Raw genomic sequence first — 115,343 nt, 5'->3', positions numbered from 1 at the left:
GGAGCTCGCCGAACTGGACGCCCTGGACTGGGCGATGGACGAACTGGCGCGCGCCGCGCCGGTCCAGGCCGACGTGGTCCGGCTGCGGCAGGCGGGCCTGTCCTACCCCGACATCGGCCGGACGCTCGGCATCGCGCACACCACCGCCCGGACCTACTACAGCCTCGGGCGGCGCCACCTGGAGTACCTGCTGGAGCACCCGGACGACGGGCAGGCGACATGAGGGTCACCGAACTGCTGCGCGCGCACGCGGCCGAGCTGGGCCAGGACTTCCCCGACCACGACCCGACGGCGTTCACCCGCCGGCTGGCCGAGCGGCTGGCCGCGGCCCGGCGGGCCGTCCCGCCCGGGCGCGAGCGCCCCGCCCGGCCGCCCGCCGCGGCCCGGCCGCCGCACGCCCCGGCGACCGGTGACCACCCCGGGGCCCGCGGCCGGTCCGAGCTGCGGCGCGACCTGCGGCACCTGTGCGCCGGGGTGGCGGGCGCGGCCGAACCCGGCGAGCTGGCCCTGGACCTCGAACTCGCCGAGAAGGCCGCCTTCCGGACCCTCGGCTGCCTGCTCTACGGCATGGGCCGCACGGCCGACGGGGTCTTCTGGTGGCGGATAGCCGCCCAGTACGGCGACCCGCTGGCCGTGCACTGCCTGGCCGTGCACTACGCCGCCGAGGGCGAACGGCGCGACGCGGCGCGCTGGGCCGCCGAGGCCGAGGACCTCAGCGGTCCGGGGCGGCTGCCGGCGGTCGCCCCGGCGGCCCGGCCCGGCCGGGCCGCCGAACTGGCCCGGGTGCTCGCGGAGCGGTACGACGGGGAGATCCTGCTGACCATCCGGGACACGGTGGCGGCCCGGCCGGGGCGCGGCCCCGGGCGGCTGGGCGTGCACGCGGTGCGGGGCCGGGGGGTGGTGCGGATCCGCTGACGGGCGGCGGTGCGGGGCCGGCGGTGCAGGGCCGGGGTGGGGTGGGGTGGGGTGGGCCGTGGGGAAGGGCGGGTCAGGGCGGGTGGGCGAGGGTCAGCCGAGCCCGGTCAGGGCGCTGCCGAGGTAGTCGGCGCCGAGCACCAGCGGGACGGCGGTGGTGATCGCGGCGCGGTGCGCGGCCGCCCAGGCGCGCCACTCGCCGAGGGCGCGCACCGCGCGGTCGGCGCCGCGCAGCCGGACGGCGAGCGGCAGGAGGGTTCCCAGCGAGCCGATCAGCACCAGCAGGGCGGCGGCCACGGCCCTCGCCCCGTCGCCGGAGGGCGCCGCGGCGATCGAGGCGGCGCCCCCGACGGCCGGGAGCAGCGTTCGGGGGCGGGCCACCAGGGACGCCGCGAGCCCGGCCGACCGGGCGGGAGTGAGACGGTCGATCCTCAGCAGCCAGTCGGGCGGCGCCGTGACGTGCCCGGGCCGCGGGCGGTCGCGCCACTGCTCGACCGCCAGCAGGACCAGCGCCGCGCCGAGGGCGAGCTTCAGCCAGGACACCCAGGTCGCCGGGCCGGAGGCCGGGGCCAGCGCGCGGCCCGCCGCCACGACGAGTGCCGTGACCGCCGCCAGGCCGAGCAGCCAGCCGGCCGTGAAGGCCACCCCGTTGGCCCGCCCGCGCGGCGGGGCGAGGATCAGCAGCACGGCGATCAGCGGCAGCGGGCTGAGCGCGACCGCCACCGCCGAGGCCAGCATCGGGCCGATCGCCTCTCCCATCCCCGGACCTGCCTTCCCGGCGCCGGGCGCCGTCCGCCATTCAGCTACCGGCGGGGGCGGGGCGCACGGCCGGTTCCGCCGTTCGGGTGAGCCGGGGCGGGGGCGGGGCGCCGGTCCCGGCCTGGCTGCCGGGCGGCGGGCGGCGGGCGGCGGGCGGAGACGCGGCGGGGGCCGCCGCACCGCTGTGGTGCGACGGCCCCCGGTCGGTCGGGTCGGTCGGCGCCCGGTCAGTCGGTGCCGGACTCCATCGCCGCGAGGTCGAGCGCGGTGGGCTCCGCCTCGTGGCCGGCGCCCGCGGCGATCGGCGCCGCGCCGCCCGGGGTGAGCTCGCCGATCAGACCGCTCCACTGCGCCAGCTGGCCGTGGCCCGCGTACTGCTCCAGCTTGCTGCGGGAGTCCGCGATGTCCAGGTTGCGCATGGTCAGCTGGCCGATCCGGTCGTCCGGGACGAACGCGGCGTCGACGCTGCGCTCCATCGACAGCTTCTCCGGGTGGTAGCTGAAGTTCGGGCCCTGGGTGTCGAGCACCGAGTAGTCCTGGCCGCGCCGCAGCCGGAGCGTGACGCTGCCGGTGACGGCCTGGCCGACCCACTTCTGCAGGCTGTCGCGGAGCATGAGCGCCTGCGGGTCGAACCAGCGGCCCTCGTACATCAGCCGACCGAGGCGCCGGCCCTGGGTGTGGTACGTCGCGACGGTGTCCTCGTTGTGGATCGCGTTCAGGAGGCGCTCGTAGGCGGTGTGCAGCAGCGCCATGCCCGGGGCCTCGTAGATGCCGCGGCTCTTGGCCTCGATGATCCGGTTCTCGATCTGGTCGGACATGCCGAGACCGTGCCGGCCGCCGATCAGGTTGGCCTCGTGCACCAGGTCGACGGCGGTGTCGAAGGCACGGCCGTTGATCCGGACCGGCCGACCGAACTCGAAGTCGACGGTGACGTCCTCGGTGAGGATCTCCACGGCCGGGTCCCAGAAGGCGACGCCCATGATCGGGGCGACGATCTCCATCGAGGTGTCCAGGTACTCCAGCCGCTTGGCCTCGTGGGTGGCGCCCCAGATGTTGGCGTCGGTGGAGTAGGCCTTCTCGGCGGAGTCCCGGTAGGGCAGGTCACGCTCGGCCAGCCACTCGGACATCTCCTTGCGGCCGCCGAGCTGGTCGACGAAGTCCTGGTCCAGCCAGGGCTTGTAGATCCGCAGGTTGGGGTTGGCGAGCAGGCCGTAGCGGTAGAACCGCTCGATGTCGTTGCCCTTGTAGGTGGAACCGTCGCCCCAGATCGAGACGCCGTCCTCCTGCATGGCCCGGACCAGCAGGGTGCCGGTCACGGCACGGCCGAGCGGAGTGGTGTTGAAGTAGGTCTGCCCGGCCGACCGGATGTGGAAGGCGCCGCAGGCCAGGGCGGCCAGGCCCTCCTCGACCAGCGGGGCCCGGCAGTCGATCAGGCGGGCCTGCTCGGCGCCGTAGGCGCGGCCACGGGCCGGCACGTCGGCGAGGTTCGGCTCGTCGTACTGGCCGATGTCGGCCGTGTAGGCGTAGGGGACGGCACCGTGCTCGCGCATCCACGCGACCGCCACGGAGGTGTCCAACCCACCCGAGAATGCGATGCCGATCCGTTCACCGACCGGCAGCTTGCTCAAGACCTTCGACATGCTTGCACCCTTGACCCACCCGCTCGTGCGGGCTCCTGATTTAGCGACGTGTGAGGGGGTTCGGCCTGATTGATCCGATGCCCGCACTCTGGCATAGATTTGCAGAGTACCGCAAGAGCATACGAACGCGTCGGTCGGGGTGGCTGCTCGTGGGATCGCTCCCGAGGGGTGGCGGATGGTGTCAACCTCTTTGAGGGGCAAGGAGGTTGAGGGGGCGAGTGACCCCTGTCGGGGCGGTCGGGGAGGTCGGCGAGGTCGGGGAGAAGGCGACGGGCCGGGCTCCCGAGCGGGAGTCCGGCCCTGACGTGGTGGCGGTGAGCGCTCGCGGGCGGCCCGGGGGTCAGACCTTGCGGCCCACGCCCGCGTACATCCAGCGGGTGGAGCCCGCGGTGGACCCCTCCGGACGCCAGAGCGGAACGAAGTCCACGCCCGGTTCCACCGGCTCCCAGCCGGCGAGGAACGCCTCCACCTCGGCGCGGCCCCGCAGGCGGATGGCCGAGTCGGTGTCGTCCCAGGTCTTCACCACCTCGGCGGCCCGCTGCGGATTGCCCTCGGCCGTGCTGTGCGAGAGCAGCAGGAAGCTGCCCGGGGCCAGCCGCTCGTGGACGGCCCGGACGGCCGCGGCGGCCTGGGCGTCGTCCAGGAAGTGCAGCACGGCGACCAGCAGCACGGCGACCGGCTGGGACAGGTCGATCAGCTCGCGCAGCGCGGGCCGGTCGAGCAGCTCGTCGAGGTCGCGCAGGTCGCCGGTCAGCACGGTGGTGGACTGGTTGCTCGCGAGCAGTGCCCGGCCGTGGGCGAGCACGATCGGGTCGTTGTCGATGTAGACCACCCGGGAGTCCGGGGCCAGCTCCTGGGCGACCTCGTGCACGTTGCCCCGGGCGGGCAGGCCGGAGCCGATGTCGATGAACTGGCGGACCCCGGCGTCGACGCAGTGCCGGACGGCACGGCGGAGGAAGGCGCGGTTCTCGCGGGCGGCCTGCGGGATGTCGGGCGCCGCCGCGATCGCGTGCTCGGCGGCGGCCCGGTCGGGCGGGAAGTTGTCCTTGCCGCCCAGCCAGTAGTCGTAGATCCGGGCCGGATGGGGCCGGTGGGTCTGCAGCATCACCGGGTCCACGAAGCCGACCTGGTCGGTCGCCTCCGTCGCCCCGGGTGCTTCCGCGGTGTCCGTGGTGTCGTCGAGCTCGGGCATCGGGTCCCCTCCGTTGGCCTGATCAACGGTCATCAGATGCTGACCGGAAGCCGGTTGATCGCTTCCGCATCGTACCCGGCCCGATCAGGTAGACGATCATCGCCCCGGTTCCGGTTCAGTACGACTCCGGGTCGGTGCGGGGGCGCCTGTGGCGGCGGCTGTGGTGCGGTGCGGTACGGGGCCGGGCGCGGGCGCGCAGCCAGGCCGTCCGGGAGGCGAGGACGCCGAGCCCGAGGGCCACCAGGTGCCCGGCGTCGGCCAGTTGCTGGTCCGCGGCCCAGGTCCCGGCCAGCGCCAGCGCCAGGGCCGGCAGGCCGTAGCGGCGCAGCGGGCGCGGGCCCAGGGCGAGCAGGCAGCCGATGGTGGCGACCAGTCCGTAGCTGATCCCGACGTCGCGCTCCCGGGACAGCGCGCCCGGGATGTGGGCGGTCAGCATCAGCCACATGGCGCCCTCGGTGATCAGGGTGGCGCCCAGGTGCCCGAAGACGAAGACCGCGCAGGCCCGGGCCGGGCCCCAGCGCCACTCGGCCAGGCCCAGCGCCAGGGCGACGGCGGCGATGCCGGCCCAGGCCGGGACGCCGTCGACGACCAGGCCGCTGGTGAACAGCGTCCACCACTTGCCCACCTCCATGTGGTGGACGTTGCTGCTGTTGTGCCGGACGAACCGGGCCCGCGCGGCATGGCCCTCGTTGGCGAGCCAGGTCGCGGTGAGGGTGAGCAGGACGACGTACACGGTGGTGAGCCGCAGGCGGACGGCGGATCTGCGGGCGGTCGCTCGGAGGGCGGCCGTTCTGGACACCGGGTGCCGGTCGGCGGCGGTGGCGGTGCGGGTCGGGTTCGTCGTCCCGAGGCGGTCCGTCATCGTGCGTGGCGCCTTAGCTCTGCGGTTACGGGTGCCCGGCGGCTCCACCGGAGGCCGGAGAGCCAGCCTACGACGTGTCGGGGGCGGCTGCCCTGCCGGCGGTCGTGGGCGGGCATCCGAAGCTGTGTCCGACGGGTGTTCGGAGCGTCCCGGGCGGGTGTTCGGAGTGGTGTCCGGCGGATGCTCGGAGCAGCGCCCGGCGGATGTTCGAACGGTGTCCGGTCACCCGAACGGGCCGTCGCGGCGGCGGGCGGCCGCCGGGCCGGGCGAGGGTGAGGGGGACCGTCGAGGAGGCGCCGATGACCGGCAGCACCACCGGGGTGCCGCGGGTGCACCGGAGGCCGTGGTGGGTGCGTGCGGCCCGCGCGGTGTGGCGCTACGTGCGGTGCGCCCCCGGGACGTACATCTGGCTGGCGATCCTGCTGGCCACCACCCAGGTGATCCGGCACGTCGACCCCGCGACCGCCGACCGGATCCTGCAGCGGCGCTCGACCAACCTGCACCACCTCCAGGTCTCGCCGGTCCGGGTGCTGGCGACCAGCGCGCTGTGGATCGCGGGTGGCGGCTGGCTCGGGTACTTCGCGCTCTACAACATCTTCCACGTGCCCGCCGAGCGCTGGTTGGGCACGCTGCGCTGGCTCTCGGTCGCCGTGCTGGCGCACGTCGGCGCGACCTACCTCAGCGAGGGCGTCCTCGGCTGGGCGATCCACCGCGGGCTCGCCGCACCGAAGGCGGTCTACACGCTCGACTACGGGGTGAGCTACGCCCTGGCCGGGGTGGTCGCGGTGCTCACCTACCTGATCGTCCGGCCGTGGCGGTACCTGTACGCGGCGGGGGTGCTGGCGGTGTACGTCCTGGGGGTCCAGCAGAGCCGGGACTACACCAGCATCGGGCACCTGAGCGCGGCGCTGATCGGGTTCGCCTGCTACCCGATCACCCGGGAGCGGCCGGGGGCCTTCGACCCGGTCGCCGCGGTGCGCGCGCTGTGGAGGCGGCTGCCCGGACGGTGACCGGGCCGCTCGGCGCGACCGGGCCGGTCACCGGGGGTTCAGGCGTCGGCCGGGGGCCAGTGCTGCGGCACCCGTTCCAGGACGCCGGCGCCGAACAGGTCGTACAGCGGCAGGGTCTCCAGGTGGACGTAGCCGATGTGGCAGTCGCAGACCGGCAGCGGACAGCCGCGCGGTGCGAGCCGGGCGCGGTAGCTGCCGTCGTAGAGGTTGCCGAGGACGTCCCGGACGAAGTGGCAGCGGCGCACCGTGCCGTCGCCGTCCACCGACAGCACCGACTCGCCGGTGCGGCAGGGCAGACCGGCGCTGGGGTGGGCGTGCCGGCTGTAGCCGAAGTGCGGGTCCAGGGCGGCCCAGTCGGCGGCCTCGGCGTCCGTGTAGCTGCGGCCCTCGGCGGCGTTGATCCAGAGGTAGACGCCCGGGTCGAGGGCCGCCCGCAGCCGTCGGGCCTCGGGGAGGTGCTCTGGCTGGCCGACCACGCCGACGCTGTAGCGCACGCCCAGCGCGTCCAGTTCGCGGCACTTGGCGAGGAAGCGGTCCTGCCGGACCTGACCCGGGTGGTAGGTCACCCACAGGGCGAGGGCGGAGAGGTCCGCCGCGGCGAGCCAGTCGGTGCGGCAACTCAGATTGGTCTGGATCGCGACCCGGCGCACGTGCGGGAGGCGACTCAGTTCGACCAGCGCGCGGCGGTACCAGGAGCGGACCAGGCCCTCGCCCCAGGGGGTGAACAGCAGGGCCAGGGTGTCGCCGCTGCCCTCGCGGGCGGCGGCCCAGGCGGTGAAGCGTTCCAAGGCCGCGCGGTCGGCCCGCAGTTGCTCGGGGGTGTCGCGGCGCTTGGCGAACGGGCAGTAGGGGCAGTCGTAGTCGCAGGAGGAGAGCGGGCCGCGGTAGAGCAGGGTCAGGTCGCGCGGCTGCGGGGTGTCGTCGGTGGCCGGTACGGGGACGGGTGCGGATACGGGTGCGGATACGGGTGCGGGCCGGGGAATGGACGGGGGTGCGGACGAGGGCAGGCCGAGGAAGGTCATTTCGCCTCGTAGGCCGTCATCAGGGCCCGGACGTCGGGCGAGAAGAGCATCGGACCCACCGCGTCCGAGTGCGCCAGACCCTCCGGGGTGAGCCGCAGGCGCTCCGGATCGTCGGCGAGCCAGCCGCGCTCGGCGAAGCCGGCCAGCTCGGCGGCGAAGTCCTCGCCCGGCGCGCTGCCGAAGCGGGCGCGGTAGTCGGCCAGCGGCATGCCCTCGGCCTGCAGCAGGGACTGGACGAGATGGCGACGGCGCGGCTCCTCGCCGTCCATCCAGTGGCCGACCTCGGCGCGCCGGAAGTCCTCGGTGGCGACGTAGTCGTCGATGATGCCGCGCACCTCGGTGGCGTTCACCGCGTAGTCGAAGGAGTAGTGCAGGCGAGAGGTGTAGGAGCGGGCACCGCAGCCCAGGCCGACCATGCCGTCGGTCTGGCAGGCGTACTCGCTCGCGCCGGCCTGCGGGGAGGCCGCCCGGCGGAACATCCGCATCGACACCTGCTGGTAGCCGTTGGCTAGCAGGTGGTCCCGGCCGGCGCGGTAGAGCGCGAGCCGGCGGGCGTCCCAGGCGGTGGCGCTCTCCTGCTCGCCGCGCCGGGCCAGGCCCGTCAACGGCCGGACGTACAGCGGGTAGAGGTACAGCTCCTCGGGCTGCCAGCGCAGCGCGGCGTCCAGGGAGCGCAGCCAACTCGCCTCGGTCTGACCGTCGATGCCGTAGATCAGGTCGATGTTCAGCACCGGGACGGCGGCGGCGCGGATCCGCTCCAGGGCGGCCTCCACCTCGGCCCGCTTCTGCGGGCGGACGGCGGAGCGGGCCTCGGTGTCGTCGAAGGACTGCACGCCCAGGCTCAGCCGGGTGGTGCCGCGGGCGGCCAGCACCTCCAGCCGGTCGGCGGTCGCGGTGGCGGGGGAGGCCTCCACCGAGAGCGGTACGGACCGCAGATCGACGCCCATCCGCTGCTCGGCGATGTCGCACAGCCGCTCCAGCTCGGCGGCGGTGAGGTAGGTGGGCGTGCCGCCGCCGAACGCGGCCAGGGCGAAGCGGGCGCCCTCGTCCAGCGCCGCGCGGACGGTGCCGGCCTGGCGGTCCAGCGCGTCCAGGTAGGCGGTGGTCAGGCCCTCGGGACTGCCGATCCGGGTGAACAGGTTGCAGAAGCCGCAGCGGACCTCGCAGAACGGGACGTGCAGGTAGAGCGAGAGGGCGTGCTGCGGCTCCCCGGCCCACAACTCGCCGAGCAACGGGCGCTCGGGCAGTGGGCGGTAGGCCGTCTTGTGCGGGTACGCGTAGACGTACGACTGGTACGGCGCGTCGGGGAGCGGGGGTGCGGTGGTCATGCGCGCTCCTCGGCGGCGGTGGCGGTGGTGGCGGCGGGGATGGTGAAGTGGGCGTACGGGACCGTCCAGACCACCTCGTGGCCGATCCGGTGCCCGGTGTAGCCGTCCTCGCCGTAGGCGGTGCCGTGGTCGGAGCAGACGACGGCGAAGCAGGGGCGGCGGGCGCTCATCGCCGTGAACAGGCGGCCGATGTGGGCGTCGACGTACTCCAGGGCGGCGGCGTGGCTGGCCCGGGAGTCGCCGTGCTCGCGGGTGGCGCCGGGGAGGTGGAACCAGTTCGGCTGGTGCAGCGCCGAGACGTTCAGGAACAGGAACAGCGGCTGGTCGGCGGGCTGTTCGGCGGCGACCCGCTCGGCGCGGGCGACCTGCTCCTCGAAGGAGGTCGGGGAGGCCACCCCCATCGCGGGCTCCCAGTGGCTCTCCTGGAACAGGCCGGGCAGCACGGAGCCCAGCGGGCCCTGCTTGTTGAAGAAACCGACACCGCCGATGCAGACCGTGCGGTAGCCGGCCGCGCCCAGGGCCGTCGGCAGGTCGGGCGCGTCGAAGACCCAGGTGCGGGTGGCGGTGCTCTCCGAACCGGCGAAGCGGGCCGCGAACAGGCGTGGGTGGGGGCCGTCGGGGGAGGCCGGGGTGGGCAGGAAGCCCGCCAGGATCGCCTGGTGGGAGGCGTAGGTGAAGCTGCCCGGGGCGTGCCGGCGCTCCCAGCGGCCGCCGGGGAGGAAGGCGGCGAGGTGGGGCAGGCGGCCGGCGGCCGCCAACTCCTCGGCGACGTCGAAGCGCAGGGTGTCGAGGGTGACGAGCAGCAGGTCGTGGCTGCCCACGACCGTGGTCATGTCGGGGGCAGGGGCGGGGGCAGGGGCAGGGGCAGGGGCAGGGGCGGTGCCGGCCGTGTCGGGCGCGACGGCCGGGGTGGGCGTCGTGGGCGTGGGCTGGTGGTTCATCGGGAGGGTTCCATGCTCTGGTGGTGCGTCGGGACAGGGGTGCGGGCGGCGCGCCGGGTGAGGGCCGCGAGTTGGGCGCCGTAGGTGTCGAGGCCCTCGGCCGGGCCGCCGGGCAGGCCGGTGAGGTTGGGCAGCAGGTCCCCGAAGGCGTTCACCTCGCCGACCAGGGCCCGGCGCCAGCCGGCCGTGGGGAGGACGTCGACGCCGACCATCGGGGAGCCGGGGAAGCAGGCCGCCGCCCGCTCGGCCGTCTCCAGCAGGGCCGGCCAGGCCGGCCCTGCCGCCTCCCGGGCCTGGTCGAGGCTGCCGCGGGCGCCGCCCAGGTGCAGGTTGGTCATCGGTTGGGCGCTGGTGCGGACCACCGCGTGGGTGGCCCGGCCGTCGACCACCACCACCCGGAGATCCGCCGAGCGGCCGGACTGCGAGGCCTTCGGGACCCACTGCTCGACGTGCAGCCCGTCGGGCGCCAGGCGGTCGACGATCGCCGCCACCTCGTGCTCGGCGCGGTAGCGGCGCACCCGCAGCGAGTTGTGCAACCGGTCGCCGGCCAGCTCGACGGAGGTGGTGGCCAGCAGTCGGCCGCGCGGGCCGAACTCCAGCGCCATCACCCCGGAGGCGGAGGAACCGTGCGCGGGCTTGACGAAGACCCGGTGCAGGCCGGCGTCGGCGAGCCGCTCGCGCAGCTCCGCCCAGCCGGAGACCGTACCGTCGAGCGCCCGGGGCACCGGGACGCCCGCCGCCGCGAGCAGCGCGTGCGCCCGGCGTTTGTCGAACATCACCGCGATCTCCTCCGGATCGCCGAGCAGTCGCACGCCCGGCTGGGCGGCCAGCCCGCGCAGGGCGGTGAGCACCCCCGCGTACCAGCCGGCGGTGCCCTCGACCCGGGTCGGCGCGTACCCGGAGCCGAGCGCCGGGCCGCGCAGCAGCTCGTCCACCAGCGGTTCCTCGCCCGGGGACTCGATGCGCAGCAGCGTGCCCGTCGGCAGCCGGTAGCCGCCGCGCAGGACGTCCAGCCAGGGCAGGACGGCGGGTTCGGGCAGGCCCCCGGCCCGGGCGGCGGCGGCGAACAGCGTCACCCGCCGGTGCCCGGGATTGCCGAGAACGGTCAGCTGCTGGGTCATCCGGTCACCACCGCCTACTCGGCGACCGCGACGTAGCGCCACTCGTCGTCCTCGTCGAGGTCCTCCGCCTCGGAGAGGTCGAGTTCGACCCCGGGCAGGGCCTGGCGCAGGCGTTCCTGCAACTCCTCGCTGAGGTAGTGGTGGTGGAGGTCGAGGGCGCGCAGGTGGGTGAGGGGCTGGCCCTCCAGCAGGGCCGTGGCACCCTCGTCGGTGAGCACGCCCATGGAGAGGCTGAGCGACTCCAGTCGGGCGACCACGGGGGCGTGCGCCACGGCGGCGGCGATCTCGTCCTGGAACTCGCTGTTCTGCAGGCCGAGGTGGCGCAGCGCGGGCAGGCGCGAGCCGTCCAGGAACGGCCTGAGGTCGTCGAGGGTGGAGTCACCGCCGTACTCGTCCACACCGAGCCAGAGCTCCAGCCGCTCCAGCGCGGGCAGTTCGGAACCGGACACCCCGCGCACCACGGTCGCGGGCAGGCCGCCGGACTCCAGGCGCAGCTCCTTCAGCCGCTCGTGCCGCACGGGCAGGAGGCAGAGGTCCGTACCGCCGCGCACGGTCAGCGAAGTCAGCCGGGGGAAGGCGGTGAGCAGCGGGGTGACGTCGTCCATCTCCAGCCAGGAGATCTCGCACTCGTCGGCGGTCACGTCGCCGAGGAAGAGCGCCTCCAGGGCGGGCAGCCGATCGGCCCGGGCGGCTATCGCCTCGACCGTGCTGCCGACGGGGGCGTAGTCGCCGCGCCACCAGGCGCCGATCAGCAGGGCGCGGACGCCGGCGGGATCGACGGTCTGGAGGAAGGACTCCCAGAGCTGTTCGAAGTCGTGCTCGGTGTCGTATTCGAGGGCGAGCCGCCAGGCGACCGCGTCGGCCGCGGGGCGCGGCCGGGTGTCGGCGGGGGTGAAGTCGTGGATCGGCAGCTCGTGGAAGCGTTCGAGGTGGCGCGGAACCGTCATGTCGTTTCCTGGCAGGTGGGTTCGGGTGTTCGGGCGGGGCGGGGCGGGTGCGGACCGGTCGCAGGCGGGGCGGGGTGCCGGGGGTTACTCGGCGACCGCGACGTAGCGCCACTGGTCGTCGGGCTTGCCCGGCTCGGAGAGGTCGAGCTCGACGTCGGGCAGGGCCTGGCGCAGGCGCTGCTGGAGCTCCTTGGTGAGGAAGTGGTGGTGGAGGTCGAGGGCGCGCAGGTGGGTGAGGGGCTGGCCCTCCAGCAGGGCCGTCGCGCCCTGGTCGGTGAGCACGCCCATGGAGAGGCTGAGCGACTCCAGTCGGGCGACCACGGGGGCGTGCGCCACGGCGGCGGCGATCTCGTCCTGGAACTCGCTGTTCTGCAGGCCGAGATGGCGCAGCGCGGGCAGGCCGGTGCCGTCCAGGAAGGGCGCGAGGTCGGCCATCGTGGTGTCACCGCCGTAGCCAGCCACGCCCAGCCAGAGTTCCAGTCGCTCCAGGGCGGGGAACTCGCAGGCGGCCACCGAGCGGACCACGGCGCGCGGCAGGCCGCCCGCCTCGAAGCGCAGCGCCTTCAGCGCCTCGTGCCGCAGCGGCTCCAGGGCGAGGCCGCCCTTGCCGTCCCAGTCCTCCGAGGCGCCGCGCACCACGAGTTCGGCCAGCGCCGGGAAGGCCGTCAGCAGCGGTGTCACGTCGCACTGCTGGATCCAGGAGATCTCGCACTCCTCGTACGTGATGTCACCGGCGAACAGTGCGCGCAGGGCGGGCAGTCGGGGCGCGGCGGCGACCAGCGCCGCCAGCGGCTCCTGGAAGGAGTCCGGCTCCTCCGGCGCCCACTGGCCGATCACCAGCGCCGTGACCCGCTCGGTGTCGACGGCGGTGAGGAACTGCTGCCAGCACTCGGCCCAGGTCTGCTCGGCCTCGTAGTCGAGCCCGATCCGCCAGGCGACCGCGGCCGCGTCCGGCAGCCGGGCCGGCTGCGCGCCGTCGGCCTCCTCCGCCTCCGTCAGGGCCTGGACGAAGTCGAAGACCGGGAGACCGTGGAACTGCTCGAGGTGGTTGTTGACGGTCATGCGCTGCTCCTCCGGGGGATTCGGACCGAACAACTGTCTACCAGCCGGGACTGACAAACCGGTGACCGGGTGGCGGCCCGGGCGCGTTGTCGGACCCTTGCTCTACGTTCGGGTCATGGCTCCGGAGCGTGACCGCTTCCGGCACGGCGGAGCCATGGACTCCGGCGCCCGCCGGGTCCGGCCGTACGGCGAAGGAGGACTGATGTACCGCCAGGGCGATGTGCTGATCGTGCCGGTCTCGGAGAGCGTGGTTCCGCTGCGGGTGACCGGGCTGGCCGTGCAGCCCCGGGACGCGCGGGGGCGGATGGTGCTCGCCCTCGGCGAGGTCACCGGTCATGCCCACGCCGTGGTCGGGCCCGGTGAACTGCGCCGGGAGGCGGGCCCGTTCGGCGAGGCCTGGCTGCACCTGCCCGAGGGCGGCCGGGTGGTGCACGAGGAGCACGCGGCGATACCGCTGCCCAAGGGGTGGTACCGGGTGATCCGGCAGCGCGAGTACGTCCCGGGGGCGGTGCGCATGGTGGCGGACTGACCCCGGGGTGGTGCTGCGGGCGGCCGTCGCGGAGGGGCAGCGCCGAACGGGACGGGGCCGCCGAACGGGACGGGAACGGGAACGGGACGGGAACGGCGGGTCGGGCGGGGAGCCCGGCCGGAGAACGGAGCATGACGATGGAGACGGTGATCCGCGACAACCCGACGGGTGCGAGCGCCGACGTGGACGTGGCAGCGGGGGCGACGGGAGTCGCGGCCCGGGTGACGGCGCACTGGCGGGCGGCTTCGGCGGCCACCGGGCCGGCCGACCGGGCGGCGGTCGAGCGCGCGGTCCGGTCCGCCTACCGGGCGGCCGGGCTGCCCGGACCCGCCGAGGTGCGCTGGTTCGGCTCGCCGCTGGCCGCGGCCGAGGCGGCGCTGGAGCTGCGGTCCGGAGGGGCGGTGAGCGTGCGCGAGGAGGTCCGTACCCGGCCCTGGGAGGAGGCCCGGCGACAGGCCGTCGCCCGGGTCGGCGCGGCCGGCTGGGCGGCGAACTGGGCGGTCACCGGCGGTGAACTCGGCCCGGTCACCACGCCCTTGGCCGACCGGGTGCGCAACGCCGTGCTGGACCGGCTCGCGCCCGAGGTCGACCGCGAGGAGAGCGAGGCCGCCGCCGCCCGCGCCCGCCGGACGGCCGTCCGGCTCGCCCTGCTGGACGCCGTGCGCGGTCAGCACGACGCGCCCTGGTTCGCCGCCCTCGAAGCGGCCGGCGCGGGCGTCGAGGCCGTCGCACCGCTCACCGAGGTGGCCTGTGAGGCCGGCTGGTGGTGGCCCTACCGGGAGGTCGCGCTGCTCTCCGAGCGGCCGGTCGCCCTGCACCGGGACGAGGCCGGGCGGCTCGACCGGGCCGACGGCCCCGCCCTGGAGTACGCCGACGGCTTCGCCCTGCACGCCTGGCGCGGCATGCCCGTACCCGCCGAGTTCCTGGCGGGCCTGGCCGGGGTGACGGTCGAGCGGATCCGCACCGAGGAGAACGCCGAGCTGCGGCGCGTCCTGCTGGAGCACTACGGCTACGAGCGGTACCTCGCCGACTCCGGGGCCGAGCCCGTCCACCGGGACGAGACCGGTGTGCTGTGGCGGATCGTGCTGCCCGACGACGAACCGGTGGTGATGGTGGAGGTGGTCAACTCGACCGCGGAGCCGGACGGCACCTTCCGCACGTACTGGCTGCGAGTCCCCCCGAGCACCCGCACCGCCCGGGCCGGGGTCGCCTGGACCTTCGGGATACCCGAGACCGGCTACCACCCGCAGCGCGAGACCTGACCGGTAGCGGCGGCCGGCCGGTCCGGCTGGGGACGGCCGTTCGCCGCCGCCGGTTCAGGGCGGCGGCGGGGGAGGTCCGCCCGGGTCCGCGGGTCAGATCCACGGGGCCTTGCGGCCGCAGGTCGTCGGCCACTCGACGGCGGGGGCGTTGGCGCACCACAGGTGGTAGTCGTCCGGGCCGACGATCCGCGCGGACAGGTCCTGGTTGAGGCCGGCGCAGGTGGCGACGGGTGAGTACCGGGGGCAGTGGCCGGCGGCGTCCTTGAGCAGGTGCGCGCGCCAGGCGTCCAGCCCCATGTCCTGGACGGTGGTGTCGGTGGTCGGCATGTACCGGTTGGCCGACCAGGAACCGGCCATGGCGGCGAACAGCGCGATCGCACAGACCCCGCCCGTGGTCATCCGGCGGATCGTCCGTCGGCTCGGGCCACCGGCTGTGCTGCCGGGCCCGTTGCTGACGGATGTACCGTCGCCGGCTGCGCCGCCGGACGGTGACAGCGTCCGGCTCCAGGCCGTCAGGCGCTGGACGGCCAGCATCAGGCCCAGGACGGCCAGGACGATCAGGCAGTACATGATGATCCAGGTCGTCCGCGGGTAGAGCTGCACGGCCTGGGTGCGCTCCATGCGCGAGGCGAACCAGAAACGGAGGAGCCAGGAACTGGCCAGGACGGCGGCGACGGTCCGCACCAGGATGCCGCCCGAGCCGAGGCCGATCGCGAGCGCCGCCGCCGCGAGGACCAGCAGGGTGAAGGCGCTCTGCCCGGCCAACTCGCCGCTCAGCGGCCAGTTGTGGTACGTCTGCGTGCCGGGTCGGTCGGAGGCCCAGCCCATCACGTAGGCGGGGTCCACGTAGGTGGTGATCATCGCGTAGCGGTCCTTGGTCGTCGCACCGAGCCGGACCAGTTGGTAGAGCAGGGGCGAGCCGACCACCCCGGCGCTCACCACGGTCACCCCCAGGAAGAGCAGCGCCCGCCTCAGGCCCGCCGTGCCCTTCCGCCAGGGCAGCACGCAGCCCGCCAGGACGAGCGTGCCGGGTGCGGCCCAGACGAACCAGCCGGAGTACCAGAGGAACAGCACGCCGAGCGAGCTCCCGAGCGCCGCCGCCCGGAGCACGGCGGACCGGGTCGGCAGCTCGTGCGACCGGCGCAGTTCGCGGAAGCCGGCGGCCAGCACCGGCAGCATCACCAGCATGGCGCCGTGGCTGTAGGGGCGGATCGGGTCGATGAAGAGCACGGCGGAGGGCACCGCGACGAGCAGGGCCCAGAACGGGCGGAGCAGCATCCGCCAGGCGAGGTAGGTGAGCGGACCGACCACGGCGGTGCACAGCACCTGGAGGTCCTTCATCGCGAACGCGACGCCGGCGATACCACCGTGGGCGCCGTGGAAGAGCTTGCCCCAGACGACCAACAGGGCCGGGAAGAGCGGCGGGTAGACACCCGGCAGGCCCTTGCCGCGGATCATGTCGTCGGCCATGCCCATGATGTTGCCCGGGTCGCCCTCCTGGCCGCCGAGGCCCCACGGGGTCCCGTTCAGCGCCACGACGACACCGCCCGCGACCAGGCCGGTGGCGAGCCCCGCGAGCACCGCGCAACCGAGGCGCAGCACCAGGCGGTACCGCTCGGACCCACCCCGGTGCGCGGCGTACAGCAACGCCGTGAGAACGGGCAGGGTGACCACCACGGCGTGCAGTTGGAGCCCGGCGAGGCCGCTCACCTGGCCGATCCGCACCAGGGGGTTCACATCGATGCTGCGGGCCCAGAGCATGAAGCAGACGCCGGCGAGGAGGCTCACGACGGCCTCGGCGGGAGCCGTGGAGGAGGGCCGCGGTCGATCCGACCCGGTCGTGCTCCTCGGCGACGGGGCACTCCGTTCGGGAGGCGCCTCGACGGTGCGCGGGTTCGCCGGAGCGGCGGGCGGGCAAGTGGTCGCATCAGCCATGCGGTCGTGCTTTCTCGCGGTGCGTCCGCCGCACCTGATTCGGAGCCGCCGGACCCGGTACCCCCACCTGGATGTCGCAGTGGACAACGACGGGCGCGCGCCGAGGTCACGCGGCGGTTCTCGGGGCGGTCTTCGGTGCGGTCCTCGGGGCGGTTCTCGGGGCGGGCGGACCGGGCCGACGCGGCTGATCGGCCGTCGGGTGCTGCCGGTTGACACCGGTCGTGGTCAGGCCCGCAGGCCGTGGCGCTTGGTGTAGGCGAGGTGGAACAGGAACAGCGGCACGGCGATGACCGGCCAACAGGCCTGCATGGCCGCGGGCGCGGCGTCGATCGGCAGCAGGTAGGCGACGGCGAGTTGGGCGAGGGCGTTGAGCGAACTGGCCGCGCCCCAGACCGCGGTGACCACCCGGACGCCGTGCCGGAAGGCGGCGTCCTGGTGCCAGCGCGCCTCCCAGGCGCGCAGTCCGTCCTCGCCCGCCTTGAGCTGTACGAACGAGCGGAAGAGCAGCATCAGGGCCGGGCGTCCGTGGACGACGGAGCGGAGCAGCCAGAGGCCGAGCAGTCCGCCGAGCATGCCCGTCCAGGCCTCGCGGACCAGCAGGGTGCGGGGGTCGCCGGTGAGGGTGGAGAGGACGAGTCCGAGGACGATCATGCTGAGGACGAGCAGGGCGAGGAAGTCGACCCGGCGGGTGCGGGCCAGCCGGACGGTGACGGTGACCGCCGGTACGGCGGCCGACCAGAGCAGCGACCACCACTGGTCCACGCCCGCGAGCCGCAGCCCGTAGAAGACGGCGAGCGGCAGGGCGAGGTCGAGCAGCAGGGGTAACAGGGGGGTAGTCCGACGCGGGGCGGTGTGCAGGGTCATGCCGCGCCTCCGTTTCTGGTGGCCAAACGGGGGAGCACCACGGCCCCGCCGCCTCCGATCGGGGAGAGCGGCGGGGCCGTGGCGTGTGGGGCGGGCGGTGAACGCGCCGGTGTGTCGACCGGTGGCCGGATGGTCGACCGGGTTCAGGCCAAGGTGACGGTCATGCCTCCCTCGGCCATGACCTCGAGGATGTCCGCGAACAGGTCGTAGGACCGGCCGTCCGGCGTCAGCGCCCGGGACAGGTGTTCCCTCGCGGTCGCGGCGTCCCGCCAGAGCAGGGGCGCGGGAGCGGTGTAGCCGAAGGTGCCGTGCAGGCAGTCGAGGAGGGCGTCCAAGCAGCCGCCGAAGTAGCCGCCGGGCCCGTTCACCGCCTCGCCGAGGGCCAGGTAGAGGCCCGGTTCGTCGGTGATGTGCCGGCCGTCGAGCTCGTAGGCGTGACCGGCCGGCCGATCGCGGAGGATCCGCCGACAGGCCCGTTCACGGACGAGGTCGAGCCAGGCCCCTCGACGCCGGGTGTCGAGGCCGACCCAGGCACCCGGGGTGTCCGGCGGTCCGGCGAACCACCGTGCCCAGACGGGCCGGGCGTCATCGGGCACCGGCGTGAAGAGGCCCCCGTCGAGCTCCAGGTCGATCAGGTCCGTCCCGTGGGGGGACGGGCGCCAGGCGCCGATCCTGGCCCACAGCAGTCGATCGGTCAGCGGCTCGCCTTGGTCGTCCTGGATCTCCAAGGCGGCCTGCTCCAGGTCCAGCGCTCGCCGGCTGCCCTTCGCCAGTGCCGCCCTCAGCCGGTCACTCGGGGCGAGTCCCCGCAGGACCAGCGGGGGCGTCGGCTGGTCGGCCGGCAGGACGCGGGCGAACTCCCGGCAGGAGCCAAGCCACCGGTACCCGTCGTGCACGCGGACCGGGCCTCGGTATCCCTCGGGCGGTCGTTCGTAGCCGTCCAGGCCGGTGAGCACGAGACCGTCCGTCCCGGGCTGCTGCCCCGGGCTCTCCGCGTCCTCCAACAGCCACGGATCGAGCGCCCCGTCCTCCGGCACCAACCACACCCGGCTGCCGACCCAACCGCGTACCTCTGTTCGCGGCACCCAGCCGAACAGTTCGTAGGTCCCGCGCCGGGGCTCCCCGAACAGCCCTTCCACCTCGGCGCAGACGCCCCAGGCACGGCCGTGCTCCGTCTCGACCAGTGTGTACCGCGTCCGCCCGCGATGGTTCCCGTCCTCTTGCACGGTGGGAATCATGCCGGGGCCAGGACTCCGCAGCGAAGCCATTTTCCGTGCAGGGGCGGGTGGGCGAAGGTGCGCGGGTGGCGGGTCAGGGTGCCCGGGCGATCAGGAGGGGCTGGAAGAAGCCGCTCTCGGCCGGTTGCCGCCAGCGGATCCCGACCAGGCCCGCCGCGGCCGCGAAGCCGCTCAACTGTTCCTGGGAGAGCGCCCAGTAGCTGGACCGGCGGACCGTGACCCGCCACTGCCCGGTGTCGTCCGGCAGCAGCCGGAACAGTTCCAGGTCGTACCGCTCGCCGTCCGCGCGCCAGTGCCAGAGCTGGAAGAGCACCGAGCGCCGGCCGTCCTGCTCGGCGGTCTGCGGCGGGGTGGCGGTGGGGCGCTCGCGGCGCAGGTCGTCGTACGGGCGGGTGGAGACCAGCAGCAGCCCGCCCGGGCGCAGGACCCGGCGCAGCTCGGCCAGGGCGGCGCGGACGTCCTCGGCCGTGAGCAGGTGCGGCAGTGCGTTGTCGGCGCACACCACGACGTCGAACCGGCCGTCGGGGAAGGGGAGTTCGCGCATGTCGGCGGCCGCCGTGGGCAGCCGGAGCCCGCGCGCGGCGGCCTCGGCGGTGGCCCGGGCGGCGGCGACCGGGCTGAGGTCGGTGCCGGTGACCCGGTGGCCGAGTGCGGCGAGCCCGATCGCCTGGGTGCCGATGCCGCAGGCGCAGTCCAGCACCTCGGCGGGGCCTCCACCGCCCGGGCGTTCGCGGATCAGGGCGTCCAGTGCGGTGCCCTGGCGGGCGATCGAGGCGTTCCAGTCGGGGTAGAGCCGGTGGTAGTCGTCGGCGAAATCGTCGTAGAAGCGGCCGAGGGCGGAGCGGGACGTCGAGGTGTCGGGGGACGGGGCGGCAGACGTCATGGCGTCGGGATCTCCACGGGGCAGCGGCGGGGCGGAGCGGCGGGAGGCGGAGGAGCCGTCGGGGGCGGGGCGGGGCTGTGGACGGTGTCCCGGCGGGCCGGCCGTGCGTCCTGGCCGCTATCCTCGCGCAGGCGTGCGGATCCGGGGTACCGCTTTTTCGTGGCCGGGTGTGGGACCCGGAGGAGGATGGGGCGGGCGCGGAACGGGCACCGTGCACTGGACGGTGGCCGATGATCGTTGACGAATCGTCAAATGATCTGCCCGCACGCGCGATTGGGCGGGTGAGGGATGCGTGGCCCTGAACTCGCCGATCTGCTGCCTCAGTTCGGGGCGGTCGCGCGGTGGTCGTCGCGTCGGGCGCCCGTCCGTCCGGTCGCGTCCGTCCGTGCCGGTGCTCATGTGCCAACCGCTGCAGGGCTGTTGGGCGTTCGGCGGGTGACGCGCGTGCGGACGGTGGGCGGCTTGCCGTTCGTACTCATCTGAACGGTCGGGGGGCGTCCGGGGGTTCACGGGTTCCGTTTGGTCCGAATTGCCCCGTGCGATGTTGTCTGGACCATTCTTGCTTCGTCCGGGCCGAAAGCCCGAAGCGTGGCGGTCGTTCGTCGGCGAATTGATGAATTGGCTTGTCGGGTGGCGCCCGGGCGGGGCAGGTCGTCGGGCGGACTTCAAATAACCCAATGGAAACATTGATGTCTTGACGGATGCATGATCGACCGGCCTATGATGACGGTGACGATCAAGAGCGCCACAGGCCCGGAACGGAAGTACCGTGACGAACCTAAGATTTGTCTGCTCCTCAGCAGTTCTCGCCGCCCCTGTCCTCCGGGGCTGATCCACGTCACCCGCGTCATCGACGAGCGCCTGGGCAGAGGCGCTGGTTGCCGTCGGCACTGTTCTTCGCGCGTTCCGTGAAAAGCATGTGACGGTTGCGGGATTTCCTTCCCGGCTTTCTTCGCCGGTCCTCCATGCCATCGGGCGACCGTGCGGAAGAACGCCGGGAAACCTCGTGTCGCCGCCCGGTTGTTTCCGGCGGTCGCGCAGCCCGTGCGACGAACACGGCGTCACGCTGATCGTGGACGAAATCCGGACCGGAATCGGATGTGCCGGCGGGCGGACAGCGGGCGGTGGTCCGATCCGTGCACCACTTGACGTGGACTTTTTATCCATTGGATCATCGGAAAGGCGGACATGGAGATTCTGCAGATCCCCGGTGCGGAGCACCGGGCGCTCCTGGCGCGACTCTCGGCCGATTCCTCCCGCCCGGCGAAGCTCGGGACCCTGGGGCCGGAGGGAACCAGCAGCGAGTACATCGCCGAACAGCTGTCGCGCTGCTTCGACGGGAACGCCCGGAGCTTCCACATCGTGCTCGAAGAGACCTACGAGGAGTGCCTCGACGGGCTCGCGGCGGGCCGGCTCGACCTGGTGCTGGTGGCCCACGCCTACGCCAACATCAACGCCTTCTACATGAACCCGAGGCTGGAGCCGGCCGCCGTGCTGCGCGGGAGCACCCCCGAGTACGGCCTGGCGACGCGTCATGACTTCGACTACGACGAAGAGATGCTCTTCACCGACACCGTGGTGACCCACCCGGCCCCCGTGCCGCTGCTGGGCTACCACTTCGACCGGCCCGTGAAGCACGAGACGGTGACCTCCACCAGCAAGGCCGCCGGGCACGTCGCCGAGGGCAGCTACAACATCGCCATCACGAACGAGCAGGCGGCGCAGCAGCACAACCTCAAGTTCGTCTACCGGTTCGAACGGATCCCGATGACGTGGACCGTCTTCTCCAAGCGGAAGGACCTCAATGAACTCGCAAGCGCGTGAACGTCTGTACTTCCCGGCCGCCGACCTGGCGCTGCACGACAACGGGATCCGCACCGAGTCCTACCGGCGCGACGACACTGTGGTGGAGGTCTCCTTCCTCCCGCCCGGTGCCGTCCTCGCAGCCGATTCCGTCGCCGGGGCCCGGGTCGGGATGGTCGTCCGCGGAGAACTCACCGTGACCGTGGGCGAGGTGACCAAGCTGATGAAGGCGGAGGGCGACGCGTACGTCGCGCCGCCGAACGTCGAGAGCAAGGCCGTGAACACCTCCGCCGAGGAGACCATCGCGCTCGTCATCAAGCGGAACAAGCCCGGCGAGGCGTACAACGCGCCGGCCGGGTACTTCCTGGAGCCGATCGAGTCGCGCAAGTTCGTCGGGATGGACGTCACGTTCTTCCTCGCCGACTGGGTGGAGCTGATGATCGCCGACATCCCGGCCGGCGGTGAGATGCCGTACCACAAGCACAACCACGAGCAGATCGGCGTCTGCCTGGACGGCCGGTACGAGATGACCGTCGAGGAGACCAGCTACGAGCTGGTGTTCGGCAGCACGTACTTCTGCGCCGGCCAGGAGGGCCACGGCGCGGCGAACCCCAACGAGGGCTTGGCGCGGTCGCTCAACATCTTCATCCCGCCGCGCTACCACCGGGTCCCCCAGGTGGCGGCGGAGTGATCCGTACCGCGATCGTCCTGGGCGCCAGTCGCGGCATCGGCCGCGCGACCGCGCTGCACCTGGCGGCCAAGGGCTACACCACGGTCCTCAGCTCCCGTGACCGGGGCGGCCTGGAGGCGGTGGCCGAGGCGGCGGGCGGCGGGGAGACCTGCGTCGTCGCGGGCGACGTCACCTCACCGGCCTTCCGGGAGGAGCTGGTCGGCGAGGTCGAACGCCGCTTCGGCCGGATCGACGTACTGGTCAACAACGCCCCCGGCCCGGTGCCGGGAACCTTCGACGGTGTGCGGGCGGAGGACGTCCACACGGCGATGGACCGGAAGCTGGTGCCGTACCTGGACATGGTCAGGTCGGTCGCCCCGGTGATGGTCGGGAACGGCTTCGGCCGGATCGTCAACATCGTCGGCAACGCCGGCCGGGAGCCGGCCGCCGGGCTGTTCCTCTCCGGCCTGGTCAACGCGGCGGTCGCGAACGCCAGCAAGTACCTGGCGGACCAGTACGCCAGGCACAACGTGACGGTGAACTGCGTCCACCCCGGCGTCATCCGGACCGACCGCTACGACCAGGCCGTCCGCCACCTGAGCGAGTCGGGCGGGATCCCGCCGCAGGCGGCGGCGGACCTGCTGGTGCGGTCGGTGGCGATGGAGCGCCCGGGTCGGGCGGAGGAGGTCGCCGCACTGGTCGGCTTCCTGGTCTCCGAGGAAGCGTCCTACCTGACGGGTCAGCAGATCTCGGTGGACGGCGGGCAATTGACATGCGTGTGAAGGGAGACGGGCTCGTGTTCAAGGACAAGGTGGTCGTGGTCACCGGTGCCGCGTCCGGCATCGGACGGCGGACGGCGAGCGAGTTCGCCCGGCAGGCCGCCAGGGTGGTCGTCGCGGACATCGACGCGGTGAACGGCGCCGACTTCGTCGCCGAGCTGAAGGGCGAGGGGCACGAGGCGCTCTTCGTCCGGACCGACGTCACGGTCGAGGCGGACTGCGCCCGCCTGGTGGACGCCGCCGTGGAGACGTTCGGCCGGGTCGACGTGCTGGTCAACAACGCCGGCATCGAGATCTCGACCCCCGTCCACGAGATGACCGAGGGTGAGTGGGACCGGCTGGTCGACACCAACCTGAAGAGCATGTTCCTGTGCTCGAAGCACGCGCTCCGCGAGATGATCGGGGCTTCGAGCGGAGTGATCGTCAACGTCTGCTCGGTGAGCGGGTTGGTGGCCTGGCCGGGCATCGCCGCGTACAACGCGACCAAGGGAGGGGTGATGATGCTGACGAAGTCCCTCGCGGTCGACTACGCGAAGTACAACATCAGGGCGAACTGCGTCTGTCCCAGCATCATCGACACCCCGATGACGGACACGTCGATCGGCCATGACGCGTCGGTCAAGGAGCAGAAGGCGAAGCTGAACCCGATCGGCCGGCTCGGCACGCCGGAGGACGTGGCCAACGCGATCCTGTTCCTCGCCTCGGACAAGTCGTCGTTCGTGACCGGTGCGGCGCTCACCGTCGACGGTGGCTACACGGCCGTCTAGGCGGCAGAACAAGCAAGAGGAGAGGTGGGCCGGGGTGCGGGAGCACGTGGGCAGCAAGGCGGGTGGGACGGGGTTCCCGCTCATCACGGTACTCACGCTGATGGCGGGGATCTTCGCCGTCGGTTCGGAAGAACTGGTGGTATCGCCACTACTCGTGGACGTGGCCCGGTCGTTCGACACGTCGGTGTCGGTGGCGGCGCTGTCGGTGAGCATCTACGGCATCGCGACCGCGGCGGGAGCCCTGCTGTTCGCCCCGCTCGGGGACCGGGTGTCACGGCGCCTCGCGCTGACGGTCGGGATGGCGACGTTCCTGGTGGGGACCGTCCTGTGCGCCTTCGCGGGAGCGCTGGAGGTGTTCTTCGCGGGCCGGGCGCTGGCCGGGCTGGCCACCGGTGCCTTCGTGCCCACGGCGTACGCCTTCGTCGGTGACCGCGTCCGCTACGAGCACCGCGCCAGGGCGATGGGCATCATCGTGTCGAGCTGGTCGTTCTCGCTCGTCGTCGGCGTGCCGATGGGGTCCTTCGTCGGACAGTGGTCGGGCTGGCGGGCGGCCTTCGGGCTGCTCGCCGTCCTCGGCGCCGTGGTGGCGGGCCTGCTGCTGGTGGACGGCCGGTCGGGTCGTGCGGAGGCGGCGGAGGGCCCGCGACCGGCGCCCGCGGCAGGGGCGGGCTCGGGAGCGGGGACGCAGCCGGGCCCGAGCCGGTCGGTGGTGGGCGTCCTGCGGCTCCCGAAGGTGTCCCTCTACGTCCTGGCCACCTTCCTCAACATGCTGGGCTTCTACGGGATGTACACCTTCGTCGGCAGCGCCCTGCAGTACCGCTTCGGCGACGGCAGCCCGCTGACGGGGGTCATGATCCTGCTCTACGGGCTCGGCTTCTCGACCAGCTTCGTCACCGGGAGGTGGGCGGACCGGTTCGGCAAGGAGCGGGTGCTGCTCGTCCTGCTGGTGGGGCTGGTGCCCACGCTCACGATCCTGCCGCGGATGTTCCACCTGACGGTGCCGCTGGTCCTCTGCCTCTTCGTGTGGGGCGCCATGCAGAGCCTGGTCGTCACGCTGCTGAGCACGCTGCTGAGCGAGTGCTCGGAGCACAACCGCGGGACGATCCTCGCCTTCTACAGCCTCGCGACCAACCTCGGGGTGGCCCTGGGAGCGGCCGCGCTGGGCCCGTTGTTCACGGCGCACGGCTTCGGTGCCGTGGGCCTGGCCTGTTCCGCGATCACCCTCGTCGCGTTCCTCCTCGTCGGGTGGGTCTACCGGCGCAGGGGCGAAGTGCTCCCGGTCGGCGACGGGGCGTCCCAGCAGTCGAGTCCGGTGGAGGTCAGCGCACATGAGGATTGAGATCGCCCGACGGCTCCTGGAACTGCCGAGGAGTTCCTTCGCGACCACCATCGGCCGGATCGACCAGCTGGTGGCGGCGGGGGAGGACGTCGTCAACCTGTGCCAGGGCAACCCCGACCTGCCCACTCCGCCGCACATCGTCGAGTCCCTGCGCGGTGCGGCGCTCGACCCGGCCAACCACCGGTACCCGGCGTTCTCCGGTCTGCTCGACCTCAAGGAGGCCGTCGCCCACTGGTACGCGGCCCACCACGGGGTCGAGTTGGAACCCGGGTCCGAGGTCGCGATCCTGTTCGGCGCGAAGGCCGGCCTGGTGGAGATCAGCCAGTGCCTGCTGAACCCCGGGGACGTCTGCCTGATGCCCGACCCGGCGTTCCCCGACTACTGGGCGGGGGTCGTCCTCGCCAAGGCGCACATGCACCCCCTCCCGCTCCTGCGGAGCAACGGCTACCTGCCCGACTACTCCGCGCTCGACCGGGACGTGTGCGAGCGGGCCAGGCTGATGTTCCTCAACTACCCCAACAACCCGGTCTCGGCGATGGCGCCGCTGGAGTTCTACCGGGACACCGTCCGGTTCGCGGCCGAGCACGGGGTGGTCGTGGCCTCCGACTTCGCGTACGGGGCGCTGGGGTTCGACGGGGAGGTCCCGGTCTCCTTCCTGGAGGCCGACGGCGCCAAGGAGGTGGGCGTCGAGTTCATCTCGCTGTCGAAGATGTTCAACATGGCCGGCTGGCGGGTCGGGGCCGTCGTCGGCAACCCCGAGGTCATCGCGGCGATCAACCTCCTCCAGGAGCACTACTTCGTGTCGCTCCCGCCGTTCATCCAGCGGGCGGCGATCACCGCGCTGACCGGGCCGCAGGACTGCGTCAGGGAGCTCACCGCGACCTACGAGCGCCGGCGTGACCTCTTCGTGGACGGGGTGCGGCGGGCGGGCTGGGACATCGACGTCCCGCGCTCGATCTTCGCCTGGCTCCCGGTGCCCGGTGGCGGTGACTCCGTCGCCTTCGCCGAGGAACTGCTGGAGCGGAGCAAGGTGGCGGTGGCGCCCGGACGCTGGTTCGGGGCGCACGGCGAGGGCTTCGTCCGGGTCAGCCTGCTGGCCCCGGAGGAGCGCCTGCGGGAGGCCGTCGCCAGGCTGACCGACGCCCGGGTACCGCAGGGGTAGGGCTGCTCCCGGCTGTTCCGTCCTCTGTTCCTCTGTTCCTCTGTTCCTCTGTTCCTCTGTTCCTCTGTTCCTCTGTTCCTCGGTTTTTCGTTCCTCGTTCTTTTGTTCCTCCCCGATCCGCCGTCGACCCCGGGCCGCTGTCGCCCCGGGTCGGCGGGGCCGGGGTCCGTCCATGCCGAAAACAGAAGGTTCGAACACGACCATGACTGTGGAAATCGACGTCGAAGCCCGGATCGCGGCGGACCGCCTGACGATCGACGAGCTCGACACCCGCATCATCGACTTGCTCGCCCAGCGGGCCCTGGTGTCCCGTGGCATCCAGCAGCGCCGGATCGGCGCCGGGGGCCCGCGCACGGTGTTCGGGCGCGAGATGGACATCCTGGCCCGCTACCGGGACGAGCTCGGCGCGTCGGGGACGCAGATCGCGATGAGCGTCTTCGAACTGTGCCGCGGGGCCGGGCCGGTGGAGGCGGCGGAGCCGCTGGAGCCGGTGGAGCCCGGGGTGACGGCGTAGCCCCGTCCTCTTCCTGATCCCTCGTCCCTCGTTCTGATCCTCCTTCGTTTCCTCCGACCACCTCAGGAGATCCGCTGTGATACGTCACGTCGTGCTGTTCAAGTTCAAGCCGGGCATCGACTGGAACGACCCGCGCGCCGGGGCGGCGGAGCACACCGCCTCCCTGGTGGGCAAGGAGGTGCCCGACCTCCGGGAGTGGCGCTGGGGGCGCAACGTCTCCCCCCGGGAGATCGCCTACGACTTCCTCGTCGAGGGGCTCCTGGACGACATGGAGGCCGTCGAGCGCTACCTCGTCCACCCGTTCCACCAGGACGCGATCCGCCAGTGGCGCGAGATCAGCGACTGGGTCATCGCCGACGTCGAGGAGTGACCCGGGCCGGCCCGGGGCGGTGTCCACCGACCGTTCCGGGCCCGGCGACCCGCTCCTCACAGGTGCGGCGGGAGGTCGCGGCGGGACGGGACGGCGAGCTTGCGCAGCGCCCGGGCCACGTGGTTCTCCACCGTTCGGGTGGACAGGTGCAGTTCGGCCGCGATCCGGCGGTTGGTCAGGCCGGTGGCCGCGAGTTCGGCGACCTCCCGTTCGCGGGGGGAGAGCCCGGGGTGGGCGGGCCGACCGGAGCGCGGGGGCGTGACGGCGCGCAGGCGGGAGCGGACGCGGGCGGCGTCGTGGGTGGCGCCGAGGTCGGTCAGCACCCGGAGGGCGCCGGTCAGCCCGTCGAGGACGTCCTGGTCCGTGGGCCGGTGGTTCGCCGTGAGCCGGTCGGCCCCGCCCGCCGCGGCGCAGCGGGCGGCGGCCTCCGCCGCCAGGGCGGACAGGTACGGCCGGGGCAGGGCGGCGTAGGCGTCGGCTCCGGCGCGGTAGGCGGCCGCGGCCCCCGCGAGGTCCCCGTCGTGTTCGGCGAGTGTGGCGCGGCACCAGCGCCGGGCGGCCGCCGCGAGGGGCAGGTGCGGGGTGGCGGGGGCCGTGCGGAGGTCCTCGACCATCGCCCGGGCGGTGGCTGCATCCCCTGCTCCCAGCGCCGCCGTGACGGCCCAGGGCGCCAACTCCGCCGCCCAGGCCCAGATGCCCTTGCCCCGCAGCCGGGCCCACGCCTGGACCGCGTGCGTCCGGGCGTCCTCGTGGTCGTCGCGGGCCAGGGCCAGGCGGACGAGCACGGTCGAGGAGAGCACCGCGACCGGTGCCAGCTGCTGGTCCGGGTGCGGGGCCGGGCCGCCGGCCAGCCAGGCCCGGGACTGCGACCACTCGCCCCGGGCCAGGCACAGCGAGGCGAGCACGGTCCGGGCCTCGTGGCCGAGCACCGGGGTCGGGGCGGTGTCCGCCACCAGTTCGGCGGCGCGGTCGGCGAGGCCGGTCCAGCGGCCGGTGGCCCAGTCCAGCAGCAGCCGGATGCTGCGGATGCCGTGGGCGACGTGCGGGCCGGCCCGGTGGCGTGCGGCGAGGGCCGCGCCGCGGTCGAGGAACGCCCGGCTGTCCTCGTAGCGGCCGAGCCACAGGGTCGCGTCGGCGGCGTTGCACAGGGCGCGGGCCCGGTGCCCGGCCGATGCGGCGCCCGCCCGGTCGTCGCCGTCGCTCTCGTCGTCGCGCCCGCCGTCGCTTTCGCCGTCGGTCTCGTCGCGGCGTTCCTGTGCGGTTCCGTCTCCGGTTCGGCTTCCGGGTCCGCTTCCGGGTCCGCTTCCGTCGTGCGGTGACCGGCGCGGGGGCGCCTGCTCGGCTCCGGGGTCGTCGAGGGTGTCGAGGGCGTCGAGGGTCAGGAGCGTCTGCTCGGCCCCGGGGTCGTCGAGGGTCAGGAGCAGTGCGACGAGGTTGGCGTCGACGGCGGCCCGCAGGACGGGATCGGTGCTGGTGGCCACGGCGGCGACGGCCCGCCGGGCGAAGTTCCGGTGCTCGGCGAGCGGGATTCCGGGCCAGTGGGGCATCGACATCGCGGCCAGGACCCGTGCGGCGAGGCCGAGTTCGCCCGGCAGGGTCCCGGCGGTGCGGGCCAGCCGGAGCCACCCGTCGTGGTCCGGTGCGGTCGGGGTGCAGAGCGACAGCCCCCGGAGGACCCGGGCCTGGGCGCGCAGCGGCCCCGGCAGGCCGGGAGTGCGGGCGAGGGTGTCGAGCAGGGTGCTGGCGTCCCGGGGTGTGAGTCCGGCGAGGTGGCGCAGGGCGGTGGTGGCGAGCCGGGCGCGGGCGGGGCCGGGGATCCGGCGGTCGACGAGCAACTCCCTTAGGAGGCGGGCGGCTTCGCGGTGCTCCCCGGCGGCGGCGTGGGCTCCGGCGGCGCGTTCGGCGGCCCGCACCAGGCCGCGGCGGACCCCGGCCGCCCGGAGGTGCCCGGCGACGGCCGGCCAGGGGACGTCGGTGCGCCGCCTCAGGACCTGGGCCGCCCGGTGGTGCAGGTCGAAGCGTTCGGGGGAGGGCAGGCCCGCGGTCACGGCCCGGGCGGCGAGCGGCACGGGGAACCCGTACCGGCGGGGGCCGAGGTCGGTCAGGACGGCGGCGCCGAGGGCCGCGAGCAGCCCGGCGCGGACCTCCGCTGCCGACAGGCCGGTGAGGGCCGCCAGTTCGGGCTCGGAGGCCGGTCCGTCCAGTACCGCCGCGGCCCGGACCAGGCGTCGGGCGTCCGGCGGCAGGGCGGCGAGCCGGGCGAGCACCCGCTCCGACAGGCGCGGCGGGGCCTCCAGCGCCCCGAGGCCGTCCGCCGTCGGCTCCGCCGGGGCCGCTTCGGCGAGGACGGGCAGGACGTCCACGAGCACCTGGGCGACTCCGCCGGTGAGCGCGTACAGCCGGTCGACCACCTCCGCCGGGCACCGGTCGCCCAGGGTCCGTCCGATCAACTGCCGTGCCACCGGGGCGGTGAGCGGGCCGGTGCGCTCGCGCAGGACGGTGGTGCCGGGCGGGCAGTCGAGGGGTTCGCCCAGCGGGGGGCGGCCGGCGGGGAGGTCCTCGGGGCGCCAGGTCAGCACCAGCACGCACCCGGCCGGGAGGGTGCGGGCCAGCTGCCGGAGCCGGCGGCTGACGGGTTCGTCGGCGCGGTGGACGTCCTCCACGACCAGCAGGGTGGGTGCCGTGGACCGGGCGACCGCGTCGAAGGCGCGCCGGGCGTCGTCCTCGGACAGGTCGGCGCAGGACAGTGTCCGACCCGCCGATCCGGCCGGATGCCGACGGCGCAGGCCCGCCACCAGGTGCGACTTCCCGGTGCCCGCGGGCCCCTCGACCAGCAGCACCGTCGCGGGCCGGGCGGGCCCGGTGAGGGTGCCGTGGAGCGCGGCCGGCCAGGCTCCGGTGGTCATGCCCGTCTCCGCTCGCCTCGGGGGTGGGTGGGGCTGCCGCCGACGGCGCCGGAGCGGACGGCCGCGACCCATCCGTCAGGATGCCCACCGCGCGGTGTCCGGACGCCCGGGGTGCCGGCGGGCTCGGGGCGCCTACGGGGGCGGCCAATCGCGGCGTTGAGTACCGGAGTTGATTGAGTATGGGTAGTTCCGGCGGCCGGATTGTGCGCCGCCGGCGTCGGGACCACGCTGAGGGCCACCCGGCTCCGCCCGCCGGTCACCGGTTCCTCCACGCACCCGGCTCCTCCCGGTGGGCGGCGTCCGGCATTCCGTCAGGTCCCCCCACGCCTAGGAGTGTCATGAACATGGCATCGCCATTCCGGTCGTCCCCGCTGAGGGCCGCGGCCGCAGCCGTCGTCACCTGTGCCCTCACCGCCGCCGGCGCCCTGCTGGCACCCGCCGCCGCCCAGGCCGCCCCGCCCTCGGCCCCGGTCACTGCGGACCGTCCGTCCACCCCGCAGGCGAACGCCCCCACCGGCGCCCCCGTCTCCGGCCGGGTGCTCGGCGAAGCCGGCATCAGGCCGCAGGACCGCCCCGGCATCCAGCGGTTCCGCGACCTGCGCGCGGGCCGCACGGCGCCGACCCGGCCCTCGGCGGCCGCCACGGGCAGCAGCGCCCCGGCGGACCTCGCCGACCAGGCCCACCGCTGGTGGGGCACCGAACTGGGCCCCAACGGCGACACCGGCTACGACGGCGTCACCGCCACCCACACCCTCGACGCCCCGCTGCGCCTCAGCGGGCCCAACGACTTCCTCTACGCCCCCACCACCAAGGCGCGCAGCAACTCCTGCATCGAGCTGGTCACCGTCCACACCCAGACCAGCGCCCAGGTGTGGGCCTGGGACTGGTGCAACACCGACCCCGCCCAACAGGTCGGCGCGACGGTCGACATCGACTCCGCCTTCCTCCAGAAGTACGGCACCACCGTCAACGGCCGCTCCGCCTACGGCGTGCGGATCCTGCAGACCGACGCCGGGACCAACACCTGGAGCGCCTCCCTCTACAACGTCACCACCGCCACCTGGGACCCGTTCTTCACCAGCCAGGGCACCGACCAGACCACCCTCGCCTACGGCTGGGACATGTTCGAGTACTACTCCGACCAGACGGGCTCCGGGAACGTGGGCGTCTGCCAGGACCTCAGCGGACGGGTCGTCGAGACCACCGGACTGAAGATCCACAACCCCGCCACCGGCGCCTGGAGCGACGCCGGGCCCGCCGACGCCACCGTCTTCCCCGACGCCACCATGAACCCCTCGGACTACTTCTGCCCCGGCATCACCGGCCGGATGGCCTCGCCGTACAGCGCGTGGCAGGTGACCGTCCGCTGACCGTGCGACGGCGCCCGACCACCTGCGGGGGTCGGGCGCCGTCCGGTGGGCGTGCTGCTGCGCGCGGCTACTGGGGGAGAGCCGGCCGGCCCGACAGCAGACCCTCCAGGAACTCGCCGTGCGCGGGGCGCGGGGGGCCGGCCTTTCGCTCCGGGGACTGACGGTCGGGGGTCTGCCGTTCCGGGGTCTGCCGGTCCGGGGTCTGCCGCTCCGGCGCCTCGGAGTGTGCGCGCAGGACCCGGGTCGACTGCTCGGGCCGGCCGGAGACCATGACGCCGATGGCGTCGGCGATGCCGGTCATGGACTGGGGCTGCTCCCCGGCCCGCTCCCGGGCCCGCTCCCGGCGGACCGCGGACGGTACCGGCGCGTGGTCCTGTGGGGCCGCCGCGCTCCGGACCTCGGCGGCCGGGACCTCCGTACGCCGCTCGGCCCGGTCGACGTCGGTGGCCGCCGTCGCGCCCGTCGCGCCCGCCGCCCCGCGCAGGCGGTCGACCTCCGCCTCCAGCGTCGCCAGGCGCGCCCGCAGGTCGTCCAGTTCGCTCTTCTTCCCCATGGTCCAGGACCCTCTCCGGCTGCCCACAGCCATCTGACGTGCTGTTACAGCCTAGCCGGGCTCCCGCCGCGCGGCTCGGGGTCCCCCGCGACCGGCGGCGGGCGGGGCGCGGCGGGTCAGCTGCCGGCGGCCGGCGCGGCGAACGGCTCCCGGGGCCCGAAATCGGTGTAGGCCACGGTGCTGACGGAGGTGTCGACCCGGTCAGTGGAGGTGGTCACGGACCTGGAGGGTCGCCCCGACGGGTGGTGAGCGCGACGCGGAGCCGTTCCTTCTCGCGCCCTGCACGTCGGGCGACATCATGCCGCCCTCGCCGCCGGAGCCAGCGCGGCAGCCCATTCCAGAGCGGTGATGATGTGTTCGGGCCGAAGACCGATGTGCGGTTCGGGCTCGATCAGCAGGGTGGGATTTCCGAATGCGGTGCGGTCGACGGCCCACTGGTGGTCGAGGGGTGTGAAGTCGTCGTCGATCCAGATGGCCGGGGAGCCGACGAGCCAGTCCGCGACGTGGTTGCGCTTCCACAGGTATCCGTCGGGGTGGCTGGTACCAATGGGCAGCCTGGGCAGCTCGATGTGGTCGAAATCGGGGACGCCCAGCAGCGGAGCGATGATGCGGCGAGCGTCGGAGCGCCAGCTCGTGCACCAGACCGGGCGCACGAGGTCGGTCTGGACGGCGGCGGTGATCAGCTTGCCGTGTGCCGGGTCGAGCCAGACCCGGAACGGGTCGGCATCGGTATCAGCGCGGACCTGGTGGCTGACGTGGCTGTCCGGGATGCCTCCGTCGGCGGCCGGGAACGGGATGAGGACGCCGTCCACGTCCAGAAGCAGGAACGGGGTGTTGTGCATCGATGTCTCCTGGGAGGTCGTCGGGCGTCAGGGCTTCCGTGCGGTGATGAGAAGTGTGGTCGGCCGGCACGCATCGGTCGGTGCGAAGAGGTCGTGTACACCGGTGACGAGCAGGCCCGCGCGGTTCAGGGCCCGTACCCAGGAGGTCGGGGCGATGTCCCAGTGCTGCACCACGAGCGGAGATCCGTCGGGCAGGGATACCTGGGTGCGGGTTCGAGGGTGGGCGGGAACGGTGCCGGTTCGTTGGGGATGCGGAACCGAGAAGGCGAGGAGTCCCTCACGAGTGAGTCGGCGCGAGCAGGAGCGGAGGAGCTGGGACGGTTCGGTCGGACCGACCGCGCCGAAGACGGACACGATGGCGTCCAGCTGTCCGGGTTCGCGATTGAGGTAGGCGCTCGCGGTGGAGCGGACGAACCTGGCGCCGGTGTGCGCGTAGTGCGCCCTCGCGCGGTGGATCTGACCGAGGGAGCTGTCGATCCCGGTGGCGCGGACGCCGAGGCCTGCCAGGTGGGCGGTGTTGTGCCCGGGGCCGCAGCCGAGTTCGACGATCAGGCGTCCGACCAGGTCCGCACCCAGGATCTCGGCACCCGGGCCGATGCCGGAGCGTTGCGTCCACTCCATCCGGAGCGGCGGTTCCAGCGGCTGGGGCTGGCCGCCTGCGAGGCGTCGGGCGGCGTGGGCGTCCCATCGGTCCACTGTCACGCTTCCAGGAGCCGGACCGCCGTTGTCAGGTGACGCCGTACGACCTTGATGTAGACCGGGTCGTCCTGGGGGTTGTTGATCCACCTGACGGCCTGCTCCATGAACCACTCGCCGGTCCAGACGCGATGCCAGCCGAGAGCCCACTGTTCGGCGGGCAGGTCGCCTCGTTTCGCGAGCGCGTCCTTTGCCCCACCAGCGGCGGCGTACGCCTCGATGAACGCTCGCAGGCGGGCCGGGTCAGGGTCGTCGACGGTGCCGTGCCAGGAGGCGAGGTCGAGCAGGCCGGGACCGGTGAAGGCGCGGGCGAAGTCGAGCAGGCACCAGCCGTCCTCGCCGATGTGCAGGCTCGTCGGGTGGTACTCGGAGTGCACCCAGCCGAACGGGGCCAAGTCGGTGCCGGCGGCGCGCCTGGAGGCCGCCAGGGCGAGTGTTTCGAGTGTGGTGGCGATGTCCTCGGTGTCCTCTGTCCACCGGTCGATCTCGCGCAGGCGGCGCAGGTGTCCGAGCGCGAGTTCCGGTAGGGCGGCGAGGGCGTCCCCGTCCATCACCGGCAGCGAGGTGTCGGAGATCGCCTCGTGGAGGGCGACGGCAGCCACGACGCCATCCGTTTCGCCCGCCTCGCGGACGGGCTCGCCGAGGTCCTCGATGATCATCCCCAGGATGCCGTCGAGTGCCTTGGAGGCAATGACCTGCGGCACCCGCACGCCCGCGCGGCCGGCAGCCCTGAGGATCCGGTCCTCGGTGTCGAAGGGCTCGACCGCGTATTTGTAGATCACCGTGCGACCGTTGTCGAAGCGTAGGCGCTCGACGCCGGACATGCCCCATACCCGGATCGGTTCGCGGATGGGCTCGGGATCGCCGGCGCCCGAGCAGAGGCTGGTGAGGATGGCAGTGACGAGGGTGCTGTCCACGGGGAGGGTTCCGTTCGTTCGATCCAGCTGGTGGGGGTGGGGGTCCGGGGCGGCAGCACGCCTGCCGCCCCGGACAGATGTCGACGCGCGGCTCAGGCCGAGGCCACCCGGTAGGAGTTGACCTGGTCGATCCACTCGGCCTTCATGTCCGACAGCTCCTTGCGGAAGCGGGACATGGAGGCTCCGTAGGGAGCGACGACGCCCCCGGACTGGTCCGGGACGGACTGGCAGCCGTGGACCAGCCGGCCCCCGAGGGCGGTGTGGGCCCTGATGCCCTCGATACGGCGGTGCTCGTTGAACCAGCCGCCGTGGTAGACCTCGTCCAGCATCCGGCCGTCCTCCTCGGAGAGGTCGAAGACCACGCCGGTGGCGGAGGGGAAGAACCAGCACGGTCCGACGTTGCTGATGTGGCCGTCGAGCTCGACCTTGTTGAGGGCCATGAGCGTGGCGGCCTCGCGGAGCATCTTCAGGTGCTCGGCGGTGACCTCCGGCAGGCCCAGGGTGGTCAGGTGTTCGTCGCGGAACAGGTACGAGTAGACCTGGTAGGCGATGGCCAGGACCTCGCCCGCGTTGTTGGTCGAGTGGCTGTGGGCCCTGATGAAGTCCAGCGCCATCTGCTCGACGGCGGACTCCTCGGTCTCGTCCATGTTCAGCAGGCCGTCCTTCACGGTCTGCCAGTCGATGACGAGCCAGGAGTTGGCCTCGAACCGGAAGAAGTACTTCTCCGGGTCGAGGGTGATCTTCGTGCCGTCCACGGTGATGCCGGGCAGGCGGTTCCAGCGCGGGTCGAACGCCTCGGGCAGTTCGACCGCGATCGTCGCGGTGTCGACGGTGGTCACCTGTGTCTCCGTTCCGGGTCGCGCACCCTGACGGGTGCCGATCAGCTTGGCCGGCTGCCTGGAGTGCGAAGGGACCGGTTGTCCTGGCAGCCGGTAACCAGGGTGGCGATCCGGCTCCGCTGCTTCCATGCCGGACTGGGGTGACCTGTATGCGTGCGATGCATAGATCGACGGGCACCGATCGTGGCGACTTCTATACTGTCCGTCAGATTGAGGTCTCGGTCGAGCGGATCAGGGGCGGCAGTGTCGGTTGGGGGAGGGGCGGCGTTCGCGTGCCGCCGGTGTGGTGCACGGCTGGCCATGGATCAACGAGGCGTCCTGTGTTCGCCGTGCCGGTCGACAGGTCGATCGCAGGCGGTCGACCAACCACCGGATGTCCCAGTTGAGTTCTGGAGCTCGCAGGAGTTCGCCTCGGCCTTCGGGGACCGACACATCGGTCGCATCGTGCGGGCCTACCGGCTTCACTCCTACCACCGGGTTGAGTACGGGCCGCGGGGAATTCCGCAGAGCACCGTCGGTCGATGGCTCGGCTTGACTCAGGCTCAAATCAGCAGGATCGAGACGGGGCCGCCCGTTGCGGATCTCATCTCCCTCATCCACTGTGCCAGGGTGTTGAGCGTTCCGGCAGAGCGCCTGTGGTTCAGCATCCCGGGCGCGGAGTTGCCTCGACAGGCGGAGCGACCGCCGACTTCCCGGCTCGGCTCGACAGTTGATGAGGTGACGTTCAGTCAGAGTGCTTGGCGGAATGTACGCCGCTACCTCAACACCCACCGGAGTGAGCTTTCTCGTGCGGCCGGTGCGCTCTATCCGATCGAGTTCCATGTCCCGGGTACGGCACTTCTGATGCCGCCCGAATGGTCGGCACCGGCACCGGTGGAGATCGAGCGCGTGCGTCTCAGGTGGACCGGCGGTGCTGAGATGCAGGCTCCCCTGGTCGACGGAAGCGAGCTCGAAGCGCGGCAGATCCTGCCGCTGTACAGCCCCAGTCGTTCGTTCGAGCGATACACCCAGGCAATCCGGTACATCGACTCGCCGTCGCTCTTCGAGAACCGGCCGAGCTATCGACTGACCGGTGTTGAGTGGGGCCCGGACGGAGACGGCGAGCTCTCCTTCGGCCTGGCCACCTACTTCGACAAGCTCGACGTCTCCGAGGCGCTCGGGCATGAGTTTGCGGCCCGCTCGACCGAGGGGCTCGCGAACTGGGCCCGGTTGCCCCTCCGGCGACTGGTGAGTGATCCGTTCGACCTGGATCTGCGCGCAGTCGTGCCGGCCATCACCACGCTGCTGGTCCGAGTCCGGTCCTCCGGCGAGGCGACCTTCCTGCTCCACTGGCGTGATCCGGACAAGGTGGCTACGGCGGGCGGCCTTTACGACGCCATTCCAGCCGGGGAATTCCAGCCCAGTGCTATCGCCGGAGACCCTGCGGGTAGCGATTTCGACCTGTGGCGGAACATCGTCAGAGAGCTCAACGAGGAACTGCTGGGCGCACCGGAGTACGACGGCTCCGGTAGTCGGCCGCTGGACTACGAGCGATGGCCGCTCTATCGCGCCCTTGAGCGAGCCCGGCGAACCCGGAGGGTCCGGGTGTACTGCTTCGGCGTGGGCTGTGACGCGCTCACATTGGCTGCGACCATCCCGACGGCGCTCGTGATCGAGGACGAGGTCTTCGAGGAGGTGTTCGGTGAGGTGGTGAAGACCAATGCCGAGGGGGTGACCGTCACGGAATGGAACGGCCGGGACACCTCCGCCGGTATCCCGTTCACCGAGCAGAACGTCCTACAGTTCATCGGAAACGAGCCCATGGCGCCGCCGGGCGCGGCATGCTTGGCTCTGGTCTGGAAGCACCGCGACCTGCTGTTCGGCTCGTAGCGGACCGCAAGGCGTCGCACCCCCGTGCAGAGAAGGAGCATCGTGCCCAGCGCCCCCGTGAATGATCGACCCACCCCGTCCGATAGTGGCGCGCAGTGGCGACGGGTGCGCGGCTTCCTGAACGACCAGCGTTACACGTTGACCGGTCGGCTGCTGGCAGAGAACCCGCCCGCAGGTCTCATCCCCGGGACGCCCCTGTTGGCCCGGCCGCACTGGATCCCGGAACAGCCGGTACCGTTGGAGCGCGTCCGGCTGACCTGGAAGCCACACGCGCCCGCAGCACTGGTGAACGGTAGTGAGCCCGAGCTCGATCACATCCGACCGCACCGGGAGGACGGGACCGCGTACCGCGACTATGCGGACGCGGTCCGGGATCTCGCCAAACCAAGGTTGTTCGAGAACCGGAACTGCTATCGCCTGCTCGATGTCGAGGCGTCGGCAGCCGGTCCGAGACTGACGTTCGGCCGTGGCCGGTACTTCGATGTGATCAACATCTGCGAGGCCGCCGCGCACGAGTACGCCGCGGCAGCCCTGGCGAGCCCGGACAAGCCGGTGGATCCTTCGGCAACGCCCTTCCGGGTGTCCGTCGCCGATCCGACCGACCTCGCGCGCCGGCCCGTCATGGCGGCAACGAGCACTCTGACCATCCGGAACGATCGGGCAACCGGCCACGCCGAGTTCGTGTTGCACTGGCGCGATCCCGAGAAGGTCGCCAGCGGCGGAGGCCTGTACCAAGTCATGCCTGTCGGCATGTTCCAGGCGTCACACGACGCACCATGGAACGAGCAGAACGACTTCGACCTCTGGCGCGCCATCCTCCGGGAGTTGAGTGAGGAACTGCTCGGTGACACGGAGGACTACGGAAGCGAGCTGGCGCCCATCGACTACGCGATCTGGCCACTCAACAGGTCACTCTCCGCTGCTCGCGAGGACGGGAGACTGCGGATCTTCTGGCTGGGCCTCGGCATGGATCCGCTCACCTTCGTCACCGACATGCTGACCGTGGCCGTGTTCGATGCGGACCTGTTCGACGAGACGTTCCAGCGGATCGTCTCGACCAACGACGAGGGCCGCCGGGTCGGGCAGGAGGACGCGACCGGGCGCTCGGCCGGGATTCCCTTCACCGCCGAGCAGGTGGACCGCCTCACCGGCGTCGAGCCGATGCAGCCCGCCGGTGCGGCGCTTCTGCGGCTCGCCTGGCAGCACCGGAATGCTCTGTTGGGAGAGCCTCCTCGGTAGTGAGCCTTTGGTCCAGGACCCTGCCCACGGCCATCTGATGTGCTGTCGGCCGCGCGGCGGCTACATGGACTGCTGCTGGGCAGGGGAGGCCCCGCGCGGTGAACCACAGGTCCTGCCCCTTGGCGAGAGCCCGCCGTAGCGTTCCGACGGGGGCCCGACGGGCGGCAGTGCGAAGCGTCCGGCCAATGTCCGGTCAACGTCGTTCTCCGGCAACCTCGTTCACCGACATGATGGGGCGCGGCACGGCCGGTGGCCTGCGGAGGTCAGGGGGACCACGGGGGCGGGGAAGGCGGACATCGGGAACCTGGCCCAGTACGGCGCGTTCGGGTCCTCGAAGCTGGTGCCCATCGACAGCTTCGGCTACGGCTACAGCCAGCCGAGGCTGCACATCGGGCTGACCTTCAGCGGCGGCAAGACGCCGACCTGCCGCCCGACCGACTACTACGGCAACGGCCACAGCTTCGCCACCGGCGGCAACGAGGCCAGCCACAACTGGCAGGTGTGCGGCATATGAGGCAGAAGCTCAGGGCCGTGGTGGTGGCGGGTGCGATGACCGTCGGTTCCCTGGCCGGCACGCTGACCCTGTCGGGGGCGGCGCACGCCGCGACCTACCAGCGCAACGTCCAGCTGAAGGACCTCCAGGACCAGGGCCTCGACTGCCTGGACAGCAACGCCAACGGGTCGCTGTACGTCCTGCCCTGCAACGGCGGCGACTTCCAGCGCTGGAACGTCACGTCCTACGCCCCGGACGTGGACAACTACTACAGCAGGGTGCAGATCCAGAACGTCCGGACCGGCCGTTGTCTGCGGGTCCAGTACTTCGCCGGGAACGGCTACGAGGCCAAGACCGACAGCTGCGACGCGGGCAACTACCGGGACCAGTGGAACATGACCTGGGTCGGGAACACCGCGGGCAACCCGTCCAGCAGCTTCCAGTTCCTCAACTGGCAGCCGTCGGGCCCGCTGTCGGGCCGCAGCGAGTTCGACTTCTGCCTGGACCGGGGGCAGGCGGGCCACGCGAACAACATGGTCTTCGACATCGGCCAGTTCAAGAAGACCTGTGACAACCACTCCAACAGGTGGCAGATCTGGAGCATGGTCCACTAGGCGAACTACCGGTCGGCGGCGCTGCCGACGGGCTGTCGGACGTGCGGCGGCTCGGCGGCGGCGGCGGTGGCCGGGGCGGGGTGCCGGGGCAGCGACCGCGGCGCCGGGGCGGCCAGTTGGGGGTCGAGGGTCAGGGCGGTGACGCCGAGCGGCTCGGTGAGGGCGCGCAGGGCGGGCTCGGCCAGGGTGATCCAGGGCTGGTCCGGGCCCAGCACGGCGGTGAGCCGCTCCTCGGAGGTGAAGGCGACCGCCGTGCGGTCGCCCAGCGCGGTACGGAAGACACGGGCCGTGTGGCCCAGCGGGCCCGACCGGACGGGTACCAGGAGAGGTCCGGCCGGGTGGCGTTCGGACGGCTCCGGGTCCTCGGTGTACAGGCGCTGGTTCATGGTGGTCCTCCACGGGTGCGGGCTCTGGTGGTGCACCCCGGGATCGCCGGGGTGCACCACCGAGGCTATGCCCGCGGGCGGAGGGCGGGAGCGCCGTCCTGACGCCTCCCTGATCCCGGACGGTGGGATCCTTATGGTCTGTTGACGATCGTGCGGGCGCGGCCCGGTGGTGGGGCCCGGGCGGTGCGGTCAGTCGACCGTGTCGTGCGGGCCCCACAGGCTCTCCAGTGCCGTTCCGGCCTGGTCGGCCAGGGTCACGGCGACCAGCCTCGCCTGCCGGGAGGGAACCGTGCCGGGCGTGGGCCGGAGCAGGTACCGGCCCACGTACGTGCCGTTCCCGAACAGCCGCAGCTCCACCTCGCCGTCCGGGAGTCCGAGCCGGTCGGCGTCCCAGGGGCTGCGGGCGACGGTCACCGAGCCGTCGTGCTCCAGGCGCGGCGGGTGGCCCAGCAGGGAGCCGTACTCGAAGCGGCAGCCGCGCAGCTGCAGCACGTCGATCAGTTCGGCCTGGACGTGGTCGACCACGGTGAGCGCCGTGCCGGCGGTGCGGGCGAGCACGGTGGTGTCGTGGATCCGGGCCAGATAGCCGGCGTCGGTGATCGCCACGACCTCGAACTGCCGGGCCTTGGCGGCGAGTTGGGAGACCGCCAGGCCGACGCAGAGCAGCAGGACCGCGGTGGTGAGGTCCCCGGACTTGCTGATCGTGAAGCGTTCGTAGGGGCGGGTGAAGAAGAAGTCGAACCAGAGGGCCGCCACTGCCGCGGCGAGCGCGCCGGCACTGCGGCGGCCGAGGGCGGCCACCGCCACCACGACCACCACCAGCAGCAGGGCCACGTCGGAGTCGGCGATGTCCTCGCGCCACGGCAGCAGCACCGCGCAGAGCGCGAGCGGGGCCGTCACGGCCGCGAGCAGCGGGACCGGGGCCCGAACGGCGAATCGGCGCATCGTACACCTCCTGTCGTCCGGTGTAGCACGGCCACGCCGACGGACGGGGGCGGTCCGCCGTCCTTGGCGGATCCCTTGCGCGGGCGGCCGGGCAACGGGGCGGCCGGGGCGGCGGCCCGGTGCGACGGCTGCGGTTGCGGTTGCGGCGTTCCGGCGCGAAGGGCGCGTCAAGATGGTCGCCGGAGGCGTCAAGAAGGCGTATGGACGGGCCTGGGCCGGCTCGGGCGCACCTAGCGTGAGCTGCGAGGAAACGATCCGCCACCCGGGCGTGGGGCCTGGCGGCGGACCGTTGTGCCGAGTCCCGGTCCGGGCGGGTTGCGCCCGGGACGGCTCGGCGGCTGGTGAAACAGGGGGTGGGGGCGCGCGGCGATGCCAACGGGTACGTCGGGCGGTACCGCTGTCCCGGGGAAGACGGTCGCGTCGGAGACGACGCACCGGTGGACAGCGTGCCGCTTCCCGTACCGCGCGCCCCCCGTCACCGGCCCCGACGGCGCACGTCCGGGCCTGTCCCGGCCCGTCCCCGCCCGTCCCGGGCCCGTTCAGGCCCGGGAAGTCTCGCAAATTCCTTAGCCCCGCCGGTGGTTCGCTGGCAGGTGCCGAGAGCGCACCGCGAGCAGTGGCTGAAGGGGAACGGATGTCCAAGCGAGCACTGATCACCGGGGTGACCGGCCAGGACGGGTCGTACCTGGCCGAGCACCTGATCTCCCTGGGGTACCGGGTGTGGGGGTTGAGCCGGGGACAGGCGAACCCCCGGAAGGACCGGGTCAGCCGGCTGATCCCGGAGCTGCGGTTCGTCGACGGCGACCTGATGGACCAGACCAGCCTGGTGTCCGCAGTCGACACGATCCAGCCGGACGAGGTGTACAACCTCGGGGCGATCTCCTTCGTCCCGATGTCCTGGCGCCAGCCGGAGCTGGTCACCGAGGTCAACGGCACCGGCGTGCTGCGGGTGCTGGAGGCGATCCGGATGGTCAGCGGGATCAACAGGCCCGCCGCGACCCCCGGCGGCCCCGGGCAGATCCGGTTCTACCAGGCCTCCAGCTCCGAGATGTTCGGCATGGTCGCGGAGACCCCGCAGCACGAGTCCACCCGGTTCCACCCGCGCAGCCCGTACGGGGTGGTGAAGACCTACGGGCACTACATCACCCGCAACTACCGCGAGTCCTACGGGATGTACGGCGTTTCCGGGATCCTGTTCAACCACGAGTCGCCGCGCCGCGGCGCGGAGTTCGTGACCCGGAAGATCTCGCTCGCGGTCGCGCAGATCAAACTCGGCCTCCAGGACCGGCTGCTGCTCGGCAACCTCGACGCCGTCCGCGACTGGGGCTTCGCCGGGGACTACGTGCGGGCGATGCACCTGATGCTCCAGCAGGACGAACCGGGCGACTACGTCATCGGCACCGGCCGGATGCACTCGGTCCGCGACGCGGCCCGGATCGCCTTCGACTGCGTCGGCCTGGACTGGGAGGCGCACGTCGAGGTCGATCCCGCGCTGGTGCGCCCCGCCGAGGTGGAGACGCTCTGCGCCGACGCGCGGAACGCGCGCAGCACCCTGGGCTGGGAGCCGACCGTGGACTTCGCCGAACTGATGCGGATGATGGTCGAGTCCGACCTCGAACAGGCCCGGCTGGCCCGCGACTACGGCGAGGTGCTGACCGGCGCGCGCTGGTGACGGCGGGGGCCGGGCGGGCGGCGGAGCGGGCGGGCGGCGGAGGACCGGGGCCTGGCTCCCGGGTCCTCCTCGCCGGGTCCGCCGCCCTCCGGGGGACAGGCCCTACGGCCGTTCCGGCGCCGGGACGGCCGGCGGGCGGGAGAGCTCCAGGATCGCCAGCGCGATCCCGGCGCCCTGGTCGCCGAGCCGGGCGGCGTAGCGGCGCAGCATCGCGTTCTCCTGGGCCAGGCTGGTGGTCGGCAACCCGGCCGCGCGGCGGCTCAGTTGGTGGCCCCGGGCCAGCCGGATCCGCTGGACCAGCTGGGCGATCAGCTGCTCGTCGAGCGCGCTGAGCTGCTCCGCCGTCTCGTCCGCGGCCCCCTCGGCGGGGCGCGGCGGTCTCGGCTGGTCCCCGTGCGGGACGGATTCGGGCATGGCGGTCATCCTCGTCGACGTCGGTGGCCCGCGGCGCGCCCGACGGACCGCACCCATGGCTCGCGGATCCGACGATCCAGCCGGAACGCCCGGCAATTCCCTAGAGTCCGCAGGCCGTTCGTCCACCACCCCGGAAGACCCTAGGGATTTCCCGTGCCGGGCCGATCGAGACTGATCGCCGAAGTGCGGGAATGCGAGCGCCGCCGGTGCGGAGCACGCGGGCCGTCCCCAGCGGACCCCCTGCCGTTCGCCGGTCCTCCAGATGGGTTGCGTCGATGATGGACAAGGAACAGAAGCTCCGGGACTACCTCAAGCGGGCCGGCGCGGACCTCCAGCGCTCCCGGCAGCGGGTGGACGAACTGGAGTCCGCCGCCCGGGAGCCGATCGCCATCGTCGGCATGGGCTGCCGCTTCCCCGGCGGGGTGGCCGGCCCCGAGGACCTCTGGGCGATGCTGGTCGACGGCCGGGACGGCATCACCGGCCTGCCGGCCGACCGCGGCTGGGAGCTCGACCCGGCCGACGGCCCGACCGACGTCCGGGGCGGGTTCCTGTGCGGCGCCGCCGACTTCGACCCCGGCTTCTTCGGCATCTCGCCCCGCGAGGCGCTGTCCATGGACCCCCAGCAGCGCGTCCTGCTGGAGACCGCCTGGGAGGCGTTCGAGCGGGCCGGCCTCGACCCCACCGGGATCCGCGGTACCCGCACCGGCGTCTTCGTCGGCGCCATGCCGCAGGACTACCGCACCGGCCCGGACGACGACGTGCAGGGCTTCGTGCTGACCGGCAACGCCACCAGCGTGATCTCCGGCCGGCTCTCGTACGTGTTCGGCGCGGTCGGCCCGGCCGTCACCGTGGACACCGCCTGCTCCTCCTCGCTGGTCGCCCTGCACCTGGCCGCCCAGTCGCTGCGCGCCGGGGAGTGCGGGCTGGCGCTCGCCGCCGGTGTCACCGTGATGTCCACCCCCACCACCTTCGTGGAGTTCGCCCGCCAGGGCGGGCTGGCCGCCGACGGCCACTGCCGCTCCTTCGCCGACGCCGCCGACGGCACCGGCTGGTCCGAGGGCGTGGGGGTGCTGGTGCTGGAGCGGCTCTCGGCGGCCCGGCGCAACGGCCACCGGGTGCTGGCCGTGCTGCGCGGCTCCGCCGTGAACCAGGACGGCGCCTCCAACGGCCTGACCGCCCCCAACGGCCCGTCCCAGCAACGGGTGATCGAGCAGGCGCTGCGCAACGCCCGGCTCTCGCCCGCCCAGGTCGACGCGGTCGAGGCGCACGGCACCGGCACCGTGCTCGGCGACCCGGTGGAGGCCCAGGCCCTGCTGGCCGCCTACGGGGCGGACCGGGAGAAGCCGCTGCTGCTCGGCTCGGTGAAGTCCAACCTCAGCCACACCCAGGCGGCGGCCGGTCTGGCCGGGGTGATCAAGACGGTGCTGGCGCTGCGGCACGGCCTGCTGCCCCGGACCCTGCACGTGGACGCGCCGTCCTCGCACGTCGACTGGGAGTCCGGGGCCGTCCGGCTGCTCACCGAGGCGACCCCGTGGCCGAAGGGCGCCGAACCGCGCCGGGCGGGGGTGTCCTCGTTCGGGCTCAGCGGCACCAACGCCCACGTGATCATCGAGGAGGCGCCGGAGACTCCGGAGGCGCTGGAGGCACTGGAGGTCTCCGGGGGCGGGTCCGTCCCGGCCCCCGCGGCGCTGCCCTGGACGGTCTCCGGCCGGACCCCGGAGGCGCTGCGCGCCCAGGCGGAGCGGCTGCGGGACTTCCTGGCGGCCGACCCGGCCCCCGGCACCGACGGCCCCGGCCCCGGCAGCGACGCCGACCTCGCCCGCGCCCTGGCCACCACCCGGGCGGCCCTGGAGCACCGTGCGGTGGTCACCGCGCCCGACCGGGCCGGGGCGGCCGCCGCGTTCGCCGCGCTGGCCGCCGGCACCGCCGACCCCCGACTCGTCCGGGGCACCGTCCAGGGACGCGGCAAGCTCGCCTTCCTGTTCGCCGGGCAGGGCGCCCAGCGGCTCGGCATGGGCCGCGAACTGGCCGCCCGCTTCCCGGTGTTCGCCTCCGCACTGGACGAGGTGCTGGCCGTCCTCGACGACCGCCCGGGGCCGTCGCTGCGCGAGGTGATCCTCGGCACCGACGAGGAACTGCTGAACCGCACCGGGCACGCCCAGCCCGCGCTGTTCGCGATCGAGGTCGCCCTGTTCCGGCTGCTGGAGTCCTGGGGCGTCACCCCGGACTTCCTGGCCGGCCACTCGGTCGGCGAGATCGCCGCCGCGCACGTCGCAGGGGTCTTCCCGCTCGCCGACGCCTGCGCGCTGGTCTCCGCCCGGGCCCGACTGATGGAGGCGCTGCCGGAGGGCGGCGCGATGGTCGCGCTCCAGGCGGCGGAGTCCGAAGTCCGGCCGCTGCTCGGCGAGTCGGTGGCGATCGCGGCCGTCAACGGCCCGGCCGCGGTGGTCGTCTCGGGGGCGGACGGGCCGGTCGCGGCCGTCGCCGCGCACTTCGCCGCCCTGGGCCGCAAGGTCCGCCCGCTGCGGGTCTCGCACGCCTTCCACTCGCCGCTGATGGACCCGGTGCTCGACGACCTCCGCGCCGTCGTCGCCGGACTCTCCCCGCAGGCGCCGGTCATCCCGGTGGTCTCCACCCTCACCGGCACGCCCGCCACCGTCGAACAGCTCAGCTCCGCCGACTACTGGGCCGACCAGGCCCGGGGGACGGTCCGCTTCGCCGACGCCGTCGACTGGCTCGGCGCCCACGGCACCGGACTGTTCCTCGAACTCGGCCCGGACGGCACCCTCGCCGCCCTCGCCCACGGCTGCCTCGACGGGCCGGTGACCGCGCTGGCCGCGCTGCGCCCCGGCCGCGAGGAGACCGAGGCGCTGACCGAGGCACTCGCCGGACTGCACGTCCGGGGCGTGCCCGTCCGCTGGGACGGCTACTTCGCCGGGACCGGCACCCGGCACGTCGACCTGCCCACCTACGCCTTCCAGCACCGCCGTTACTGGCCGAAGAGCGCCCTGGCCCGCACCGGTGACGTCCGGGCCGCCGGGCTCGGCTCGGCCGACCACCCGCTGCTGTCCGCCGCCGTCTCGCTCGCCGACACCGACGGGCTGCTGCTCACCGGGCGGCTGTCGCGGCGCACCCACCCCTGGCTGGCCGACCACGCCGTGGCCGGCACCGTGCTGCTGCCCGGCACCGCGTTCCTGGAACTCGCGGTGCGCGCGGGCGACGGGACCGGCTGTGACCGGGTCGAGGAGCTGACCCTCACCGCGCCGCTGGCGCTTCCCGAGCAGGGCGGCGTGCAGGTCCAGGTCTGGGTCGGCCGGCCGGACGGCACCGGGCGGCGCGGCGTCGGGATCTACGCCCGCCCCGAGGGCGACGAGGACGCCCCGTGGACCCAGCACGCCGACGGTGTCCTGGCCGTCGGTGAACACCCCTGCCCGGACGAGGAGTTCGACACCTGGCCGCCGGCCGGCGCGGAGCCGCTGGAGCTGGCCGGCCCGGACGGGCTGGACGGGCGGCTGGCGGCCGCGGGCTTCGACTACGGGCCGGCCTTCCGCGGGCTGACCGCCGCCTGGCGCCGGGGCGAGGAGGTGTTCGCCGAGGTCGCGCTGCCCGAGGCGGTGCGCGGCGAGGCCGCCGGGTTCGGCCTCCACCCGGCCCTGCTGGACGCGGCGCTGCACGCGGCGGCCTTCCTGGTGCCCGGCGGGGTGCCGTTCTGCTGGCAGGACGTCAGCCTGTACGCGGCCGGGGCGTCGAGCGTCCGGGTGCGGCTCTCGGCGACCGGTGCGGACGAGGTCGCCGTCGCGGTCACCGACACCGAGGGCGGCGCGGTCGCCTCGGTCGGTGCGCTGGCGCTGCGGGCGCTCCCGAACGGCCCGGACGCCCTCGCCGGTGCGGGGGCCGGCGGCGGTCCGGCGGCCCGGGCGCTGTTCGAGCTGCGCTGGTCCCGTCCGCGCGGCGGGGCGGCGCGGGTGCCCGGGTCGGTGGCCGTCGCCGGGCCGGACCCGCTCGGCCTCGGCCTGCCGACGGCGGGTGACGGCCCGGCCGACGTGCTGCTGGTGCCGCTCGCGGGCGATCCGGCCGACCCGGTCGGCTCGGCCCACGCGCTGACCGCCCTGGCCCTGGGCCGGCTCCAGGAGTGGCTGGCCGGGGAGACGGCCGAGGGCGCCCGGCTGGTCTTCGTGACCCGCGGCGCCGTCACCACCGGGGCGGCGGCGGAGCTCACCGACCCGGCCGCGGCCGCCGTCTGGGGCCTGGTCCGCTCGGCCCAGGCCGAGCACCCGGGCCGGTTCGGCCTGGTCGACCTCGACCCGGCCGGCGGCCCGCTGCCCGAGCGGGCGCTCGCCGGGGACGAGCCGCAGCTGGCCGTCCGGGGCGGCGAGGTGCTCGCGGCCCGGCTGGCCCGGGCCGGTGCCGCCGATGCCGGTACGGCCGTTACGGCCGCAGGAGCCACCGGCGCGGGGACGGCCGGGGAGCGGGCCGGGGCGGCCTGGGACCCGGCGGGGACGGTGCTGGTCACCGGCGGCACCGGCGGGCTCGGCGCCCTGCTGGCCCGGCACCTGGTCGCCGAGCGCGGCGTGCGGCGGCTGCTGCTGGTCGGCCGGCGCGGTGCCGAGGCGCCGGGCGCCGCCGAACTGGCGGCCGCCCTCGCCGAGTCGGGCGCCGAGGTCGCCGTCGAGGCCTGCGACCTCACCGACCGGACGGCCGTGCACCGGCTGCTGGCCGCCATCCCGGCCGCGCACCCGCTGACCGCCGTGGTGCACGCCGCCGGGGTGCTGGACGACGGGGTGATCACCTCGCTGACGCCCGAGCGGCTGGCCGCCGTGCTGCGGCCGAAGGGCGACGCCCTGTGGCACCTGGACCAGGCCACCCGCGGCCTCGACCTGGCCGCCTTCACGGTGTTCTCCTCCTTCACCGGCACGGCCGGCGCTCCCGGCCAGGGCAACTACGCGGCCGCCAACGCCTTCGCCGACGCCCTGGTGCACCACCGCCGGGCCGCCGGACTGCCCGCGCAGTCGCTCGGTTGGGGGCCGTGGGCACCGACCGGCGGCATGACCGGCGGCCTCACCGGCGCCGACCTCGACCGGCTGGCCGCGGCCGGCACCCCGGCGCTGGCCGCCGCCGACGGCCTCGCCCTGTTCGACGCCGCCCTCGCCCGCCCGCAGGCCCTGCTGCTGCCCGTCCGGCTCGACCTGCCGGTGCTGCGGGCCGGCCGGGAGGTGCCGCCGCTGCTGCGCGGCCTGATCCGCACCCCCGCCCGGCGTGCCGCCGCGGCCGCCACGGAGACCGCCGGGACGCTCGCCCGCCGGCTCACCGGGCTGGACGACCGGGCCCGCACCGGGGCCGTGGTCGAGCTGGTCCGCGCCGAGGTCGCCGCCGTGCTCCGGCACACCGACCCGGCCGAGGTCGACCCGCACCGCCCCTTCCAGGACCTCGGCTTCGACTCGCTCACCGCCGTCGAACTGCGCAACCGGCTCGGCGCCGCCACCGGCCTGCGGATCCGCGCCACCGTGGTCTTCGACCACCCGACCGTGACGGCGCTGGCCCGGCACGTGCTGGACGGACTGGACGCGCTGACCGGTACGCAGGCCCCCGCCGCCCCGGCGCCGGTGCGCCCCGCCGCCGACGCGGCCGACCCGATCGTCATCGTCGGCATGAGCTGCCGCTACCCCGGCGGCGTCGCCTCGCCCGAGGACCTCTGGCGACTGCTGCACGAGGGCACCGACGCCGTCTCCGGCCTGCCCACCGACCGCGGCTGGGACCTGGACGCGCTCTACCACCCGGACCCGGACCACCTGGGCACCAGCTACAGCCGCTCCGGCGGCTTCCTGCACGAGGCCGCCGACTTCGACCCCGCCTTCTTCGGCATGAGCCCGCGCGAGGCGCTGGCCACCGACGCCCAGCAGCGGCTGCTGCTGGAGGCCTCCTGGGAGGCGGTCGAACGGGCCGGGATCGACCCGGTCACGCTGCGCGGCAGCCGCACCGGCGTGTTCGCCGGCGTGATGTACAACGACTACTCCGCGCTGCTGGCCGGCGGCCGGTTCGAGGGCCACCAGGGCAGCGGCACCTCGCCGAGCATCGCCTCCGGGCGGGTCGCGTACACCCTGGGGCTGGAGGGCCCGGCGGTCACCGTGGACACCGCCTGCTCCTCCTCCCTGGTCGCCCTGCACTGGGCGATGCAGGCGCTGCGCACCGGCGAGTGCACGCTCGCGCTGGCCGGTGGCGTCACCGTGATGTCCACCCCGACCTCGCTGATCGAGTTCTCCCGCCAGCGCGGGCTGGCCCCGGACGGCCGGTGCAAGGCCTTCTCCGAGCGGGCCGACGGGGTCGGCTGGTCGGAGGGCGTCGGGGTGCTGGTGCTGGAGCGGCTCTCGGACGCCCGGCGCCACGGCCACCCGGTGCTCGCGGTGGTGCGCGGCTCCGCCGTCAACCAGGACGGCGCCTCCAACGGGCTCACCGCGCCCAACGGGCCCTCCCAGCAGCGCGTCATCCGCGCCGCCCTCGCCAACGCCGGGCTGACGGCCGCCGAGGTCGACGTGGTCGAGGCGCACGGCACCGGCACCCCGCTGGGCGACCCGATCGAGGCGCAGGCGCTGCTGGCGACCTACGGGCAGGAGCGTGAACTCCCGCTGCTGCTCGGCTCGGTGAAGTCCAACCTGGGCCACACCCAGGCCGCCGCCGGAGTCGCCGGGGTGATCAAGACCGTGCTCGCGCTGCGCCACGGCCTGGTGCCGCGCACCCTGCACGCCGCCGAGCCGTCCTCCCACGTGGACTGGGACGAGGGCGCGGTGGAACTGCTCACCGAGGAGACCCCCTGGCCGGAGACCGGCCGACCGCGCCGGGCCGGCGTCTCCTCGTTCGGCTTCAGCGGCACCAACGCCCACGTCATCCTCGAACAGGCCCCCGCCCCGGCCGCCCCGGACACCCGGAACGCCCCGGACGCCCCGGCCGGGGCTCAGCCGGTGCTGCTCTGGCCGCTGGCCGGCCGCGGGCCCGCCGCCCTGCGCGACCAGGCCGCCCGGCTGCGGGCCTTCGTCACCGCCCGCCCCGAGCTGCGCCCGGCCGACATCGGCCTCGCGCTCGCCACCACCCGCTCCGCGTTCGACCACCGGGCGGTGGCCGTCGGCACCGACCGCGACGAACTGCTCGCCGCCCTGGGCGCGTTGGCCGCCGGTGAACCGGCCGCCGGACTCGTCGAGGGGGAGACCGGCGGCGGGCGGCTGGCCCTGCTGTTCGCCGGGCAGGGCGCCCAGCGGCTCGGCGCCGGACGCCAACTCGCCGAGCACTACCCGGTGTTCGCCGACGCCCTGACGGAGGTGCTGGACGCGTTCGGCCCCCGGCTGGAGCGCCCGCTGCGCGAGGTGCTGCACGGCGCGGACGAACAACTGCTGAACCGGACCGGCTGGGCCCAGCCCGCCGTCTTCGCGGTCGAGGTCGCGCTGTTCCGGCTGCTCGACTCCCTGGGCGTGCGCCCCGACCTGCTGCTCGGCCACTCCATCGGCGCCGTCGCCGCCGCGCACTGCGCGGGCGTGCTCACCCTCGCCGACGCCTGCACCCTGGTCGCCGCCCGCGCCCGGCTGATGGAGGCGCTGCCCGAGGGCGGTGCCATGGTCTCGGTCGAGGCCGACGAGGCGGAGGCGCTGGCCCGCCTGGTGCCCGGCGTCGCGCTCGCCGCCGTCAACGGCCCCCGGGCCGTGGTGCTCTCCGGCCCGGCGGACGACGTCCTGCGGATCGCCGGGGAGTTCGCCGCCGAAGGCCGCCGCACCAAGCGGCTGAGCGTCTCGCACGCCTTCCACTCGCCGCTGATGGAACCGATGCTGGCCGAGTTCGGCGCCGCCGTCGCCGGGCTGGCGTTCCACCCGCCGCGCATCCCGCTGGTCTCCGACACCACCGGAGAGGCCGCCACCGAGGCCGAACTGCGCTCCCCGGAGTATTGGGTGCGGCACGTCCGGGAGACCGTCCGCTTCGCCGACGCGGTACGCACCGCCCGCGCGGCCGGCGCCACGACCTTCCTGGAACTCGGCCCCGACGGCGTGCTCGCCGCGCTCACCGAGGACGTCCTGGCCGGTGACACCGCCGTGACGGCCGTGCCGCTGCTGCGCGCCGGACGCCCCGAACAGCGCACCACCGCCCTGGCCCTGGCCGCCCTGCACGTCCGCGGCCACGTCCCGGACCGGGCCGCCCTGCACACCGACACCGGCACCGGCACCGTCGCCCGCCCGGTCGAGCTGCCCACCTACGCCTTCCAGCGCCAGCGCTACTGGCCCGAGGCCGAGCCCGCCCCGGCGGCCCCGGCCGCCGACCCGGCCGACGCGGCCCTGTGGGGCGCCGTCGAACGCGGCAGCGCCGCCGAACTCGCCGGACTGCTCGGCCTGCGCGACGAACACCACGCCGGCCTGTACGCCCTGCTGCCCGCCCTCGCCGACTGGCGCCGCACCCGGCACGAGAAGACCCTGCTGGACGCGGCCCGCTACCGGGTGCGCTGGCAGCCCGTCCGGCCCGCCGCCGCGCCCGTGCTCGACGGCACCTGGCTGGTCGCCACCGCCGACGGCGTCGACGACGAGGACCTGCTCGCCGCCCTGCGCGGCCACGGGGCCCGGCTGGAACGGCTGGTGCTCGACGACGCCTGCCGGGACCGGGCCGAACTCGCCCGGCGGATCGACGGGTTCGGCGCACTCGCCGGCATCCTGTCGTTGCTCCCGCTGGCCGACCGGCCCACCCCCGGGCCCGGCCTGCCGACCGGCCTCGCCCGGGGCGCCGTGCTGGCCCAGGCGCTCGGCGACCTGCGGTCGGCCGTCCCGCTGTGGACCGTCACCCGGGGCGCCGTCTCCACCGGACCGGCCGACCCGCTCACCAACCCCGTCCAGGCCGCCGCCTGGGGCCTCGGCCGGGTCGCCCTGCTGGAGCGGCCGCAGGCGCCGGGCGGCCTGGTCGACCTGCCGCCGGTGCTGGACGCGCCGACCGTGCAGGGCCTGGTCGGCGTCCTCGCCGGCGGCGGGCGCCGCACCGGCGAGGACCAGATCGCGCTGCGCGGCACCGCCGCCTATGGCCGCCGCCTGGTCCGCCACCCCGTCGACGAGCTGCCCCGGGCCGAGGAGTTCAGGGTCGACGGCACCGTGCTGGTGACCGGCGGCACCGGCGCCCTCGGCGCCGAGACGGCCCGCTGGCTCGCCCGGGCCGGCGCCCGGCACCTGCTGCTCACCGGCCGGCGCGGCCCGCAGGCCCCCGGTGTCGCCGAACTCCTCGCCGAACTCGGGGAGTCGGGCGCCGACGCCACCGTGCTGGCCTGCGACGCCGCTGACCGGGAGGCACTCGCCGCGGTGCTGGCCGCCGTCCCGGCCGAACACCCGCTGACCGGCGTGGTGCACGCCGCCGGGGTCGGCCAGGCCGCCCCGCTGGCCGACACCGGGCCCGAGGAACTGCACCGCCTCACCGCCGCCAAGCTGCACGGCGCCGCCCACCTCGACGCCCTGCTCGCCGACCACGACCTGGACTTCTTCGTCCTGTACTCCTCCGTCGCCGGGGTCTGGGGCAGCGCCGGGCAGAGCGCCTACGCCGCTGCCAACGCCTACCTGGACGCGCTCGCCGAGAACCGCCGGGCACGCGGCCTGACCGCCACCTCGATCGCCTGGGGCCCGTGGGCCGGCGCCGGGATGGCCGCCCACGAGGCGGTCTCCGACGGCCTGCGCCGCCAGGGGCTGCGCTTCCTCGCCGCGGAGAGCGCGCTCACCGAGCTGCGCCGCGCGATCGTCCACGAGGACGCCGTGGTGACCGTCGCGGACGTCGACTGGGAGCGCTACGCCCCCGTCTTCACCGCCGCCCGGCCCAGCACGCTGTTCGACGCACTCCCCGAGGTCCGCGCGCTGGCCCGGACCGCCGCCGCCGGCACCGGGGCCGCCACCGACCTGGCCCGCCGACTGCGCGGGCTCGCCGGGCCCGAACGCGACCGGCTGCTGGTGGACCTGGTGCGCCGCGAGGCGGCCGTGGTCCTCGGCCACGGTTCCGCCGACGCCCTCCCGGAGCGGCGGGCCTTCCGCGACGCCGGCTTCGACTCGCTGACCGCCGTCGAACTGCGCAAGCGGCTGGCCGCCCTGACCGGGCTGCCCCTGCCCAGCACCCTGGCCTTCGACCACCCCAACCCGCTCGCCCTGGCGGCCTTCCTGGGCGGCGAACTGCTCGGCGGGGAAAGCAATCCGACGGAGCATCAGATCGTGGTGGCCGACCCGGCCGAACCGATCGCGATCGTCGGCATGGGCTGCCGGTTCCCCGGCGGCGCCGAGAACCCCGAACAGCTGTGGCGGCTGGTCGCCGACGGCCTGGACGCCACCTCCGAGTTCCCGGACAACCGCGGCTGGGACACCGGCCTCTACGACCCCGACCCGGACGCCAACGGCCGCACCTACTCCACCCGCGGCGGCTTCCTGCACCGGGCCGGCGAGTTCGACGCCGCCTTCTTCGGCATCTCCCCGCGCGAGGCGCTGGCCATGGACCCCCAGCAGCGCCTGCTGCTGGAGACCACCTGGGAGGCCTTCGAGTCCGCGGGCATCGACCCGACCTCGGTGCACGGCAGCGCCACCGGGACGTTCATCGGATCCACGTACCAGGAGTACGGGCTCGGCATGGACGACAGCTCGGCCGGGCACGCCGTCACCGGCACCAGCCCGAGCGTGCTCTCCGGCCGGCTCGCCTACCTGCTCGGCCTGGAGGGCCCGGCCGTCACCGTCGACACCGCCTGCTCCTCCTCGCTGGTCGCCCTGCACCTGGCCTGCCAGTCGCTGCGCGGCGGCGAGAGCAGCCTCGCGCTGGCCGGCGGCGCCACCGTGATGACCAATCCGAACGCGTTCATCGCCTTCAGCCGCCAGCGCGCGCTGGCCGCCGACGGCCGCTGCAAGCCCTTCTCCGAGGCCGCCGACGGCATGACCCTCGCCGAGGGCGTCGGCGTCCTCGTCCTGGAGCGGCTCTCCGACGCCGAGCGCCACGGCCACCCGGTGCTCGCCGTCATCCGCGGCTCGGCGATCAACCAGGACGGTGCCTCCAACGGGCTCACCGCGCCCAACGGGCCCTCCCAGCAGCGCGTCATCCGCGCCGCCCTCGCCAACGCCGGGCTCTCGGCCGCCGAGGTCGACGTGGTCGAGGCACACGGCACCGGCACCGCCCTCGGCGACCCGATCGAGGCCCAGGCGCTCCAGGCCGCCTACGGGCGCGACCGCGACCCGCGGCGCCCGCTGCTGCTCGGCTCGGTGAAGTCCAACCTCGGCCACACCCAGTCGGCGGCCGGCGTGGCCGGGGTGATCAAGATGGTCCAGGCGCTGCGGCACGGTCTGCTGCCGCGCACCCTGCACGCCGACCAGCCGTCCACCCACATCAACTGGACGCCGGGCAGCGTCGCCCTGCTCCAGGAACCGGTCGCCTGGCCGGTCGGCGAGCGGACCCGGCGCTGCGCCGTCTCCTCCTTCGGGATCAGCGGCACCAACGCCCACGTCCTGCTGGAGGAGGCCCCGGCCGCCGTCCCCGCCCCGGCCGCCGTCGCCGCCCCGCACGCCGTAAGCGCCGTCCCGACGGCCGATCAGGGCGTCGACGGTCCCGTCCCGTGGGTGCTCTCCGCCCGCACGCCCGCGGCGCTGCGCGCCCAGGCCGCCCGGCTGGCCGAGCAGCTGGACGCCGGGCCCGCCCTGCGCCCGCGCGACGTCGGGCACGCGCTGCTGACCACCCGGACGCTCTTCGAGCACCGCGCCGTGGTGCTCGGCGACGACCCGGCGGAGCTGCGCGCGGGCCTGACCGCGCTCGCCGAGGGAGGCTCCGCGCCGAACACCGTGCACGGTCTCGCCGAGGGCGCCGGCCGGACGGTCTTCGTGTTCCCCGGCCAGGGCTCCCAGTGGGCCGGCATGGCTGCCGAACTCCTCGACACCTCACCGGTGTTCGCCGAGCGGCTGGCCGAGTGCGCGGCCGCCCTGGCGGGCCACGTCGACTGGTCGCTGCTCGACGTGCTGCGGCAGGCCGACGGCGCGCCCGGCCTGGACCGGGTCGACGTCGTCCAGCCCGCCACCTTCGCCGTGATGGTGGCGCTCGCCGAGCTGTGGCGCGCCCACGGGGTGCACCCGGACGCGGTGGTCGGGCACTCCCAGGGCGAGATCGCCGCCGCCGTGGTGGCCGGTGCGCTCTCCCTGGCGGACGGCGCCCGGGTGGTCGCCCTGCGCAGCCGGCTGATCGCCCGGGTGCTGGCCGGCTCCGGCGGGATGGTCTCCGTGCCGCTGTCGGCCGCCGAGGCCGAGGAGCGGCTGCGCCCGCACGGCGACGGACTGGGCATCGCCGCCGTGAACGGCCCGCGGACCGTGGTGGTCTCCGGACTCGCCGGTCAACTCGACGCACTGATGGCCGAGTTCGAGGCCGACGGGATACGCGCCCGGCGGATCAGCGTCGACTACGCCTCGCACTCGGCCCAGGTCGAGCTGCTCGCCGACGAGCTGGTGGCGGCCCTCGCCCCGATCCGCCCGCGCGCCGCCGAGGTGCCGTTCCACTCCACCGTCACCGGGGAACTGTCGGACGCCGCCGCGCTGGACGCCGACTACTGGTACCGCAACCTGCGCCGGCCGGTCCGCTTCGACCCGGCGATCCGTGAACTGATGTCCCAGGGCCACGAGTTGTTCATCGAGGTGAGCCCGCACCCGGTGCTCACCATGACGATCGAGGCCACCGCCGAGGACTGCGCCGGCCGGGCCGCCGCGGTCGGCACCCTGCGCCGCGACCAGGGCGGCACCGACCGCTTCGTCGCCTCGCTCGCCCAGGCCTTCGTCCGCGGCGCCCGCGCCGACTGGTCCGGCCTGCTGGCCGGCGCCCGCCGCGTCCCGCTGCCCACCTACGCCTTCCAGCGCGAGCACCTGTGGGCCGTCGCCCCGCGCCCCGGCGGCGCGCCGGAGGACGGCGAGTTCTGGAGCGCCGTCGAGGAGGCCGACGTCGAGACGCTGGCCGCCCGGCTGCGGATCGACAGCGGCGCCCTCGCCCCGGTGCTGCCCGCGCTCTCCGACTGGCACCGGCGCCGCCGCGACCGCTCCACCCTCGGCGCCTGGCGCTACCGGGCGGTCTGGAAGCCGCTCGCCACCGCCGGTGCGGCGGAGCTGGACGGCACCTGGCTGCTCGTCACCACCGCCGCGGGGGAGGACCAGGACGTCGTCGACGCGCTGACCGCCCACGGCGCCCGGGTCGAGCACCTCGTCCTGGACGACGGCTGCACCGACCGGCAGCGGCTCGCCGAGCGGCTCGCCGCCCTGGACGGCGCCGGGCTCACCGGCACCGGGTTCGCCGGCGCCGGGCTCACCGGCATCGTCTCGCTGCTCGCCACCGCCGAAGCGCCCGGCGAGCGCCACCCGGCCCTGCCCGTGGGCCTCGCCCTCACCCTCGCGCTGATCCAGGCCCTCGGCGACACCGGCCGGGACGCGCCCCTGTGGTGCCTCACCCGGGACGCCGTGGCCGCCACCCGCGGCGACCGGCTGACCAACCCGGTGCAGGCGCAGGTCCACGGCCTCGGCTGGACGGCCGCCCTGGAACACCCCCAGCGCTGGGGCGGTGTGGTCGACCTGCCCGCACGGCTCGACGAGCGCGGCGGCGAACGGCTGGCCGCCGTGCTGGCCGGCGCCCTCGGCGACAGCGGTAGCGCCGGCAGCGGCGAGGACCAGGTGGCCGTCCGCCCCTCCGGCGCGTACGCCCGCCGGATCGTCCGCGCCGAGCCGGCGCCCGCCCGCCCGGCCGCTCCGGCGCCGCGCGGCACCGTCCTGATCACCGGCGGCACCGGCACCCTGGCGCCGCACCTGGCCCGCCGGCTCGCCGCCGACGGCGCCGACCGGATCGTGCTCACCAGCCGCCGCGGCCCGGACGCCCCCGGCGCCGCCGGGCTGCTCGCCGAACTCGCCGGCCTCGGCTGCGAGGCCGCCATGGTCGCCTGCGACCTCACCGACCGCGACGCCGTCGCCCGGATGCTCGACGCGCTGGCCGCCGACGGCCACACCGTGCGCACCGTCGTGCACACCGCCGCCGTCATCGAGCTGGCGTCCATCGAGGAGACCACCCCCGAGGCCTTCGCCAAGGTCCTGCACGCCAAGGCCACCGGCGCCCGGCACCTCGACGAACTCCTGCCCGACGACCAGCTCGACGCCTTCGTGCTCTACTCCTCCACCGCCGGGCTGTGGGGCAGCGGCCGGCACGCCGCCTATGTCGCCGGCAACGCCTACCTCAACGCGCTCGCCGAGCACCGCCGCGCCCGCGGCGGCCGGGCCACCGCCGTCTCCTGGGGCATCTGGGCCGACGACCTCGAACTCGGCCGGGTCGACCCCGGACAGATCCGCCGCAGCGGACTGGTCTTCATGGACCCGGCCCTCGCCCTGGACGGGCTGCGCCAGGCCCTCGACGGCGACGAGCGGGTCCTCGCGATCGCCGACGTCGACTGGGAGCGGTACCACCCGGTCTTCACCTCCGGCCGGCCCACCGCGCTGTTCGAGGAGGTCCCCGAGGTGCGCCGGCTCGCCGACGCGGGCCGCCGGCCCGCCGGGGACGGCGAGTTCGCCGCCCGGCTGCGCGTCCTGCCGGCCGCCGAGCAGGAGCGCCGGCTGCTGGACCTGGTCCGCGCCGAGGCCGCCACCACCCTCGGCCACGCCTCGCCCGAGGTGCTCTCCGACCAACGGGCCTTCCGGGACGTCGGCTTCGACTCGCTCACCGCCGTCGACCTGCGCAACCGGCTGGCCGCCGCCACCGGGCTGACCCTGCCCAGCACCCTGGTCTTCGACCACCCCGACCCGCGCGCCCTGGTCCGCCACCTGCGCGAGCGGATCGCGGGCCCGGAGGCCGTCGCCCCGGCGCCCGACGCCGCCCCGGCCACCCGGGACGAACCGATCGCGATCATCGGCATGAGCTGCCGCTACCCCGGCGGGGTCGGCTCGCCCGAGGACCTGTGGCGGCTGGTCGCCGAGGGCGGCGACGCCGTCGGCGAGTGGCCCGCCGACCGCGGCTGGGACGCGGAGGGACTGTACGACCCGGACCCGGACACCCCCGGCCGCACCTACTCGGTGCGCGGCGGATTCCTGCCCGGGGCCGCCGACTTCGACGCCGCCTTCTTCGGCATCTCGCCGCGCGAGGCGATCGCGATGGACCCGCAGCAGCGCCTGCTGCTGGAGACCGCCTGGGAGGCGGTCGAGCGGGCCGGGCTCGACCCGGCCGCGCTGCGCGGCAGCCGCACCGGCACCTTCATCGGCGCCAGCTACCAGGACTACAGCCCCGGCGACTCCGTCCAGGACGGCGCCGAGGGCCACCTGGTCACCGGCACCATCCCGAGCGTGCTGTCCGGCCGGATCTCCTACACCTTCGGCTTCGAGGGCCCGGCCGTCACCCTGGACACCGCCTGCTCCTCCTCGCTGGTCGCGCTGCACCTGGCCTGCCAGTCGCTGCGCAACGGGGAGAGTACCCTGGCGCTGGCCGGCGGCGTCAGCGTGATGGCCACCCCGAACGCCTTCGTCGGCTTCAGCCGCCAGCGCGCGATGGCCCCCGACGGCCGCTGCAAGGCCTACGCCGACGGCGCCGACGGCATGAGCCTCGCCGAGGGCGTCGGCCTCGTCCTGGTCGAGCGGCTCTCCGACGCCGAACGCCTCGGCCACCCCGTGCTCGCCGTGGTGCGCGGCTCCGCCGTCAACCAGGACGGCGCCTCCAACGGGCTCACCGCGCCCAACGGGCCCTCCCAGCAGCGGGTCATCCGCGCCGCGCTGGCCGACGCCCGGCTGAGCGCGGGCGAGGTCGACGTGGTGGAGGGGCACGGCACCGGCACCGCCCTCGGCGACCCGATCGAGGCCCAGGCGCTGCTCGCGACGTACGGGCAGGACCGTGAACTCCCGCTGCTGCTCGGCTCGGTGAAGTCCAACCTGGGCCACACCCAGATGGCCTCGGGCGTCGCCGGGGTGATCAAGACGGTGCTGGCCATGCGGCACGGCCTGGTCCCGGCCAGCCTGCACATCGACCGGCCGTCCGGCCACGTCGAGTGGACCGCAGGGGCCGTCGAACTGCTCACCGAGGCCCGGGACTGGCCGGACACCGGCCGGCCCCGGCGGGCCGGGGTGTCCTCCTTCGGGCTCAGCGGCACCAACGCCCATGTGGTCCTCGAACAGGGCCCCGCGGCTGAGCCGGCCTCCGCGTCGGCGCCTGTCCCTGCGCCGGAGTCGGCCACCGCGCCGACCGGGGGCCGGGCGCTGCCCGTCGTGCTGTCGGCCCGCACCGACGCGGCGCTGCGCGACCAGGCCGCCCGGCTGCTCACCGTCCTGGACCGGCAGCCCGAACCGCCGCTCGCCGACCTGGCGTTCTCGCTCGCCACCACCCGGGCCGCGCTCGACCGGCGGGCCGCCGTCGCCACCGGTGACCGCGCCGAGCTGCGCCGTGCCCTGGCCGCCCTGCGCGACGGGCTGCCGGACGCCGCCCTGGTCACCGGCCGGCCCGTCGGCGGCGGCCTGGCCTTCCTGTTCACCGGCCAGGGCAGCCAGTACGCCGGGATGGGCCGTGAGCTGTACCGGCGGTACCCGGTCTACGCCGAGGCGCTGGACGCCGTGCTCGCCCGCTTCGACCTGGCCGACTCGGACCTCGCGGGCGAACTCCCGCTGCGGGACGTGCTGTTCGCGGTGGAGGGGTCGGTGGAGGCCGCGCTGTTGGACGATACGGGGTTCGCTCAACCGGCGTTGTTCGCGGTGGAGGTGGCGTTGTTCCGGTTGGTGGAGTCGTGGGGGGTGCGGCCGGACTTCGTGGTGGGGCATTCGGTGGGGGAGTTGGCGGCTGCTCATGTGGCGGGGGTGTTCTCGTTGGAGGATGCCTGCGCGTTGGTGGCGGCTCGGGCCCGGTTGATGTCCGCGTTGCCCGGCGGGGGAGCGATGGTCTCGGTCCGGGCGGCGGAGGCGGAGGTGCTGCCGCTGTTGACGGACGGCGTCTCGATCGCCGCCGTCAACGGGCCGCACGCCGTCGTCCTCTCCGGTGCGGAGGACGAAGTCCTGCGGATCGCCGCCGGGTTCGACGACCGGCGGACCAAGCGGCTGTCCGTCTCGCACGCCTTCCACTCGCCGCTGATGGACCCGATGCTCGACGCCTACGCCCGGGTCGCGGCCACCCTCACCCCGCAGGCCCCGACCATCCCGCTGATCTCCACCGTGACCGGCGCGCCCGTCGGCTCCGAGGAACTCGGCGACCCCGGCCACTGGACCCGCCAGGTGCGCGGCACCGTCCGCTTCGCCGACGCCGTCCGCGCCCTGGCCGGGCGCGGCGCCGGCCTGCTGCTCGAACTCGGGCCGGACGCCACCCTCACCGCCGCCGCCCGGGACACCCTCGGGGACGACGGGGCGCTCCCCGCCGTCCCCGCGCTGCGCCGGGGGCGGCCCGAAGTCGCCACTCTCACCGCCGCCTTGGCCGCCCTCGTCGTGCACGGTGTCCGGCCGCGCTGGCCCGGGGTGTTCGCCGGCACCGGCGCCCGCCGTACCGACCTGCCCACCTACCCGTTCCAGCGGCAGCGCTACTGGCCGGAGACCGGGCGACCGGCGCCCACCGGCCCCGATCCGGTGGACGCCGCGTTCTGGGCGGCCGTCGACCGGGGCGACCTCGGCGCCCTCGACACCGGCCGGGACCTCGACCGGGACACCCTCGCCGCACTGGCCGACTGGCGGCGCGGGCGGCACGAGCACGCGACCGTCGACGCCTGGCGCTACCGCGCCGCCTGGACCCCGCTCGACGGCGCCGCGCCCGGCGACCGCCCCGCCCGCGGCCGCTGGCTGGTGCTCGCGACCGAAGCCGTCCCCGGGCTGGAACGGATCGTCGAACAGCCCGTGCCACTGATCGTCCCGGCCGGCACCGACCGGGCCGCGCTCGCCGAACAGCTGCGGGAGGCCGGGGAGTTCACCGGCGTACTGTCCCTGCTCGCGCTCGGCCCTGACCCCCTCCCGGCCACCGTCACCGCCGTCCAGGCCCTCGGCGACGCCGGGCCGTCGGCTCCGTTGTGGTGCCTCACCCGCGGCGCCGTCTCCACCGGCCGCTCCGACCGGCCCGCCGACCCCGGACAGGCCGCCGTCTGGGGCCTCGGCCGCTCGGCCGCACTCGAACTGCCCACCCGCTGGGGCGGGTTGGTCGACCTGCCGGGCTCCACCGAGTCCGCGGATCCGTCCTGTCAGGCGGGGCAGCTGGAGCAGCTCGACGACGCCGTGCTGCGCCGGCTGGCCGCCGCGCTCACCCGCACCGACGGCGAGGACCAACTCGCCGTCCGCGCCTCCGGCACCTTCGCCCGCCGCCTGGTGCGGCACCCGCTCGGCGACCGCCCGGCCACCCGGCCGTACACGCCCCGCGGCACCGTGCTGATCACCGGCGGCACCGGCGGCCTCGGCGGACACCTCGCCCGCCGGCTCGCCGAACAGGGCGCCGAACACCTGCTGCTGCTCAGCCGGCGCGGCGCCGACGCCCCGGGCGCCGGGCAGCTGCGCGCCGACCTCGCCGCCCTCGGCGCCGAGGCCACCCTGACCGCCTGCGACGTCGCCGACCGCGACGCCCTCGCGGCCGTCCTCGCCGCCGTTCCGGCCGACCGGCCGCTCACCGCGGTGTTCCACACCGCCGGTGTGGTGGCCGACGGCACCCTCGACACCCTGGACGCCGACCGGTTCGCCGAGGTGCTCCGGCCCAAGGTCGACGCGGCCCGGCACCTCGACGAACTCACCCGCACGGCCGACCTCGCCGCCTTCGTCCTGTTCACCTCCACCGCCGGCACCCTCGGCGCCGCCGGCCAGGCCAACTACGCCGCCGCCAACGCCCACCTCGACGCCCTCGCCGAACGCCGCCGCGCCGACGGCCGCCCGGCCACCGCGATCGCCTGGGGCCCGTGGGCCGGGGCGGGCATGGCCGGGGCCGGCAGCGGAGTCGAGCAGCGGGTCCGCCGGGGCGGCTACACGCCGATGGCCGCGCGGCGCGCACTGGCCGCCCTCGGCCACGCCCTCGACCACGACGACACCGCGCTCACCGTCGCCGACCTCGACTGGCAGCGCTTCGCCGCCGTGTTCGGCGCGCAGCGCCCGGTCCCGCTGATCGCCGCCCTCGCCGGGCCGGCCGGGCGCCGCGCCGACGCCGCCCCGGAGTCCGGGCTGCGGCAGCGCGTCGCCGACCTGCCCGGGTCGGCCCGCCCGCGCTTCCTGCTCGACGTCGTGCGCACCCGGGTCGCGGCCGTCCTCGGCCACCCCGACGGCGAGCGGATCGACGCCGACCAGGCCTTCACCGACCTCGGCATGGACTCCCTCACCACCGTCGAACTGCGCAACACCCTCACCGCCGCCACCGGGCTCGCCCTGCCCGCGACCCTGGTCTACGACCACCCGACCCCGGCCGACCTGGCCGCCCACCTGCTCGCCGAACTCCTCGGCGGCCTCCCGGAGTCCGCCCCGAGCGCCGCCCCGCGCCCGGTCGCCGACGACCCGGTCGTGATCACCGGCATGGCCTGCCGGTTCCCCGGCGGCGTGGAGAGCCCCGAGGACCTGTGGCGGCTGCTGAGCGACGGCACCGACGCCGTCCGCCCGTTCCCCACCGACCGCGGCTGGGACCTCGACGCCCTCGGCGCCGGCGGCTCGGCCACCCTGCACGGCGGCTTCCTGGACGACGTCGGCCGCTTCGACGCGCGCTTCTTCGGCATCTCGCCGCGCGAGGCGCTCGCCATGGACCCGCAGCAGCGGCTGCTGCTGGAGACCTCCTGGGAGGCGCTGGAGCGCTCCGGCATCGCCCCCGACCGGCTGCGCGGCAGCGACACCGGCGTGTTCGTCGGCACCAACGGCCAGGACTACCTGACCGTGCTGCGCCGCGGCACCGCCGACGTGCGCGGCCACGCCGCCACCGGCAACACCGCGAGCGTGCTGTCCGGCCGCCTCTCCTACACCCTCGGGCTGGAGGGGCCGGCCGTCACCGTGGACACCGCCTGCTCCTCCGCGCTGGTCGCGCTCCACCTGGCCGCCCGCGCGCTGGGCGCCGGGGAGTGCTCGCTGGCGCTGGCCGGCGGCGCCTCGGTGATGTCCGGTCCGGACGCCTTCGTCGAGTTCACCGCCCAGGGCGGTCTGGCCGCCGACGGCCGCTGCAAGCCCTTCGCGGACGCCGCCGACGGTACCGCCTGGTCCGAGGGCGCGGGCGTGCTGGTGCTGGAGCGGCTCTCCGACGCCCGGCGCAACGGGCACCCGGTGCTGGCGGTGCTGCGCGGCAGCGCCGTCAACCAGGACGGCGCCTCCAACGGGCTGACCGCGCCCAACGGGCGGGCCCAGCAGCGGGTGATCCGGGCGGCGCTGGCCGACGCGGGCCTGACCGCCGCTGAGGTGGACGCCGTCGAGGCGCACGGCACCGGCACCGCCCTCGGCGACCCGATCGAGGCGCACGCGCTCCAGGCCGCGTACCGGCCGGGGCGTGAACTGCCCCTGCTGGTCGGCTCGGTGAAGTCCAACCTGGGCCACACCCAGGCGGCCGCCGGGGCGGCCGGGGTGATCCGGACGGTGCTCGCGCTGCGGCACGGGGTGCTGCCGCGCACCCTGCACGTGGACGCGCCCTCGCGGCACATCGACTGGACGTCCGGCGTCGTCGAACTGCTGACCGAGGCCCGGGACTGGCCGGAGACCGGCCGCCCGCGCCGGGCCGGCGTGTCGGCCTTCGGTGTCAGCGGCACCAATGCGCACGTGCTGCTCGAACAGGCCCCCGAGGCCGCGCCGGCCCCCGGCGCGGTGGCGGTGGCCGGGGCGGCGCCCTGGGTGGTCTCCGCCGGGTCCGCGGCCGCGTTGGACGCCGCGCTCGCCCGGCTCGGCACGGTCACGGGGGTGCCCGCGCTCGACGTGGCCCACTCGCTGGCCGCCGGGCGGGCCGCCCTCGCGCACCGGGCGGTGCTGCTGGACGGGGTCGAGATCGCGCGCGGACGCGCCGCGGACCGGCCGGTGGCGGTCCTCTTCTCCGGCCAGGGCGCGCAACGCCTCGGCATGGGACGGGAGTTGTACGGACGCTTCGCGGTGTTCGCGGAGGCCTTCGACGCGGTCTGCGCCCGGCTGGACCAGCACCTGGACCACCCGCTGCGGGACGTGCTGTGGGGCGGGGACGAGGAGCTGCTGAACGGGACGGCGTACGCCCAGGCGGGGCTGTTCGCGGTGGAGGTGGCGCTGTTCCGGCTGGTGGAATCGCTCGGTGTGCGGCCGGAGTTCGTGGCCGGCCACTCGATCGGCGAGGTCGCGGCCGCGCACGTCGCCGGGGTCTTCTCGCTGGCGGACGCGTGTGCGCTGGTGGCGGCGCGGGGCCGGTTGATGCAGGCGCTGCCGTCCGGCGGGGCGATGCTGGCGGTGGAGGCGTCGGAGGAGGAAGTGCGCCCGCTGCTGGGCGAGTTCGTCGCGCTGGCGGCCGTGAACGGCCCGACCTCGGTGGTCGTCTCCGGCACGGAGGAGGCCGTCGCCGCGGTCGGGGCGCAGTTCGCCGACCGCAGGACGAGCCGGCTGCGGGTCTCGCACGCCTTCCACTCGCCGCTGATGGACCCGATGCTGGCCGAGTTCCGTGAGGTCCTGAACGGGCTGACCTACCAGGCCCCTTCGCTCCCGATCGTCTCCAACCTCACCGGCGACACCGGTGCGGAGTTCACGGAACCCGCCTACTGGGTGCGCCACGTCCGGGAGACCGTCCGCTTCGCCGACGGCGTCCGCGCCCTCGTCACGGCGGGGGCCGGCGCCCTGCTGGAGCTGGGCCCGGACGGCGTGCTCACCGCGCTCGCCCAGCGGTCCACCGGCGACCACGACTGCGTGGCCGAACCGAGCTGCCGCCGCGACCGGCCGGAGGAGCGGACCCTGGTCACCGCGCTCGCCCGGCTGCACGTCGCGGGCGTGCCGGTCGACTGGAGTGCCCTGCTCGCCGGCACCGGCGCGGCCCGCGTCGACCTGCCCACCTACCCGTTCCAGCGCGAGCGCTACTGGCCCGAGCCCGCCCCCGAGCCCGCCGCCGGGGACCCGGCGGACACCGCCTTCTGGTCCGCCGTCGAGCGCGCCGACACCGCCGAGCTCGGCGCCGCCCTCGGCCTGGCCGACGACACCTCGGTCACCGCCCTGCTGCCCGCGCTGTCCACCTGGCGGCGCCGGCAGAGCGCGCGCACCGACGCCGGCCGGCTGTGCTACCGCGCCGCCTGGCGCCCGTACGCCGTCCCGGCCGGACCGGCGGCCCTGCCGGGCAACTGGCTGGCCGTCGTTCCCGCCGGCCGGGACGAGGACCCGTGGACGGCGGCGGTGCTCACCGCCCTCGGGGCCGGGGTGCTCCGCCTCGAAGCCGACCGGGACGGCCGCGCCCGCCTCGTCGAGGCGCTCGCCCCGTCGGCCGCGACGGTCACCGGCGTGGTCTCCCTGCTCGCCGCCGGGTCCACGCTGCCCACCGGGCTCGCCCGGCCGGACACGCTGCTCGCCGCGCTCGGCGAGGCCGGGGTCGAGGCGCCGCTGTGGTGCCTCACCCGGGGCGCCGTCGCCGTCGGCGACACCGAGGCCCCGACCGGCCCCGCCCAGGCCGCCGCCTGGGGCATCGGCCGGGTCGCCGGGCTCGAACACCCCCGGCGCTGGGGCGGGTCGATCGACCTCGCCGAGGCCCCCGACAGCCGCACCGGCGCCCGGCTGCGCGCCCTGCTGACCGCGCCCGACGGGGAGGACCAGCTCGCCCTGCGGCCCTCCGGGGCCTTCGTCCGCCGCCTGGTCCGGGCCGCCGCGGACGCCCAGGCGCGCCCCTGGAGCCCGCGCGGCACCGTCCTGCTGGTGGGCGACCCGACCGGCCACGCGGCGCCCACCGCCCGCTGGCTCGCCCGTACGGAGGCCCGGCAGGTGGTGCTGCTCACGGCCGGCGCGGCGGACAGCCCGGCGGACGGCTCCACCGACACCACGGCCGACACTGCCGCCGTCGTCGACACCGCCGTCGTCGACACCGCCGCCGCCGTCGAGCGGCTGCGGAGCGAACTCGCCGAGCACGGCACCGACCTGGCCGTCGTCACCGGCACGCCCGGCGACCCCGCGGTGTCGGCGGCCGTGCGCGACCTGTCGGAGCTCACCGCCGTCCTGCACACCGGCCGCACCGCCGATCCGGGCACGCCGGAGGAGCAGCTCGCCGGCCTGCTCGCCGACCTCGCCGCGCTGGACACGGCGCTCGGCGACCGGCCGCTCGACGCCTACCTGCTGTTCGGCTCCATCGCCGGCACCTGGGGCGTCAAGGGCCGCGCCGACGAGGCCGCCGCCGGCGCCCTGCTGGAGGCCGCCGCGCAGTCCCGCCGGGCCGCCGGCCGCACCGCCCGCGCCGTCTCCTGGGGCGCCTGGGCGGGCAGCACCCCCGATCCGCTCGCCGCCCACCTGCGCGCCAACGGCCTGCCGCCGCTCGCCCCCGACCGCGCGCTGGCCGCCCTGGCGGCCGCCGCCGACGGCCCGGCCGACGTCACCGTCGCCGAAGTGGCCTGGGAGCGCTTCGCGCCCGCCTTCGCCGAGGCCCGGCCCACCCGGCTGTTCGCCGACCTGCCCGAGGCCCGCGCCGCCGCCCGGCCGCAGCCGGCCGGCGGCGGCTCCGGCCGCGCCGAGGCACTGCGCGCCGAGCTGCGGCCCCGCTCCGCCGCCGGGCGCACCGAGGCCCTGCTCGCGGTGGTCCGGACCGAGGCGGCCGCCGTGCTCGGCCACGCCGACGCCGAGGACGTCCCCGCCGGGCACCCGTTCAAGGACCTCGGCTTCGACTCGCTGACCGCCGTCGACCTGCGCAACCGGCTCGCCGCCGCGACCGGCCTGAAGCTGCCCGCCACCCTGGTGTTCGACTACCCCACCCCGGCCGCCCTGGCCGGCCGCCTGCGGGCCGAACTCCTCGACGAGGAGGGGGAGTCCGAGCGTCCGCCCGCCGCCGTCGCCACCCCCGCCGCCGACGACCCGATCGTGATCGTCGGCATGGGCTGCCGCTACCCCGGCGGGGTCCGCTCGCCCGAGGACCTCTGGCAACTGCTGCTCGCCGGGACGGACGCGATCGGCCCGTTCCCGACCGACCGCGGCTGGGACCTCGACCGGCTCGCCCACGGAGACCGCGAGGGCCGCGGCCGCAGCGTCACCGGGCAGGGCGGATTCCTGTACGACGCGGCCGAGTTCGACCCGGCCTTCTTCGGCGTCCCGCCGCGCGAGGCCCTGGTGGTCGACCCGCAGCAGCGGATCCTTCTGGAGACCGCCTGGGAGGCGCTGGAGCGGGCCGGGATCGACCCGGCCGGCCTGCGCGGCGGCGACACCGGCGTGTTCGTCGGCGGCGGCAGCGGCGACTACCGGCCCGCCGTCGGCCAGCTCGGCCACGTCGAGACCGCCCAGTCCGCGAGCCTGCTCTCCGGCCGGCTCTCCTACACCCTGGGCCTGGAGGGGCCGTCCGTGAGCGTGGACACCGCCTGCTCCTCCTCGCTGGTCGCCCTGCACCTCGCCGCCCAGGCGCTGCGGGCCGGCGAGTGCTCGCTCGCCCTGGCGGGCGGGGTGACGGTGATGTCCAGCCCGGTCGGCTTCGTCGAGTTCGGCGAGATGGGCGCGCTCTCCCCGGACGGGCGCTGCCGGGCCTTCTCCGACACCGCCGACGGCACCGGCTGGTCCGAGGGCGTTGGCGTGCTGGTGGTCGAGCGCCGCTCGGACGCCGAACGCCTCGGCCACCGGGTGCTGGCCGTGCTGCGCGGCTCCGCGGTCAACCAGGACGGCGCCTCAAACGGCATCACCGCGCCCAACGGGCCGTCCCAGCAGCGCGTCATCCGGCGCGCCCTGGCCGCCGCCGGTCTGACGCCCGGGGAGGTGGACGCCGTGGAGGCCCACGGCACCGGCACCCGGCTGGGCGACCCGATCGAGGCCCAGGCGCTGCTCGCCACCTACGGGCAGGACCGCGAACGGCCGCTGCTGGTCGGCGCGTTGAAGTCCAACCTGGGCCACACCCAGGCCGCCTCCGGGGTGGCCGGGGTGATCAAGACGGTGCTGGCCCTGGAGCACGGCCTGCTGCCGCGCACCCTCCACCTGGACACCCCGTCCGCCCACGTCGACTGGACCGCCGGCGCCGTCGAGCTGCTGGCGGAGGCCCGGGAGTGGCCCGCGAGCGGCCGCCCGCGCCGGGCCGGGGTCTCGGCCTTCGGGGCCAGCGGCACCAACGCCCACGTGATCCTCGAACAGCCCGCCCCGGCCGAGCAGACCGCCCCGGCCGATCCGGTCGAGGAGCGGCCGGACGACCGAACCCTGCCCGTGCCGCTCTCCGCCGCCACCCCGGCCGCGCTGCGCGACCAGGCCGTCCGCCTGCTCGACCGGCTCGCCGGGCAGCCCGCCCTGACGGTCCGGGACCTCGGCCACTCGCTGGCCACCACCCGCACCCTGCTCGACCACCGGGCCGTCCTGCTCGCCGCCGACCGCGCCGAGCTCACCCGGGGCCTGCGCGCCCTCGCCGCCGGACAGCCCGATGCCACCCTCCTCCAGGGCGCGGCCCGGAGCACCAGGACTGCCTTCCTGTTCCCCGGCCAGGGCACGCAACGCCCGGGCGTCGGAGCCGAGTTGTATGCCGCCTACCCGGCGTTCGCGGACGCGCTGGACGCCGTCCTGGCCGGCTTCGAGGGCCGCCTCGACGGCCCGCTGCGGGACGTGCTGTTCGCGGTGGAGGGGTCGGTGGAGGCTGCTCTGTTGGACGATACGGGGTTCGCTCAGCCGGCGTTGTTCGCGGTGGAGGTGGCGTTGTTCCGGTTGGTGGAGTCGTGGGGGGTGCGGCCGGACTTCGTGGTGGGGCATTCGGTGGGGGAGTTGGCGGCTGCTCATGTGGCGGGGGTGTTCTCGTTGGAGGATGCCTGCGTGTTGGTGGCGGCCCGGGCCCGGTTGATGTCCGCGTTGCCCGGCGGGGGAGCGATGGTCTCGGTCCGGGCGGCGGAGGGGGAGGTGTTGCCGCTGTTGACGGACGGCGTCTCGATCGCCGCCGTCAACGGGCCGCACGCCGTCGTCCTCTCCGGGGACACCGAGGCCGTCGAGCGCCTCGCCGCGCGCTTCGCGGCCGACGGACGCCGGACCGGGCGGCTGCGGGTGAGCCATGCCTTCCACTCCGGACGCATGGACGCGATGCTCGACGACTTCGGGCGGACCGCCCGGACCATCGCCTATGCGCCCCCGCGCATCCCGCTCGTCTCCACCCTGACCGGTGACCTCGTCACCGGGGAGACCGGCGCGGACCACTGGGTCCGACACGTCCGGGAGACCGTCCGCTTCGCCGACGGCCTGGCCGCCCTCGCCGCCCGCGGCGTGCGACGCCACCTCGAACTCGGCCCGGACGGCGTGCTCTCCGCCCTCGTCCAGGCCGCCGACGCCGACCAGGGCGACCCCGACCGCCCGGTGGTCACCGCCACCGCCCTGCGGGCCGGCCGCGACGAGCGGACCACCCTGCTGGCCGCCGTCGCCCGCCTGCACGTCGACGGAGCGGCGCCGCACTGGCCCGCCCTCTTCGCGGGCACCGGCGCCCGCCGGGTCGACCTGCCCACCTACCCGTTCCAGCGGCAGCGCTACTGGGCCGGGCCCGCCACCGCACCGGCCCCGGCCGCGGCCCCCGACGGGGAGTTCTGGACGGCGCTGCGCACCGAGTCCCTGGACACCCTCGCCGACACCCTCGACGTGGACGGCGGCGCGCTCGCCGAGGTCCTCCCGGCGCTGCGCGACTGGCACGACCGGCACGCGGAGCGGACCGCCGTGGACGCCCTCCGCCGCCGGATCGTCTGGCAGCCGCTCGACCGGCCCCGCTCCGGCGCCCCGGTCGGCAGCTGGCTGGCGGTCCTGCCGGTCGGCGACGACCACGGGCCCTGGACGGACGCCGTGCTCGCCGCGCTCGGCCCGGACACCGTCCGGCTGACCGTCGCGCCCGGCCCGGACCGCGCCCGGCTCGCCGAACGGCTCGCCGAACTCCCCGCCCCCGACGGCGGGTTCACCGGCGTGCTGTCCCTGCTGGCGCTCGACGGGACCGCCGGGACCGGCGCCCCCGCCGGGACGGCCCGGACCGCCACCCTGCTCCAGGCACTCGGCGACGCCCGGATCGGCGCCCCGCTCTGGTGCCTCACCCGGGAGGCCGTCGCGGCCGCCCCCGGAGACCGCGTCACCGGCCTGCCGCAGGCCGCCGTCTGGGGCCTCGGCCGGGTCGCCGCCCTGGAACTCCCGGAGCGCTGGGGCGGGTTGATCGACCTGCCGGAGACCGTCGACCGGGACACCGCGGCCCTGCTGGCGGCCGTCCTGGCCGACCCGGCCGGGGAGGACCAACTCGCCGTCCGCCGCACCGGCCTGCTCGCCCGCCGACTGGCCGCCACCCCCGGCGGCACCCCGACCGGGGCGGACGGGGGCGTCGGGGCCGACCGGGGCCTCTGGGAACCCACCGGCACCGTGCTGATCACCGGCGGCACCGGCGCCCTCGGAGCCGAGGTCGCCCGCGGCCTCGCCGCCGCCGGGGCCCGGCACCTCGTCCTGCTCAGCCGCCGGGGCCCCGACGCGCCCGGCGCGGCCGAACTCCACGCCGAGCTCACCGCCGCCGGGGCTGCCGTCACCCTCACCGCCTGCGACGCGGCCGACCGGGCGGCGCTCACCGCCGTCCTCGACGCCGTCCCCGCCGAACACCCGCTCACCGCCGTCGTGCACGCCGCCGGCGTCCTCGACGACGGCGTGATCGACGGCCTCGACCCGGACCGCTTCACCGCCGTCCACCGGGCCAAGGCCGCCTCGGCCCTGCTGCTCGACGAACTGACCGCCGACCGGGACCTCGCCGTCTTCGCCCTGTTCTCCTCCGCCTCGGCCGCCGTCGGCAACCCCGGCCAGGGCAGCTACGCGGCCGCCAACGCCCTCCTCGACGCCCTCGCCGAGCGCCGCCGCGCCCACGGGCGAGCAGCGACCTCGATCGCCTGGGGCGCCTGGCGCGGCGCCGGCATGGCCGCCGACCCCCGGGCCGCCGAGGCCGCCCGGCGCACCGGCATCCGGCCGCTCGACCCGCCCACCGCCGTCACCGCGCTGCGCCGGGCCGTCCTGGACGACGCCCCGACGACGCTGGTGGCCGACGTCGACCCGGAGCGCTTCGTGCGCGCCTTCACCGCCGTCCGGCCGAGCCGCCTGCTCGCCCAACTCCCCGGCTACGCCGCACCGCAGGCCCCCGGCGGCACCACCGGGCAGGGCCGCGAGCTGCGGGCCGAACTCGCCGCCCTCGCCCCGGCCCGCCGCGCCGCCGCCCTGCTCGGGCTGGTCCGCGGCCGGGCGGCCGAGGTGCTCGGGTTGCCCGGCCCCGAGGCCGTCGGGCCGGACAAGGCCTTCCGGGACCTCGGGTTCGACTCGCTCGGCGCCGTCGACCTGCGCAACCGGCTGACCGCCGCCACCGGCCTCGACCTCTCCCCGACGCTGGTCTTCGACCACCCGAGCCCCGGCGAGCTCGCCGAGCACCTGCACGGCCTGCTCACCGGCGCCGGTACGGATTCCGGCGCGGCTGCGGCTGCGGGCGTGGAGCCCGAGCGGGCCCGGCTGCGGTCCTTCGTCGACTCCGTCCCGCTGGAGCGGCTGCGCCGCAGCGGGGTGCTCGACCTGCTGCTGAAGCTCGCCGACGGCGCGGCGGACGGCGGGCCCGCCGAGGGGACCGGAGAGCCCGAGGGCGCCGACGCCATCGACGCGATGGACGTCGACGACCTGGTGCAGGCCGCGCTGCGCCACGACCCCGACCACGCCCAGGACTGACGGAGCAGCCATGACCACGCACCATGACCAGGTAGTCGCCGCGCTGCGGTCCTCGCTGAAGGAGTCCGAGCGGCTGCGACAGCAGAACCGCCGGCTGCTGGCCGCCGCCACCGAACCCGTCGCCGTCATCGGCATGGGCTGCCGCTACCCGGGCGGGATCGGCTCGCCCGAGGACCTCTGGGAGCTGGTGGCGAACGGCGCCGACGCCACCGGGGACTACCCGTCGGACCGCGGCTGGGACCTCGCCGCCCTCCGGGACGCCGGCGAGGACGAGCGCGGCACCCGGGTCTCCCGGCGCGGCGGCTTCCTCGACGCGGTGTCCGGGTTCGACGCCGACTTCTTCGGGATCTCGCCCCGCGAGGCCGTCACCACCGACCCCCAGCAGCGGCTGCTGCTGGAGACCTCCTGGGAGGCCTTCGAGCGGGCCGGCCTCGACCCGACGACCCTGCGCGGCAGCCGCACCGGCGTCTTCCTGGGCACCAACGGCCAGGACTACGCCTACCTGCTGGTGCGCTCCACGGCCGACGCCACCGGCGACATCGGCACCGGCATCGCCGCCTCCGCCCTCTCCGGACGGCTCTCCTACACCCTCGGGCTGGAGGGCCCGGCGGTGACCGTGGACACCGCCTGCTCCTCCTCGCTGGTCGCCCTGCACTGGGCGGTCCAGGCACTGCGGGCGGGCGAGTGCACGCTGGCCGTCGCGGGCGGCGTCAACGTGATGTCGACCCCCGGGGCGCTGCTGGAGTTCTCCCGGCAGGGCGGGCTGGCGCCGGACGGACGGTGCAAGGCCTTCGCGGACGGGGCGGACGGCACCGGCTGGTCGGAGGGCGTGGGGGTGCTGGTGCTGGAGCGGCTGTCGGACGCCCGGCGCCACGGGCACCGGGTGCTGGCGGTGGTGCGCGGCTCCGCCGTCAACCAGGACGGTGCCTCCAACGGCTTCACCGCGCCCAACGGGCCGTCCCAGCAGCGCGTCATCCGCGCCGCCCTGGCCAACGCCGGACTGACCGCCGCCGACGTGGACGCGGTCGAGGGCCACGGCACGGGTACCCCGCTCGGTGACCCGATCGAGGCCCAGGCGCTGCTGGCGACGTACGGGCAGGGGCGGGAGGCCGGACGGCCGCTCTGGCTCGGCTCGGTCAAGTCGAACCTGGGCCACGCCCAGGCGGCGGCCGGGGTCGCGGGCGTGATCAAGACGGTGCTGGCGCTGCGCGCCGGGGTGCTGCCGAAGACCCTGCACGCGCAGTCGCCGTCCGGGCGGGTGGACTGGTCGGCGGGGCAGGTCCGGCTGCTGACGGAGGCGCGGGAGTGGCCGCGCGGTGAGCGGCCGCGCCGGGCGGGGGTGTCCTCGTTCGGGATCAGTGGGACGAACGCGCATGTGATCGTGGAGGAGGCGCCGGCGGAGGCTCCGGAGGCCTCGGAGGCCTCGGAGGCTGCGGAGTCGTCGGTGGTGCCGGGGGTGGTGCCGTGGGTGGTGTCGGCGAAGTCGGCGCCCGCGCTGGACGCGCAGCTGGCCCGGCTGGCCGTGGCGGGCGGCTCGCCGCTGGACGTGGGGTTGTCGCTGGCGGGTCGGTCGCGGTTCCGCCACCGGGCGGTGCTGCTGGACGGCGCCGAACCGGCGCGCGGGGTGGCGGCGGAGCGGTCGACGGCGTTCCTGTTCTCGGGGCAGGGGTCGCAACGGTTGGGGATGGGGCGGGAGTTGTGCGGCCGGTTCCCGGTGTTCGCGGCGGCCTTCGATGCGGTGTGTGCGGAGTTCGAGGCGCCGGTGCGGGAGGTGGTGTGGGGCGGGGATGCGGAGTTGTTGAACCGGACGGACTTTGCGCAGGCGGGGTTGTTCGCGGTGGAGGTGGCGCTGTTCCGGTTGCTGGAATCGCTGGGTGTGGAGCCGGAGTTCGTGGCGGGGCATTCGATCGGTGAGGTGGCGGCCGCGCATGTGGCGGGGGTGTTCTCGCTGGCGGATGCGTGTGCGTTGGTGGCGGCGCGGGGTCGGTTGATGCAGGCGTTGCCCGCTGGTGGGGCGATGCTGGCGGTGGAGGCCTCGGAGGAGGAAGTGCGGCCGCTGTTGGGCGAGTTCGTTTCGCTCGCGGCCGTCAACGGACCCCGGGCCGTCGTCGTCTCCGGTACGGAGGAGGCTGTGGCGGCGGTCGGGGCGCACTTCGCGGACCGTCGTACGAGCCGGTTGCGGGTGTCGCACGCCTTCCACTCGCCGCTGATGGACCCGATGCTGGACGGGTTCCGCGAGGTCCTCAACGGCCTTGCGTACCAGGCACCCTCGCTCCCGCTGGTCTCCAACCTGACCGGTGAGTTCGTCACCGGGACGACCGGGGCCGACTACTGGGTGCGCCACGTCCGGGAGACGGTTCGTTTCGCCGATGGCCTGCGCGCCCTCGGGAAGGCCGGCGCCACGGCCTTCGTCGAGCTCGGCCCGGACGGCGTCCTGTCGGCCCTCGCCCAGGACACCGACGCCCCCGCCGTCCCGCTGCTGCGCCGGGACCGGCCGGAGGAGCCCGCGTTGGTCACCGGCCTGGCCCGGCTGCACGTCGCCGGTGTGCCGGTGGACTGGGCCCGGCTATTCGACGGTACCGGTGCCCGGCGCGTCGACCTGCCCACCTACCCGTTCCAGCACGAGCGCTACTGGCCTGCCCCGGGCAGCCCCGCCGGGGACGTCGCGGCCGTCGGACTGCTGGCGGCGGACCACCCGCTGCTCGGCGCGGCGGTGCCGCTGGCCGGTACGGACAGCGTGGTCTTCACCGGCCGGCTGTCACCCGGGACGGCGGCCTGGGACGCCGACGCGGAGGTGTTCCCGGCGGCCGGGTTCCTGGAGCTGGTGCTCCGGGTCGGCGACCACGTCGGCTGCGACCGGGTCGAGCGGCTCACCGTCGGCCGACCGTTGCCGCTGGGCACCGGCGGCGCCGTGACGGTGCAGGTCCGGGCGGGTGCGCCGGACGGGACCGGGGCCCGGGCGGTGACCGTCCACGCGCGTCCGGACGGCTCCCTCGACGAGCCCTGGACCGAACACGCCACCGGATTGTTGACCGCCGGAGCCCGGACCGCCGACTTCGAGGCCTCGGTCTGGCCGCCGGTCGGTGCGGTGGCGCAGGGCGAGGGCCTGTGGCGGCGGGGTGAGGAGGCCTTCGTCGAGGTGGAGGCGGTGGACGGGGCGGCGGGGTTCGGGCTTCATCCGGCGCTGTTGTCGGCGGTGGTGGGGGCGGACGGTCGCGGGTTGGTGCCGGTGGGGTGGCGCGGGGTGTCGTTGCACGCTTCGGGGGCGTCGGTGGTGCGGGCGCGGCTGCTGCGCACGGGCGCGGACACGCTGGCGCTGGCCCTGGCGGACGCGGCGGGGGAGCCGGTGCTGTCGGCGGAGTCGGTGGAGCTGGCCGAACCGGTCGCCGCCTCCCGCGCGGTCGACGGTTCGCTGCTGCGGCTGGACTGGGTCGCGGCGCCGCTCGGCCGGGTCGCGGAGGTCCGCTCGGTGACCCTGGACGGGAAGCCGGCCGCGCTGGCCGCGCTGTCGGCCGGGGTGCCGGAGGTCGTGGTGGCGCCGGTGTTCGGCGGTCACGACGGGCCGGAGGCCGTGCACGCCGCGACGGTGTGGGCGTTGGGCCTGGTGCAGGAGTGGCTGGCCGAGCCGCGTTTCGAGGGTGCGCGTCTGGTGTTCGTCACCCGGGGTGCGGTGGGTGCGCCGGGCGAGGGGGTGGACCTGGCCGGAGCCGCCGTGTGGGGCCTGGTACGGGCGGCGGAGACGGAGAACCCGGGCCGCTTCGTGCTGGTGGACACCGACGGGGACCTGCCCCTGGCTGAGGTGCTGGCCGTGGGCGAGCCGCAGGTGGTGGTCCGGGAGGGTGTCGTCCGGGTCGGGCGGCTGGCACGGGTGTCGGGCGAGGGGCCGTCCTCCGGCTGGGGCGACGGCACGGTGGTCGTCACGGGCGGCACCGGCGGCCTGGGCCGACTCCTGGCCCGGCACCTGGTCGCCGAACACGGCGTCCGGGAACTGCTGTTGCTGAGCCGCCGGGGTGGCCTCGGCGCCTGGGTGGAGGAACTGCGGGAGCTGGGAGCCGAGGTCGAGGTGGTGGCCTGTGATGTCGCCGATCGGGCGGCGCTCGCCGAGGCGCTTCGGGGTCGGCGGGTCACGGGTGTGGTGCATGCGGCGGGTGTGCTGGACGACGGTGTGGTGACGGCGTTGACGCCCGAGCGCCTCGCGGCTGTCCTGCGGCCGAAGGTCGATGCGGCGTGGAACCTGCACGAGTTGACGGCGGGGCAGGAGGTCAAGGCCTTCGTGCTCTTCTCCTCGATCTCGGGTGTGCTGGGAAGTGCGGGTCAGGGCAACTACGCGGCGGCGAACGCGTTTCTGGACGCGCTGGCGTGCCGGCGTCGTCACCAGGGCTTGCCCGCGCAGTCCTTGGGGTGGGGTGCGTGGGTGCCGACGGCCGGGATGACCGGGACGTTGTCGGAGGCGGATCTGCACCGGATCCGTTCCGCCGGGGTGCCGCCGCTGACCGAGGAGCAGGGGTTGGCCCTGCTCGACGCCGCCATGGCCGTGGACGAACCCCACCTGGTGGCGACCGGCCGACTGGCCGCCGGAACGCGCCCGCCCGGCGACGTGCCGACCGTGTTCCGCGCCCTGCTGCCCGCCGGGCGCCGCACCGCCGCCCGTACGGGCCCGGGTGCGGGCGCCGAACTCGCCGCCCGGCTGCACGCGCTGCGCGCGGCCGACCGGGCACGCCACCTCCTCGACCTGGTACGCACCGAGGCCGCCGCCGTCCTCGGCCACCCCTCCGGCCGGGCCGTCGACCCCGGACGGGAGTTCCGGGACCTGGGCTTCGACTCCCTCACCGCGATCGAACTGCGCAACCGCCTCACCACCGCCACCGGGCTCCGGCTCCCGGCGACCCTGGTCTTCGACCACCCGACCCCGCACGCCCTCGCCGCGCACCTCCTCGACGGGCTCCTCGGCGACGCGGACGCCCCGGCCGTCCCGGCCACCGCGACGGCCCCGGTGGCCGGCGAACCGGTGGCGATCGTGGGGATGGCCTGTCGCTTCCCCGGCGGGATCGCCTCGCCCGAGGACCTGTGGCGGATGCTGAGCGAGGGCCGCGACGGCATCTCCGGCTTCCCGACCGACCGGGGCTGGGACCTGGACGCGCTGTTCGGCACGGGCACCGGCGCCGGTACGGGACACGGCGTCAGCGCCACCCGGCGGGGCGGCTTCCTCACCGGCCTGGGCGAGTTCGACGCGGGCTTCTTCGGGATCTCGCCGCGCGAGGCGCTGGCGATGGACCCGCAGCAGCGGTTGCTGCTGGAGACCTCCTGGGAGGCGTTCGAGCGGGCGGGCATCGATCCCACGGCGCTGCGCGGCACCCGGACCGGCGTCTTCGTCGGCACCACCGGGCAGGACTACGCCTCGCTGGTGATGAACTCGCGCGAGGAGGTCGAGGGCCACGCCAGCACCGGGCTGGCCAACAGCGTGATCTCGGGCCGGGTTTCGTACTGCCTCGGCCTGGAGGGGCCTGCGCTCACCGTGGACACCGCCTGCTCCTCCTCACTGGTCGCGATGCACCTCGCCGCGCAGTCCCTCGGCAGCGATGAGTGCACCCTCGCCCTGGCGGGCGGCGTCACCGTGCTGTCCACGCCGATGAGCTTCCTCGGTTTCACCCGCCAGGGCGGACTGGCCTCGGACGGGTACTGCAAGGCGTTCGCGGACGGGGCGGACGGCACCGGCTGGTCGGAGGGCGTCGGGGTGCTGGTGCTGGAGCGGCTCTCGGACGCCCGGAGGAACGGGCACCCGGTGCTGGCGGTGGTGCGCGGCTCCGCCGTCAACCAGGACGGTGCGTCCAACGGGCTGACGGCGCCGAACGGCCCGTCCCAGCAGCGGGTGATCCGGGCCGCCCTGGCGGCCGCCGGGCTCTCGGCCACCGAGGTCGACGTGGTCGAGGCACACGGCACCGGCACCCCGCTGGGTGACCCGATCGAGGCGCAAGCGCTGCTGGCGACGTACGGGCAGGAGCGCGAACTCCCGCTGCTGCTGGGCTCGGTGAAGTCCAACCTGGGGCACACCCAGGCCGCCGCCGGGGTCGCCGGGGTGATCAAGACCGTGCAGGCCATGCGCGCGGGCGTGCTGCCGAAGACCCTGCACGTGGACACGCCCTCCTCGCACGTCGACTGGTCCTCCGGTGCGGTGGAACTGCTGACGGAGGCGCGGGAGTGGCCGGGCGGCGAGCGGCCCCGGCGGGCCGGGGTGTCGTCGTTCGGGATCAGTGGGACGAACGCGCATGTGATCGTGGAGGAGGCGCCCGAGGAGGCCTCGGAGGCGGCGGAGTCGTCGGTGGTGCCGGGAGCGGTGCCGTGGGTGGTGTCGGCGAAGTCGGTGGCCGCGCTGGATGCCCAACTGGCCGGGTGCGTGGCACTGGGCGGCTCGCCGCTGGATGTGGGGTTGTCGCTGGCGGGTCGGTCGCGGTTCGGGCACCGGGCGGTGCTGCTGGACGGCGTCGAGGTGGCCCGGGGCACGGCCGGTGAGCGGCGGCTCGCCCTGCTCTTCTCCGGGCAGGGGTCGCAACGGCTGGGGATGGGGCGGGAGTTGTCCGGCCGGTTCCCGGTGTTCGCGGCGGCGTTCGATGCGGTGTGTGCGGAGTTCGAGGCGCCGGTGCGGGAGGTGGTGTGGGGTGACGATGAGGAGTTGTTGAACCGGACGGACTTCGCGCAGGCGGGGTTGTTCGCGGTGGAGGTGGCGCTGTTCCGGCTGGTGGAATCGCTGGGCGTGCAGCCGGAGTTCGTGGCGGGGCATTCGATCGGTGAGGTGGCGGCCGCGCATGTGGCGGGGGTGTTCTCGCTGGCGGATGCGTGTGCGTTGGTGGCGGCGCGGGGCAGGTTGATGCAGGCGTTGCCCGCTGGTGGGGCGATGCTGGCGGTGGAGGCCTCGGAGGAGGAAGTGCGGCCGCTGCTGGGCGAGTTCGTGGCGCTGGCGGCCGTGAACGGCCCGACCTCGGTGGTGGTCTCCGGCACGGAGGAGGCCGTCGCGGCGGTCGGGGCGCACTTCGCGGACCGTCGTACGAGCCGGTTGCGGGTGTCGCACGCCTTCCACTCGCCGTTGATGGAGCCGATGCTCGACGAGTTCCGTACCGTTCTCAACGGGCTGACCTACCAGGCCCCTTCGCTCCCGCTCGTCTCCAACCTGACCGGCGCCCTCGGCGCGGACTTCGCGTCGCCCGCGTACTGGGTGCGCCACGTCCGCGAGACCGTCCGCTTCGCCGACGGCCTCCGGGCCCTCCGGGCGGCGGGGGCGACCGACCACCTGGAGATCGGTCCCGGTGGCGTGCTCACGGCCCTCGTCGCACAGGACCCCGACCAGGACCCCGACCAGAACCCAGGACAGAACCCCGGACAGGACCCCGACGAGGGCGCCGACCGCGTCGCCGTCCCGGCGCTGCGCCCGGACCGCCCGGAGGAGGCCACCCTGCTGACCGCGCTCGCCCGGCTGCACGTGGTCGGCGTGCCGGTCGACTGGGCCCGGCTGTTCGACGGCACCGGTGCCCGGTGCGTCGACCTGCCGACGTACGCCTTCCAGCGCGAGCGCTACTGGCCCGCCCCGGCCGCCCGGACGGGTGACGTGACCGGCGCGGGCCTGCGACCGGCCGAGCACCCGCTGCTCGGGGCGGTGGTCTCCCCGGCCGACTCGGCGGGCGTGCTGCTGACCGGTCGGCTGTCGCCGGCGGCGCACCCCTGGCTGGGCGGCCACCGGGTGGCCGGAGCAGTGGTGTTCCCGGCCGGCGGGTTCCTGGAGCTGGCCCTGCGGGCCGCCGACCAGGCCGGCTGCGACCGGGTCGAACGGCTGACGCCCGGTGAGCCGCTGGTGCTGCCCGAGGCCGGCGCCGTGGTGGTCCAGCTGGTGGTGGGCGCCCCGGACGAGGCCGGGACGCGGCCGCTGGGCTGCTACGCCCGGCCGGAAGGGGAGCCGGAGGGGCCGTGGACCTGCCACGCCACCGGCACCCTCGCGATGGGGAGCGGCCGGGACGGCGGTTTCGACGCCTCGGTGTGGCCCCCGGCCGAGGCAGTGGCCGTGGAGCCGGACAGCTGCCACGACCCGCTGGACCACGGCCCGGCCTTCCGCACCCTCCGGGCGGTGTGGCAGCGCGGCGAGGAGGTGTTCGCCGAGGCTGTGCTGCCCGGCCGGGCCGAGGACGCGGCGCCGTACGGGCTGCACCCGGCGCTGCTGGAGGCGGCCGTCCAGGCGGCCGGCCTGCTCGGATCGGAGGACGGCGAGCGGCTGGTGCCGGTGGACTGGCGGGAGGTGGCCCTGCACGCGACCGGCGCGGCCGTGGTGCGGCTGCGGGTCGCCCGAGCGGGTGCGGACTCGGTGTCCGTGGAGGTGGTGGACGCGGCGGGCGGGCCCGTGCTGTCGGCGGCGGCGTTGACACTGGGCGCGCCGGCCGCCGTCACCACGACCGTCGGGCCGGGCGGGGCGCTGCTGCGCCTGGACTGGGTGGACGCGCCGCCGTCGGAGGGCGGGCCGGTCCGGTCGGTGACCCTGGACGGTGAGCTGGGCGCCGTGGGGGCGGAGGTGCCGGAGGTCGTGCTCGTGCCGGTGTCCGGCGGTCACGACGGGCCGGAGGCGGTGCACGCCGCGACGGTGTGGGCGCTGGGCCTGGTGCAGGAGTGGCTGGCCGAGCCGCGTTTCGAGGGTGCGCGTCTGGTGTTCGTCACCCGGGGGGCGGTGGGCGTGCCGGGTGAGGTGGTGGACCTGGCCGGGGCCGCCGTGTGGGGCCTGGTGCGGGCGGCGGAGACGGAGAACCCGGGCCGCTTCGCCCTCGTCGACGTCGGTGCGGAGGCGGACACCACAGCCACCCTCCCTGTCCTCGCCGCCCAACCGGCCGGTGGCAACTTCCAGTTCGTCACCCGCCGGGGCGTCGTCCGGGTCGGGCGGCTGGCGCGGGTGGCCGGGCCCGGTGGGTCGTCCTTCGGGTGGGGGGACGGGACGGTGGTGGTGACGGGTGGTACGGGTGGTCTGGGGCGGTTGGTCGCCCGGCATCTGGTGGTCGAGCACGGGGTGCGGGACCTGTTGTTGCTGAGTCGGCGGGGCGGGGCGGCCGACCTGGTGGCCGAGTTGGCGGGGTCGGGTGCGCGGGCGGAGGTGGTGGCCTGTGATGTCGCGGATCGGGTGGCGCTCGCCGAGGCGCTTCGGGGTCGGCGGGTCACGGGTGTGGTGCATGCGGCGGGTGTGCTGGACGACGGTGTGGTGACGGCGTTGACGTCGGAGCGCCTCGCGGCTGTTCTGCGGCCGAAGGTCGATGCGGCGTGGAACCTGCACGAGCTGACGGCGGGGCAGGAGGTCAAGGCCTTCGTGCTCTTCTCCTCGATCTCGGGTGTGCTGGGAAGTGCGGGTCAGGGCAACTACGCGGCGGCGAACGCGTTTCTGGACGCGCTGGCGTGCCGGCGTCGTCACCAGGGCTTGCCCGCGCAGTCCTTGGGGTGGGGTGCGTGGGTGCCGACGGCCGGGATGACCGGGACGCTGGCGGAAGCGGATCTGCACCGGATCCGTTCCGCCGGGGTGCCGCCGCTGACCGAGGAGCAGGGGTTGGCCCTGCTCGACGCCGCCATGGCCGTGGACGAACCCCACCTCGTCCCGATCGGCCGCGCCGCCGGCCCGGCGAGGATGCCCGGCACCGTCCCCGCGCTGCTGCGCGGCCTGGTCCGCGGCGCCCGCCGGGTGGCGGAATCGGCAGGGGGCAGCACCGGGACGGTGACCGCCTTGGCGGCCCGGCTGGCCGGACTGCGCGAGGGCGAACGGCTGCGGCACCTCACGGGCCTGGTCCGGGAAGAGGCCGCCGCCGTCCTCGGCCACGGCGCGGCCCGGTCCGTCGCAGCCGAGCGGGACTTCCACGACCTGGGCGTGGACTCCCTCACCGCCCTGGAACTGCGCAACCGCCTCACCGCCGTCACCGGCCTGCGCCTGCCCGCCACCCTGGTCTTCGACCACCCCACCCCTGCTGTCCTGGCCGCACACCTGCTCGGCGTCCTCCTGGACCAGCGGGAGACCGCGGACGGCGCCGCCCTCCTGAGCGAACTCGACCGCATCGACCAGGCCTTGGCGGGCGACGACACCGACGTGGCGACCCGGGACGCGGTGGCCCTCCGGCTGCGCCGAATGCTGGAGAAATTGCGAATCCCCGACGCGCAGAATGCCGGGGACGGCGTCGCGGAGCGACTCGAGGCGGCCAGCGCGGACGAGGTCCTCGCCTTCATCGACCACGAGCTCGGCCGCCTCGGCGACCGCTGATCCGACGCACCGGCCTCACCACAGGAAGGCACCACCTCCCATGTCGAACGACAGCAAGCTCGTTGACTACCTCAAGTGGGTCACGGCCGACCTGCACCAGACCCGCCAGCGGCTGCTGGAGGTCGAGTCCGGCCGGCACGAGCCGATCGCCGTCGTCGGCATGGCCTGCCGCCTGCCGGGAGGGGTCACCACCCCCGAGGAACTGTGGACGCTGGTCGCGGACGGGCGGGACGGCATCAGCGCCTTCCCGGCCGACCGGGGCTGGGACCTGGCCGCCCTGCTCGGCGACGGCGCCGGGAGCAGCGCCGCGATCGAGGGCGGGTTCATCGCGGCGGCCGACTTCGACGCGGACTTCTTCGGCATCTCGCCGCGCGAGGCGCTGGCCATGGACCCGCAGCAGCGGCTGCTGCTGGAGACCTCCTGGGAGGCGTTCGAGCGGGCCGGCCTCGATCCGGCGGCGCTGCGCGGCAGCCGGACCGGGGTGTTCGTGGGTACGGCGGGTGTCGACTACGTCGGCGTGGTGATGAACTCCGCGGAGGACACGGAGGGCCACGCGACCACCGGCCTCACCGCGAGCGTGCTCTCCGGCCGGGTGTCGTACACCTTCGGCCTGGAGGGCCCGGCGGTCACCGTCGACACCGCCTGCTCCTCCTCACTGGTGGCGATGCACCTGGCGTCCCAGGCCCTGCGGGCCGGCGAGTGCACCCTCGCCCTGGCGGGCGGGGTCACCGTGCTGTCCACGCCGATGAGCTTCGCGGGGTTCAGCCGGCAGGGCGGGCTGGCGCCGGACGGGCGGTGCAAGGCGTTCGCGGACGCCGCCGACGGGACGGGCTGGGCCGAGGGCGCGGGCGTGCTGGTGCTGGAGCGGCTCGCCGACGCCCGGCGCAATGGGCACCCGGTCCTCGCCGTGCTGCGTGGTTCGGCCGTCAACCAGGACGGTGCGTCCAACGGGCTGACGGCGCCGAACGGCCCGTCCCAGCAGCGGGTGATCCGGGCCGCCCTGGCGGCCGCCGGGCTGTCCGGCGCCGAGGTGGACGCGGTCGAGGGCCACGGCACGGGTACCCCGCTGGGTGACCCGATCGAGGCGCAGGCGTTGCTCGCGACGTACGGGCAGGAGCGGGAACGGCCGCTGCTGCTGGGCTCGTTGAAGTCCAACATCGGCCACACCCAGGCCGCCGCCGGGGTCGCGGGCGTCATCAAGACGGTGCTGGCGATCCGGGCCGGGGTCCTGCCGCGCACCCTGCACGTGGACGCGCCGACCGGGGAGGTGGACTGGTCGGCGGGGGCGGTGGACCTGCTCGCCGAGGCCCGGGACTGGCCGGAGACCGGGCGGCCGCGCCGGGCGGGGGTCTCGGCGTTCGGGATCAGCGGCACCAACGCGCATGTGATCGTGGAGGAGGCGCCCGAGGAGGCCTCGGAGGTCTCCGAGTCGTCGGTGGTGCCGGGGGTGGTGCCGTGGGTGGTGTCGGCGAAGTCGGCGGCCGCGCTGGACGCGCAGCTGGCCCGGTTGGCCGCGGCGGGCGGCACGGGCCTGGATGTTGGGCTGTCACTGGCGGGCCGGTCGCACCTTCCGCACCGGGCGGTGCTGGTGGACGGTGCCGAGATCGCGCGGGGGGCGGCGGTCGAGCGGTCGACGGCGTTCCTGTTCTCGGGGCAGGGGTCGCAACGGTTGGGGATGGGGCGGGAGTTGTGCGGCCGGTTCCCGGTGTTCGCGGCGGCCTTCGATGCGGTGTGTGCGGAGTTCGAGCTGCCGGTGCGGGAGGTGGTGTGGGGCGGGGATGCGGAGTTGTTGAACCGGACGGACTTTGCGCAGGCGGGGTTGTTCGCGGTGGAGGTGGCGCTGTTCCGGTTGCTGGAATCGCTGGGTGTGGAGCCGGAGTTCGTGGCGGGGCATTCGATCGGTGAGGTGGCGGCCGCGCATGTGGCGGGGGTGTTCTCGCTGGCGGATGCGTGTGCGTTGGTGGCGGCGCGGGGTCGGTTGATGCAGGCGTTGCCCGCTGGTGGGGCGATGCTGGCGGTGGAGGCGTCGGAGGAGGAAGTGCGGCCGCTGTTGGGCGAGTTCGTTGCGCTCGCGGCCGTGAACGGCCCGACCTCCGTCGTCGTCTCCGGCGCGGAGGAGGCGGTCGCGGGGGTGGCGGCGCACTTCGCGGATCGGAAGACCACCCGGCTGCGGGTGTCCCACGCCTTCCACTCGCCGCTGATGGAGCCGATGCTCGACGAGTTCCGGGCCGTCCTCAACGGGCTGACCTACCAGGCCCCTTCGCTTCCGCTCGTCTCCAACCTCACCGGCGCCCTCGGCGCGGACTTCGCGTCGCCCGCGTACTGGGTGCGCCACGTCCGCGAGACCGTCCGCTTCGCCGACGGCCTCCACGCCCTGCGCGAGGCCGGCGCCACCGTGTTCCTGGAACTGGGCCCGGACGGTGTGCTGACCGCGCTGGCCGCGCGGAACCAGGACGAGGGCGCCGTGGCGGCCGCGGCCCTCCGCCGGGACCGGGCGGAGGAACCCGCGCTGGTGGCCGCCCTCGCCCGGCTGCACGTCAACGGCGTGCCCGTCGACTGGGCGCGGCTGTTCGAGGGCACCGGCGCCCGGCGCGTCGACCTGCCCACCCACCCGTTCCGGCACGAGCGCTACTGGCCGCGCCCGGCCCGCCGGCTCGGTGACCTGACCGGCGCGGGTCTGGCCTCCGCCGACCACCCGCTGCTGGGGGCGACCGTGGCCCTGGCGAACGCCGAGGGCACCCTGCTGACCGGTCGGCTGTCGCTGGCGGCGCACCCCTGGCTGGGCGACCACCGGGTCGGCGGGGCGGCGGTGTTCCCGCCGACCGGGTACCTGGAGCTGGCCGTGCGGGCGGGCGACCAGGTGGGCTTCGACCGGGTCGAGCGGCTGACGCTCGCCGAACCACTGGTGCTGCCCGAGGACGGCTCGGTCGTGGTCCAGATCCAGGTCGGGGCGGCGGACGGTTCCGGCGCGCGCGCAGTGCGGATCTTCTCCCGTACGGACCCCGACCCCGACGCGCCGTGGGCGGAGCACGCTGTCGGGGAGCTGGTTCGGGGCGAGCGTACCGCCGACTTCGAGGCCTCGGTCTGGCCGCCGGTCGGTGCGGTGGCGCAGGGCGAGGGCCTGTGGCGGCGGGGTGAGGAGGCCTTCGTCGAGGTGGAGGCAGTGGACGGGGCGGCGGGGTTCGGTCTGCATCCGGCGCTGTTGGCGGCGGTGGTGGGGGCGGACGGTCGCGGGTTGGTGCCGGTGGGGTGGCGCGGGGTGTCGTTGCACGCCTCGGGGGCGTCGGTGGTGCGGGCCCGGTTGGTGCGTACGGGCGCCGACACGCTGGCGCTCGCCGTGGCGGACGCGGCGGGGGAGCCGGTGCTGTCGGCGGAGTCGGTCACCCTGGGTGAGCCCCCAGCCGTGCTGACGGGCGCGGGCACGGAGGGGTCGCTGCTGCGGCTGGAGTGGGTGCCGGCGCCGTCGCGGACCGGCGGGCCCGTGCGGTCGGTGACCCTCGACGGGGAACTGGCCACCGTGGCGGAGGAGGTGCCGGAGGTCGTGCTCGTACCGGTGTCCGGCGGTCACGACGGGCCGGAGGCGGTGCACGCCGCGACGGTGTGGGCGTTGGGCCTGGTGCGGGAGTGGCTGGCGGAGGAACGGTTCGCCGGGTCGCGGTTGGCCTTCGTGACCAGGGGAGCCGTGCCGGGCGGTGCGGTGTCGGATCTCGCCGGGGCCGCCGTGTGGGGGCTGGTGCGGGCGGCGGAGTCGGAGAACCCGGGCCGGTTCCTGCTGGTGGACACCGACGGTGAGCTGCCGTTGGACGCGGTGCTGGCCGTGGGCGAGTCGCAGGTGGTGGTCCGGGACGGCGTCGTCCGGGTCGGGCGGCTGGCGCGGGTGGCCGGGCCCGGGGGGTCGTCCTTCGGGTGGGGGGACGGGACGGTGGTGGTGACGGGTGGTACGGGTGGTCTGGGTCGGTTGGTCGCCCGGCATCTGGTGGTCGAGCACGGGGTGCGGGAGCTGTTGTTGCTGAGTCGGCGGGGTGGGGCGGCCGACCTGGTGGCCGAGTTGGCGGGGTCGGGTGCGCGGGTGGAGGTGGTGGCCTGTGATGTCGCGGATCGGGCGGCGCTCGCCGAGGTGCTTCGGGGTCGGCGGGTCACGGGTGTGGTGCATGCGGCGGGTGTGCTGGACGACAGTGTGGTGACGGCGCTGACGCCCGAGCGCCTTGCCGCCGTCATGCGGCCCAAGGTCGATGCGGCGTGGAACCTGCACGAGCTGACGGCGGGGCAGGAGTTGACGGCGTTCGTGCTGTTCTCGTCCGTCTCCGGGGTGATGGGTACGGCGGGGCAGGGCAACTACGCGGCGGCGAACGCGTTTCTGGACGCGCTGGCGTGTTGGCGTCGCCACCAGGGCCTGCCCGCCCAGTCCTTGGGGTGGGGCGCCTGGGTGCCGACGGCCGGGATGACCGGGACGCTGTCGGAGGCGGACCTGCAGCGGATCAGGTCCGCCGGGGTGCCGCCGCTGACCGAGGAGCAGGGGTTGGCCCTGCTCGACGCCGCGACGGCCCTGGACGAGCCCTACCTGGTGGCGACCGGCCGGCTGGCCGCCGGAACGCGCCCGCCCGGCGAGGTGCCGACCATGTTCCGCGCGCTGCTCCCCGCCGGACGGCGCACCGCCGCCGCCACCGCCACGGGCGCCGCCGCCGTGACGGCCCTCGCCGCGCGGCTGCACGCGCTGCGCGCGGCCGACCGGCCGCGCCACCTCCTCGACCTGGTGCGCACCGAGGCCGCCGCCGTCCTGGGCCACCCCGGACCGCAGGCCGTCGACCCCGAGCGGGACTTCCACGACCTGGGCGTGGACTCCCTCACCGCCCTGGAACTGCGCAACCGCCTCACCGCCGTCACCGGCCTGCGCCTGCCCGCCACCCTGGTCTTCGACCACCCCACCCCGACTGCCATCGCGGACCTCCTGCTCGCCGAGCTGCTCGGCGGCCGGGACGCGCCCGCGCCCGTGCCGCTCGCGCCGGACGCCGCCACCGACGACCCGATCGCGATCGTCGGCATGGCCTGTCGCCTGCCCGGCGGGATCGGCACGCCCGAGGAGCTGTGGGAGCTGGTCGCCGAAGGGCGCGAGGGCATCTCCGACTTCCCCACCGACCGGGGCTGGGACCTCGACACCCTGCTCGGCGGCGTCTCCGAGGACCGGGGGCGCAGCGCCACGGCCAAGGGCGGATTCCTGCACGGGGTGGCCGACTTCGACGCCGCGTTCTTCGGCATCTCGCCGCGCGAGGCGCTGGCCATGGACCCGCAGCAGCGGTTGCTCCTGGAGACCTCCTGGGAGGCGGTCGAGCGGGCCGGCATCGACCCGACGGCGCTGCGCGGCAGCCGGACCGGCGTCTTCGTCGGCACCGGCGGCCTGGACTACCTGACCCTGGTGATGAACTCCGCGGAGGACATCGAGGGGCATGCGAGCACCGGCCTGGCGGCGAGCGTGGTCTCCGGCCGGATCTCCTACACCTTCGGCCTGGAGGGCCCGGCGGTCACCGTCGACACCGCCTGCTCCTCCTCGCTGGTGGCGATGCACCTGGCCGCGCAGTCGCTGCGCAGCGGTGAGTGCACCCTCGCCCTGGCCGGGGGCGTGACCGTGATGTCCTCCTCGCTGGGCTTCCCCGGCTTCACCCGCCAGGGCGGGCTGGCACCGGACGGGCGGTGCAAGGCGTTCGCGGACGCGGCGGACGGCACCGGCTGGTCCGAGGGTGCGGGCGTGCTGGTGCTGGAGCGGCTCTCGGAGGCGCGCCGCCACGGGCACCCCGTGCTGGCCCTGGTGCGCGGCTCGGCCGTCAACCAGGACGGCGCCTCCAACGGCCTGACCGCCCCGAACGGGCCGGCCCAGCAGCGCGTCATCCGCGAGGCCCTCGCCAACGCCCGGCTCTCGGCGGCGGAGGTCGACTTCGTGGAGGGCCACGGCACGGGCACCACCCTGGGCGACCCGATCGAGGCCCAGGCGCTGCTCGCGACGTACGGGCAGGAGCGGGAACGGCCGCTGCTGCTCAGCTCGTTGAAGTCCAACATCGGCCACACCCAGGCCGCCGCCGGGGCGGCCGGGGTGATCAAGGCGGTACTCGCGATGCGGCACGGGGTGCTGCCGCGCACCCTGCACGTGGACGCGCCGTCCTCGCACGTGGACTGGACGGCCGGGGACATCCGGCTGCTCACCCGGGCGGAGGAGTGGCCGGAGACCGGCCGTCCCCGCCGGGCCGGGGTGTCCGCCTTCGGGATCAGCGGGACCAACGCCCATGTGATCGTCGAACAGGCGCCACCGGCCGGGACGGCCGCCGTGGACCCGGCGCCGACGCCGCAGCCGGTCGTCGTCCCGTGGGTACTGGCGGGCCGGTCCGAACCGGCGCTGGAGGCGCAGGTGGCCGGGCTCGCCGGGGTGGCGGGCTCCGGGCCGGACATCGGCCTGTCGCTGGCCGCCGGACGGACGCGGTTCGCGCACCGGGCGGTCCAGCTGGACGGCGATGAGGTGGCCCGCGGCGTCGCCGACGGTGAACGCCGGACGGCCCTGCTGTTCTCCGGGCAGGGGGCGCAACGGCTCGGCATGGGGCTGGAGTTGTCCGGCCGCTTCCCGGTGTTCGCGGCGGCGTTCGACGCGGTGTGCGGGCAGTTCGAGCTGCCGGTGCGGGAGGTGGTGTGGGGTGCGGACGAGGAGCTGCTGAACCGGACGGACTTCGCGCAGGCGGGGTTGTTCGCGGTGGAGGTGGCGCTGTTCCGGCTGGTGGAATCGCTGGGCGTGCGGCCGGAGTTCGTGGCCGGGCACTCGATCGGTGAGATCGCTGCGGCACACGTCGCCGGGGTGTTCTCGCTGGCGGACGCCTGCACGCTGGTGGCGGCGCGCGGCCGGCTGATGCAGGCGTTGCCGCCCGGTGGGGCGATGCTCGCGGTCGAGGCGGGCGAGGAGGAAGTACGGCCGCTGCTGGGCGAGTTCATCGCGCTCGCGGCCGTGAACGGCCCGGCCTCGGTGGTGGTCTCCGGCGCGGAGGAGGCGGTGGCGGAGGTCGAGGCGTACTTCGCGGACCGTCGTACGAGCCGGCTGCGGGTGTCCCACGCGTTCCACTCGCCGCTGATGGACCCGATGCTCGACGAGTTCCGTGCCGTCCTCAACGGCCTGACCTACCAGGCCCCTTCGCTCCCGCTCGTCTCCCACCTCACCGGCGGGCTCGACGCGGACTTCGCGGAGCCCGCGTACTGGGTGCGCCACGTCCGCGAGACGGTCCGCTTCGCCGACGGCCTCCACGCCCTGCGCGAGGCGGGTGCCACCGACTTCCTGGAGCTCGGCCCCGACGCCGTGCTCTCCCCGGCCGTCCGCCGTGGTCTCGCCGACGTTCCCGGGGCGGTGGTGGAGCCGCTCTGCCGCCGCGGCCGCGCCGAGGAGACCACCCTGCTGACCGCGCTCGCCCGGCTGTACGTCGTCGGCGGGTCCGTCGACTGGGCCCGGGTGTTCGACGGCACCGGCGCCCGACGCGTCGACCTGCCCACCTACGCGTTCCAGCGCGAGCGCTTCTGGCCCCGGACGCACACCCCGGTCGGCCGCCCGGGCGCCGCGCCGGAGGACCGGCTGGACGCCCGCTTCTGGGCGGCCGTCGAGGGGGAGGACCTGGACGCGCTCGCGGCCGACCTCGCCGTGGACGGCGCGGCGCTCGGATCCGTCCTCCCCGCCCTGTCCGCCTGGCGGCGCCACCACCGGGACCAGTCCCTGCTGGACGCGCTGCGCTTCCACGAGGCGTGGCCCGCGCTGCCCGGCGGCTCGACGGCCCGCCCGTCCGGTCCGTGGCTGGTGGTGACCCCGGCCGAGGGCGGCGACGAGGCGTGGGCGGCGGCCGCCTGCGAGGCGGTCGGCCCGGACGCGCTGTGCCTGTCCGTGCGCGCGCCGGAGCGGGCCGAACTGGCCGCGCTGCTGGGCGAACTGCCTACGGCCGGGCGGCCGTTCGCCGGAGTGCTGTCCCTGCTGGCGCTCGGCCCCGGGGCATCGGCCGTCGCCGCCACCCTCACCCTGGTGCAGGCGCTGCGCGACGCCGACCTGACCGCCCCGCTGTGGTGCCTGACCCGCGGCGCGGTCGCGGTCGCCCGCACCGAGGCGCCGACCGCGCCCGAGCAGGCCGGCGTCTGGGGCCTCGGCCGGGTCGCCGCGCTGGAGCACCCCCGGCAGTGGGGCGGCCTGATCGACCTGCCCGGGGCCCCGGACCCGGCCGCGGTGCGCCGGCTCGCCGCCGTCCTCGCCGCGACCGACGGCGAGGACCAGCTCGCGATCCGCGCCACCGCCGTGCACGCGCGCCGGCTCGTCCCGGCCCCGGCCGGGTCCCCGGACGCCGGCTGGACCCCGGGGGAGACCCGGGGCACGGTGCTGGTCACCGGCGGCACCGGCGGCCGTGGCGCGGCCGTGGCCCGCTGGCTCGCCGCCGCGGGCGCCGACCACCTGCTGCTGACCGGCCGCCGGGGTCCGGACGCCCCCGGCGCGGCCGACCTCGCGGCCGAGCTGCGCGCCCGGGGCGCCCGGGTGACCGTCGCGGCCTGCGACGTCACCGACCGGGCCGCGCTGGCCGCGCTGCTGGCCGCCCTGCCCGAGGACGCCCCGCTGACCGCCGTCGTCCACGCGGCGGGCACCGTCGACGACGGCGTCCTGGACGACCTGACGCCCGAACGCCTCGCCGCCGCCCAGCGGGCCCGGGCCCAGGGCGCCCTGCTGCTGGACGAGTTGACCCGGGGCCACGCGCTGACGGCCTTCGTGCTCTGCTCCTCCGTCGCCGGTGCCGTCGGCACCCCCGGCCGGGCCGCGCTCGCGGCCCCCGCCGCCGTCCTGGACGCGCTGGCGCACCGCCGCCGTGCCGAGGGCCTGCCCGCCACCGCCCTCGCCTGGGGCGCGTGGGTCGGCGCCGAGTACACCGAGCAGGCCGACCAGGCCCGGCGGGCGGCCGTTCCGGCGCTGCACCCCGACCTCGCGCTCGCCGCGTTGCGTCAGGCCGTCACCCGGCCGGCCCCGGCGCTGGTGCTCCTGGACCTGGCCCAGCCGCAGGTGCTGGAGAGCCTGGTCGGCCTGCGCGGCAGCCCGCTGCTGCGCGACCTCCCCGCCGCCCGCCCGGTGCTGGAGGCCGCCGCCGAGACCCGCCGGGGCTTCGCGACCGCCGCCTCCGAACTCACCGGACGGCTCCGCGCGCTCGCCCCGACCGAACGCGTCACCCTGCTCACCGACCTGGTGCGCACCCAGGTCGCGGCGGTGCTGGGCCATGCCGACCGGTCCGCCGTCGCGCCGGACCGGAAGTTCCGCGACCTCGGCTTCGACTCCCTCACGGCCGTCGAACTGCCCGCCCGGCTCGGTGCGGCCACCGGTCTGAAGCTGCCCGCCACCTCGGTGTACGACTACCCGACCGCCCAGGTGCTGGCCGAACACCTGCTGGCCGAACTCCTGGACGCACCGGCGGTCCCGGCCCCGCCCGCCACCGGCGGGCCCGGGGTCGACGGCGATCCGGTCGCGATCGTCGGCATGGCCTGCCGGCTGCCCGGCGGGGTCACCTCGCCGGACGAGTTGTGGCGCCTGGTCACCGAGGGCGGCGACGGCATCGCCGGCTTCCCCGAGGACCGCGGCTGGGACCTGCGCACCCTGCTGGCGGGCGACCGGGACGGCCGCGGCCGCAGCGCCACCCTGGAGGGCGGCTTCATCGACGGCGTCGCCGACTTCGACGCCGGGTTCTTCGGCATCTCGCCGCGCGAGGCGCTGGCCATGGACCCGCAGCAGCGGCTGCTGCTGGAGACCTCGTGGGAGGCGTTGGAGCGCGCCGGGGTCGACCCCCAGCGGCTCGGCGGCAGCCGGACCGGGGTCTTCGTCGGCACCAACGGCCTGGACTACGCCAGCCTGATGATGAACTCCCGCGAGGACATCGGCGGCCACTCCGGCACCGGACTCGCGTCCAGCGTGCTGTCCGGCCGGATCTCCTACACCCTCGGCCTGGAGGGCCCGGCGGTCACCGTGGACACCGCCTGCTCCTCCTCGCTGGTCGCCCTGCACCTCGCCGCCCAGGCGCTGCGCGGCGGCGAGTGCTCGCTCGCGCTGGCCGGCGGCGTGACGGTGATGACCACCCCGGTCAGCTTCGCCGGGTTCACGGTGCAGGGCGGGCTCGCCGCGGACGGCCGCTGCAAGGCCTACTCGGACGCCGCCGACGGCACCAACTGGTCCGAGGGCGTCGGCGTGCTGGTGCTGGAGCGGCTGTCCGACGCCGAGCGGCACGGGCACCCGGTGCTGGCGGTGGTGCGCGGCTCCGCCGTCAACCAGGACGGCGCCTCCAACGGCCTGACCGCCCCCAACGGCCCCTCCCAGCAGCGCGTCATCCGCCAGGCCCTGGCGAGCGCCGGACTGTCGGCCGCCGAGGTCGACGCGGTCGAGGGCCACGGCACGGGCACCGCCCTCGGCGACCCGATCGAGGCCCAGGCGCTCCTGGCCACCTACGGACAGAACCGCGAACGGCCGCTGCTGCTGGGCTCGTTGAAGTCCAACATCGGCCACACCCAGGCCGCCGCCGGGGTCGCCGGGGTGATCAAGACGGTGCTCGCCATGCGGCACGGCGTGCTGCCCCGGTCCCTGCACCTGGACCGGCCCTCCGGACACGTGGACTGGACGGCGGGCGCCATCGACCTGCTCACCGAGGCCCGGCCGTGGCCCGAGGCCGACCACCCCCGGCGGGCCGGGGTGTCCTCCTTCGGGATCAGCGGCACCAATGCGCACGTGATCCTCGAACAGGCACCGGTCGCGGCCGAGAACGCGGAGGGGGAGGGCGCCGAGGACCAGCGGGTGGTGCCGTCCGTCGTGCCCTGGGTGCTCTCCGCCCGCTCCGACACGGCGCTGGACGCCCACCTGGCCCGCGCCTCGGCACTCGAACTCTCCCCGCTGGACATCGGGTTCTCGCTCGCCGTGGGCCGCTCCGGCTTCGAGCAGCGGGCCGTCATGCTCGCGTGCAGCGAAGGACTGACGGAGGTCGCGCGCGGCGTGGCCGCCGAACGGTCGACGGGGTTCCTGTTCTCGGGGCAGGGGTCGCAACGGCTCGGGATGGGGCGGGAGTTGTCCGGCCGGTTCCCGGTGTTCGCGGCGGCGTTCGATGCGGTGTGCGAGCAGTTCGAGCTGCCGGTGCGGGAGGTGGTGTGCGGTGACGATGAGGAGTTGCTGAACCGGACGGACTTCGCGCAGGCGGGGTTGTTCGCGGTGGAGGTGGCGCTGTTCCGGCTGGTCGAGTCCCTGGGTGTGCGGCCGGAGTTCGTGGCCGGGCACTCGATCGGTGAGATCGCTGCGGCGCACGTCGCCGGGGTGTTCTCGCTGGCGGACGCCTGCACGCTGGTCGCGGCGCGCGGCCGGCTGATGCAGGCGTTGCCCGCCGGCGGGGCGATGCTCGCCGTCCAGGCGAGCGAAGAGGAAGTCCGTCCGCTGCTGGGCGAGTTCACGGCGCTCGCAGCCGTGAACGGCCCGACCTCGGTGGTGGTCTCCGGCACGGAGGAAGCCGTCGCGGCGGTCGGGGCGCACTTCGCGGACCGGAAGACCACCCGGCTGCGGGTGTCCCACGCCTTCCACTCGCCGCTGATGGACCCGATGCTCGACGAGTTCCGTACCGTCCTCAACGGCCTGACCTACCAGGCCCCTTCGGTCCCCGTCGTCTCCAACCTCACCGGCACGCTCGGCGCCGACCTCGCGTCGCCCGCGTACTGGGTGCGCCACGTCCGCGAGACGGTCCGCTTCGCCGACGGCCTCCGCACCCTGCGCGAGGCCGGCGTCACCGCCCTGCTCGAACTCGGCCCGGACGGTGTGCTGACGGCCCTCGCCGCACAGGGCGTCGGCGACGCGAACCCGGCCGACGCGGGTCCCGGCCAGGACGCGGCCGAGTGCGTCCGGTTCGCCGCCCTGCGCAAGGACCGCGCCGAGGAGCGCAGCCTGCTGACGGCGCTGGCCGGGCTGTACGCGGCCGGCGTCCCGGTCGACTGGGCGGCGCTGTTCGACGGCACCGGCGCACGCCGGGTCGAGCTGCCCACCTACGCCTTCGAGCACCGCCGCTACTGGCCCCGCCCCGCGGCGCTCTCCGGCGACGTCGGCTCCGTCGGGCTGGTGTCGGCCGAGCACCCGCTGCTCGGCGCCGCCGTCCCGCTCGCCGATGCCGACGGCGTGCTGTTCACCAGTCGGCTGGCGCTGCGCGTGCACCCGTGGGTGCTGGACCACCGGATCGCCGGCCGTCCCGCGTTCCCCGCCGCCGGCTTCGTCGAGCTGGCCGTCCGGGCCGGCGACCAGGTCGGCTGCGGCCGGATCGGGGAGCTGACCCTCGGCGACCCGCTGCCGCTGGCCGAGCACGACGAACCCGTGCTGCAGGTGCGGGTCGGCGCGGCCGACGAGGCGGGCGCCCGCCCGGTGGCCTGCTACGCCCGCCCCGGCGACGCCGCCCCCGAGGAGCCGTGGACGCGCTGCGCCACCGGCACCCTGCTGCCCCAGGAGAGCGACCTGCCCGACCTCGCACCGCCGGTCTGGCCGCCGGCCGGTGCGCTCGCCGTCGACCTGGACGGCTTCTACCGCGCCCCCGGGCGCGGCCCGGCCTTCCAGGGGCTGCGCGCCGCCTGGCTGCGCGGCGAGGAGGTCTTCGCCGAGGTCGGGCTGTCCGACGAACCGGCCGAGGACGCCCGCTACTTCGGCCTCCACCCCGCCCTCCTGGACGCCGTGCTGCACGCCGCCGCGCTGCTCGGCGTCGGCGGTGAGGAGCAGTTGTCGGAGCCGCACGCCTGGCAGGGCCTCACCCTGCACGCCGGGGGAGCGTCGAGCCTGCGGGTGCGCATCCGCCGCCTGGACGGCGCCGCGGTGTCCGTCACGGCGACCGACCCGGCGGGCGGGGCCGTACTCAGCGTCGGCCGGGTCGGGCTGCGCGCCCCGCAGGACGCCCCGGCCACCGCCCGCACCGCCCGGGACCCGCTGTTCCGGATCGACTGGGCCCCCGCCCCCGCCGCACCGGCCGCCGCCACGCCGCCGCGCTGCGCGGCGCTCGGCCCGGACGACTACGGCACCGGCAGCTCGCTCGCGGCCCTCGCCGACCTCGGCCGGTCGGTGCCCGATCTGCTCCTGGTCGCGCTGCGCGGCCCGGACGGCGACGTGCCCGAGGCCGTGCACGCGCACACCGCGCGCGTGCTCGCGCTGGTCCAGGAGTGGCTGGCCGAGGACCGGGCGGCCGCCGCCCGGCTGGTCTTCGTCACCCGGGGCGCCGTCCGGGCCGCCGACGGCGAGACCGTCCGCGACCTGCCCGGCGGCGCCGCCTGGGGCCTGGTCCGGTCGGCGAACTCCGAGCACCCCGGCCGCTTCGCCCTGCTCGACGTCGAGACCGCCGAGGACGTGCGGGCGGTGCTGCCGCTGCTGCCCGGCCTGCTGGCCGACGGCGAGGCCCAGTTCGCCGTCCGCGCCGGCGCGCTGCGGGTCGGCCGGCTGGCCCGGCTGGCGGACCCGGTGGAACCTGCCGGGAACGACGCCGACCGAACGGACCCCGCCCGGAGCGACGCCGACCCGGCGGACCCCGCCCGGAACGACGCCGCCCCCGCAGCGGCCTCGGGGAACGACGCCGGGGCCCCCGCCGTCCGCACCGCGCCGCCCGCCTGGCACCCCGACGGCACGGTGCTGATCACCGGCGGCACCGGCGCCCTCGGCCGCCACCTCGCCCGCCGGCTGGCCGCCAACGGCGTCCGCCACCTGCTGCTGACCAGTCGCCGCGGGCCAGCGGCGCCCGGCGCCGCCGACCTGGTCGCCGAGCTCGCGGCGCTCGGGGCGGCGGCCCGGGTGGTCGCCTGCGACACCGCGGACCGGCCCGCCGCCGAACGGCTGCTGGCGGGCATCGCGCCCGAGCACCCGCTCACCGCCGTGATCCACACCGCCGGTGTGCTGGACGACGGCATCATCACCGCGCTCACCCCCGAGCGGCTGTCCGCCGTGCTCCGCCCCAAGGTCGACGCGGTCTGGCGGCTGCACGAGCTCACCCGTGACCTCGACCTGGCCGCCTTCATCACCTTCTCCTCGATCGCGGGCGTCATGGGCAGCCCCGGCCAGGGCAACTACGCCGCCGCGAACGCCTTCCTGGACACCCTGGTCGACCACCGCCGCTCGCTCGGCCTGGTCGGCACCTCGCTCGCCTGGGGCCCCTGGGCCCAGGACGCCGGTATGACCAGCGAGCTCAGCGAGACCGACCTGCGGCGCATGCAGTCCGGCGGCATCCCGCCGCTCTCCGTCGACCAGGGCCTCGCCCTGTTCGAGGCCGCGCTGCGCTCGGTCGAGCCGCTGGTCATCCCGATGGGCCTGGCGATCGGCGGGATGCGCCCCCAGGGCGACGTGCCGCCGCTGTTCCGCGGACTCGTCCGCGCCGCCCGGCGCACAGCGGCGGGCGCCGCCGCCGGTGCCGTCGCGGGCGCCGACCTCACCCGGCAGCTGCTGGACCTCGGCGAGCGCGACCGGATGCGCTACCTGGTCGACACCGTCCGGGCCGAGGCCGCCGCCGTGCTCGGCCACCCCGACCCGGAGGCCGTCGACGCCGAACGGGACTTCTACGAGCTCGGCTTCGACTCGCTCACCGCCGTCGAACTGCGCAACCGGCTGGCCACCGTCACCGGCCTGCGGATGCCCGCCACCGTCGTCTTCGACAGCCGCTCCCCGGGCGAGCTGGCCCGCTGGATCCGCGCCGAACTCGCCGACCAGCGCACCGGGGACGACCCGGACGGGGCCGTGCTCGTGCCCGGCGGCGAGACCGAACCCGACTCCCTGGAGCGGCTGTTCACCGAAGCCCTGGCCAACGGCAAGGTGCCCGAGGCGCAGCGCATGCTCGCCACCGTCGCGGCGCTGCGCCCGACCTTCGAGGCGGCCGCCGAACTGGAGGACCTGCCCTGGGCCACCCGCCTCGCCGAGGGCCCGCGCCCGACCCGGCTGATCTGCGTCAGCGCGCCCACCGCCAACGCGGGCGTGCACCAGTACTCCCGGCTCGCCGCCCACTTCCGGGGCGAGCGTGAGGTCTCGGCGCTGCCGCTGGTCGGATTCGCCACCGGCGAGCGGCTGCCCGCCACCGCCGAGGTCGCCACCCGGGTGATCGCCGAGAGCGCCCTGCGGGCCGCCGACGGCCGCCCGTTCGTGCTGGCGGGCCACTCCTCCGGCGGCTCCTTCGCCTATGCCGCGGCCGGCCTGCTGGAACACACCTGGGGCGTCCGCCCGGCGGGCGTGGTGCTCTTCGACACGCTGAGCTTCCAGCACAACGCCGACGAGGGCACCGACTACACCGGCATGATGCGGCTCAACTTCACCGGCGCCGACTCGCCGGTGCGGCTGACCAACTCCCGGCTGTCCGCGATGGGCCGCTGGATGGTGCTGCTCAACCGGCTGGAGGTCCGGCACACCTCGGCGCCGGTCCTGCTGGTCAGCTGCGGGCGGGCCCTCACCGGCGCCGACGCGACGCCCATCGAGCAGCGGGCCCAGGCCGAACCGCTGGTGCCCGGGGCGCAGGTGGTCCGGGTGGACGCCGACCACCTGTCGATGATCCGGGAGGACTCGGACGGGACCGCGCGGATCGTCGAGGAGTGGCTGCGCGGCCGGGAGTGAGCGCGGTGGGCGGGCGGGCGCGGTGCCTCGGGGTGCCGGGCCCGCCCGCCCGCGCCCGGGGCCGCCCCCCCGGGGGGGGCGTTGTCGCGCGGCCGTCACCCGAGGCGTCGGGCTCTAGGGAAAACCGGGGCCCGGCGTGGCGAGACTGGGCGGGCCACGGGTCGGACCCGACGTCAGGTGCCGGCGGTCGGCGCCCGGACGGGCGCGCGCCAGGGCCCTCCCGGGCGCGGTGTTCCTGGCGACCCCCGGAGAGGCTGACGTCCCGATGTCGAACGAAGACAAGCTCCGCGACTACCTGAAGCGGGCGATCGCCGATCTCCAGGAGACCCGCGAGCAGCTGCACGAGGTGACCGAGCAGCAGCGGGAACCGATCGCCGTCGTCGGGATGGCCTGCCGGCTGCCGGGCGGGGTCTCCTCGCCCGAGGAGCTGTGGGAGCTGGTCCGGGACGGTGTGGACGCCGTCTCCGACTTCCCGGCGGACCGCGGCTGGGACCTCCCCGAGGGCTCGGTCGCCGCCCGGCAGAGCGGATTCCTGCACGACGCCGGGGACTTCGACGCGGACTTCTTCGGCATCTCCCCGCGCGAGGCGCTCGCCATGGACCCGCAGCAGCGGCTGATGCTGGAGACCGCGTGGGAGGCGGTGGAACGGGCGGGCCTCGACCCGGCCTCGCTGCACGGCACCCGGACCGGCGTCTTCGTCGGAGCCGGCCACGGCGGCTACGACAGCGCCTCGACCGCCCGGGGGCCGGTCGACGGGTCGGCCGCCGGCCACCTGCTCACCGGCAACACCGTCAGCATCGCCTCCGGCCGGATCTCCTACGTCCTCGGCCTGGAGGGCCCGGCCGTCACCGTCGACACCGCCTGCTCCTCCTCGCTGGTCGCCCTGCACCTGGCCGTACAGTCGCTGCGCCGGGGCGAGTGCACGCTCGCCCTGGCCGGCGGGGTGACGGTGATGTCCACCCCGCAGATGTTCACCGAGTTCTCCCGCCAGGGCGGGCTGGCCGCCGACGGGCGGTGCAAGCCGTTCGCGGCGGCGGCGGACGGGACCGCGTGGGGCGAGGGCGCAGCCGTCCTGCTGGTCGAGCGGCTGTCGGACGCCCGGCGCAACGGGCACCCGGTGCTGGCGGTGGTGCGCGGCTCCGCCGTCAACCAGGACGGTGCGTCCAACGGGCTGACGGCGCCGAACGGCCCGTCCCAGCAGCGGGTGATCCGGGCGGCGCTGGCCGACGCGGGGCTCTCGGCTGCCGAGGTGGACGTGGTCGAGGCGCACGGGACCGGCACCCGGCTGGGTGACCCGATCGAGGCCACGGCGCTGCTCGCCACCTACGGTCAGGACCGTGAACGGCCGCTGCTGATCGGTGCGTTGAAGTCCAACATCGGGCACACCCAGGCGGCCTCCGGAGTCGCCGGGGTGATCAAGGCGGTCCTGGCCATGCGGCACGGGCTGCTGCCGCGCACCCTCCACCTCGACGCGCCGACCCCGCACGTCGACTGGACAGCGGGGGCTGCCGAACTGCTCGCCGAGGCCCGTGCGTGGCCGGAGACCGGGCGGCCGCGCCGGGCCGGGGTGTCCTCCTTCGGGGTCAGCGGCACCAATGCCCATGTGGTGCTCGAAGCGGTGCCGGAGCCGGCGGGGGAGGAGCCGGCCCGGGCCGACCGGCCCGGGAGTGTGCTGCCCTGGGTGCTGTCGGCGCGGGACGCCGCCGCCCTGCGGGCCCAGGCCGGGCGGCTGGCCACCCACCTCAGGACCCGTGGCCCGCTCGTCCCGGCGGACGTCGCCCACTCGCTCGCGACCACCCGGGCGGCCCTGGAGCACCGGGCGGTGGTCCTCGCCGCCGACCCGGAGGAGCGGCTGCGCGCCCTGGACGCCCTGGCGGGCGGGGTCGGGGGAGCCGGTGCCGTGCAGGGCGTGGTGGACAAGGGGGCCACAGCGTTCCTGTTCTCCGGGCAGGGGTCGCAACGGTTGGGGATGGGGCGGGAGTTGTCCGGCCGTTTCCCGGTGTTCGCCGACACCTTCGATGCGGTGTGTGCGGAGTTCGAGGCGCCGGTGCGGGAGGTGGTGTGGGGTGACGATGAGGAGTTGCTGAACCGGACGGACTTCGCGCAGGCGGGGTTGTTCGCGGTGGAGGTGGCGCTGTTCCGGCTGGTGGAATCGCTGGGGGTGCGGCCGGAGTTCGTGGCGGGGCATTCGATCGGTGAGGTGGCGGCCGCGCATGTGGCGGGGGTGTTCTCGCTGGCGGAGGCGTGTGCGTTGGTGGCGGCGCGGGGCCGGTTGATGCAGGCGTTGCCCGCCGGTGGGGCGATGCTGGCGGTGGAGGCGTCGGAGGAGGAAGTGCGGCCGCTGCTGGGCGAGTTCGTCGGGCTGGCGGCCGTGAACGGCCCGACCTCGGTGGTGGTCTCCGGCGCGGAGGAGGCCGTCGCGGCGGTCGGGGCGCACTTCGCCGACCGTCGTACGAGCCGGTTGCGGGTGTCGCACGCCTTCCACTCGCCGCTGATGGAGCCGATGCTCGACGAGTTCCGTACCGTCCTCAACGGGCTGACCTACCAGGCCCCTTCGCTCCCGCTCGTCTCCAACCTCACTGGCGCCATCGGCGCGGACTTCGCGTCCCCCGCCTACTGGGTGCGCCACGTCCGGGAGACCGTCCGCTTCGCCGACGGCCTGCACACACTTCACGGCCAGGGCGTCACCCGCTTCCTCGAACTCGGCCCGGACGGCGTGCTCAGCGCGCTCGCGGCCGCGTCCCTGCCCGCCGGGACGGCCCCGGTGGCCGTGCTGCGCAAGGACCGCCCCGAGGAGCCCGCCCTGCTGGCCGCCCTCGCCGGGCTGTACGTGCGCGGCGCCGGGCCGGACTGGACGGCGGTGCTCGCGGGCACCGGCGGCCGCCGCACCGACCTGCCCACCTACGCCTTCCAGCGGCAGCGCTACTGGCTGCCCGAACTCCACCGGGCGGAACCCGGCGCGCCCAGCGCCGACCCGGTCGAGGACTCCTTCTGGTCGGCCGTCGAGGCGGGCGACCTGCCGGAGGCGTCGGCGGTCCTGGGGATCGAGGCAGGGGCCGCCGAGGCCGCCGAGGCCTCGCTCGACCGCCTCCTCCCGGTGCTGGCCGGCTGGCGGGCCCGGCGGCGGCTGCTGGGCACTCTCGACTCCTGGACCTACCGGACCGCCTGGGCGCCGCTGCCGGGCCGCACCGACGGCGTGCCGACCGGCCGCTGGCTGGCTGTCATGCCCGAGACCGAGACCGAGGCCGAGGGCGAGAACGGGACCGAGAACAGGACCGGGACCGGGACCGGGACGGACGCGTCGGGCGAGGACTGGCCCGCCGCCGTCCTCGCGGCCCTGGTCGACCGGGGCCTGCGCGTCGAGCCCGTCGCCGGGCCCGGGGCGGTGGTCGCGCGGCTCGCCGACGGTCAGGGCGAGCCGGTCGCGGGTGTCCTCTCCTTCCTCGCCGCCGACGGCCGCCCGCACCCGGACCACCCCGAGGTCCCCAGGTACCTGCCCGCGACCGTCGCGCTGCTGCGCGCCCTGGAAGCCGCCGACGGACCGGCGCGGCTCTGGTGCCTGACCCGGGGCGCCGTCGCCGTCGACGGCAATGACCGGGTTCCCGCCCCCGAGCAGGCCCAGCTCTGGGGCCTCGGCCGGGTCGCCGCGCTGGAGCACCCGCAGCGCTGGGGCGGCCTGATCGACCTGCCCGGGACGACCGACACCGGGACGACCGACGCCAGGACGGCGGCCCGGCTGGCCGACGTGCTCGCCCGGGCCGCCGAGCCCGCCACCGCCGAGCCCCGAGCCGCCGCACCCCGGCCCGTGGAGGACCAGGTGGCCCTGCGCGCCGCCGGTGCCCACGTCCGCCGACTGACCCGCGAGGCCGCCTCCGCCCGGCCTGCCCGGTCCGTCCGGCCGGTCCGGTCCGCCCAGGACTCCTCCGGGACGCCCGACGGGTCCGGCTGGACGGCCCCCGCCGGGACGATCCTGATCACCGGTGGGACGGGCGCGCTCGGCGCCCACGTCGCCCGGTGGCTGGCCGGGGCCGGTGCCGAGCACCTGCTGCTGCTCGGGCGCCGGGGCCTCCGGGCGCCCGGGGCACCGGAGTTGAGCGAGGAGCTGGCTGCGCTGGGGGCCCGGGTCACCGTCGCCGCCTGCGACGCGGCCGACCGCGCGGCGCTGGCCGCCGTGCTGGCCGCCGTCCCCGCCGACCTGCCGTTGACCGGGGTCGTCCACGCGGCCGGGGTGCTCGACGACGGCGTGCTGGACGGGCTGACGGCCGAGCGCTTCGCGTCCGTGCTGCGGGCCAAGGCCGTCCCGGCCCGGCACCTCCACGACCTGACGGCCGACCACGATCTCGCCCTCTTCGTGCTGTTCTCCTCGATCACCGGTGTCCTCGGCAACCCCGGCCAGGCCAACTACGCCGCCGCCAACGCCTACCTGGACGCCCTGGCCGAGCACCGCCGGGCCGCCGGCCGGCCCGCCACCTGCCTCGCCTGGGGCCCGTGGGCCGGTGGCGGCATGGCGGGGGACCACCCGGGCCCGACCGGGCGGCTGCGGCGCAGCGGCCTCACCCCGATGGACCCGGCCCGGGCGGTGGCGGCGCTGGCCCGTGCGCTCGGTGCCGGCGCCTCCGGTCTGACCGTCGCCGATGTCGACTGGCGCGTGTTCGCCCCCGTGTTCACCGCCGCCCGGCCGAGCGCGCTGATCGCCGGCCTGCCCGAGGTCCGGCAGGCCGGCGCCGACGTCATCCCCGCCACCGGCGCCGAGGGCCGCTCCCCGCTGGCCGGGCGGTTGGCCGGCCGCGACGCCGCCGAGCGGCGGCGCCTGCTGCTGGAGCTGGTGCGCACCGAGGCCGCGGCCGTGCTGGGGCACGCCGCCCCGGTGACGGTGGGCGCCGACCGGGCGTTCCGGGAGCTCGGCTTCGACTCGCTGACCGCCGTCGAGCTGCGCAACCGCCTGGCCGCCGCCACCGGCCTGCGGCTGCCCGCGACCCTGCTGTTCGACCACCCGACGCCCTCGGCCCTGGCCGTCCGGCTGGACGCCGAACTGGCGGGCACCGCGGCCGGGTCGGCGGCCCCCGCCGTCGCGGCGCCGGCCGCCGACGAGCCGATCGCGATCGTCGCGATGGCCTGCCGCTTCCCCGGCGGGGTGGCGTCGCCGGAGGACCTCTGGGACCTGCTGGCCGAGGGCCGGGACGCGGTGGGCCCGTTCCCGGCCGACCGCGGCTGGGACGTCGAACGGCTGCTCCACCCGGATCCGGACCACGAGGGCACCAGCTACGTCGCCGAGGGTGCCTTCGTCACCGGCGTCGCCGACTTCGACGCCGCGTTCTTCGGGATCTCCCCGCGCGAGGCGCTGGCCATGGACCCGCAGCAGCGGCTGCTGCTGGAGACCGTGTGGGAGGCGGTGGAGCGGGCCGGCCTCGACGCGGGGGAGCTGCGCGGCTCCCGGACCGGGGTGTTCGTCGGCTCCAACTTCCAGGACTACCAGGTGTTGTTGGACGCGGCCCGGGAGGGCGTGGCCGGGCACGTGATGACCGGCAACGCCGCGAGCGTGCTGTCCGGCCGGATCGCCTACACCCTGGGCCTGGAGGGTCCGGCGGTGACGGTGGACACCGCCTGCTCGTCCTCGCTGGTCGCCCTGCACCTGGCCGCCCAGTCGCTGCGGCGCGGCGAGTGCGCGCTCGCCCTGGCCGGCGGGGTGACAGTGATGGCCACCCCGCAGGTGTTCACCGAGTTCTCCCGGCAGCGCGGCCTGGCCCCCGACGGGCGCTGCAAGCCCTTCGCCGGGGCCGCCGACGGCACCGGCTGGGCCGAGGGCGCCGGGGTGCTGCTGGTCGAGCGGCTCTCGGACGCCCGGCGGTTGGGGCACCGGGTGCTGGCGGTGGTGCGCGGCTCCGCCGTCAACCAGGACGGTGCGTCCAACGGGCTGACGGCGCCGAACGGCCCGTCCCAGCAGCGGGTGATCCGGGCGGCGCTGGCCGACGCCGGGCTGACGGCCGCCGAGGTGGACGCGGTGGAGGCGCACGGCACCGGGACCCGGCTGGGCGATCCGATCGAGGCCCAGGCGCTGCTGGCGACCTACGGGCAGGAGCGTGAACTCCCTTTGCTGCTGGGCTCGGTGAAGTCCAACCTGGGGCACACCCAGGCCGCCGCCGGGGTCGCCGGGGTGATCAAGACCGTGCTCGCGCTGCGCCACGGCGAGCTGCCGAGGTCGCTGCACATCGACGCGCCGACCCCGCAGGTCGACTGGACCTCCGGCGCCGTCGAACTGCTGGACCGGGCCCGGAGCTGGCCGGAGACCGGGCGCCCGCGCCGGGCGGGGGTGTCCTCCTTCGGGGTCAGCGGCACCAACGCCCATGTGATCCTGGAGGCCGCGCCCGCGTCCTGGTCGGACGGCCCCGCGCCCTCCTCGGCCCCCGCGTCCTCCCCGGCCCCCGTGCCCGCGCCGGACGCCGAACCCGCACCGCGGCCCGAACGGGCCGCCCCCGGACACCCGTTGCCCTGGCTGCTGTCCGCCCGCACCCCCGAGGCGGTGCGCGAGCAGGCCCGTCGGCTGGCCGCCCGGGTGCGGGCCGACGAGCCCGCCGCCGACGACGTCGCCCACGCCCTGGCCACCACCCGCGCGACCCTGGAGCACCGGGCCGCCGTGGTCGGGCCCGACCGGGCCGCGCTGCTGGCGGGCCTGGACGCGCTGGCCGAGGGCCGGGCCGACCCCGCCGTCCTGGAGGGCCGCAGCGCGGGCGACGGCGACCCCGTCCTGGTGTTCCCCGGGCAGGGCTCCCAGTGGGCCGGAATGGCCCTCGAACTCCTCGACACCGCACCCGAGTTCGCCGCCCGCTTCGCCGCGTGCGAGGCCGCTCTCGCGCCGTACACCGGCTGGTCGGCCACCGAGGTGCTGCGCGGCGCCACCGGGGCCCCCGGCCTCGAGCGGGTCGAGGTGGTGCAGCCGGTGCTGTTCGCCGTGATGGTGTCGCTGGCCGAGCTGTGGCGTGCCCACGGCGTCCGGCCGGCCGCCGTGCTCGGCCACTCCCAGGGCGAGATCGCGGCGGCCTGCGTCGCCGGCGCGCTCTCGCTGGACGACGCCGCCCGGGTGGTCGCGCTGCGCAGCCGGGCGCTGCGGCAACTGGCGGGGCTCGGCGGCATGGTCTCGGTGGCCGAACCGGTCGCCGCCGTCCGGGACCGGCTCGCCCGCTGGGACGAGCGGATCTCCGTCGCCGCCGTCAACGGGCCCGGTTCGGTGGTGGTCTCCGGCGACCCCGGCGCCCTGGACGAGTTGCTCGCCGACTGCGAGCGGGCCGGGGTGCGGGCCCGCCGCATCCCCGTCGACTACGCCTCGCACTCGGCCCAGGTCGAGCGGATCGAACGGGAACTGCTGGAGCTGCTGGCCCCGGTCACCCCGCGCAGCGCCGACATCCCGTTCTGCTCCACCGTCACCGGCACGCTGGTCGACACCGCAGAGCTCGACGCCGCCTACTGGTACCGCAACCTGCGCCGGACCGTCGAGTTCGAACAGGCCACCCGCACCCTGCTGACGGCCGGACACCGGGTGTTCGTCGAGGTCAGCCCGCACCCGGTGGTCACCACCGGCCTCCAGGAGACGATCGACTCCACCGCTCTGCCCGCCGCCGCCCTCGGCACCCTGCGCCGCGACGAGGGCGGGCCCGGCCGCTTCCTGCTCGCCCTGGCGGAGGCCCGGGTGCACGGCGCCCGGGTGGACTGGCGGCGCTGCTTCGCCGGAACCGGCGCCCGGCCCGTCGACCTGCCCACCTACCCCTTCCAGCGGCAGCGCTACTGGCCGAGCCCCGGCGCCACGGGCGGCGACGTGACCACGGTCGGCCTGGCCGCGCCGGACCACCCGCTGCTCGGCGCCGCCGTCGAACTCGCCCGGGACGGCGGCCTGCTGGCCACCGCCCGCTGGTCGCTGCACACCCACCCCTGGCTCGCCGACCACCGCGTCGCGGGCACCCTCGTCGTCCCCGGCGCGGCCCTGGTCGAGGCGGTCGTCCGGGCCGGGGACGAACTGGGCTGCGGCCGGATCGAGGAACTCACCCTGCACGCGCCGGTCCTGCTGCCCGAACGCGGCGCCCTCCAGGTGCAGATCGAGCTCGGCGCGCCGGACGGCACCGGCCTGCGCCCGGTCGCGGTGCACACCCGCCCGGCGGAGGCGGACGCCCCGGAGGCGTGGACCCGGCACGCCGAGGGCCGGGTCGGCCCGGCCGCCGCCGAACCGGCCGCCGGGCCCGCCGCGCAGTCCTGGCCGCCGGCCGGCGCCGAGCCGGTCGACCTCGAGGGCTGGTACCCGGCCCTGCGCGCCGACGGGTACGGCTACGGCCCGGTGTTCCAGGGCGTGCGCGCGGCCTGGCGGCTCGGCGACGCCGTCCACGCCACCGTGGACCTGCCCGAGCCCGCCCGCCCCGACGCCCCCCGCTACGGCCTGCACCCGGCCCTGCTCGACGCCGCCCTCCACCCGGCCGGGCTCGGCCCGCTGCGCGGCCGCCCCGGACTGCCGTTCGCCTGGAGCGGCGTCACCCTGCAAGCCACCGGGGCCACCGCGCTGCGGGTGACGCTCACCCCGGCCGGGCCGGACACGGTCGCCGTCCGGATGACCGACCCGGCCGGCCGGCCGGTGGCCACCGTCGAGGCGCTCGCCGTGCGCCCGCTCACCGGGGCCGCCCTCGACCCGGCCGCCCGGGTGGCCCGCGAGGCGCTGTTCCACCTGGACTGGCCGGCCCTGCCCGCCCCCGCTCCCGCCCCCGCCCAGGCCGGGCCGGGCGCCGGCCGCTGGACCGTCCTCGGCGAACCGCCGGCCGGGGCGGCCGCGCTCGCCGAGGCCGGGGTGGAGCTGGCCGACGGCGGTGAGGTCGTGCTGTTCCGGGCCACCGGGCCGGACCCGCAGGCCGCGCTCGACCACGCCCTCGCCGTCCTGCGCGAGCACCTCGCCGGGGACGGGGAGACCACCCTGCTCGTCGTCACCCGCCGGGCCGTCGCCGTCCACCCCGCCGAGCCCGTCCACGACCTCCCCGCCGCCGCCGTGCACGGCCTGGTCCGCTCCGCCCAGAGCGAGCACCCCGGCCGGATCGTGCTCGCCGACCTGGACGACGACCCCGCCTCCTGGCGCGCCCTGCCCGCCGCCCTGGCCGCCGCCCGCGCCACCGGCGAACCCCGGCTGGCCCTGCGCCACGGCACCGCGCACGCCCCCCGGCTGGCCCGGGCCCACACCGCCGCCCCGCTGCCCGTGCCCGACGGCCCGTGGCGCCTGGACATCCGGACCAAGGGCACCGTCGACCAACTCGCCCTGCTGCCCGCCCCGGACGCCGCCGAACCGCTCACCGACGGCCAGGTCCGGATCGAGGTCCGCGCCGCCGGCCTCAACTTCCGCGACGTCCTCAACGCCCTCGACATGTACCCCGGCGGGGCCCGGCACCTCGGTTCCGAGGCCGCCGGCATCGTCCGCGAGACCGGACCGGGCGTCACCGGACTCGCCGTCGGCGACCGGGTGACGGGCATGGTCCCGGGCGGCTTCGGCCCGCTCGCCGTCACCGACCACCGCCTGCTCGCCCGCGTCCCGCAGGACTGGACCTTCGCCCGGGCCGCGTCCGTCCCCGTCGCCTTCCTCACCGCCTACTACGCGCTGCGCGACCTCGCCGGACTCCGGGCCGGCGAACGCCTGCTCGTCCACGCCGCCACCGGCGGCGTCGGCATGGCCGCCGTCCAACTCGCCCGGCACTGGGGCGCCGAGGTGTACGGCACCGCCAGCGGGGCCAAGCAGCACCTGCTGCACGCCGACGGCCTGCCCGCCGACGCCGTCGCCTCCTCCCGCAGCCTCGACTTCGAGGACCGCTTCCGCACCGCCACCGGCGGCGCCGGCGTCGACGTGGTGCTCAACTCCCTCGCGGGGGAGTACGTCGACGCCTCGCTGCGCCTGCTCGCCCCCGGCGGCCGGCTGATCGAGATGGGCAAGACCGACGTCCGGGACGCCGACCAGGTCGCCGCCGACCACGGCGGCGCCCGCTACCGCGCCTTCGACCTCCAGGAGGCCGGCCCGGAGCGGATCGGACAGATGCTCGCCGAACTGGTCGACCTCTTCGAGCGGGGCGCCCTGCGGCCGCTCCCGCTCACCTGCTGGGACGTCACCCACGCCCGGGAGGCCTTCCGGCACATGGCCCAGGCCCGGCACACCGGCAAGATCGTGCTCACCGTGCCCCGCCCCTGGGACCGCGAGGGCACCGTCCTGATCACCGGCGGCACCGGCACCCTCGGCGGCGAACTCGCCCGCCACCTGGTCGCCCGGCACGGCGTGCGGCACCTGCTGCTGGCCGGACGCCGCGGCCTCCAGGCCCCCGGGGCAAAGGAGTTGAGCGAGGAACTGACCGCCTCCGGGGCCGAGGTCACGGTCGCCGCCTGCGACACCGCCGACCGCGCCGCGCTGGCCGCCCTGCTGGCCGCCGTGCCCGCCCGGCACCCGCTGACCGCCGTCGTGCACGCCGCCGGCGTCCTGGACGACGGCGTGGTGGCCGCCCTCACCCCCGAACGGCTCGCCACCGTGCTGCGTCCCAAGGCCGACGCCGCCCGGCACCTGCACGACCTCACCCGCGGCCTCGACCTCGCCGACTTCGTCCTGTTCTCCTCCGCCGCCGGCGTCTTCGGCCCGCCCGGCCAGGGCGGCTACGCCGCCGCCAACAGCTGGCTCGACGCCCTCGCCCAGCACCGCCGGGCCGCCGGCCTGCCCGCGACCTCGCTCGCCTGGGGCCTGTGGGCCCGGGCCAGCACCATGACCGCCCACCTCGGGGCGGCCGACCGGGCCCGCGCCGAGCAGTCCGGGGCGCTGACCCTCGACACCCCCGACGGCCTCGCCCTGTTCGACGCCGCCCTCGCCGCCCGCCGCGCCCTGCTGGTGCCCGTCCGGCTGGACACCGCGGCGCTGCGCACCCGCGCGGCCGCCGAACTCCCGCCGCTGCTCCGGGACCTGGCCCGCGGCCGGACCCGCCGCACCGCCCGGTCCGGGCCGACCGCCGACGGGCCGGGCGGGCTGCCCGCCCGGCTGGCCGGGCTCGGCCCGGCGGAGCGCCACGCGGCGCTGCTCGACCTGGTCAGCGGCTGCGCGGCGGCCGTCCTCGGCCACCGCACGGCCGAACAGGTGCACGCCGCCCGGCCGTTCCGCGACCTCGGCCTCGACTCGCTGACCGCCGTCGAACTGCGCAACCGCCTCGCCACCGCCACCGGCCTGCGGCTGCCCGCGACCCTGGTCTTCGACCACCCCACCCCCGGGGCGCTCGCCACCCACCTGGCCGAGGCCCTCGGCGGGCCGGCCACCGGCCCCGCGACCGGCGGCGCGCCGGGCGCCGCCGACGAACCGGTCGCGATCATCGGCATGGCCTGCCGCTTTCCCGGCGGCGTCGATTCCCCCGAGCAACTGTGGGCCCTGCTGGCCGACGGCGCCGACGCCGTGGCCGACTTCCCCGCCGACCGCGGCTGGGACCTCGACCACCTCTACGACGGCATCCCCGACCACCCCGACTCCTCCCGCACCCGCCAGGGCGGCTTCCTCGACGACGCCGCCGGTTTCGACGCCGACTTCTTCGGCATCGGCCCGCACGAGGCGCTCGCCATGGACCCGCAGCAGCGGCTGCTGCTGGAGACCGCCTGGGAGGCGGTGGAGCGCGCGGGCCTCGACCCGGGCACGCTGCGCGGCAGCCGCACCGGGGTGTTCGCGGGCCTGTCCGCCAGTGACTACCTCGACCGGGTCACCCGCATCCCCGAGGAGTCCGCGCCGTACGTCAACACCGGCAACGCCGTCAGCGTCGCCTCCGGCCGGGTCGCCTACACCCTGGGCCTGGAGGGCCCGGCGGTGACGGTGGACACCGCCTGCTCCTCCTCGCTGGTCGCCCTGCACCTGGCCGTGCGCGCGCTGCGCGGCGGCGAGTGCACCCTCGCCCTGGCCGGCGGGGTGACCGTGATGTCCACGCCGATGATCCCGGTCGACTTCGCCCGCCAGCGCGGGCTGGCCGCCGACGGGCGCTGCAAGCCCTTCGCCGAGGCCGCCGACGGCACCGGCTTCGCCGAGGGCGTCGGCGTGCTGCTGGTCGAGCGGCTGTCGGACGCCCGGCGCAACGGGCACCGGGTGCTGGCGGTGGTACGCGGCTCCGCCGTCAACCAGGACGGCGCCAGCAACGGGCTCAGCGCCCCGAACGGCCCGTCCCAGCAGCGGGTCATCCGGGCGGCGCTGGCCGACGCCGGGCTCTCGGCCGCCGAGGTGGACGCGGTGGAGGCGCACGGCACCGGGACCCGGCTGGGCGACCCGATCGAGGCCCAGGCGCTGCTGGCGACGTACGGGCAGGACCGTGAACTCCCTTTGCTGCTCGGCTCGGTGAAGTCCAACCTGGGGCACACCCAGGCCGCCGCCGGGGTCGCCGGGGTGATCAAGACCGTGCTCGCCCTGCGGCACGGCGTCCTCCCGCCGAGCCTGCACATCGACCGGCCCACCGGCCACGTGGACTGGTCGCAGGGTGCGGTGGAACTGCTCACCGAGGCCCGCGCCTGGCCGGAGACCGGGCGGCCGCGGCGGGCGGGGGTGTCCTCCTTCGGGCTCAGCGGTACCAACGTCCATGTGCTGCTCGAAGCGGCCCCCGAGCCGGCCGTCACCGAACCTCCCGTTTTCGAGTCGGCCGTTCCGGAGCCGGCAGTTGCGGAGCCGGCCGTCAGCGACCCGGCCGTCAGTGACCCGGTCGCCGTCGACGCGCCGGTGCCGCTGCCCTGGCTGCTCTCCGCCCGCACGGCCCAGGCGCTGCGCGGCCAGGCCCGCGCCCTGCTCGACCACCTCGACGCCCTCCCCGGCGCCGCTCCCGCCCCGCTCGACCTCGCCCACGCGCTCGCCACCCGGCGCGCCCTGCTGGAGCACCGCGCCGCCGTGCTCGGCACCGGCCCCGAGGAACTGCGTGCCGGTCTGGCCGCCCTCGCCGACGGCGCCCCCGCTCCCGGCCTGGTCACCGGCCGGCACACCGCGGGGCGGGACCGCCGGGTCGTCCTGCTGTTCCCCGGCCAGGGCTCCCAGTGGACCGGCATGGGGGCCGAACTCCTCGACAGTTCAGCGGAGTTCGCCGACACCGTGGCCGCCTGCGAACGGGCCCTCGCGCCTTGGACGGACTGGTCGCTGAGCGCCGTCCTGCGCGGTGCGCCGGACGCCCCGTCGCTGGACCGGGTCGACGTCGCCCAACCCGCGCTCTGGGCCACCATGATCGGCCTCGCCGCCTGCTGGCAGGCCCGCGGCGTCACCCCGGCCGCCGTCCTCGGCCACTCCCAGGGCGAGATCGCCGCCGCCTGCGTGGCCGGCGCGCTCTCCCTCGACGACGGTGCCAGGGTGGTCGCCCTGCGCAGCCGGGCCATCGCCCGCGAACTGTCCGGCCACGGCGGCATGGTGTCGGTCCCGCAGCCGCACGCCGAGGTGCTCGCCCGGATCGAGCCGTACGGCGGCCGGATCTCGGTCGCCGCCGCCAACGGACCCGCCGGGACGGTGGTGTCCGGCGAACCCGAGGCCCTCGACGCGCTGCTGGCCGGCTGCGCGCACGACGGCGTCCGGGCGAAGCGGATCCCCGTCGACTACGCCTCGCACTCCGCCCAGGTCGAGCGGATCGAACAGACCCTGCTCACCGAGCTCGCCGGGATCACCACCCGCCCGGCCCGGATCCCGTTCTTCTCCACCGTCACCGCCGACCGGCTCGGCGACACCCCGCTGGACGCCGGCTACTGGTACCGCAACCTGCGCCGCACCGTCCGTCTGGAGGAGTCCGTCCGCGCCCTGCTCGCCCAGGGCCACGACGCCTTCCTCGAATGCAGTCCGCACCCCGTGCTCACCATGGCCGTCGAGGACACCGTCGCCGACGCCGGCGCCCGGGCGGTGGTGCTCGGCACCGTCCGGCGCGCGGACGGCGGCCCCGCCCGACTGCTGGCCTCGCTGGCCGAGGCGCACGTCCACGGGGTGCGGATCGACTGGAGCCCCGCCCTGACCGGCGGCCGCCCGGTGGACCTGCCGACCTACGCCTTCCAGCGCCGCCGCTACTGGCTCGCCCGGTCCACCTCCGCGGCCGGTGCGGCCGACCCGGCCGGGCTCGACCGCGCCGTCCACCTCGCGGGCGGCGACACCGTCCTGCTCACCGGCCGGATCGGCACCGCGACCCACCCGTGGACGGCCGACCACCGGGTGCGCGGCACCGCCGTCCTCCCCGGCACCGCCCTGCTCGACTGGGCCGTCCGGGCCGGCGACGAGGCCGGCTGCCCGACCGTCGCCGAACTCACCGAACGCGCCCCGCTGGTGCTGCCCGAGCAGGGCGCCCTCGACCTCCAGCTCACCGTCGGCCCGGCCTCCGACGACGGCCGCCGGCCGCTCACCGTCCACGCCCGCCGCACGGAGGCTGCCGCCGACGCCCCGTGGACCGTGCACGCCACCGGCGCCCTCGCCCCCGGAGCGGCCCCCGGAGCGGCCACCGACGGGCACCCGGGCGACCGGCCCACGGACGAGGCCCTGCCGCCGGGCACCGGGGCCGGCACCGAGCCGGAGGAGTACGGCGAGCGGTTCCGCACCCTCCGGGCGCTCCGGCCGGACGGCGACACCCTCGACGCCGAGGTCGCCCTGCCGGAGGAGCACCGGGCCGAGGCGGCCGGCTTCCGGCTCCACCCCGCCCTGCTCCAGGCCGTGCTGGCGACCACCCGGGGCGGGGCCGCCGGCCAGCCCGTCGACTGGCGCGGCGTCACCCTGCACGCCACCGGCGCCACCCGGCTCCGGGTGCGGCTCACCGCACGCCCCGACGGCAGCCACGCGCTCAGCGCCGTGGACGCCGACGGCGCCCCCGTGCTCACCGCCGAGGCCGTCACCGTCCGCCCGTTCGCCACCGACCGGATCGGCCCCGAGGTCGACCCGCTCCACGCGGTCGAGTGGTGCCCCGTCACCCCCGGCGAACCGCGCGGGACCGTCGTCCTCCTGGGCGCGGACGGCGCGGAGCGCACGGACGGTACGGACGGCACGGATGGTACGGACGACACCCCGCACGCCCCCGGCCACGCCGACCTGGCCGCCCTCACCGCGGCCCTGGACGCCGGTGCCCCCGTGCCCGACACCGTCCTGACCCGCCTCACCGCCGTCGACGGCGACGACCCCGCCACCGCCGCCCACCGGGCCGTCCGGGCCGCCCACCGGCTCGCCCGCGACTGGCTCGCCGAACCCCGGCTGGCCGGCTCCCGGCTCGTCCTGCTCACCCGGGGCGCCGAGGCCACCACCCCCGACGAGGACGTGACCGCCCTCGCCCAGGCCGCCGTGCACGGACTGATCCGCTCCGCCCAGGCCGAGGAGCCCGGCCGCTTCCTGCTGCTCGACCTGGACGACGACCCGGCCTCCGAGACGGCGCTGGCCGCCGCCCTGGCCGTCCCCGACGAGCCCCGGCTCGCCGTCCGGCGCGGCACGGTGACGGCCCCCCGGCTGCGCCCGCTGCCCGCGCCCGCCCCGGCGACCGCGCCCGACTCCGGGCCCGGCTCCGCCGACCGTCCGGCGTGGTCCTGGACCCCGGACGGCACCGTCCTGATCACCGGCGGCACCGGCACCCTCGGCGCCCTGGTCGCCCGCCACCTGGTCACCGCCCACGGCGTCCGCCACCTGCTGCTCGTCGGCCGCCGGGGTCACCAGGCGCCCGGCGCAGCGGAGTTGAGCGAGGAGTTGACCGCCCTCGGCGCCCACGTCACCCTCGCCGCCTGCGACACCGCCGACCCGGCCGCCCTGGCCGCCCTGCTCGCCGCCGTCCCGGCCGAGCACCCGCTCACCGGAGTGGTGCACGCCGCCGGCGTCCTGCACGACGGGCTGTTCGCCGACCTGACGGACGAGCAGTTCACCGAGGTCCTGCGTCCCAAGGTGGACGCCGTCTGGCAGCTGCACCGCGCGACGGCCCATCTTGACCTCTCCGCCTTCGTCCTGTTCTCCTCCTTCGCCGCCACCGCCGGCGGACCGGCCCAGGCCAACTACGCGGCCGCCAACGCCTTCCTCGACGCCCTGGCCCACCGCCGCCGGGCCGAGGGCCGCCCGGCGGTCTCGCTCGGCTGGGGATACTGGGGAGAATCGAGCGCGATGACGTCCAGGCTGGACGCCGTGGACATCGCCCGCTTCGCCCGCTCCGGCATGCTGCCGCTCACGGCCGCCCGGGGCCTCGCCCTGCTCGACGCCGCGCGCAGCGTGGACCGGCCGCACCTGGCCGCCGTACGGCTCGACCGCTACGCCCTCGCCACGGCCGGTGCACCGCCGCTCTTCGCCGACCTGCTGCCCCGGCGCGCCACCGCCCGGCGCACCGCCGCCGGGTCCGCCGGAACCGCCGGATTCGCCTCCGGCGGCGGCCCGGGCGTCCCGGACCGGCTGGCCGGCCTCGGTGCCGCGCAGCAGGAGCAGCTGCTCCAGAGCCTGGTCGTCGGCCATCTGGCCGCCGTGCTCGGCCACCCGTCACCCGACGCGGTCGAACCGGAACGCGGCTTCCTCGACCACGGCATGTCCTCGCTGGCCGCCGTCGAACTGCGCAACCGGCTGAACGCCGAGCTCGGGCTGCGGCTGCCCACCACCACGATCTTCGACCACCCGTCACCCGTCGCCCTGGCCGCCCGGCTGCGCGCACTGCTCGGTGCGGCGACGGAGCCCGCGGCCCCGGCCCGGCCCGTGTTCGCCGAACTGGACGGGCTGGAGACCGCGCTCGACACCGCGCTGACCGGCGCCGACCTGGACCCGGACGCCCGGGCCCGGCTGCTCACCCGGCTCAGGAACCTCCAGTGGCGGCTCGACGACGGCGCGGCGGAGCCGGCCGGCGGCGGCGCCGCCCCGGACACCGGCCTCGACGGCAGCACCGACGACGAGATGTTCGACCTGATCGACCGCGAACTCGGCCTCGCCTGACCGCCGCGGGGGCATCCGCCGCCCCGCCCCCGTGCCCGCCGCGCCACCGGCCGCCGACCCGTACCGCCCTTCCGAACTGCGAGGTTTCCCACCCATGGCCAGCACCTCCGAGGACAAGCTCCGCGACTACCTCAAGAAGGTCACCGCGGACCTGCGGCGGACCAGGCTGCGGCTGGAGTCCGTCGAGGCCAGGGACACCGAACCGATCGCGATCATCGGCATGGCCTGCCGCTACCCCGGCGGCGTCCGCACCCCGGGCGACCTGTGGCGGCTGGTCGCCGACGGCACCGACGCCATCGGCGACCTCCCGGCCGACCGCGGCTGGGACACCGCGGCGCTCTACGACCCCACCCCCGGCACCCCCGGCAAGAGCTACGTCCGGCACGGCGGATTCCTGGCCGGCGCGGCCGACTTCGACGCCGAACTCTTCGGGATCGCCCCGCGCGAGGCCCTCGCCATGGACCCCCAGCAGCGGCTCCTGCTGGAGACCTCCTGGGAGGCGATCGAACACGCCCGGATCGCCCCCGCCGCGCTGCGCGGCACCGACACCGGCGTGTTCATCGGCGGTGCCGACACCGACTACGGCTCGCTCGCCCGGCAGACCGAGGAGACCGAGGGGCACCTGCTCACCGGCGGGGCCGTCAGCGTGCTCTCGGGCCGGATCTCCTACACCCTCGGCCTGGAGGGCCCGGCGGTCACCGTCGACACCGCCTGCTCCTCCGCCCTCGTCGCGCTCCACCTCGCGGTCCGCGCGCTGCGGTCCGGCGAATGCTCGCTGGCCGTCGCGGGCGGCGTCGCCGTCATGCCCACCACCCGGCTGTTCACCGAGTTCTCCCGCCAGCGCGGACTGGCCCCCGACGGGCGGTGCAAGCCGTTCGCGGAAGCGGCGGACGGCACCTCCTGGGCCGAGGGCGTCGGCGTCCTGCTGGTGGAGCGGCTGTCGGACGCCCGGCGGAACGGCCACCGGGTACTGGCCGTCGTCCGTGGCACGGCGGTCAACCAGGACGGCGCCAGCAGTCGGCTGACCGCCCCCAACGGGCCCTCCCAGCAGCGGGTCATCCGGGCCGCCCTGGCCGACGCCCGGCTCACCCCCGACCAGGTCGACGCCGTCGAGGCGCACGGCACCGGCACCACCCTGGGCGACCC

The 115,343-nt window shown here is 75.7% G+C and carries 47 protein-coding genes (2 of these 47 cut by a window edge); 24 read left to right on the top strand and 23 right to left on the bottom strand.

Annotated elements, in window-relative coordinates; genetic code table 11:
* Together AB0O91_RS07265 and AB0O91_RS07260 are read left to right on the top strand one after the other, a co-directional pair.
* Nucleotides 1-223, top strand: the final stretch of a protein-coding gene (locus AB0O91_RS07265) for a sigma-70 family RNA polymerase sigma factor (protein ID WP_363428822.1). Its footprint begins 347 nt before the window's first position; the window shows 223 of its 570 coding nt (coding positions 348-570); the start codon falls outside the window, past its left edge; the stop codon is at nt 221-223.
* Entirely contained in the window at nt 220-915 is a 696-nt protein-coding gene (locus AB0O91_RS07260) for a hypothetical protein (RefSeq protein WP_363428820.1), read from the top strand. The genes AB0O91_RS07265 and AB0O91_RS07260 overlap by 4 nt, the downstream gene beginning before the upstream one ends.
* Nucleotides 916-1,008: 93 nt before the next feature.
* Here AB0O91_RS07260 and AB0O91_RS07255 read toward each other — a convergent pair whose 3' ends face one another.
* The 4 genes from AB0O91_RS07255 to AB0O91_RS07240 form a co-directional block, all read right to left on the bottom strand.
* Entirely contained in the window at nt 1,009-1,674 is a 666-nt protein-coding gene (locus tag AB0O91_RS07255) for a GAP family protein (protein ID WP_363428818.1), read from the bottom strand.
* Nucleotides 1,675-1,901: 227 nt separating this feature from the next.
* The gene (gene argG, locus AB0O91_RS07250; RefSeq protein WP_363428816.1) at nt 1,902-3,314 is read right to left on the bottom strand and encodes an argininosuccinate synthase; all 1,413 of its coding nucleotides are present in this window, start codon (nt 3,312-3,314) and stop codon (nt 1,902-1,904) included.
* Between the two features lie 340 nt (nt 3,315-3,654).
* Complete coding sequence (locus AB0O91_RS07245; RefSeq protein WP_363428814.1) at nt 3,655-4,506, bottom strand: SAM-dependent methyltransferase; 852 nt, start codon at nt 4,504-4,506, stop codon at nt 3,655-3,657.
* A 115-nt stretch (nt 4,507-4,621) separates the two neighbouring features.
* Complete coding sequence (locus tag AB0O91_RS07240; protein ID WP_363428812.1) at nt 4,622-5,368, bottom strand: rhomboid-like protein; 747 nt, start codon at nt 5,366-5,368, stop codon at nt 4,622-4,624.
* A gap of 299 nt (nt 5,369-5,667) precedes the next feature.
* Between AB0O91_RS07240 and AB0O91_RS07235 the strand changes: the two genes are divergently transcribed.
* A complete protein-coding gene (locus AB0O91_RS07235; RefSeq protein WP_363428810.1) occupies nt 5,668-6,378 on the top strand; it encodes a rhomboid-like protein in 711 nt (236 codons plus the stop codon).
* A gap of 38 nt (nt 6,379-6,416) precedes the next feature.
* Here the strand turns inward: AB0O91_RS07235 and AB0O91_RS07230 are convergent, their stop codons facing one another.
* The 6 genes from AB0O91_RS07230 to AB0O91_RS07205 form a co-directional block, all read right to left on the bottom strand.
* Nucleotides 6,417-7,400 (bottom strand): STM4011 family radical SAM protein, encoded by a 984-nt coding sequence (locus tag AB0O91_RS07230; RefSeq protein WP_363428808.1) that lies wholly within the window; start codon nt 7,398-7,400, stop codon nt 6,417-6,419.
* Nucleotides 7,397-8,728, bottom strand: coding sequence for an STM4012 family radical SAM protein (locus tag AB0O91_RS07225; RefSeq protein ID WP_363428806.1), 1,332 nt, complete (start codon nt 8,726-8,728; stop codon nt 7,397-7,399). Before AB0O91_RS07225 ends, AB0O91_RS07230 begins: the two co-directional genes overlap by 4 nt.
* Nucleotides 8,725-9,561: an STM4013/SEN3800 family hydrolase gene (locus AB0O91_RS07220; RefSeq protein WP_363428804.1), complete on the bottom strand. Its 837-nt coding sequence runs from the start codon at nt 9,559-9,561 to the stop codon at nt 8,725-8,727. Before AB0O91_RS07220 ends, AB0O91_RS07225 begins: the two co-directional genes overlap by 4 nt.
* Nucleotides 9,562-9,665: 104 nt before the next feature.
* A complete protein-coding gene (locus tag AB0O91_RS07215) occupies nt 9,666-10,790 on the bottom strand; it encodes an STM4014 family protein (protein WP_363428802.1) in 1,125 nt (374 codons plus the stop codon).
* A gap of 14 nt (nt 10,791-10,804) precedes the next feature.
* Nucleotides 10,805-11,737 carry an STM4015 family protein gene (locus AB0O91_RS07210; RefSeq protein WP_363428800.1) on the bottom strand — a complete coding sequence of 311 codons (933 nt, stop codon included), beginning with the start codon at nt 11,735-11,737 and terminating at the stop codon, nt 10,805-10,807.
* Nucleotides 11,738-11,821: 84 nt separating this feature from the next.
* The gene (locus tag AB0O91_RS07205; RefSeq protein ID WP_363428798.1) at nt 11,822-12,799 is read right to left on the bottom strand and encodes an STM4015 family protein; all 978 of its coding nucleotides are present in this window, start codon (nt 12,797-12,799) and stop codon (nt 11,822-11,824) included.
* A 202-nt stretch (nt 12,800-13,001) separates the two neighbouring features.
* On the opposite strand from AB0O91_RS07205, the gene AB0O91_RS07200 reads away from it, so the two are divergent.
* Nucleotides 13,002-13,328, top strand: coding sequence for a hypothetical protein (locus AB0O91_RS07200; protein ID WP_363428842.1), 327 nt, complete (start codon nt 13,002-13,004; stop codon nt 13,326-13,328).
* A 131-nt stretch (nt 13,329-13,459) separates the two neighbouring features.
* The gene (locus AB0O91_RS07195) at nt 13,460-14,590 is read left to right on the top strand and encodes a DUF6745 domain-containing protein (protein ID WP_363428796.1); all 1,131 of its coding nucleotides are present in this window, start codon (nt 13,460-13,462) and stop codon (nt 14,588-14,590) included.
* 93 nt (nt 14,591-14,683) lie between these two features.
* On the opposite strand, the gene AB0O91_RS07190 is transcribed toward AB0O91_RS07195, so the two are convergent.
* The 4 genes from AB0O91_RS07190 to AB0O91_RS07175 form a co-directional block, all read right to left on the bottom strand.
* The gene (locus AB0O91_RS07190; protein WP_363428794.1) at nt 14,684-16,378 is read right to left on the bottom strand and encodes a hypothetical protein; all 1,695 of its coding nucleotides are present in this window, start codon (nt 16,376-16,378) and stop codon (nt 14,684-14,686) included.
* Nucleotides 16,379-16,750: 372 nt separating this feature from the next.
* Nucleotides 16,751-17,389 carry a VC0807 family protein gene (locus tag AB0O91_RS07185; RefSeq protein WP_363428792.1) on the bottom strand — a complete coding sequence of 213 codons (639 nt, stop codon included), beginning with the start codon at nt 17,387-17,389 and terminating at the stop codon, nt 16,751-16,753.
* A gap of 143 nt (nt 17,390-17,532) precedes the next feature.
* Complete coding sequence (locus AB0O91_RS07180) at nt 17,533-18,627, bottom strand: barstar family protein (RefSeq protein ID WP_363428790.1); 1,095 nt, start codon at nt 18,625-18,627, stop codon at nt 17,533-17,535.
* A 73-nt stretch (nt 18,628-18,700) separates the two neighbouring features.
* Nucleotides 18,701-19,510 carry a class I SAM-dependent methyltransferase gene (locus AB0O91_RS07175; RefSeq protein WP_363428788.1) on the bottom strand — a complete coding sequence of 270 codons (810 nt, stop codon included), beginning with the start codon at nt 19,508-19,510 and terminating at the stop codon, nt 18,701-18,703.
* Nucleotides 19,511-20,698: 1,188 nt separating this feature from the next.
* On the opposite strand from AB0O91_RS07175, the gene AB0O91_RS07170 reads away from it, so the two are divergent.
* The 8 genes from AB0O91_RS07170 to AB0O91_RS07135 all read left to right on the top strand — a co-directional run bounded on the left by AB0O91_RS07170 (nt 20,699) and on the right by AB0O91_RS07135 (nt 26,914).
* Nucleotides 20,699-21,334 carry a hypothetical protein gene (locus AB0O91_RS07170; protein WP_363428786.1) on the top strand — a complete coding sequence of 212 codons (636 nt, stop codon included), beginning with the start codon at nt 20,699-20,701 and terminating at the stop codon, nt 21,332-21,334.
* Nucleotides 21,315-22,004: a cupin domain-containing protein gene (locus AB0O91_RS07165; protein WP_363428784.1), complete on the top strand. Its 690-nt coding sequence runs from the start codon at nt 21,315-21,317 to the stop codon at nt 22,002-22,004. The genes AB0O91_RS07170 and AB0O91_RS07165 overlap by 20 nt, the downstream gene beginning before the upstream one ends.
* Nucleotides 22,001-22,765 carry an SDR family oxidoreductase gene (locus AB0O91_RS07160; RefSeq protein WP_363428782.1) on the top strand — a complete coding sequence of 255 codons (765 nt, stop codon included), beginning with the start codon at nt 22,001-22,003 and terminating at the stop codon, nt 22,763-22,765. The genes AB0O91_RS07165 and AB0O91_RS07160 overlap by 4 nt, the downstream gene beginning before the upstream one ends.
* 14 nt (nt 22,766-22,779) lie before the next feature.
* Entirely contained in the window at nt 22,780-23,529 is a 750-nt protein-coding gene (locus AB0O91_RS07155) for a glucose 1-dehydrogenase (protein ID WP_363428780.1), read from the top strand.
* A gap of 34 nt (nt 23,530-23,563) precedes the next feature.
* Complete coding sequence (locus tag AB0O91_RS07150) at nt 23,564-24,868, top strand: MFS transporter (protein ID WP_363428778.1); 1,305 nt, start codon at nt 23,564-23,566, stop codon at nt 24,866-24,868.
* Nucleotides 24,858-26,030 carry an aminotransferase class I/II-fold pyridoxal phosphate-dependent enzyme gene (locus AB0O91_RS07145; RefSeq protein ID WP_363428776.1) on the top strand — a complete coding sequence of 391 codons (1,173 nt, stop codon included), beginning with the start codon at nt 24,858-24,860 and terminating at the stop codon, nt 26,028-26,030. Before AB0O91_RS07150 ends, AB0O91_RS07145 begins: the two co-directional genes overlap by 11 nt.
* A gap of 202 nt (nt 26,031-26,232) precedes the next feature.
* Complete coding sequence (locus tag AB0O91_RS07140) at nt 26,233-26,544, top strand: chorismate mutase (protein WP_363428774.1); 312 nt, start codon at nt 26,233-26,235, stop codon at nt 26,542-26,544.
* 76 nt (nt 26,545-26,620) lie between these two features.
* Nucleotides 26,621-26,914: a Dabb family protein gene (locus AB0O91_RS07135; RefSeq protein ID WP_363428773.1), complete on the top strand. Its 294-nt coding sequence runs from the start codon at nt 26,621-26,623 to the stop codon at nt 26,912-26,914.
* Nucleotides 26,915-26,970: 56 nt separating this feature from the next.
* Here the strand turns inward: AB0O91_RS07135 and AB0O91_RS07130 are convergent, their stop codons facing one another.
* Nucleotides 26,971-29,820, bottom strand: a complete 2,850-nt coding sequence (locus tag AB0O91_RS07130) for a LuxR C-terminal-related transcriptional regulator (protein ID WP_363428771.1) — start codon at nt 29,818-29,820, stop codon at nt 26,971-26,973.
* Between the two features lie 344 nt (nt 29,821-30,164).
* Here AB0O91_RS07130 and AB0O91_RS07125 point away from each other — a divergent pair, with 344 nt between their 5' ends.
* Nucleotides 30,165-31,190: a hypothetical protein gene (locus AB0O91_RS07125; protein WP_363428769.1), complete on the top strand. Its 1,026-nt coding sequence runs from the start codon at nt 30,165-30,167 to the stop codon at nt 31,188-31,190.
* A gap of 67 nt (nt 31,191-31,257) precedes the next feature.
* Here the strand turns inward: AB0O91_RS07125 and AB0O91_RS07120 are convergent, their stop codons facing one another.
* From AB0O91_RS07120 to AB0O91_RS07100, 5 genes are all read right to left on the bottom strand, one after another.
* Nucleotides 31,258-31,743, bottom strand: a complete 486-nt coding sequence (locus AB0O91_RS07120) for a hypothetical protein (protein WP_363428767.1) — start codon at nt 31,741-31,743, stop codon at nt 31,258-31,260.
* A 296-nt stretch (nt 31,744-32,039) separates the two neighbouring features.
* The gene (locus AB0O91_RS07115) at nt 32,040-32,585 is read right to left on the bottom strand and encodes an HAD domain-containing protein (RefSeq protein WP_363428765.1); all 546 of its coding nucleotides are present in this window, start codon (nt 32,583-32,585) and stop codon (nt 32,040-32,042) included.
* Between the two features lie 27 nt (nt 32,586-32,612).
* Complete coding sequence (locus AB0O91_RS07110; protein WP_363428763.1) at nt 32,613-33,287, bottom strand: class I SAM-dependent methyltransferase; 675 nt, start codon at nt 33,285-33,287, stop codon at nt 32,613-32,615.
* Nucleotides 33,284-34,174, bottom strand: coding sequence for an aminoglycoside phosphotransferase family protein (locus AB0O91_RS07105; protein ID WP_363428840.1), 891 nt, complete (start codon nt 34,172-34,174; stop codon nt 33,284-33,286). Before AB0O91_RS07105 ends, AB0O91_RS07110 begins: the two co-directional genes overlap by 4 nt.
* A 116-nt stretch (nt 34,175-34,290) precedes the next feature.
* A complete protein-coding gene (locus AB0O91_RS07100; protein ID WP_363428761.1) occupies nt 34,291-35,037 on the bottom strand; it encodes a hypothetical protein in 747 nt (248 codons plus the stop codon).
* A 717-nt stretch (nt 35,038-35,754) separates the two neighbouring features.
* Here AB0O91_RS07100 and AB0O91_RS07095 point away from each other — a divergent pair.
* The 4 genes from AB0O91_RS07095 to AB0O91_RS07080 all read left to right on the top strand — a co-directional run bounded on the left by AB0O91_RS07095 (nt 35,755) and on the right by AB0O91_RS07080 (nt 39,252).
* Entirely contained in the window at nt 35,755-36,906 is a 1,152-nt protein-coding gene (locus AB0O91_RS07095; protein ID WP_363428759.1) for an XRE family transcriptional regulator, read from the top strand.
* 42 nt (nt 36,907-36,948) lie between these two features.
* Nucleotides 36,949-38,145 carry a hypothetical protein gene (locus AB0O91_RS07090; protein WP_363428757.1) on the top strand — a complete coding sequence of 399 codons (1,197 nt, stop codon included), beginning with the start codon at nt 36,949-36,951 and terminating at the stop codon, nt 38,143-38,145.
* Between the two features lie 340 nt (nt 38,146-38,485).
* On the top strand, nt 38,486-38,659 hold the full coding sequence (locus tag AB0O91_RS07085) for a hypothetical protein (protein WP_363428755.1): 174 nt from the start codon (nt 38,486-38,488) through the stop codon (nt 38,657-38,659).
* Nucleotides 38,656-39,252: a ricin-type beta-trefoil lectin domain protein gene (locus tag AB0O91_RS07080; RefSeq protein WP_363428753.1), complete on the top strand. Its 597-nt coding sequence runs from the start codon at nt 38,656-38,658 to the stop codon at nt 39,250-39,252. Before AB0O91_RS07085 ends, AB0O91_RS07080 begins: the two co-directional genes overlap by 4 nt.
* A gap of 5 nt (nt 39,253-39,257) precedes the next feature.
* Here the strand turns inward: AB0O91_RS07080 and AB0O91_RS07075 are convergent, their stop codons facing one another.
* Together AB0O91_RS07075 and AB0O91_RS07070 are read right to left on the bottom strand one after the other, a co-directional pair.
* Nucleotides 39,258-39,638: an SAV_915 family protein gene (locus AB0O91_RS07075; protein ID WP_363428751.1), complete on the bottom strand. Its 381-nt coding sequence runs from the start codon at nt 39,636-39,638 to the stop codon at nt 39,258-39,260.
* Nucleotides 39,639-39,827: 189 nt separating this feature from the next.
* Entirely contained in the window at nt 39,828-40,583 is a 756-nt protein-coding gene (locus tag AB0O91_RS07070) for a DUF4118 domain-containing protein (RefSeq protein WP_363428749.1), read from the bottom strand.
* Between the two features lie 634 nt (nt 40,584-41,217).
* On the opposite strand from AB0O91_RS07070, the gene AB0O91_RS07065 reads away from it, so the two are divergent.
* The gene (locus tag AB0O91_RS07065; RefSeq protein ID WP_363428747.1) at nt 41,218-42,255 is read left to right on the top strand and encodes a GDP-mannose 4,6-dehydratase; all 1,038 of its coding nucleotides are present in this window, start codon (nt 41,218-41,220) and stop codon (nt 42,253-42,255) included.
* A 102-nt stretch (nt 42,256-42,357) separates the two neighbouring features.
* Here the strand turns inward: AB0O91_RS07065 and AB0O91_RS07060 are convergent, their stop codons facing one another.
* Nucleotides 42,358-42,669, bottom strand: a complete 312-nt coding sequence (locus AB0O91_RS07060; protein ID WP_363428745.1) for a hypothetical protein — start codon at nt 42,667-42,669, stop codon at nt 42,358-42,360.
* Nucleotides 42,670-42,947: 278 nt separating this feature from the next.
* Here AB0O91_RS07060 and AB0O91_RS07055 point away from each other — a divergent pair, with 278 nt between their 5' ends.
* The 5 genes from AB0O91_RS07055 to AB0O91_RS07035 form a co-directional block, all read left to right on the top strand.
* Entirely contained in the window at nt 42,948-71,402 is a 28,455-nt protein-coding gene (locus AB0O91_RS07055) for a type I polyketide synthase (RefSeq protein WP_363428838.1), read from the top strand.
* Between the two features lie 10 nt (nt 71,403-71,412).
* Complete coding sequence (locus AB0O91_RS07050) at nt 71,413-81,669, top strand: type I polyketide synthase (RefSeq protein ID WP_363428743.1); 10,257 nt, start codon at nt 71,413-71,415, stop codon at nt 81,667-81,669.
* A gap of 40 nt (nt 81,670-81,709) precedes the next feature.
* Nucleotides 81,710-97,291 carry a type I polyketide synthase gene (locus AB0O91_RS07045; RefSeq protein ID WP_363428741.1) on the top strand — a complete coding sequence of 5,194 codons (15,582 nt, stop codon included), beginning with the start codon at nt 81,710-81,712 and terminating at the stop codon, nt 97,289-97,291.
* Between the two features lie 265 nt (nt 97,292-97,556).
* A complete protein-coding gene (locus tag AB0O91_RS07040) occupies nt 97,557-114,197 on the top strand; it encodes a type I polyketide synthase (protein WP_363428739.1) in 16,641 nt (5,546 codons plus the stop codon).
* Between the two features lie 94 nt (nt 114,198-114,291).
* Nucleotides 114,292-115,343, top strand: partial view of an SDR family NAD(P)-dependent oxidoreductase gene (locus tag AB0O91_RS07035; RefSeq protein ID WP_363428737.1) — the 5' portion only. 29,515 nt of this gene lie beyond the right edge of the window; 1,052 of the gene's 30,567 nt are visible here — the first part of the coding sequence; its start codon is at nt 114,292-114,294; its stop codon lies off the right edge, out of view.

Source organism: Kitasatospora sp. NPDC089797 (assembly GCF_040684795.1).
GTDB lineage: Bacteria > Actinomycetota > Actinomycetes > Streptomycetales > Streptomycetaceae > Kitasatospora.
Note: the sequence above shows the minus strand (reverse complement) of the source record. Positions and strands in the feature narration are given on the sequence as shown.

What these genes read in the sequence shown, in the direction of transcription:
- AB0O91_RS07260 (WP_363428820.1), top strand. Translation starts at nt 220, where the DNA reads ATGAGGGTCACCGAACTGCTGCGCGCGCACGCGGCCGAGCTGGGCCAG.
- AB0O91_RS07255 (WP_363428818.1), bottom strand. Translation starts at nt 1,674, where the DNA reads ATGGGAGAGGCGATCGGCCCGATGCTGGCCTCGGCGGTGGCGGTCGCG.
- argG (WP_363428816.1), bottom strand. Translation starts at nt 3,314, where the DNA reads ATGTCGAAGGTCTTGAGCAAGCTGCCGGTCGGTGAACGGATCGGCATC.
- AB0O91_RS07245 (WP_363428814.1), bottom strand. Translation starts at nt 4,506, where the DNA reads ATGCCCGAGCTCGACGACACCACGGACACCGCGGAAGCACCCGGGGCG.
- AB0O91_RS07240 (WP_363428812.1), bottom strand. Translation starts at nt 5,368, where the DNA reads ATGACGGACCGCCTCGGGACGACGAACCCGACCCGCACCGCCACCGCC.
- AB0O91_RS07235 (WP_363428810.1), top strand. Translation starts at nt 5,668, where the DNA reads ATGACCGGCAGCACCACCGGGGTGCCGCGGGTGCACCGGAGGCCGTGG.
- AB0O91_RS07230 (WP_363428808.1), bottom strand. Translation starts at nt 7,400, where the DNA reads ATGACCTTCCTCGGCCTGCCCTCGTCCGCACCCCCGTCCATTCCCCGG.
- AB0O91_RS07225 (WP_363428806.1), bottom strand. Translation starts at nt 8,728, where the DNA reads ATGACCACCGCACCCCCGCTCCCCGACGCGCCGTACCAGTCGTACGTC.
- AB0O91_RS07220 (WP_363428804.1), bottom strand. Translation starts at nt 9,561, where the DNA reads ATGACCACGGTCGTGGGCAGCCACGACCTGCTGCTCGTCACCCTCGAC.
- AB0O91_RS07215 (WP_363428802.1), bottom strand. Translation starts at nt 10,790, where the DNA reads ATGACCCAGCAGCTGACCGTTCTCGGCAATCCCGGGCACCGGCGGGTG.
- AB0O91_RS07210 (WP_363428800.1), bottom strand. Translation starts at nt 11,737, where the DNA reads ATGACGGTTCCGCGCCACCTCGAACGCTTCCACGAGCTGCCGATCCAC.
- AB0O91_RS07205 (WP_363428798.1), bottom strand. Translation starts at nt 12,799, where the DNA reads ATGACCGTCAACAACCACCTCGAGCAGTTCCACGGTCTCCCGGTCTTC.
- AB0O91_RS07200 (WP_363428842.1), top strand. Translation starts at nt 13,002, where the DNA reads ATGTACCGCCAGGGCGATGTGCTGATCGTGCCGGTCTCGGAGAGCGTG.
- AB0O91_RS07195 (WP_363428796.1), top strand. Translation starts at nt 13,460, where the DNA reads ATGACGATGGAGACGGTGATCCGCGACAACCCGACGGGTGCGAGCGCC.
- AB0O91_RS07185 (WP_363428792.1), bottom strand. Translation starts at nt 17,389, where the DNA reads ATGACCCTGCACACCGCCCCGCGTCGGACTACCCCCCTGTTACCCCTG.
- AB0O91_RS07180 (WP_363428790.1), bottom strand. Translation starts at nt 18,627, where the DNA reads ATGATTCCCACCGTGCAAGAGGACGGGAACCATCGCGGGCGGACGCGG.
- AB0O91_RS07175 (WP_363428788.1), bottom strand. Translation starts at nt 19,510, where the DNA reads ATGACGTCTGCCGCCCCGTCCCCCGACACCTCGACGTCCCGCTCCGCC.
- AB0O91_RS07170 (WP_363428786.1), top strand. Translation starts at nt 20,699, where the DNA reads ATGGAGATTCTGCAGATCCCCGGTGCGGAGCACCGGGCGCTCCTGGCG.
- AB0O91_RS07165 (WP_363428784.1), top strand. Translation starts at nt 21,315, where the DNA reads ATGAACTCGCAAGCGCGTGAACGTCTGTACTTCCCGGCCGCCGACCTG.
- AB0O91_RS07145 (WP_363428776.1), top strand. Translation starts at nt 24,858, where the DNA reads ATGAGGATTGAGATCGCCCGACGGCTCCTGGAACTGCCGAGGAGTTCC.
- AB0O91_RS07140 (WP_363428774.1), top strand. Translation starts at nt 26,233, where the DNA reads ATGACTGTGGAAATCGACGTCGAAGCCCGGATCGCGGCGGACCGCCTG.
- AB0O91_RS07130 (WP_363428771.1), bottom strand. Translation starts at nt 29,820, where the DNA reads ATGACCACCGGAGCCTGGCCGGCCGCGCTCCACGGCACCCTCACCGGG.
- AB0O91_RS07125 (WP_363428769.1), top strand. Translation starts at nt 30,165, where the DNA reads ATGGCATCGCCATTCCGGTCGTCCCCGCTGAGGGCCGCGGCCGCAGCC.
- AB0O91_RS07120 (WP_363428767.1), bottom strand. Translation starts at nt 31,743, where the DNA reads ATGGGGAAGAAGAGCGAACTGGACGACCTGCGGGCGCGCCTGGCGACG.
- AB0O91_RS07115 (WP_363428765.1), bottom strand. Translation starts at nt 32,585, where the DNA reads ATGCACAACACCCCGTTCCTGCTTCTGGACGTGGACGGCGTCCTCATC.
- AB0O91_RS07080 (WP_363428753.1), top strand. Translation starts at nt 38,656, where the DNA reads ATGAGGCAGAAGCTCAGGGCCGTGGTGGTGGCGGGTGCGATGACCGTC.
- AB0O91_RS07075 (WP_363428751.1), bottom strand. Translation starts at nt 39,638, where the DNA reads ATGAACCAGCGCCTGTACACCGAGGACCCGGAGCCGTCCGAACGCCAC.
- AB0O91_RS07070 (WP_363428749.1), bottom strand. Translation starts at nt 40,583, where the DNA reads ATGCGCCGATTCGCCGTTCGGGCCCCGGTCCCGCTGCTCGCGGCCGTG.
- AB0O91_RS07065 (WP_363428747.1), top strand. Translation starts at nt 41,218, where the DNA reads ATGTCCAAGCGAGCACTGATCACCGGGGTGACCGGCCAGGACGGGTCG.
- AB0O91_RS07060 (WP_363428745.1), bottom strand. Translation starts at nt 42,669, where the DNA reads ATGCCCGAATCCGTCCCGCACGGGGACCAGCCGAGACCGCCGCGCCCC.
- AB0O91_RS07055 (WP_363428838.1), top strand. Translation starts at nt 42,948, where the DNA reads ATGGACAAGGAACAGAAGCTCCGGGACTACCTCAAGCGGGCCGGCGCG.
- AB0O91_RS07050 (WP_363428743.1), top strand. Translation starts at nt 71,413, where the DNA reads ATGACCACGCACCATGACCAGGTAGTCGCCGCGCTGCGGTCCTCGCTG.
- AB0O91_RS07045 (WP_363428741.1), top strand. Translation starts at nt 81,710, where the DNA reads ATGTCGAACGACAGCAAGCTCGTTGACTACCTCAAGTGGGTCACGGCC.
- AB0O91_RS07040 (WP_363428739.1), top strand. Translation starts at nt 97,557, where the DNA reads ATGTCGAACGAAGACAAGCTCCGCGACTACCTGAAGCGGGCGATCGCC.